We start from the raw sequence: 115,343 nt of genomic DNA on the forward strand, positions 1-115,343 counted from the left end.
TTAAGGGCTGGGAAACGTGGCGGCAATCAATTGGGCAGAGGCTCTTGCTGCCCGAAGTCCACTGCGGACCGCCACGGTGACGTCCCACCCGTCACCCGGCGGCACCGCCGACGACCACCGCTACCGCACCGATTGCCGAGTTGGACCAATGTCTGCCGACCAGTGCTGGTCGGCACGGAAAATCGTCCGGCGAAATTCGCTCCGCGCAGGGAGAATGAATGTCACAGTTCCGGGGCCGCCGCATCCTGGCGGGCGCCATGACCCTGATCGCCGCCGCCGCACTCACCGGTTGTGGCAGCAAGACCTCCGACGAGAAGTCGACCGCCGGTGTCAGTGCCGACGTCTCCGGCGACTCCGTCAAGGTCGGGCTGCTCAACTCGCTCTCCGGCACGATGGCCATCAGCGAGGTCACCGTGCGGGACTCCATCATGCTGGCCGTCGAGGAGATCAACGCCGCCGGTGGCGTGCTGGGCAAGAAGATCGTCCCGGTCGGTGAGGACGGTGCCTCCGACTGGCCCACCTTCGCCGAGAAGGCCGAGAAGCTGATCTCCCAGGACCGGGTCGCCGCCGTGTTCGGCTGCTGGACGTCGGCCAGTCGCAAGGCGGTCAAGCCGGTCTTCGAGAAGAACAAGGCGCTGCTGTTCTACCCGGTGCAGTACGAGGGGCTGGAGCAGTCGCCGTACATCTTCTACACCGGGGCCACCACCAACCAGCAGATCGTGCCCGGCCTGGACTACCTCAAGGCGCAGGGCAAGAAGTCGGTCTACCTGGTCGGCAGCGACTACGTCTTCCCGCGTACCGCCAACAAGATCATCAAGGCGTACGCGGCGGCGAACGGGATGACCGTGCTCGGCGAGGACTACGCCCCGCTCGGTTCCACCGAGTTCGGCACCATCGTCAACAAGGTCCGCTCCGCCAAGGCCGACGCGGTGTTCAACACCCTCAACGGTGACAGCAACGTCGCGTTCTTCAAGGAGTACACCTCCGCCGGGCTGACCGCCGCGAGCATGCCCGTGGTGTCGGTGTCGATCGCCGAGGAGGAAGTCAAGGGGATCGGCACCCAGTACCTCAAGGACCAGCTGACCGCCTGGAACTACTACCAGACCACCCCCGGCGCGGCCAACCAGAAGTTCGTCGCCGCGTACAAGGCCAAGTACGGCGCGGACAAGCCGACCAGCGACCCGATGGAAGCCGCCTACGTCGCGGTGTACCTGTGGAAGGCGATGGTCGACAAGGCCGGCACGTTCGAGGTGGAGAAGGTCCGGGCCGCTTCCGGTGGCATCACCTACGACGCCCCGGAGGGCCTGGTCACCGTGGACGGCCCCACCCAGCACATCGCCAAGACCGCCCGGATCGGCAAGGTCGGCGCCGACGGGCTGATCGCCGAGGTGTGGAACTCGGGCAAGCCGATCACGCCCGACCCGTACCTGAAGAGCTACCCCTGGGCGAGCGGCCTGAGCTGACCGATCCCGGCCCGGGCGGGAGGCACCCCCGCCCGGGCCGACCCACCACTTCGGAGCGCGAACGTGACAGTCCTCTTCGGTCAGCTCTTCACCGGCATCAGCATCGGCGCGGTGCTGCTGCTCATCGCCCTCGGCCTGGCGCTGACCTTCGGCCAGATGAACGTGATCAACATGGCGCACGGTGAGTTCATCATGGCCGGCGCCTACACCACCTACGTCCTGCAGCAGACCGTGACCGCCGCCGGCTGGTCGCTGCTGGTGGCGCTGCCGGTCGCCTTCGCGGTGGCCGGCACCATGGGCGTGCTGCTGGAGGTGCTGCTGATCCGCCGCCTCTACGCCCGCCCGCTGGACACCCTGCTGGTCACCTGGGGCGTCTCGCTGATGCTCCAGCAACTGGCCCGCGACGTCTTCGGCAGCCCCAACGTGCAGACCCGCGCCCCGGCGCTGCTCACCGGAAACGTGTCCCTGCCCGGCGGCCTCACCGTCGCCAACAACCGGCTGTTCATCCTGGCCCTCGCGCTGGCCGCCGTTGTGGCGCTGACCCTGGCACTGCGGCTCACCCCGCTCGGGCGGCGCATCCGCGCCGTGGTGCAGAACCGGGACCTCGCCGCCGTCTCCGGCATCCCCACCGCCCGGGTCGACCGGACGACCTTCTTCATCGGCTCCGGGCTGGCCGGCGTCGCCGGGGTCGCGCTGACCCTGCTCGGGCCGATCGGCCCCACGATGGGCACCAACCTGATCATCGATGCCTTCCTGGTCGTCGTGGTCGGCGGCATCGGCCAGCTCAAGGGCAGCGTGATCGTCGCCTTCGCGCTGGGCGTGCTCCAGGCCACCGGCGAGTACCTCACCACACTCAGCGTCGCCAAGGTGATCGTCTTCGTGGCGATCGTGGCGTTCCTCCAGTGGCGGCCCCAGGGGCTGTTCACCCTGCGTACCAGGAGCCTCGCATGACCGCCGCGCCGCTGGTCGGCACCGATCCCGCCAGCGCGGCCGGCACCCCGGCCGGCGGCCGGCGGGGCCGCCGGTTCGACGGCCCGGCCCGCACCGCCGCCGGGTTCGCCCTCGGTGCGGCGCTGCTGTTCGCCGTCGCCCCGCTGACCCTGTCGGACTTCCGGCTGTCGCTGCTGGCCAAGTACCTGTGCGTGGCGATGGTCGCGGTCGGCATCGGCATCGCCTGGGGCCGGGGCGGCATGCTCACCCTCGGCCAGGGGGTGTTCTTCGGCCTCGGCGGCTACGCGATGGCGATGCACCTCAAGCTCGCCGACGCCGGCCCCGGCGAACTGCCCGACTTCATGCAGCTCTACGGCCAACTCGACGAGTTGCCGTTGTGGTGGCGGCCGTTCGCCAGCCCGTGGATCGCCCTGCCGGCCACCGTGCTGCTGCCGATGGCTGTCGCGTTCGGCCTCGGCTCGCTGGTGTTCCGCCGCCGGGTCCGCGGCGCCTACTTCGCCATCCTCAGCCAGGCCCTCGCCGCCGCGATGGTGATCCTGCTGGTCGGCCAGCAGGGCACCACCGGCGGCACCAACGGCCTCACCGACATCCAGGGCTTCTTCGGGTACGACCTGGACGACCCGGTCAACCAGCGGATGGTCTACTTCATCATCGCCGCCAGCCTGCTCGCGCTGCTGGCCCTGGCCCGCCAGCTCATCCGCAGCCGCTACGGCGAGTTGCTGGTGGCCGTCCGCGACGGTGAGGAACGGGTCCGTTTCCTCGGCTACGACCCGGCCGGCGTCAAGCTCGTCGGCTACGTGATCGCCGCCGGGATGGCCGGGCTGGCCGGGGCGCTGTTCGTCCCGGCGGTCGGGATCATCTCACCCGCCCTGATCGGGATCGTCCCGTCCATCGAGTTCGTCATCGGTGTCGCGGTCGGCGGCCGGGCCACCCTGCTCGGTCCGGTGCTCGGCGCGGTGGCGGTGGCCTGGGCACGTACCGCCCTGTCGGAACGGTTCCCGGGCACCTGGACGTACCTGCAGGGCCTGCTGTTCGTGCTGGTGGTGGCGTTCCTGCCGGGCGGCCTGGCGTCGCTGTGGGTGCTGGCCCGGCAGCGCCGGTCGGACCCGGCCGGCGCGCGGTGGTGGCGGCGGACCCGGCCGGTGGACCGGGCCGAGAACCGGACGGAGGTGTCGGCGGCATGACCGGCCCGCAACTCGACGGCCTGTGCGTACGCGGCCTGCGGGTCACCTTCGACGGCTTCACCGCCGTCGACGGGGTCGACCTCGACGTGCCGCCCGGCGACATCCGCTTCCTGATCGGCCCGAACGGTGCGGGCAAGACCACAGTGGTCGACGCCGTGACCGGGCTGGTCCGGGCCACCGGCTCGGCCCGCTTCGGCGACCGGGAACTGCTCGGCCGCGACGTGCACCGCATCGCCCGGCTCGGCATCGGCCGCACCTTCCAGACCGCCTCGGTCTTCGAGGAACTGACCGTGGTGCAGAACCTCGACATCGCCGCCGGTGCCACCCGGAACTGGTGGACGTTGGCCCGACGACGCAACCGGATCCCCGACGAGGTGGCCGCCGCGCTGGAGACGATCGGGCTGACCGATCGGGGTGACCAGCTGGCCGGCGCGTTGGCGCACGGGCAGAAGCAGTGGTTGGAGATCGGCATGCTGTTGGTCTCCGACGCCCGGCTGCTGCTGCTCGACGAACCCGTCGCCGGGATGAGCCACGAGGAACGCGACGCCACCGGCGCCCTGCTGGAGACGGTCAGCCGGGACCGCACCGTGGTGGTCATCGAACACGACATGGACTTCCTGCGGCGCTTCGCCCGCAGCGTGACCGTGCTGCACGCCGGGAAGGTGCTCAGCGAGGGCACCGTCGCCCAGGTCCAGGCGGACCCCCGGGTGCAGGAGGTCTACCTCGGCGTCGACACCGCACCGGAGGCGTGATGTTGGATTTGCGTGGCGTACACGCCGGCTACGGCCGCAGTGAGGTGCTGCACGGGGTGGACGTGGCCGTCCCCGCCGACGGGGTGGCCGCCGTGCTCGGCCACAACGGCGCGGGCAAGAGCACCCTGCTGCGGGTCGCCGTCGGGCTGCTGCGCCCCCGCGCCGGCACGGTCACCCTCGACGGGGAGGACGTCACCCGGCTCGCCCCGCACCAGCGGGTCGCCCGGGGCCTGGCGTACGTCCCGCAGGGCCAGCAGTGCTTCCCGCACCTGACGGCGGCGGAGAACCTGCGGCTGGTGGCCGACGGCCGGCGCGACGGGGCCGCCGCCACCGCCGAGGCACTGGACCTGTTCCCGGCGCTGCGTCCCCTGCTGCGGCGGCGGGCCGGCCTGCTCTCCGGCGGCCAGCGGCAGCAGTTGGCCATCGCCCGTGCGCTGGTCACCCGGCCCCGGCTGCTGCTGCTCGACGAACCCACCGAGGGCATCCAACCCTCGGTGGTCGCCGAGATCCAGGACCGGATCGTCGAGCTGGCCACCGGGGCCGGCATCCGGGTGCTGCTGGTGGAGCAGCACCTCGGCTTCGCGCTACGGGTGGCGACCCGGCACTACGTGCTGGAGTCCGGCCGGGTCACCGCCACCGGCGACGGCGGCCGGGACGCCGAACGGTCGGTCCGCCAGGCGCTCGCTGTCTGACCGTGTTGGATCGATGACCGAAAGTGATCGAACCTGTAACATTGGCGTGCGTAGATGGCATGGAGGTGCTTCAACCGCCCGTGACGCAGGGGAGTGACTGTGCGGAATCTGCCGGCCCGGGTCCTGGGCGTCGTGACCGCGATCTCGCTCGGTGTGGTCGGCGGCCCGTCGCCGGCCCCGGACCGGCCGGCCGGCGCGTCGGCCACCGCCGCGCCGGCGGCGGACCCGGCCGACGAACTGACCGGCGACATCGTCTTCTCCGCGCCGAGCGGCACTTTCCGGGACGCACTCGCGGTCTCGTTGCGGACGACGGTGACCGACGCCGAGATCCGCTACACGACGGACGGGGCGCTGCCCCGCGCGGACTCCCCACGGTACGACGGCACCCCGGTGGCCATCTCCGCCACCACCCAGCTACGGGCCGGTGCGTTCGTCGACGGGGTGGCGACCGGTGACCCGGGCACCGCCCTCTACGTCGAGCGGGCCGTGGACGTCAGCCTCGACCTGCCGATCCTGCTGATCGACGGGTACGGCCAGGGTGCGCCGGGACGGGAGTTCGTCGATGCGGCAGCCCTGCTCTTCGCGCCGACCGGGGGACACGCGTCGCTCTCGACGCCACCCACCCTCGCCACCCGGATCGGTTACCACCTGCGCGGCACGTCGAGTTCCCTGTTCGACAAGGCGCCCTACCGGGTCGAGTTCCGGGACAACGAGGACGACGACGTCGACCATCCGGTGCTCGGCATGCCGGCCGAATCCGACTGGGTGCTGCGGGGGCCCTACACCGACAAGGCGTTGATCCGGGAGGCGTTCACCTTTGACCTGGCCCGCGAGATGGGGTTCGCGGCCCCCCGGTACGCCTTCGTCGAGTTCTACCACAACGTCGCGGACCGGCCGGTGAACGCCGAGGACTACCAGGGCGTCTACCTGATCGTCGAGACCATCAAGAACTCGAAGAACCGGCTCGACCTGAAGGACCTCGACCCCGACGACGTCACCCTGCCGGCCATCTCCGGCGGGTACATCTTCAAGTTCGAGTGGCTGACGGCCGAGGAGCCGACCCTGGAGTGCCAGGGACGGCCCGCGACCTGCTGGCACTACCTGGAGGTGGTCGACCCCTCGCCCCTGCAACCGGAACAGCAGGCCTGGCTCACCGGGCACCTCCAACAGTTCAACGACCTGATGCAGTCCCGCGACTTCGCCGATCCGACCACGGGCTACCCCGCCTGGATCGACGTGGGATCGTTCGTCGACTCGTTCATCGTCAACGAGCTGACCCGCAACTTCGACGCGTACGCCCGCAGCTCGTACTTCCACAAGGACCGCGGCGGCAAGATCACCGCCGGGCCGCTGTGGGACCTCGACCTCACCTACGGCATCGGTGGCGGGGACAACCTGGAGACCACCGGTTGGCAGTACGCGCAGCCCCGCTGGCCGAAGCCCAACAACTGGATCAACCGGCTGGTCACGGACCCCGGTTTCATGGCGCTGGTCCGGGCCCGCTGGGCCGCTCTCCGCCAGGGTCCGCTCTCCGCCGCCGGGCTCGACGCGCGCCTCGCCGCTCTCACCGCGCCGCTGGCCAACGCCGCCGACCGCAACTTCCAGCGGTGGCCGAACCTGACCACCGAGAAGATCGGCCCCATCGTCACCCCGACCGCCGACACGTGGCAGGGGCAGCTCGACTACCTGCGGGACTGGCTGGACCGGCGGATGGCGTGGCTGGACTCCGCCGTCTAGGCCAGCCGGATGTCGTCACCGTCGACGGTCACCGCCCGGGGCGGCAGCGGGCTACCGGCCGGGCCGCTGCGCACCGCGCCGTCGGCGATGCCGAAGACGCTGTTGTGGCAGCCGCAGACGATGGTGCCGTCCTTGACGGAGGTGACCGTGCAGCCCTGGTGGGTGCAGGTCGCCGAGAACGCCTTGATGGTGCCGGCGGCGGGTTGGGTCACCACCACCCCCTCGGCCTTGAAGATCTTGCCGCCGCCGACCGGGATGTCCGCCACCGCGGCCAGCGCCGCCGGGGCGGGCGGCTGCTCGCCACCTCCGGCGGGGGAACCGCTCGCCCCCGCGGACGGCCCGGCCGCGCCCGGTGAGGCGCCGGCCGGGTTGCCACCCGCAGGAGCCCCGGCGGAACCGCTGGCCGCCGGAGCGGCGGCCGGTGCCGTCGACTCACCGTACGTCTGGCAGCCGGTGAGCAGGGCGGTCACACCCACCCCACCGGCACCGGCCAGCACGGCCCGCCGGGACGCACAGCCCGCCCCACGTTCGTCGCACATCTGCCCGTCGTTCCTCTCGTGTGTCACACGCCCACCCTGTCCACGGGCCGCCGCCGCGGCACGTGCCCGCCCCGCGTATCGGCTACCGGCCCGCGTCAGCCACCCGGCCCGCGTATCGGCTACCGGCCCCGCGTCACGTGCCCACCCCGAAGGTGGTGAAGTACCACAGCGACGAGGTCACCCAGATTCCCATCAGGACGGTGAAGAGCAGCCCACCGACGACCGGCAGCACCCAACCGGCCAACCCCCGTTTGGGCAGGGCCAGCATCTTCATGGTGAAGATGCCGAAGAAGAGGCAGCCGAGCAGCGAGTGCAGCAGGGTCCGCAGGTCGTAGTCGGCGAAGCCCAACGCGTAGAGGCAGTGCACCGCCACCGGCACGGTCAGCAGGAACGCCACCCGGCCGCTCCACCGGTGCAGCCCACCCGCCCAGGAGGGCGAGAAGCTACCGAGCCGGCCCCACATCGACAGCGCGGTGACCAGCTGCACCACGGCGAAGAAGGCCGCCCCGGTGCCCAACCAGACCTTGACCGCCTGGGGGCTGGAGAAGCCGGCCACGTTCACCGCGATCCCGGTGGGCTGGTGCACCTTGGCGTACGCCCCGATGGCCACCGTGACCGCCGCCCCGACCAGCAGCGGTACGACCACCGAGGCGGGTGGTCCGCCGGAGGCGGTGGACGGCGTACCGGTCGGGTCGGGCGGGATCCCGACGGACGGGGGGTCGGACAGGACCCGGACGGACAGCCCGTCGTCGACGTCGCGTCCCACGTCGGTCTCGAACCTGCGGCGGGCGGTCATCACTCACCGCCGCCCGGGTCGGCCGCCACCGGGGCCGCGGTGACGGTCCGGCCGTCCAGGATGGTGGTGCCGAACGCGGGGTCCAGCGGCGGGGCCGACACCGCAGTGCCGTCGCGGGTCACCACCCCGATCTGGCTGCCGTCGGGCAGCATGATCCAGCCGCCGTCGACACCGGAACGGCGCTGCTGCGAGGTGGCCCGGTAGAGCACCGGGTCGGGCTTGCTGGTCTGCTTGGCGGTGAACTTCCACCGGCGCTGGCCCACCACCATCTCGCCGGAGGCGACGCCGTCGCCGAAGGAGCCGGTGAGCACCTCGCCCTTCTTGCCGGTCAACCTCATCCGGCCGTCGGCGGCGGTGCCCTTGAGCCACACCTCCAGTTTCTTGCCGTCGCAGACGTACGCCACCGCCTTACCGTCGGTGACGGTGATCGCGATGGTGGCGCCGCCGTCGATCCGCCCGGTCCAGTTGGAGTCGGCCTTGGCCGCCGGTGGTGTGCTCGGCGGTGGCGTCTGCGGCGGGGCGGGCTGGCCCCGCTGCTCCGACGGCTCCGCCGGGGTGGCGTCCGGTGCCGGCTCCGCTGGTGCGGCGGGCGACTCGACGGCGGCCTCGGGCGAGGCCGCCGCGTTCGCGGCCGGCCCGGCGTCGACCGTACGCGGTGCCGCCTGGGCGCTCATCGCGAACAGGACGGCGGCCATGCCCGTCCCGGTCAGCAGGGTGAGCAACGGGGTCATGCGCTTCATGAGCAGCTCCCTTCACCGGGATGTACGAAGTCCGGGCCCCGGTCGTTCAATGTCGCGGCGAGAAGCTGTGCCCGAAAGTGGGCCGGTGGCCGGTCGGTGACTTTCGGTGACCGTCGGGGATGGCCGTTAGGGTGTCGGCATGGCTGCCGCGTTTCCGCCCCGCTGCGGGACCGGGTGACCGGTGCCGCCCGTGGCCACACCCCTGTCGCCGGTTCCCACCCCACGGGGTGCCCCCGATCCCGGTCCGGCCCACCTGTCCGGCCTGCCCAGGTGGTGTGCCCGCATCGCCCGGTCTCGTCCGTTCGAGGCGGCGATCGTGGTGCTCATCATGGCCAACGCGGCGGTCCTCGGGGTGGAGACCTATCCGGATCTCGGTGCGGCCCGACCCGCGCTGCACTGGCTGGAGCTGAGCTTCCGGGTCGCCTTCGTCGCCGAGATCGCCATCCGGGTGCTGGCGTACGGGCGTCGGCCGCAGGACTTCCTGCGGCACGGGTGGAACGTCTTCGACCTGGTGGTGATCGCGGCGATCTTCCTGCCCGGGCTGCACGGCGACTCGGCGCTGCTGCGGGTCGTGCGGGTGGCCCGGGTGCTGCGCCTGGTGCGTTTCTCGCCGGGGCTGCGCACCATCGTGGCCGCGCTGTGGCGCAGCCTGCCCGGTGTCGGCGGGTTCCTCGCGCTGGCCATGGTGACCCTCTACGTCTACGGCATGGCCGGCTGGCTGATCTTCGGCCGGGCCTACCCGGAGCAGTACGGCGACATCGGCCGGTCGCTGCTGACCCTGTTCGTGCTGCTGTCCCTGGAGACCCTGCCGGATCTGGTGGAGCAGGGGATGGCGCTGTCCCCGTGGACCCTCGTCTACTACGTCAGCTATGTGCTCATCACGGTCAACCTGTTGCTGAACATCCTGATCGCGGTCATCGTGAACTCGATGGAGGAGGCTCGCCGGCTGGAGATGACCGAGCGGCTGGCGCCCGGCTACGACGCCGACGGCGACGGGGTGCCCGACGAGGTGGACCGGATCGCCCTGACCCAGCGCCTGGACGACCTGCGGGCGGTGATCGCCGAGCTGGAACGTGAGCTGCGTATCGACCGGGACGACCCGGCGAGCCGGCACCGGTCGGCCGAACGCTCCGACGCACGTTGACGACGGGCGTCGGTATCCGCCGCCGACTTGTCACCCGGACCGTCGGCATTCGCCGCCGACATGTCGCACGGCCCGTCGGCCGCTGACTGGCCGGTGCCGGTCGGTGGACCCGTGACCGTCGCCCCGAGCGGTGCCGAGGGTCCGTCGGCACCCCTCCGACGTCCAGGTTTCCCGAATGGCGGGACGGTGGAGGTGGGCGGTCGCGTCCCGATCATGATAGGGATGAAGGGGCGCGCGGCCGTTACCGGCCGGACGCCCCTTCGATGTTGGGCGAAGGAGGTCGGTGTGCGGTTCGAACGTACGGTCATTCACGGGGTCGGACTCTGCCAGCGCTTCGCCACCGCACACGGCCAGTGGGCCAGCGTCATCTCCCACCCCGGCGGGCGGCGCGACATCGTGATCTACCACCCCGACGACACCGACACCGCGGTCGGCACGCTGGTGCTCGACCAGTCCGAGGCGCAGGCCGTCGCCGGTGTGCTCAACCAGGCGGTCACCGTCGACCACCTCGCCGAGCTGGAACGCCAGCTCCCCGGCGTCACCGTCGTGCGAATACCCGTCGCCGTGGGCGGTGCCGGCGACGGAAAGCGTTGGCGGGACACCGCGTCGTCCGACCTGCCGCTGTCGCTGCTCGCGGTGGTCCGCGCCGGCCGGGTCGTCCCGACCCCCGGCGACGACTACGTCCTGCTCGCCGGCGACGAGGTCGTCGTCGCGGGCGCGGAGGCGGCCACCACGGCCGCCGTGGACGTGTTCGCCGGTCACTGACCGGGTACCACCACCGACCGACCAACCACTGGTGACGCCACCACCGCGGTGGCCGTGCGACCCGGGGACGCCCGTCCCCGCGCCGCCGGTTCCGCACCGCCCCGATCGGGTCGGTGGCCGCCGACACTGATCTTTGAGGAGGGTATGTGCTGGTCCTGGTGGCGGTCCACGCACTGGCAGCCGTGGTCGCCCCGGGGCTGGTACGCCGCTTCGGCCGCCGGGCGCTCTACGCCGTCGCGCTCGCCCCGGCCGCCACGCTGGTCTGGGCGCTGAGCCGCACCGGTGGGGTCCGGGCCGGCGAGCCGGTGGTGGAGACCTGGCCGTGGGTGCCCCGGATCGGCCTGGAACTCGCCCTACGGATGGGCACCCTGTCCTGGCTGATGGTGGTGCTCGTCGGCGGGGTCGGCGCGCTGGTGCTGGCGTACAGCGCCAGGTACTTCCGCTCCGACGACCCCGGGCTGGGCCGATTCGCCTCGGTCTTCGTCGCCTTCGCCGGTTCCATGCTCGGCCTGGTGGTCTCCGACGACCTGCTGCTGCTCTACGTCTTCTGGGAACTCACCACCGTCTTCTCGTACCTGCTGATCGGCTACGACCCGGCCAAGCGGGCCAGCCGGCGGGCCGCCATGCAGGCGTTGCTGGTCACCACCCTGGGCGGGCTCGCGATGCTGGCCGGGTTCGTGATGCTCGGCCAGCACGCCGGCAGCTACCGCTGGTCGGTCGTCGCCACCGACCTGCCCGGCGGCGGCTACCTGGTCACCGCGCTGATGCTGATCCTGCTCGGTGCGCTCAGCAAGTCGGCGATCGTCCCGTTCAGCTTCTGGCTGCCGGGGGCGATGGCCGCCCCCACCCCGGTCAGCGCCTACCTGCACGCCGCCGCGATGGTCAAGGCCGGGGTGTTCCTGGTCGCGCTGCTCGGCCCGGCCGTCGCCGACGTCACCGCCTGGCGGGTGGTGCTGCTCGTCACCGGTCTGGCCACCCTCTTCCTCGGCGCCTGGGTGGCGCTGCGCCAGACCGACCTGAAGCTCCTCCTCGCCTACGGCACGGTCAGCCAGCTCGGGCTGCTGATGGTGGTCCTGGGTGCCGGCACCCGCGACGCCGCACTGGCCGGCGCGGCGATGGTGTTGGCCCATGCCCTGTTCAAGGCCACCCTGTTCCTCGTCGTCGGGATCGTCGACCACACCACCGGTACCCGTGACCTGCGCGAACTCAGTGGCCTCGGCCGGCGCGCGCCGGTGCTGGCCGGGGTCGCCGTGCTGGCCGCCGCCTCGATGGCCGGGCTGCCGCCGATGGCCGGCTTCGTCGCCAAGGAGGCCGCCTTCGAGGCGTTCCAGCACGGGGGTACGGCCGACCTGCTGGTGCTGGCCGGGGTGGTGGCCGGGTCGGCGCTGACCGTGGCGTACACGCTGCGGTTCCTGTGGGGCGCGTTCGCCGGCAAGCCCGGGGTCGCGCCGACCGAGCCGCACCCGGCGGGCCGGTCGTTCCTCGCCGCTCCGGCGCTGCTCGCCGTGGCCGGGCTGGCCGTCGGCGTCGCCGCCCCGGCCCTCGACGGGCTGCTCGCCCCGTACGCCGACGGGTTCGCCTCCGCCGAGCCGGGTTACCACCTGGCGCTGTGGCACGGCCTGACCCCGGCGCTCGGGTTGTCCGCCCTGGCGGTGGCGGTCGGCGGCGGGCTGTTCCTGCTGCTGCACCGGGGACGGCTGCGGGCGACCCGGTGGACCCCTGTCGACGGCGCGGCCGGCTACGAGCGGCTGGTCGCCGGGGTGGACCGGCTCGCGGTGGAGCTGACCGGCGCCACCCAGCGGGGCTCGCTGCCGTTCTACCTCGGGATCATCCTGGTGGTGCTGGTCGTGCTGCCCGGCGGCGCGCTGCTCACCGGCGGGCCCTGGCCCCGTGAGTTCCGCGCCTGGGACACCCCGTTGCAGGCCGTCGTCGCCGCCCTGGTGATCGTCGCCGCCGTGATGGCCGCCCGCGCGCTGCGCCGGCTCACCGCGATGATCCTGGTCGGCGTCGCCGGCTACGGCACGGCCCTGATGTTCGTCCTGCACGGCGCACCGGACCTGGCGCTGACCCAGTTCCTGGTGGAGACCGTCACCATCGTCATGTTCGTGCTGGTGCTGCGCCGGCTGCCGGTGAAGTTCTCGGCCCGGCCGATCCGGGCCAGCCGGCGCGGCCGGATCGCCCTCGGGGTCGCCGTCGGCGCGGTCGTGTCCGGGATGGCCTGGGTCGCGGGGAGCGGCCGGCTGGCCACCCCGATCTCCGACCGGTTCCCCGACGAGGCGGTCTCCTACGGCGGCGGCAAGAACGTGGTCAACGTGACCCTGGTCGACATCCGCGCCTGGGACACCATGGGCGAGATCGCGGTGCTGGTGGTGGCCGCCACCGGGGTGGCCAGCCTGATCTTCCGCCGTTCCCGGGACCTGGACCGGCGCAGCGCCGTCCCCGGCCCCCGACCGGCGACCACCGGCGGGCCGCGCTGGCTGACCGCCGGCTTCGAGGCGCACCGGCACTCGGTGATCCTCCAGGTGGTCACCCGGCTGCTGTTCCACGCCATCGTGCTGTTCTCGGTCTACCTGCTCTTCTCCGGCCACAACGCCCCCGGTGGCGGGTTCGCCGCCGGGCTGGTCGCCGGACTGGCCCTGGCCGTGCGTTACCTGGCCGGCGGCCGGCGGGAACTCAACGCCGCCGCCCCGGTCGACGCCGGCGCGGTACTCGGCGCGGGACTCTTCCTCGCCGTCGGGACCGGAGTGGTGGCGATGCCGCTGGGTGGGGAGTTCCTGCAGAGCGCGGTGCTCGACCTGCACCTGCCCCTGCTGGGCAAGGTCCATTTCGTCTCGTCGGTCTTCTTCGACGTCGGCGTCTACCTGATCGTGGTCGGCCTGGTGCTGGACATCCTGCGCAGCCTCGGCGCCGAGATGGACCGCCAGCAGGAGGACGCCCACGACGACGTACGGGACAAGGAGCTGGTGTGACCCCCAACCTCACCTACATAGTGGTGGTCGGCGTGCTCTTCGCCGCCGGGGTGACCCTGCTGCTGGAACGCAGCCTGACCCGGGTGCTGATGGGCATCATCCTGCTCGGCAACGGCGCCAACCTGCTGCTGCTCACCGGCGGCCGGGCCGGTGGCCCGCCGATCGTCGGCACCACCGACGGGGCGGAGATGAGCGACCCGCTGCCCCAGGCGATGGTGCTCACCGCCATCGTCATCACCCTCGGCATGACCGCGTTCCTGCTGGCGCTGTCATACCGCAGCTGGCACCTCAACGGCCACGACGAGGTGCAGGACGACGTGGAGGACCGCCGGATCATGGACCTGGCCGACCGGGACGAGGGGCCGGGCACCGACGACGCCGACCAGCCCGACTCCGACGACCAGCTCGACGGCGACGGGCGGCCCGATCCGGACAGCCGGCGGCCCTCGGCGGCGTCGGCGTCGGTGGCGGCCGGCGAGCGGGGGAGGAAAGCGTGAACTACCTCGTCCCACTGCCGGTGGTGATGCCGCTGCTCGGCGCGGCCCTGACCCTGCTGCTGGCCAGCCGCCCCCGTGCGCAGCGGTGGGTCAGCCTCACCGTGCTCACCGCGACCGTGGCGGTGGCCGCCACCCTGCTGGTCCGCTCCTCGATCGACGGTCCGCTCGTCGTCGAGGTCGGCGGCTGGGTCGCGCCGCTGGGCATCGTGCTCGTCGCCGACCAGCTCGCCGCGCTGATGCTGGTGGTGTCCGCCGCCGTGACCCTCTGCGTGCTGGTGTACTCCATCGGGCAGGGCATGGCCGACGGGCACGAGGACACCCCGCTGTCGGTCTACCACCCCACCTACCTGGTGCTGACCGCCGGAGTGTGCAACGCGTTCCTCTCCGGTGACCTGTTCAACCTCTACGTCGGTTTCGAGATCCTGCTGGTCGCCAGCTACGTGCTGCTCACCCTGGGCAGCACCGAGACCCGCATCCGGGCCGGCACCACGTACGTCGTGGTCAGCCTGCTGTCGTCGCTGATCTTCCTGGTGGCGATCGGGCTGGTCTACTCGGCCACCGGCACCCTCAACCTGGCCCAGCTCGTCGACCGGCTCGACGCGCTCCCCGACGACCTGCGGTTGGTGCTGCAGGGGATGCTGCTGCTCGCCTTCGGCATCAAGGCGGCGGTCTTCCCGCTGTCGGCGTGGCTGCCCGACAGTTATCCCACCGCGCCCGCACCGGTCACCGCCGTCTTCGCCGGCCTGCTCACCAAGGTCGGCGTGTACGCCATCATCCGCACCGAGACGCTGCTGTTCCCCGGTGGCCGGACGGCCGACCTGCTGCTGGTGGTGGCGGCGTTGACCATGCTGGTCGGCATCCTCGGCGCGGTCGCCCAGTCCGACATCAAACGACTGCTGTCGTTCACCCTGATCAGCCACATCGGGTACATGCTGTTCGGGGTGGGCCTCAGCTCGTCGCTCGGGTTGGCCGCCGCGATCTTCTACGTGGTGCACCACATCACCATCCAGACCACCCTCTTCCTCTCCGCCGGGCTGGTCGAACGCCGGGGCGGCAGCACCGCGCTGGACCGCCTCGGCGGGCTGGCCCGGTTGTCGCCGCTGCTCGCCGTGCTGTTCTTCGTGCCCGCGCTGAACCTGGCCGGGATTCCACCGTTCTCCGGTTTCCTCGGCAAGCTCGGCCTGGTCCAGGCCGGGGTGGACGACGGTGGCGTGCTGGCCTGGGTGCTGGTCGCCGGTGGGCTGCTGACCAGCCTGCTCACCCTCTACGCCATCGCCCGCGTGTGGAACCTGGCGTTCTGGCGTCGCCCGCACCCGGAGATGCCCGAACCGCAGGACAGCGTGCACACCGTGCGTACCGACGGGGTGGAGCAGCCCTACCGGGGGCCGGACCGCGACGCCCACCCGGGCGCGATGCTGCCCCGCCTGATGATCGCGCCGACGGTCGCCCTGGTGGTGCTGGGGCTGGGGCTGACCGTGGTGGCCGGGCCACTGTTCGACCTCAGCTCCGACGCCGCGGACGACCTGCTGCGGCGCACCCCGTACGTCGAGGCCGTCTACCCCGGGGGTACCCCGTGAGCCACGATCCACCGCCGCAGCGGTCCGAGGAACTCTCGCCACCACCGGAGGACCTGTCGCCGCAGCGTGCCGGTGAACCGTCGCCGCCGGTGCATCCCGAGGATCTGCCGTTGACCCCGGCGGCCCACCGCCGCAACCAGGCCGTCGCGATGATCGTCCTGGTCACCGTCTGGGTGTTGTTGTGGGGGACGCTGAGCTGGGCCAACGTGCTCGGTGGGCTGGTGGTGGGGCTGGTGGTGCTGACCGTCTTCCCGCTGCCCCCGGTGACCTTCGCCGGCCGGGTGCACCCGGTGCCGCTGCTGCGGTTCGCCCTGCGCTTCCTGCGGGACCTGGTGGTGGCCAGCGTCCAGATCGCGGTGCTGGCACTGCGGTTCGGGCACCCCCCGCTGGGCGCGATCATCGCGGTGCCGCTGCGGGTCCGCTCCGACCTCAACCTCACCCTGACCGCCGAGGCGCTGTCCCTGGTGCCGGGCAGCCTCATCGTCGAGGTGGACCGGGACGCCGGCATCCTCTATGTCCACGTCCTCGGGGTGCGCGACCGCGCCGAGGTCGAACGCTTCCGCGACGGCGTGCTGGAGTTGGAGGCCCGGTTGATCGCGGCGATCGGTTCGGCGCAGGAGCAGCGGCTGATCCGGGAGCACACACCGTCCACCCTGGAAGGAAGTTCGAGATGACCGCTGTCGCCGTGATCGTCACCGTGCTGCTGGCGGTGGCCGGTGCGCTCACCCTCACCCGGATCGTCCGGGGGCCGTCGGTGCTCGACCGGGCGGTCGCCACCGACGTGCTGCTGGCGATCGTGGTGGCCGCCGTGGCGACCGAGGCCGCCTACAGCCGGGACGCGACCGCGCTGCCGATCCTGGTGGTGCTGGCCATCCTCGGCTTCGTCGGGTCGGTAAGCGTCGCCCGCTTCGCCACCCGCCGGGACGACCGGTGAGCGTCGACGCGGTGCTGGACGTGGTGGCCGCGGTCTGCCTGCTGGGCGGTGCGCTGCTCAGTCTCGCCGCCGGGGTCGCCCTGGTCCGTTTCCCCGACCTGCTGTCGCGGATGCACGCCGCGGCCAAGCCACAGGTGCTCGGCCTGCTGCTGGTGCTGCTCGGCTGCGCGCTGCGGCTGCGGACCGGGGTGGACGTCACCACGCTGGTGCTGGTCGGCGCGTTCCAGTTGGCCACCGCGCCGGTCGCCGCCCACATGATCGGCCGGGCCGGCTACCCGCACGACCGGATCCGCACCGATCTCCTGATCACCGACGAACTCGCCGCCCACCTCGACCGCCTGCACGCCGACCGCCGGCCCTGACCGGGGCGTTCCCCGGCCTTCGGGCCCCGGCCGCCGGGTCGTCGCGGCCGGGTCGTCGCTGCCCTGACCGGGGTGTCCCCGGGCGGGTCAGGGGGCCTCGACGACCTCCCGGCCGAGCGGCCAGAACGCCGCCGGGACGAGCTTGAAGTTGGCGATGCCGAACGGGATGCCGATGATCGTGACGCAGAGCGCGATCCCGGCGAGCAGGTGGGACAGCGCCAGCCACCAGCCGGCGAGCAGCACCCACAGCACGTTCGCCAGCCCGGACGGGACGCCGGCCCCGGGCTTCGCGACCAGGGTCCGGCCGAACGGCCACAGCGAGTACGACGCCAACCGCAGCGAGGCGACCCCGAACGGGATCGTGATGATGAGCACGAAGCAGACCACCGCCGCGACGAAGTAGCCGAGCGCCAGCACGATTCCGCCACCGAGGATGAGCCACAACAGGTTCAGGATGAAGCGAATCATTACTCCATAGTGACGGGTGCGTGCCACCGCGTCACCGTTCCATGATCTTATGTTCCCATGATCACTCCCACTCCTCTCATGCATCTCGTCGCCGGCGTCTGGGGCTTCAAGACCCTCGCCGTCGGGGTCGAGTTCGGGCTGTTCACCAAGCTGGCCGGCGGCCGGACCGTCACCGTGGCCGAGGTCGCCGCCGAGTTCGGGCTCGACGAACGCCCCGCCGACCTGCTGCTGTCGGCCAGCGCGTCGCTGGGGCTGCTGGAGCGGGCCGGTGACGGCTATCGCAACTCCGAGCTGGCCGAGCAGTTCCTGGTCGAGGGGCGGCCCTACTACTTCGGTGCCCAGGTGCGCTACTCCGACCTGCGCACCTACCTGCCCTGGCACCGGGTGGGCGAGGCGCTGCGCGGTAACCGGCCGCTCACCTGGGACCCGCAGCAGCAGGACTCCCTGTTCGACACCACCGACCAGGAGCTGGTGGCCCAGTTCTGGGACGCCATGTTCGCCACCTCCCGGTTCACCGCCCGCGCCCTGGCCGACGCGTACGACTTCGGCGCGCACCGCCGGCTGCTCGACGTCGGCGGCGGCGCGGGGGCGTTCCCGATCGAGTTCTGTCTGCGTCTGCCGCACCTGCGGGCGACGATCCTGGACCTGCCGCACGTGTGCGTGCGGGCCGGGGAGCGGATCGCGGAGGCGGGCCTGACCGACCGGATCAGCGCCGTCCCCGGGGACTTCCTCGCCGACCCGGCCCTGCCGGACGGGCACGACGTGATCCTGCTCAGCATGATCCTGCACGACTGGGACGAGCCGACCAACCGGGCGCTGCTGGCCCGGTGTTTCGCCGCGCTGCCGCCCGGCGGGGTGGTCGTCATCTCTGAGCTGCTGCTCAACGACGAGCGCACCGGCCCGCCGGAGGCCGCCCTGATGGGCATGAACATGCTCGTCGAGACCGAGGGCGGCAAGAACTACTCCGGTGCGGAGTACCGGGCCTGGCTGACCGACGCCGGCTTCGTCGACGTGCGTACGGTGCCGTTCGAGGCCCCCGGCGCGAACGGCGCGGTGCTGGCCCGCCGCCCCTGACCGGCCCGGCCGGCGGGCCACCACGGTCCGCCGGCCCGCCCGCTCACCCCGGCTTGTACGCGGTGACCAGCTCCCACCCGCCGGGCAGCACCGCCACCCGGGTGAAGCCGACCTCGGCGAGCAGCCCGGTGTAGAACTCGACCTCCCGCAGCTGGCTGACGCAGCTGTCCACCCCGATCAGGAAGTAGCTCCAGAAGAACTGCACGGCCAGCCGGTCCGGGGTGCGGAACTCCTCGGCGATCAGCAGCAGCCCACCCGGCTCCAGCGCCGCGTACGCCTGCTCCACCAGGCGGCGGGCGACGTCGTTGGGCCAGTCGTGCAGCACCCGGACGAACGCCATCGCGTCGTAGCCGGTCGGCAGCGGCCCGGCGAGGAAGTCGCCGCCGACGAAGCCCAGCCGGTCGGGGTGCCCCCGGGCGACCCGGGTGGCCGCCACCAGCGGTGCCACCGGCGGCAGGTTGAACACGTCGGCCCGCAGGGCGGTGGCGGTGTCGAGGATGTGCGCGGCGAGCGTGCCGTCGCCGCCGCCGACGTCCAGCAGGCGTCGCCGGTCCGGCCACAACCGGTCGGCGTGCCGGCGCAGCGTCTCGATCACCGGGCCGAGCCCGGCGGCCATGCTGCGTTCGAAGTCGGCGGTCTGCGCGTCGGTCCTGGGTGGCCAGGCGAAGTCGTCGTCGGTCATGCCGACCTCGCCGCGCAGGCTCTCGGCGAGCCGGCCGTGCAGCAGACGCCACGGGTAGCGGTCCCGGTCCCGTTCGATCGCGTCCGGGCCGACCACCGCCAGCACGGCGTCGCGCAACCCGGGCACCGCCCGGTAGCTGGCCGCGGCGATGTCGTCGCCGGGTTCGTGGCGGGTGACGCAGCCGAGGCTCTCCAGGCAGTCGAGGAACTTGTAGAGCCGCAGCGGGCGCACCCCGAACCGGTCGGCCAGCGCGTCGAGGCGTACCGGGCCGGGTTCCAGCGCGTCGAGCAGGCCGAGGGCCAGCGCGGTCTCCAGCACGTCGACGGCCTTGGGGCCGTTGACGAGCAGGCTCATCAGCGCCCGGGGGGACAGGGTGACGGTCACCGGTCCAGCTCCTCGGCCAGCGCGTCCATGAACGCGTCGACCTCGTCGAGGGTGTTGTAGACGTGCGGCCCGACCCGCAGCCAGCCCCGCCAGGTGCAGATCATGTTGCGTCCGGCCAGCCGCCGCTTGACCGCCTCGCCGTCGGGGACGTCCAGGCAGACCACCCCGCCCCGGCGCTGCGGGTCGGTGGGGCTGACCACCGCGATGCCGGCCGCCGCCGCCCGGTCCAGGACCCGCTGGGTCAGCGCCAGCGAGTGCGCCCGGATCGCCCCGATCCCGACGCCCGCGAGCAGGTCCAGGCCGACCTGGGAGATCAGCGAGGTCAACGGGTACGGCGTGCCGCCGGCGAAGCGTTGCGCCCCCGCCGCCCACCCGGTCGACACCCGGAAGGTCAACGCCCGGTCGCCGGCCTGCCACCCGGTCGCCGCCGGTTCCAGCCGCTCGGCCAGGTCGGGGCGGACGTAGAGGAAGGCGGTGCCGGCCCCGCACAGCCACTTGTGCGCACCGCCGAGGACGATGTCGACGCCGAGCGCGGTCACGTCCAGCGGGACCGCCCCGACGGTCTGGAAGGCGTCCACCACCACCAGGGCGCCGACGGCGTGGGCGCGGGCGACCAGCCGGGCCAGGTCGATGGTGGCCCCGGAGGAGAAACTCGCATGGGGTACGCAGACCAGCAGCGTCCGCTCGTCGATGCGGGCTTCGAGGGCGTCCTCGTCGAACCGGGGGCCGCCGGTGCCGACCACGTCGAGCCGCGCGCCGTAGCGGCCGAACGCGGTGCCGATGAACGGCACCGTCGGGTACTCCAGGTCGGTGGTGACGATCCGGTCGCGCGGCGGGCGGTAGTCGAAGCAGGACAGCACCCGGACCAGCAGCGTGCTCAGGTTGGCGTCGGTGACCACGCTGCCCGGCGGTGCGCCGAGCAGCGCGGCGACCGAGTCGGCGTACCGGTCGAGGCCGACGTGCCAGCCCTGCCACACGTCGTCGCGCCAGTCGCGCAGGGTGGCCCAGTAGTCGGCGAGCACCCGTTCGACGCCCCGGGGCGACGCGCCGGTGGAGTTGTTGCCCAGGTAGACGCAGGTTTCCAGCAGCGGGAACTCGGCGCGCAGGGTGGTGTGCGCGGCGGTGTCCAGGCAGCCTGCCGGGAGGGTGTCGGGTCCGCTCACTCGGAGCAGCCTCCAATCGGGTCGACCCGGGTGGTGCCCGGGTCTGCGGATACGGTGGTGAAGACCGGATCGGCGCGGACGGCCGCCAGGTAGGGGGTGCCCTCGGTGTAACCGGTGCCGGAACGGCTGCCGAGCATCCGGGTCGCCAGCCGGTGATGGGTGCGTCGCCAGGTCAGCACGGCCTCGGCGAAGGCCGCCATCCGCTGGCGTACCAGCGCCTGGTCGGGGCCCCGCAGCAGCCCGTCGCGGACCGCCGTCCGGTAGGCCTGGTCGATCGACGGCTGGCCGGACCGCACCAGGTCACGCACCTCCGGCACCGACCGGTACGCGGTGGAGTCCAACCGGTCCGGCGTCGGCGGACGGCACAGCGACTCCATCAGTTTGTAGGAGCGGGACTGGATCGCGCTGGCCCCCTCGGTGTAATCCCGGAACGTCCGGAACGCCGCCGGTTGCATGGTGGCCAGCAGCGAGAAGAGCGGACCGGCGTCGCTGATCAGTTCCCGGGCGTACGCCAGCGAAGCGGCGGCCCGGTGGGGACGACCGGTGGCCAGCGCGGTGATCGTGTCCCGCAACTCCTCGGCGACCCCGGCGAACACACACTCGTACGCCTGTAGGACCCGGATGAACAGGTATTCGTCGTGGGAGACGTAGACCGGCAACATGCTCAGCCGCAGGACCCGCTCCCGGGCGGGATCACGGCCGGCGACGGCGAGCCGGTGCAGCGCCGTCGCCGCCGCCACCGGGTCCCGGGTCGATGTCATCGGGTGCGGGTCGGTGACCGCCCCGACACGGCCGAGCCGGGTCAGCGCGGAGATCCCGGCCCGCACCCCGAGTCGGTACCGTTTGGCCACCACCGTCGGCTCCGGCCGCTGCTCGGGGAGCAGATCGGTGGCATCGGTCGCGACGGCCAACTCGAACGCGAGGGCGTCGGCGACGAGGTCGACCAGCAGCCGGTCGCGTTCCCGCCGCCCGCCGGCCCGCCCGGCCCGCACCGCCTGCTGGCTCTGCCCGGCCCGCGTCGCCGGCCCGGTCTGGTCGGTCTGGCCGCTCGACGGGGCCGGCCCGGCCGGGCGGGTGTCCATGGGCCCGGCGGCGGGCAGGGGGAGCAGGGGCAGGGCCAGGTAGCTGCGGTAGTCGTACCGGTCGTCCCACTTGTCGAGCGCCACGTCGAGGAAGGTGGACAGCTGGCGGGCGGGGGGCGTCCGGGTGCCCACCCGGGCGCGGACCTGATCCAGCAGGGCCAGCAGTTCCTTTTTGACGAAGTGTTTGCCGACGCGTTGAAATTCGGTGACAACCGCATCGTAGGGAAATCTCTCGGGATCGGCCGTACCGGACGACCAGCTGGTCAGCTCAAGCACGATCCGCACCTCGGGTGGGGGTATGTCAAGGGAGGCGCCGACGATTCTTCGAGTGGCGCTGGTCGTCATGCTTCTGCGGAGCGGGAATGGGCCGACACCGGCGTGTCGGTGTTCGGCCGGGCCGGTCGCAGCTCGGGGAAGAACCGGTGCTCGACGAGCTTGGCGAGCATCGTGGCCGGGCTGGACGGGCTGCCGTCGGCGGGGTGCCCACCGACGGCCAGGGCGACCTGGTAGTGACGTGCCCGCCACCGGGAGACCTGTTCGTCCCATCTGGCCATCGCCTCGGCGAGCCGACGTGTCGGGTCGGTCGGCGGCAGGGTGTGCAGCGTCGCGCCCCGGTCGGCGAGCTGCCCGGCGAAGGCCCGGCCGAGCTGCCGGCTCACCGACGCGACCTGACGCCAGCCGGGTGACTCGGCACCGGATCCGTTGCCCAGCGCCGGTTGCATCGTCTGAAAGTCGATCGGTGCCAGATGGTCGAACATCGCCAACTGGTCGGTGACCAGTCGCACCGCGAGCGTCGCACGGGCCAGCAGCTCCGCCGCCGCTGCCGGGTCGGCGGCCTCGGTCCGCGCCACGGCGGCGCTCAGCTCGGCCCCGGCGAGCTTCAGCCACAACTCGGTGGACTGGTGTACGACCTGGAAGAGCAACTCGTCGCGGTGCAGCACCTCCTCCGGGCGGCGTTGCAGATCGAGCAGTTCACCGGTGCGCATGTAGCGGGCGTAGTCCGTAGGACCGTCGCCGGGCAGCACGGGTGACTGGTCACGTTTCACGACTGTCCCTCCGGTAAATGCCGGCGCGGCACGGATGTCGGCGCTCAACGGTGCAATTATCCAACGAAGAACGGCAATGTGTCACCCCCCTCCCGAAGTGGAGGGTGGTCGGCTCCGGGGGAGGAAACGCACTTTTTCTCTCAGCATGTGAGCGCTAACATGAATAATTCCTTTCGTCAATGCCGAACGGTGCCTGACGTGTCACATCCGCCCGGCCCGGGCGAGGTCCGGGGTGGGTGACCCACTCCGCGCTCGCCCGACGGGGGCTGCGTGGGCAGGGCGGTCCGGCCGGGAATTCGGGCGTACTCGGAGTGTTCGATTGCTTACTGTGCGGATGCGTGGTTGGGTCGTCCTTACCCATCGGCTGCGGCGGTCGGCAGCGGCGGTGGCGGTTCGTGGGTCGACGGCTCGTGGGTCGACGGTTCGTGAGTCGACGGTTCGGTCCCGGAAGGAGTGCCATGGCGACGGTGTCGACCTCCGCCTCGCGTCTGATCGACGGCTTCGGTGAGGTGACCATCCGGCCGGTGCGGCCCGACCGGGACGTCGAGGTGATCCACGACTGGGTCACCCGGGAGCGGTCCCGGTTCTGGGGCATGCGGGACGCCGACCGCGAGCGGGTGCACGAGATATACGCGTACCTCGACTCGTTGAGCACCCATCACGCGTACCTGGTCCACCGGGACGGCCGCCCGGTGGCCCTGTTCCAGACCTACGAGCCGGCCGCCGACCCGGTCGGGCGGTGCTACGAGGTGCGCCCCGGTGACTTCGGTGTCCACCTGCTCATCGGCCCCCCGGACGGCGGTACGGAGCCCGGCTTCACCGGTGTGCTCCTCGACGCGTTCCTCGCGTTCGTGCTGGCTGATCCGACCCGGCTGCGGATCGTGGCCGAGCCGGACGCCCGCAACACCCGTGCCGTCGACCGGCTGGCCCGCGCCGGCTTCGTACCCGGCCCGCAGATCGACCTGCCGGACAAGCGCGCCCAACTGATGTTCCTCGACCGGGTCGCGCCGGGTCGCTGACCGCCGCCCGCCGGCCGTGCCCGCCGCCGGTGCCCGCCGGTCGTACCCGCCGGTCGTGCCCGCCGACGGTGCCGCAGGGTCGGGTGCGCCCCGTGGTCCTGACCGGGTCGCCACGTCGAGACCCGCGTGGTCCTGGCCGCGACGTGGCGTGGCCGCGACGGCGGTTCACCCGAACGGGGACGGGGTAGGCCACCTCGCCATTCATCTTCTTGGTTAGGTTAGCCTCACCTACGTGCTTAGTGATCGAGTTCGCCCGGCGGGGGAGCCCCACCACGCCACCGGCACCACGACCCTGCCCGCGGCCCCCTGGCGGCTGTTCGACGTACAGGTACGCGCGGTGCGTCGACTCAGCCCGTCCTTCCTGCGGGTCACCTTCACCGGCCCGGACCTCGACCGGTTCGCCGACAACGGCTACGACCAGCGGATCAAGCTGGTGCTGCCGCTGCCCGGCCGGCCCGGCGTCCACCTGCCCGGCGGCGTCGACTGGTACTCCCACTGGCGGGCGCTGCCCGAGGACGAGCGCTGCCCGATCCGCACCTACACCGTCCGGGCGGTCCGGCCGTATCTGGCCGAGGTCGACATCGACCTCGTGCTGCACGGCGACAGCGGTCCGGCCGGTCGGTGGGCGTTGCGGGCCCGCCCTGGCGACGAGGCCGGCCTCCTCGGACCCGACGCCGGCTACCACGGTGACCACGGCGGCATCGAGTTCCGCCCCCCGGCCGCCGGTCAGCTGCTGCTGGCCGGTGACGAGACCGCCGTACCGGCGATCAGCGCCATCCTGGAGCGGCTGCCCCTCGACGCCCGGGGCCGGGTGCTGTTGGAGGTGCCGGACCGGGCCGACGTGCTGCCGCTCGTCGCGCCGCCCGGGGTCACGGTCGACTGGCTGCCCCGCGACGGCGGCGACCACGGCAGTCGGCTGCTACCCGCCGTCGCCGCCGCGGCACACCACCTGCTCTGCGACGTCGGCGTGCACCCCACCGGCCCGATCGTCGACGTCGACGTCGACCAGGCTCTGCTCTGGGAGGTGCCGACCCCGACCTCGCCGGTGCCGGTCTACGCCTGGCTGGCGGGGGAGGCCGGCGTCATCCGCGCATTGCGCCGGCACCTCGTCGCCGACCGGGGCATGGACCGGCGCGCGGTCGCCTTCATGGGGTACTGGCGGCACGGCCGGACGGACCCGGCCTGAGCGTGACCAGCGGTTGTGACCCGCGTTACCTCTCGGTGGAGCGGGAATCAGAACAGCGGATCCGGATTTGAAGCCAGGTGTGATCTTCGCACCCGTTACCGTCCGGCCGCGCCCCGACCGGGCGGAGCCTTCCCGATGACCGATGTCGTCCACGACCAGTCGCCGAAGGTCGCGTCGACGCCGGGCGACCTGATGACCCGCCGGCAGCGCGTGCGACTCGTTCTCGTCCTCGGCTCGCTGATCGCCATCGGCCCGCTGACCATCGACATGTACCTGCCGGCGCTGCCGGCCATCGCCACCTACTTCGCGACCACTTCGGCGGCCGTCCAGTTGACCCTCACCGGCACGCTCGCCGGGCTGGCCCTCGGTCAACTGCTGATCGGGCCGCTCTCCGACGCGGTCGGCCGCCGCCGCCCGCTGATCGTCGGGCTCGCGGTGCACGTCGTGGCCTCGGCGCTCTGCGTCGTCGCCCCCAACATCGCCGTCCTCGGCGCACTGCGGGTGGTGCAGGGCCTCGGCGTCGCCGCCGCCACGGTGGTCGCCATGGCGGTGCTGCGTGACCTGTTCGACGGCACCGCCTTCGCCACCCTGCTCTCCCGGCTGCTGCTGGTGATGGGCGCGGCGCCGATCCTCGCCCCCACCCTCGGCGGCGGAGTGCTGCGCTGGACCGACTGGCGGGGTGTCTTCGTGACGCTTGCCGTCTTCGGCGTGCTGCTCGCTGTGCTCGCCGTGATCGGCCTGCCCGAGACCCTGCCGGCCGCCCGTCGTCAACGGGGCGGCGTGTGGACGACCGTCGGCCTGTACGGCTCACTGCTGCGCGACCGCACCTTCGTGGGGCTCGTCCTGGTCGCCGGCCTGGCCATGGCGGCGCTGTTCGCGTACGTGGCCGGTTCGTCCTTCGTCCTCCAGGAGGGGTACGGGCTAGACGAGCAGCAGTTCGCGCTGGCGTTCGGGGCGGGCGCGGTGGGCCTGATCGGGGCGGCCCAGTACAACGTACGGCTGCTGCGTCGTTTCTCCCCGCAGCGCATCCTGGTCACCTCGTTGAGCGTCGGCACGCTGGCCGGGCTGGCGCTGCTGGCCTTCGCCGTGACCGGATTCGGCGGGCTGCCCGCCCTGCTGGTGACGTTATGGGTGGTGCTGGCGACGGCCGGCCTGGCGATGCCGAACGCCCCGGCGCTGGCGCTGTCCCGCCACGGCGAGGCGGCCGGCACCGCGTCGGCCCTGCTCGGTGCCGTGCAGTTCGGCGTCGGTGCGGTGGCCGCGCCGATGGTGGGGGTGCTGGGCAACGGTGCGGTGGCGATGGCGCTGGTGGTGGCGGGTGGGATGGTGGCGGCGCTGGCGGTGCTGTTCCTGGTGGTTCGCCCGTCCCGGCTCGCCGACCTGGAACCGCCCTCGGCAGTGGTCGTCGTGCACTGACGGGACCGGCCGGACACGTCGACTCGGGTTACTCCGGCCGCGAGCGGTGCGAACAGCGGCGGAGAGGGTGAGGCGGTGACCGGCGCGGTCGCCCGCACCGGCGGCCCCGGCGGCGCGGGCACCGGCCCGCACGAGGCGAACAGGGCGGGCCCGAGGGCCCGCCCTGCCGTTTGTTGGCGACTACCAGAGGATTTGAACCCCTAGACCACATCTGCAATCCGCAACCGTGCTAAGTGGCAGTCACCATGAGCGTAGTCCCGCCCGCCGGGCCGACGCAGTCGTGCTTGTGACAGCTCAACTGACGTTGCCCGAGCTGCGCGCACCCCCGGCCACCTGGATGGATCCGTTCGACGAGACGTTGTCGGTGACCGACCACAGCCGCTTCGCCGGCGCCCCCGACCAGGACGGGTTGCACAGGATCGCCGGCTCGCAGTTCTGCACCAGGTTGTCGCGGATCGCCATGATCGGACCCCCGGCGGCGAAGGCCCAGATGCCGACGCCCGCCCCGGCGGCCACCGAGATCCGGTTGTCGGAGACGAACACGTGCCGGATGCTGCCGATCTTGATGCCCCGGATGGTGCCCGAACCACGCCACCACGCCTGGTAGAGGTGGATGTCGTTGCCGGTCACCCGGATGGTGCGGCCCTGGATCGGCGGTCCCTTGTGGTAGGAGACCCCGATGTGGATCCCCTCGGCGACCTGATCGATGCGGCAGTCGGAGACCTCGACGTCGCCGACCGCCGTACCGCCGCCGATCACCACCGCGCAGGCCCCGACGGAGACCTCCGCCGCGGCGGTCAGGTCCCGCCGGTAACCACCGGCGTACTTCTCGCCGAAGGCCGGCTCCAGCAGGATCCGGTCGGCGACGCTGCGCAGGTGCTTCGCCGCCGCCGACGGGGTCTGCACCGGGCGCGACGGGGGCGACGCGGCCACCGCCGCCTCCCAGGCGCCCTGGCTCAACGCCGAGTCGAAGCGCAGGCTCGCCCCCGGCGCCGGCAGTGCCACCTCCCGGCGGTCGCGGGCGATGTCGTCGGCCTCCCGCACGTCGATCCCCTCACCGACCAGGTAGTCGCGCAGCGTCTTGCGGCCCTCGTCGGTGTCGAAGATCCGCCCGGCGCTCTCCCCGAGCCGCCCCTTGAGCGAGGTGAGCTGCCGCTTGTACGAGGGCAGCTGGGCCGGGTCCTCGGTGGCCAGGTCCGCCAGCCGCAGCACGTACGCCTCGGCGGCCCCGGCGGTGCGCTGGTCCTCGGCGGTGGGCGGGCGCAGGGTGGTCAGGGTCTTCCACTCGCTCTGCGGGACCATCGAGTTCATCCGTACGCCCCACCGGCCGACCCGGACCACGGTGTTCCACTCGCCCGTCTCCAACCGGTCGTCGCGGTCCAGGGCGAGCCGCCCCACCAACTGGGTGGCGAGCTGGCTGCGGAACTTCTCGTCCTTGACCAGCTCGGCCAGGGTCAGCGAGGCCGGCCGGGGCGGGCAGGAGAACCGGCACCGGGTGATCACCGCGTGGTCCGGGTTCACCAGCAACACACCCTGCTGGCCGTGGCCGATGAGGAAGTCCGAGTCGAGCACCCGGACCTTCCCGGGGGCCGCGCCCTGGTCGTTGCGGACGGTCAGGCAGGTGCTCTGCGGGGACGCGCCGGCCACCCCGGTGAGCTGGCAGTGCTCGATCGTCACCTCGGCACAGTTGACCGCCGACACCGGGCCGAGCCGCCCCTCGGCGGCAGCCGGGCCGGGAGTCTCCACCGCCAGGTGCGACACCGACACGGTGCCGCAGTTGACGAACATCAGCGCGAACTCCTGACCCTGCACCCGGATCCGGCTGGCCGGCCCGCTGCCCAGCACCCGGATGTTGGCCCGGCCGGTGAAGGTGACCGGCACGGTGCTGGTGTAGAGGCCGGGGGCGAAGCAGATCAGCACGTCCCCGGCGGGCAGCGTGGTGAGCGCCTGCACCCAGTCGATGCCCGGCCGGATGGTGATGGTCGCCCACCCACCGGTGGCGGACGCGGCGAGCTGGTTGATGGCGGCCTGGACGGTGGTCGCCCCGGCCAGCGACGGCCGCCCGGTCGGGTCGTACGACACCCGGTCGGCGCGCGACAGCGCGGCGGTGAAGGTCACCGGCAGGTGGGACGGCTGCCCGGCCTCGTCGAGGAGTTGGGCGGTGACCTCCTGGGTGGCGGCGGCCGAGTCGAGTTGCCAGGCGCAGCGGGCCCGGCCGTCGGCACCGGTCTCCACGGTGACGGTGGTGGCGGTGACCGCCCCGGCGGTGAGCCGGCCAGCCCCGCCGGTGACGGTGAACCGGACCCGGGCCTTGGCGACCGGCTGACCGCCCATCGCCACCCCGGTGACCAGGTCGTGCCCCAGCGGCACCAGGGTCGCCGGGCTGCCCGGTACCGGCACCGCCTCCTGGCCGTCCCCGCCGAGCAGGCTCAGGGTGGCCTGCCCGGTCAACGGGGCGAACACCGGCCGGCAGTCGCGCAGCACGCTCCACTGGCTGCCGTCCCAGCTCACGACGCCGATCCGGCCGTGCGCCCGACGCGGCCCGTGCGGGGTCTGCGCCACCGGCGTGGTGCCGACCCGGGGCCACTGGACGTCGTGCAGCGCCGAGCGGGCTGGAAACGACCACCAGTCGCCGGTGCGGAAGCTGCCCGCCGCCGAGAACCGGATCTTGATGCCGAGTTCCAGGTCCAACTCGACGCCGCCGGCCGGCACGGTGCCCCGGCCGTCCCAGCGGCGGACCCGGGGCCGCGACGGGAAGTCCGCCCGGTCGAGGCTGCCGGTGGCGGTGCCCGGCCGGATCACGATCCGGTCCCCCTCCACCCGGTCGACCTGCACCAACGTGCCCGGCAGGCCGTTCTGCTCCCGGCCGTCGTCGGTCAGCTCCACCCAGGAGCCGTTGGTGAAGCCGGCACTGCCGTCGCGGCCGGGGACCTTCACCGTCAGCACGTCGACGTCGATGCTCTCCCAGGTCGCCACCGTGGCGGCGTTGTCCCGGGACCAGACGAAACCGGCCACCCCGGGCGCCCCACCGGTCAGGATCTCCACCCGGTAGAACTGGTTGTCCAACCCGGTGTACGGCGACCCGGTCGGGATCACGCAGTCACCCCCGGAACTGCCCGTCGGGTCGGCACGGACCGCGAGGGTGCCGGTGGAGGCGGCGGTCAGCTCCGCCCAGCCGGGTGGGGTGTCCGCACAGCCGACCGGGGTGTTGGGCGGCCCGGCCTGCAACAACCGCACCTGCCACACGGTCCGCAGCCGGGTGGTGGTGTCCGGCCCGCCGAGGGCGACCTCCCGCAGCGCCGGGTCCTCGATCGCGGTCACGTGCTGCGACCACACCTGCAACCAGGCGGCGTAAACCCCCGGCGGCACGGGGGCGCCACCGGCCAGCCAGGAGCCGTCGAGCTTACGGACGAACGGGCCGGCCGCCGGCAGGTCCGGCTGGGCGAACACGGAGACCGGGGTGTCGTTCTCGCAGAGCACCCCGTCGAGGTAGTAGCGGCCGGCCGACAGCTTCAGGTCGGCCCCGCCGGTCAACCCGAACGCCCCACCGACCAGCGGCGCACCGGCGGCGCCGACCACGTCGGTCAGCGCGGTGGCCCGCAGGTGCGCCTGGATGTCCTGCTGTTCGTTCCAGTCCGCGTCCAGGTCGACCCGGCCCTGCTGCTTGCGGACGCTCGTCGCGTGCCGCCGCTGGTCGAACGTGACGCGGCTGATGTCGCCCTTCATGGTGTGGTTCCTCCGGTCGGCAGGACGGGCAGGGCAGCGGCCACCCGCCCCAGCGGCAGGTACTCCGCCAGCGCGAGGGTGAGGTTGTGCAGGCGTTGCGGGGTCAGGGCACGACGGAACGCCCCCAGCTCCGCCCCGGACTCCGCCCCCGTACGCAACTCGGTGGCGGCGGTGGCGGCGAGCCGGCCGTAGGTGGCGTCGCCGTAGCGGGTGCTCGCCCAGGCCGGCCCGACCCGGGTGGCCACGTCCGGGTCGTCGGGTTGAGCCTGCTGGGCCAGGTCCGGTTGGCAGCGGTAGCGGCGCGGGGTGACCGAGCCGGGCCGCAGGTAGCTGAACCGGACGTACCCCTGTTGCCGGCGGGCCACCGTCACCTGCTGGTCGAACAGGCAGTCGGTGGCGGTCAGCACCCGCGCCGTGGTGGTGCCCAGCACCGTCACCCCAGCCAGTTCCGCCGCCGCGTCCCCGGCGGCGACCGGGCCGTGCACCAGCGTGTCCGTCACGGTCAACGGGCCGTCGGTGGTGGTCAGCGCACCCGTCACGCAGCGGTGCACCACCACCCGGGTCCGGTCGTTGCCGGCGGTGACGGTGAGCCCGGTCGCCGCCGGGCCGACGGTGCAGTGCCGCAACTCCACCAGGCCCAGGCCCGGTCCGCCGTCACCGGGCGCGGCGACGGTCACCGTCCCGGCGACCAGCAGCCCGTCGACGACCAGCTCACCCGGGCGGTCCCCGACACCGACGCCGGTGACGGCCAGCGTGCCCAGCAGGCAGGGACGCACCCCGACCGGGTCGAGGTCGGTCTGCCGCCGGGGCCGGTCCGGCGGCCGGGGCCACTGCGCGGCCAGCACACTCAACCGGCTGCCCTGCCCCACCCGCACCGACAGGTTCTCCCGGTAACGGTGGCTGTCCAGCACCACGATCCGGCCGGTGCTGCCCGGGTGCGTGGCCTGGAAGTCGTGCCAGGCGGTCACCGCCTCACCCAGCGAGGCGACCACCTCCCCGGCCCGTGCCGGCTCGGTCACGCTCACCGCGAGTTGCCAGTCCACCGGCCCGTCCGCCGCCCCCAGGTCACCGCGGCGGGGGTACGGCCCGGCGCCGACGTCGGCGCTGAACGCGTACCACCAGGAGACCGCGAGGCGGTGCACGGGCCGGCCGGCGGCGACGGTGATCCGGCCGCGCACCGGGTCGACCCGCACCACACTGCCGGTCGGCAGCTCCCAGCCGGCCAGGTCGCAGATCCGTAGCAGGTCCAGCGGGACCGGCCGCAGCTCGTCGGCCGGGGTGGGCTGGATCCACACCACGAACGACGGGTCGTCGTCGCGGAACCAGCGCCGCTGCTCGGGTGGGGGCGGGGTGCCGCTGGCGAGCGCCGCCAACTCGTCGCGCAACGGCCTGCGGCGCAGCGGACCGGGCACGTTCGCCTCGTCGGCCCGGTGGTCGATGTCCGGCTCGGTCACCGTCGGCCCGGTCAGCTGCCGGCCCACCCCCACCGGGTCGATCCACCACCGGCCGTCCGCCGGCACCACGGCCGGTGCGGCGGTGGCCCGGTCCAGCCGGTACGACGGCAGCGGCCACACGTACAGGCCGATGTGCCCGATGTTGGGGCGGCCCTGACCGGCGTCCATCGCCCGTACGTCCACCGTCCGGCAGACCGTCTCGAAGGGCCCACCGACCAGCTCCAACGGCGCGGCGGCCCGGATCGACGCGGTGGCCGGCGCGTCGCGGACGTGGTTGACGTGCTGGGTCGCGACCAGCCGTTCGAAGAACTCGACGACGGCGGCGCTCCAGCCGGTGTTGGCCCGGGTCAGCTCCTCCAACGCGGCGGCGGTGCCCTTGCGCCGGCGGAACCGGATGGTGTCGGCGACGCGGGCCCGGTCGGACAGGCCGGTGCCGTCGGCCAGCGGATGCAACTGACCCGCCCCCACCAGCTCACCCAGGTAGGGCACCACCCACTCGGCGCAGGTCTCCACGAACCAGTCGTCGGTGAGTTGGTCCACGTCGGCACCCAACGCGACGGCCTGCTCGGCCATCACCTCCACCAGCGCGTGCACCACCCCGCCGGCCGCCTCGTCCTGGCTGCGCAGCGCGGCCGGCAGCAGGCCCCAGATCTCCTCGGCCCTCACGATGCCTCCAGCAGGGTGACGTCACCGGCGTCCACGGTGAGCAGATCGGCGGGCAGCAGCACGTCACCGACCCGACGGGCCGGCGCGGCGGTGATCACGTCGAGGCGGGCCGGCGACTGCCCGGCGTCGTGCAGCAGCTCCAGCACCACCGCCGTGACCCCGGGCACCCGGTGCAGCAGCGCCTGCACCTCGCTGGCGCGTACCGGCTGGGCGTAGTCGCGGGCGTCGAAGCTCAACCCGGCGACCAGCGACGCGCGGGCGGCGGTCGAGACCGCCGCGAACCGGTGCCCGGCGGCCAACAACAGCCGGGCGGTCACCACCACCCGGCGCCGGTGGTGGCCGAGGATCCGCACCGGCACGGTCGCCTGGCGGGCGGCGTCCAGGGCCCGCAGCAGGTCGGCGCGGACCGCCGCGTCCGGCGGGATCTCCGCCCCGTCCGGGCCGGCGACGGTGAGCAGGACCAGCTGCCGGGCGTCGTCCCAGACCAGGTCCGCGCGGGCCTTGCCGATCCCGGCGAAGGCGCGGGCGAAGTCGGCGTGGTCGTCAAGCGAGACGACCCGCCCCAGGGTGCGGACCGCCAGCGGCGCGTTGCGACGGGCCCGGTCCACCCCCTCCGGGTCGTCGGCCCCCGCGGCGGGCACCGGGTTGCCGACCTCCATCAGGCCCAGCGGCCGGGACAGCGGGATCGTCAACCGGCCGGGTGCCAGATCGGCCAGCCGCCCGATGCCGCTGCGGTAGGTGGCCACCACGTTGTCCTGCCCGGTGGGCAGCCGGGCCCCGGTCAGGCCGTCGCCGAAGGTGACCGTGACGGTGCCGTCGTCGGCCCGGCGCACGGTGTAGACCCGGGCGGAGGGGGCCTGCCCGAGCAGCGCCGGAACCTCCTGCCAGCGCACCCCGTCCACCCAGACCGCCAGGGTGGTGCGGGAGCCGCTCGCGGTCGCGGCGGGCACATAGGTCAGCGGCACGTGCCGCAGGCTGAACCGTTGGAACGCCCGCCGTGCATCGCCTCCCCCGAGCACCTCCGCCCGGCTCTCCCCGTGGGTCGCCGCCGTCACGTTGCCCAGCACCCGGACGCTGTCGCGCCGGTAACGCCGCGTCACGTTGGCCGTCAGGTCCACCGTGCTCTCGTCCCGTACCCGCAGCACGGTCACCACCTCGCCGACCGGCCCGCCGTCCGGGTCGACACCGGTGAGCACCAGCGGCCGGCCCGGCTCCAGCCCCGGCGTCGGCCGGGCCAGCTCCAGGGTCGCCGTCGCAGTCAGCGGGGCGGTCAGCGGTGCAGCGGCCGGCGGCAGCAACCGGCTGTCGCCGAGCACGGTGGTGGTGCGCAGGGAGAACATGTTCGAGTCGCCGCCGGCCACGGTGACCCGGGTGGTGCGGGCGGCGATGCCGAAGTCGGCCACCGGCACCTCCGCCACCGCGTCGACCCGGCGCAGCTGCGGCACCCCGGCGGTCTCCAGGACCAGCCACGACCCGGCCACGATCGACGGGTACGACTGGTCCAGGTGCAGCGTCCGCTCCTGGCTGCCCAGCGGGGCGTCCACCCAGCTGTCCTTGCGGGTGGCGTACGCGCCCGGCAGCACCTGGTTGGTGCCCGGGTTCAACTCACCGACCCGCAGCGCCACCGGCAGCGCCGACCACGGCTGCGCCTGGTGCCCGAAGAGCGCGGCCCGCTGCGCCAGCAGGTGCACCTGCACGTCCCGTCCCGGCTGACGCAGGTCCGTGCCGAGCGGCTGGGCGGTCACCGCCGCGTCCAACCCGACCACCGTGTACGCCGGCACCACCGCACCGCCGTCCAGCGCGGTGGCCGCCGCCGGCAGCACCGCGGTGGCCGCGCGCACCCGACGGACGTCGAACCAGTCGGGGCCGAGCACCAGCAGCGCACCGCCCGGGGTGAGCACGGTGTCGGTGCCGGCCAGGTACAGGGTGGCGTCGCCGGGGCGGGGCGCGCGGGGCGCGGTGACCCGCAGCCCCACCGCGTTGAGTTCCGGCCGGGCCAGCAGCGGCGTCACCGTCTCGAAGACCTGCGGCAGCTCGCCGGGGCCGGGCACGCTCTGCGCCTGACTGCCCGCCGGGATCGGCACCCCGTCCGGGGCGCCGGGGGTGGCGGTGACGGTGAACGACAGCCACGTCGTCGCGGCCACGCCGGGACGCAGCTCGTAGCCGATCGCGCGGGCCAGCATCAGCACCGAACCGCGTTCGGTGGCGGTGCCGAGGAAACCCTCGTTGGCGATCCGCTCCTGGTAGAAGGCGAGCACGTCCAGGGTCGTCGCCCAGGCGTGCAGCAGCGCCACCGCCGGGTCGTCGACCTCCCGGGTGGTCAGCCCGGCCAGCTCCGGCCGCCCACCGAGCCGGGCCACCAGGTCGGCGGCGAAGTCGGCCTGCCGGCCCAGCCGGTAGGCGATGCCACTGCGGCCGGGCGGGTTGGGCCCCCGGCCCACTCGTGAGGTCACAGTCCACCCACCAGGTCGAGGTGCAGGATGCCGTGCTCCGGCACGCTGGGATCGTTGTCGAGGCGGATCACCTCGGTGTCGCCGGCCCGCAGCACCCGGGCGGCCAGTTCGCCGCCGGCCACCACGCCCACCGGGTGCAGCTCGGTCACCCGCACGTCGGTGACCCCGGGGACACCGACCGCGGCGGCCAGCAGTTGGCTGACGTAGAGCGGGGTGCCGAAGCTGAACCGGTCGGGGTGGAAGAAGCCCCGCACCCCACCGGGCAGGTCGCGGGCGGAGAAGAGGTCCAGCAGGGCCCGGCGTACGTCGGACCGGAACGCGCCCGGGGTGACGCACACCCACAGCCGTAGCTCCACCGGCAGGTCGACCGGGTCGCGCAGTTGCAGGTCGTACCCGGCGACGCGGAACCGGTCGAGCCGCCCGGCCAGCCGTCGGGCCAGCGCCGGCTCGTCGGTGAGCCGCTGCCCGCCGGTCAGGTCGAGGGTGAGGAAGACCGTCCACCACGACCCCGTCCAGCGGACCCGGGCGGTGGCGTTGGCCACCTCGGGTAGCCGCAGGGCCGCCGCCACCCAGTCGGCGGTGGTGACCGCCCGTTCCTGGACGGCGAAGGCGACCGGGGCGTGCTGCCGGGCGTGCTCGATGTCCTCCGGGTCGGTGCCACCGACGGCGGGCAGCGGGTTGGTCGCGGCGAGCAGCCCGACCCGGTCGGTGACCAGGGTGGTCAGCGCGTCGTGGCCGAGGTTGCCGGCCGCCCCGCCGCCGCGCCACCAGGTGACCTGGAAGACCGTGCCGGCCGGTGGTCGCCGCCCCGACACGTCGTCGCCGAACCGCAGGCTCACCCGGCCGTCGCGTTCGCGTTCCGGGACGAAACCCTGGTCGAAGCGGTCGGCGTTGAGCAGGTCCCGGCGGGGCCGCCAACTGCCCTCGGTGGTCTCCAACCGGATCAACGGCACCGCGGCACGCGGGTCCTGGTCGAGGGCCTGACTGGCCGGGGTGTCGGTCGGGAACGGCACCGCCGAGGCGACCGGCTCGCCGGTCAGCACCGGCCGCCACCGGTGTTCGGCGGCGGCCGGGAGCTGCCCGGACACCGCGCTGGCGTGCTGGACGGCGACCAGGTTGGCCCGGGCCACCGCACAGGTCACCAGCTGGCCCGTGCCCGTGCCGGCGACGGAGGCGGTGACGGTCAGCGGGAAGGCCAACCGGTCGGCGGCGCTCCACTCGACCTCCAGCACGGCCACCCCGGTGACCGGGTCGGTGGTGGGGTTCGCCGACACCAGCCGGACCACCTGCCGGTGGGTGGGGTCGGCGTCGGCGCGTCTGCCGGTCTGCGGGGAGAGCACCTCCTCCAGCAGCAGCAGGTCACCGGCGGCCAGGCCGGTGGCCGGCAGGTCGACCAGGGTGGCCCGGGTCGCGCCGACGGGCAGCCCGCAGTCCCGGCCGCCCCACACGTACAGGGCGATCTCGTTGCGGGCGGCCCTCGGGGCGAGCGGGGTCAGCGTCTCGAAGCCGGTCGCGCCGTCGGCCAGCAGCGCCGCCGCGTCGGTGGGCCGTACCGCCGGGGTGGCCCGGTCGGCGGCCAGCACCGGGGTCCCGGCGGGCACACCCCGGCTCTCCACGTCCGACCCGGCGGCCACCCGCACACTGAGCCAGGCGCGGGCCGCGCAACCGTCGTGCACCGCGTAGTCCAGCAGCCGGGCGTGCCGGCGCACGGAGATCCGGCTGCGGGCGGTGCCCAGGTACGCCTCGGTGCCGGCGGCGTCCTGCCGGTAGGACAACCGGTCGGCGACGTGCGCCAGCGCCTCCACCACCGTGATCAGCGGGTCTGCCGGGTGCCGTTCGGCCCCACCGGGCAGGGCGGCGAGCCGGTCGAGCATCAGCCGCCGGAACCCGGCGTAGTCCTTGGCCAGGTAGTCGGCCGGCGCGGTGGTCGGCGGCGGCGGCGTCACGGTGGGGGCGGCCGGTGCCGGGTCCAGGTCGCTGGGGCAGTTGGCCTTGAAGGAGAAGGTCTGCACCGACAGCACCGGGTCGAAACCGGGCGGCACCCGGTCGTCCACCGCCGAGCGCACCAACCTCAGGGTGTACGGGGAGAAGTCACCGGCCCGGTCCACCCGGACGGTCAACTCCGCGCCGGTGGCGGCGACGCTGAGCACCCGCACGCCGGTGATCCGGACCCCGCCGTCGACAAGTACGTTCCCCACCGCCAGCGCGGCCCCGGCGGGCACCCCGCCGGTCTGGCCGGGCAACGGGTGCAGGAAACCGACGTGCAGCAGCCGCTGGTCGGTGGCGTCCACCTCGACCCAGTCGATGCCGTTGAAGGCGCTGCCCGGCCGGCCCACCTCGGCCCGCCGCTCGTCGTCGTCGCAGCGCACGCTCATCCCGCACCCCTTTCCACCGACACCTGCGCCGGCCGGCCGGTGGCCCGCAGCCGGTACCCGACGTGCACCCGCACCGCCGCTTCGGCCAGGTCGACGCGGACGTCGTCGACCTCGATCAGTTCGCCGAGCCAGCGTTGCAACGCGCTGCGGGCCTGCAACTCGGCGGTGCCCACCACCGCGTCGTCGACCGGGGCGAACAGCAACTGGCCGAGACCCGCGCCGAAGTCCGGCCGGTTGACCCGTTCGCCGGGCGCGGTGAACAGCACCGCCTCCACCAGGTCGGCGACGTGCCGGTCCGGGCCGGCCAGGCCGGAGCGGCCCCGGTTGTCCGGTCGCCACGGAAACGCCGGGTACGTCATGACGCCACCGCCCGGACCTGCACGCCGGCCACCGTCGGCGGCCCCTGCGGGATGCCCTCCGCGCTGATCCCGAGCCCGACGCTGGTGGCGAGCACGGCCGGCTGCCCGTTGACCAGCACCCGGGCCGCCGGGGTGGTCCACCGGAGCTGGACGCAGGGCTGCGGTTTGGTGCCCGCGCCCACCGGCACCTGGAAGGGGCACCCGGTGACCGGGTACGCGTCGGTGGCGGTGACCACCGGCAGGCCGCCGACCAGCACCCGCGCGTTGCCGGTCTGCGGGGTGACCGGGCCGGTGTGCGGGCAGGTGAGCACGGCACCGACGTGCAGCAGCGGGCCGGGCATCAGGTCACCGTCAACGCGGTCTGGTTGACCGCGACGGTCGGGCCGACCAGGGTGATCGAGGCACCCTTGCCGTTGGAGATGATGATCCCGGTGTCGTTGATCGAGATCATCGCCCCGGTCAGCGTCTTGAGCAGGATGCCGCCGGTCGGGCCGGGAGCGTCGGAGATCATCAGGGTGGCCTGGCCGGGGGTCTGCAACACGATCGGCGGGGTGGGCGGCGGGGCCGACGACACCAGCGCCGGGATCTCCGCCTTGGAGCCGTACCAGCAGCCCGTCCAGATCGGATGGTCGGCGTCGCCCTGCTCGAACTCCACCCACACCCCGGTGCCCGGCAACGGCACGGCGAACATGCCGGCCTGGATGCCGGCCAGCGGGAAACAGGGCATCGCCCAGCTCGACGGGGGGAGCGTGACGTCCGGAACGGTCACCTGGATGCGGCCCTGCTGCAACGGATCGAGGTGGTTGACCACCGTGCCGCGATACTTGCCGTAGTACCTCGTCGTCATGGCTGTGCCCTTCCCGAGGTGGAGACCTGGGCGTTGCGGCCCAGGGTGAACCGCTGCTTGACCTCGCCCGCCTTGACCGTGGTGGTCACGCTGCGCACCACGTACTCGCCGTCGTAGGCGCGGCCGGCGCCGCGCACCCCGACCAGCCGCCGGCAGCGCAGCAGCCGGCCGTAGCGCAGCACGTCCAACGAGCCGGATCCGGTGATCACGTTCGCCGACTGGGCGGCCCGGGCCAGGCCCCGGGCGAGGGTCTGCACGACGTCCATCCGGGCGGTGGCGTCGTCGGTGCCGCTCGGGTTCGACCGCCCGATGTTCATCCGCCGGTACGACAACGGAATCGGGATCTTGCGGCCCAGCGGCGGGTTGAGCGGGCTGACGTCCGGCACCGGCAGCGGAATCGGCACCCGCACCTGCTCCGGGAACGCGGTGAGCAGGTAGACGGTCTTCTGCACCCCGTCGAATGAGAACGACAACGACTCCACGTTGGCACCCGCGTCGGCGTTGACCGTCAACGCCGGCTGCGGCTGACCGGCCCGCACCTCCGGCCCCCAGTAGGCGGTGTTCATCCCCGGGGTCGGCCCCGGCTCCACATAGAACGTGTAGCCCACCTCGTCGGCGAGCTGCGACACGTACGCGAAGGTGGTGCCGCGTACCGCCGGGATCCGCTGCACCGGGTTCGGCGCGAACACCAGCACGCTGGGCACCACCATCGGCACCACCCCGTACGCGGCGAACGGGGCGAGCAGGGTCAGCACCCGGGCCTCCGCCGGCATCGGCATCGGCAGGTCCGACAGGTCGATCAGGTCCATCATCTGGCTCACGTCCACCCCGGTGAGGGTGAGCGTCGACGCGCCCGCGTCGTTGCTGCGGGCCACGTCGTGCCGGGTCACCACCCCGTCGGAGAGCACCTGCGGCCGGCCGTCGACGTGCAGCACCAGCAGCAGCCGGGTCGGCGGGTCGAGGCTGCCGTCGGCGAGCATCCGCTCCACCAGCGACCCCCGGCCCAGCGCCAGGCGCAGCTGGAAGCCCGAGCGCTGCCCGGCGTTCTGGGTGACCTGCGCCTCCTGCACCGCCGCCACCAGCTCCATCGGGGCCGGCCGGAAGGTCAACGGCCCGATCAGCACCTGCAACCGCACCCCGCTAGGCATCGAGGCCCCCCGGGAACCCCTCGGGCAGGGCGACCCGGACCACCTGGCCCGGCTGCTCCAGCTCCGCCGGGTCGAAGACGCCGTTGGCGTCGCAGAGCTGCCAGAACGCGGTGGGGTCGCCGACGGTCCGACCGGCCAGCAGGTCCACCCGGTCCCCGTCGGCGACCGGTTCCCAGCCGGCGGTGGCGAGCCGGTCTGCGGGCGGCACGAACCGGCGACGCAGGTGCACGACCTCCCGACCGGTGTCCGGGTCGACGGTGACGGTGGTGCCCACGGTGGCGTACCGGCTGTCGGGGGAGACCGCGCCGGGTGCCGGCGTGTCGACGCCACCCGCGCCGGTCGCGGCGAAGAGGGTCTGCGCGACCCGGCTCTGCGCGGCCACCAGGGCCGGATCGGTGTCCGTCGGGTCGCTCATGGCAGCCGGTCGATGCCGAGGTCGGCCAGCCGCCCGCCGCGCGCCCGGCCGGCGAGCTGTTCGAGCTGCTGGTGGGCGGCCATGGCCAGGCCACCGGCCCGGCCGTCGGTGCCCACGTCGTTGACGGTCAACACCCGCAGACCCAGTCGGATCTTGGCGCGGATCGGGTTCAGCATCGGGTCGAACGCCTCCTCGGTGATGGTCAGCTCGGTGATCCGTACCGGCCAGAGCCGGCGTCGTCCGAAGGCCAGCAGCACCAGCGGCGCCGGCGGCGGCACCACCTCCAGGGTGCCGGCGGCCAACAGCGCCGCGGCGTCCTGCACCGCGGCCAGGCTGGGATAGGCCAGCGACTCCAGGGCGGCCAGCTGGGCGGTCAACCCCAGCTCCACCGCCTCGGGGTCGGTGAGCTGGTCGGCGGCGTCGAGGTCGGCCTCCAGGGTGAGCGTCTGCACCGGCGGGCCGGTGATCCGCAACGCCTCGCCCCGCGCCCCGCCCTCGGCCCCGGCCGTCTTGAGCTGGAAGCCCCGGGTCAACGAGTCCGGGTTGTACTGGAGAGTGATCACCCGCCGGCTGCGCCCGCTGTCCGGGTCGAGCACGACCAGGCCGGCGCGCAGCAACCGGGGGCTGAGGGGACTGGTCACGGGGTGCCTCCAGAGGTGGGACGCCGCCAGCGGATCCGCTCCGCCACGGCCCGGGTTATCCGGCCCTGCATCAGCAGCGGGTCCAACCCGCTGAAGTCGACGGTGCAGTCGGTCAGGTCGGTGATCCGGATCTGCCCGGTCGACAGGCCGAGCCCGTCGAAGAGCAGGTTCACCCGGGCCACCGTGGCGCTCTGCAACGACACCGGCCGCAGCCGGCCCGGCAGGCCGCCCCCACCGGCGGCCCGGCGTACCCCACCGCCGACGGCGAGGTGCACCAGCGCGTCGGGGGCCAGCACGATCTCGTTGCTGCCGCCCAGCGGCAGGGTGATCTCCCGGGGGTTGTTGATCGACAGGTCCACGTCGACGTTGCCGATCGCCAACATGCCGGGCGGGCCGGTCGACGGTTCGTCGCTCTGCACGTCGGCGATGGTGTGCAGCAGGTCGTCACGGGAGGCGGCGGTCGGCCGCAGCAGCCGGTTGAGGCGCACCAGGTGCTCGGTGCGGGCCTGGCTGACCTCGCCGGTGTCGAGCTGCCACCGTAGGAGGTCGACGTCGTTGTCCGGCGGGGGAGCGCCCTCCGCCCCGAAGCTGGGCAGGTGCACCCGGTAGACCAGGTCGTCGCCCTCGACGATGAACCGGCCCGGGGTCCACCACGGCAGCGCGCCGGTGAGCCGGCGGTAGTCGACCGCCCCGTCGCGCAACGCCAGCCGCACCTCCCAGCTGCGCTCACCCCACAGGAACCCGTCGTGGGTGACGTCGAAGTCGATGTGCCCGTTGAGGCTGTCCAGCACCTCACCGATGCGGTAGGCGTCCAACACCCGCACCAGCGCGTCCCATTTCCCGGCCAGGGCGGCCCGCCGCTGCGCGCTGGTGGTCCGGGCGGGCGGCGGGGCCGGGATCGGGGAGCCGCCGCCGAGCATGGTGGCCAGGTCCAGCACGAACCGGGCGTTGCGGATGTCCAGCGACGGCAGCTCGCCCGACCCGCTGGTCAGGTCGTGGGTGAGGTCGCCGAGCAGCCCCTGCTCGACGAAGATGTACAACCCGAGCCCGCTGTCGGTGAAACTCAGCCCGGTCACCTCACCACCGTGTACGGCGATCCGCCGGCCGGGGGCCGCCGAGCCGTCCGGCCCGGCCGGGTCCTGCTCGTAGCCGATCGAGGTGAACCGCAGCCCGTACTCGGGGCGGCCGGTCGGTGCGCCGAGGAACAGCAGTTGGCGACGCGGGTCGGCGGTGACCTGGGCGCTGATCGCGGTCAGCGTGGGCTGCGCCAGGTTGAGCCGCAGCCCACCGTGGTCGAGGAAGTCGACGCTGAGCCCACCGGCGGTGAAGTCGGCCGTGCCGCCGGACAGGAACGTGCCGATGTCGAAGCCGACCCGGGCCGCCTCGATCGCCCCGATCCGCAGTCCACCGAGGATCCGCATCCCCTCCGCCGTGCGGGTCGCCTCCACCAGGAAGCCGTCCTGCCCGGCCGCCGGCACCAGCCGCAACTCCCCGAGCACCGCCTCGATGTCCGGGTTGAGCCGGATGGTGACGCCGTCGTGCAGATCCACCAGCAGCCCGCTGGCCCGGGTCTGCTGCACCACCAGCTCCCGCAGCAGCAACCGGCGGAACCGGCCGCCAGGCGTGCCCGCCGGCCACAGGTCGACCCGGGCCCGCGCGCTGATGCCGAGCAGGGTGATCGCCCCCGCGCCCGACGGGATCCGCAGGCCGAGCGCCGCACCCTGCCAGTTCAGCGCGTCCACCGAGATGGTGGCCAGGCTCAGCCCCGGCTGCCCGTCCGGGCCGATCTCGATGTGGTCCGGGCCGACGCTGACCACGCCGGTGTCCAGCCCCTGGATGCTGACGTGCTGGTCGTGTTCGCCCGGCCGGGGCCCGACGCCGAGCTGCGCCTCACCGCCGACCACCCGGGCCTGGATCCGGCCGCCCCGACCGAAGGCGAGGGTGAGCTGGGCGGCCCACAACGCGCCGTCGACGTGCAGCGCGGCGTCGATCCGGCCGGCGATCTCCACCCGGGTCGCCCCGGTGGTGAGCCGTCCGGCGGTCACCCCCGCCGCCGCCGACCAGCGCAGGCCGCGCAGGTCCACGTCGAGGATCTCCAGCGGCGGCCGGTCCGGCTCCCCGGCCGGGAGCGGTTCGGGCCGGCCGAGGCCGACGTCGAGCACCCCGTCGCGGTAGCGCAGGTCCCGTCCGGTGATCCGGGCGATGTGCAGCCGCTCCAGGTGCAGCGCGGCGGTGGCCGGGACGACCCGACCGGCGGCGTCGCGCTGCTCCGGCGTGCTGTCCCAGCGACCGCTGGCGGTCAGCCCGTCCAGCACGGTCGCCCCCCGGGAGACGATCCGCCCGTCGCCGGCCCGCCAGTCGATCGCGCCCAGCTCGATGCGGGCCGGGCCGACGTCCTCGAAGCGCAGCCCGCCGGCCCGCTCGGTGACCAGCCGGCCGCCGAGCCCGGCCCGGCGTACGGTGACCGCGCCGTCCGGGGTCCGCAGGGTGGTGTCGGTGAGGGTGAGCCCGTCGAGCTGGATGCGTTGGCTGTCGGTGGTGTCGCTGAGGATCCGGCCGGTCACCGGGTCGACCTGGTGCGGCCCGGCCCGGATCAGGTCCACGGTCACCGTGGCGGCGTTCGGGCGGGTCGCCCGGCCACCCACGGTGCCGGTGATCGTGGTCGGGCCGCCCTGCACCGCGCGGGACACCACGGCGAACCGGAGCCGGTCGAGCTGACCGACGGTCAACCGCCCGGAATAGGTCAGCTCCTCGCCGGTGAGGTCCACGTCGAGGTCACGCAGCCGCACCCCGATCAGCGCGCCGGAGACCACCTCGACGCTCATCCCCGGCGCCGGGTCGGTGACGTCCATGCCGATCCGGTCGGCGTCGATCCGGTCGATGACCAGGTTGCGGACCAGCGCGCCACGGACCTGCCGGCCGGTGGCGGTCGCGCCGGTGCGGACCTGCACGTCGAGGCTCATCCGACCGATCCGGGTGCTGCCCCGGGAGTAGAGGCTGCGGCCGGGCGAGTGCATGGACAGCCCGGTCAGCTCGGTCTGCTCCACCACCAGGTCGGGTAGGCGCAGATCGTCACCGACGGGCAGCACCCGGCCGTGGATCGCCTCGCCGGGCGTGCCGTCGGCCCGGGCGGGCGCGGTGAAGGCGATCCGCCGGGCCTCGACGCCCGGCCCGGAGAACCCGGTGACCGCCAGCTCACCGACCCCGAAACGGACGGCGGTCCGACCGATCGGCAACCCCTGGGCCGCGGCCGGGCCGGCCAGCTCGGCGGGGAGCGGACCACCGCCGACGGTGTCGAGGTCGGCGCGCAACCGCAGCCGGGCCGCCGCCAACCGTTCCACGGTGGTGGCCCCGGCCCGGACGTCGGTGGCGGTCAGCTCGGCCAACCGCAGCTCCACCCCGAGGGTGGCCGGGTCCAGGGTGACGTCGAGCCCGCCGACGGTCAGCCCGCCGGCGGTGATGCCGAAGTACCGCCGGGCCCGTTCCCGCAGCAGCTGAAGCTCCTGCTCCTGGGCGCGGGTGCGGTGTCGCGGCAGGGGGCGGCCGGCCGGGTCGACCGGTTCGGCGGCCAGCGACTCCAACTCATGCAACCGGTCCAGGTCGGTCAGCCAGCGGGTCAGCTCCGCCCGCCGGTCCGCCCAGCGGGGCTCGGCGGGCAGCGCGGCGAGTTGGGCGGCGACGTCGGCCCGGGTGGGCAGGTCCCCGGCGGTGATCCGCAGCGCCGGTGCGCCGGCCGGGCCGGGCAGCAGCCGTACCCCGGCGAGGGTGGCCGACCCGGTGCTGCCCCGGGCCGTCGTCGCCGCGTCGACCGGGACCCGGTCGCGGCGAAACCTGGTGATCAGCTCGTCGTCGGGCAGGTACTCGCCGATGCGCGACGGCAGGGACGCCTCGGCGTGGATCGGGTCGACCTCCACCCCGGCGGCCTCGACCCGGCCGGTCAGCCCGGTGACCCGGATACCGCCGATGTCGATCGCGCCGCCGACGGACTGGCGCAACTGGTCGGAGAGTTCCACCAGCCGGCGGCGTTCGGCCTCGGACAGCGACTCGGCGTGCCAGCGGTGCCGGGCCTCCAACCGGTCCAGTTCCCGCTCGGCCGGCTCCAGCGTGGTGAGCTGGCTGTCGACGGCGCGCAGCCGCTCCTCCAGGATGGCACGTTGCGCCCCGGTGGCGGTCTCGCGGCGCAGCCGCAGCGACTCCTGCTCGGCACGCAACCGGGCCGGCAGGCTGGTGGCCACCCCGATCAGCGTGCGACCCACCTCGATCCGGCCGACCTGTTGCAGGCCGGCGAAGGAGAGCCCCTCGGCGGTGGCGCTGGAGAAGCTGACCCGCAGCGAGTGCATCATCTCCACCGCGTCGGTGACCCGTTCGCCGACCCCACGGGGCGGGCGGAACACCCCGTCGGTGAGCAGCCCGATCGTCGCGTTGGCCAGCGGAGTGAAGATCTCCCCGGCGGTCAGCGAGGTGAACTGCTGGGCCAGGAACGGCGCTCCGGCCGTGTACGGGGCCAGCAACGCGTCGCTGATCTTGGACAGGAACGGCAGCCCACCGTAGAACGAGATGACGTTGTGCAGCAGGTGGATCAGCGGATCGATGATGGGGATGCCGACCCAGCCGTGCCGGCCCGGCTCGGTCACGTTCTCCTGCCCGGTCGCCCCGGCCCGGAACGCCAGCGTGGACAGCCCGAACCGGGTCAGGCCGAGCAGCCCGCCGGGCAGCCCGTCGCTGGCGTACACCACGTCGGAGACGCTCAACGCGCCCATCCCGGCCTGCGCGCCGACCGGCCGCTCGTAGCCCCGGTCGGAGAACGAGGCGACGATGTCCAGGTCGGTCAGGGTGACCCGGCCGGTCCGCAGCGAACTGCCGGTGAAGGTGCGGTTCACCCCGTCGAGTTCCAACCGGGGCAGCCGGACCCGCAGCACCCCCTGCCGGGCGTCCACCGACAGCGACAGCCGGTTGGTGCGTTCCCGGTCGGTGTCGCGCAGCCGGGCGCCACCCAGGTCGCCGCTGATCCACTGGGCGTCGTGCAGGTCGAACTCGTCGACGGTGACCTCGTCGGTGAACAGGCTCAACCCGGTGCGGCTGAGAAACAGCAGCTTCAGCCCCACCGCCACCAGCCGGGCCAGGTCACCCACCACGGTCGGCAGGCCGTCGGTGCGCAACGACTCCGGGTCGAACGAGGGCCGGCGGGTCGCGTGGTAGAGCCGCAGCTCCGCCACCAGCGCCGCCAGGTCGGGCAGCAGGTCCGCGCGCACCTCCCGGGAGCGCAGGAACACCCACCGCCGGTCGTCCAGCGCGTACGCCTGGATGATCAACGACCGCAGTTCGGTGGCCCGCCCGGCCCGCCAGAGCCGGTCGTCGCGCAACCGGTCGCGCAGCTGGTCGCGGGCCTCCACACGGCGCGGACCGGAAATCGCGGTGACGGCGAGGGAAGCGCGCATCTGCGGGGTCATCCCGGACTGCATCCGGGCCCACCGGTCCGGATCGTCGGCGGCCAGCCGGGTCTGGTCGGCCACCGGCAGGCTGCGCACCAGCTGGAAGGCCAGCCACGCCTCCCGGGGGTTCACCGCCCAGTCGGTCAGCCCGATCGCCAGCAGGCCGCGGACCTGCCGTTCCAGGTGCGCCGGGTCGCGCAGGGCCAGCAGGTCGAGCAACTCGGCCCGCCACATCTCGTGGGTCAGGTACGCATCCGGTAGGGCGGCGAGGATGCGGTCCAGGTCACGCAGCGCGTCCAGCCGGTGCACGGCGGTCCGCAACGCCTCCCGGCCCCGGGCATCCGGCCCGGCGGTCGCCCCGGTCGGCCGGTCGTAGCCGATCAACCGGCGGACCAGCTCGACGGACTTCACCCCGTCCAGGCCGTCCTGCACGATCCGGTGGATGTCGGCGACGAGCCGCTCGGCGTCGACCTGCCCGGCGCTGCGCCGGCGGCGGTCCCACGGCTCGGCGAGGGCGCCCACGCCGGTGTAGCCGCCACCGAGCACATCCTCGGCCGGGATGTTCTCCTCCAACCGGTCGAACCAGCTGCCCTGGTCCAACCGCCGCCACCGGTCCTGCGCGGCCAGCGGGAGACTACGCAGCAGCAGGTACGCGAAACGGGCCTCATGGTCGCGGATCGCCCAGTCGAACACCCCGTACGACAGCAGTCCCTCCACCCGGGACAGGTTGCGGTGCTCCGGGCGGGCGGCGAGCACGACCAGCAGCCGGGGGCCGAGCGGCGCGTCGACCCGCTTCTCCTCCCACGGCAACTGGTCGAGCAGGGTGTCGAGGTGACCGCTGTCGTCGAGCTGGCGGACCGCGTACCGCAGCCTCGGACCCGGCTCGGGCGGCCCGGCGGCGGCCGACGCGGCCGTGGCCGGGGCACCGGCGGTGGGTGCGGCGGGGGCCAGGTCGGCGAGCTGGCGCAGCGCCTCGTCGGCCCGACGGTCACCGATCGACCGTTGCACCCGCCGCAGCAGGGCGGCCAGATCGGCGTCCCGGTCGAGGCGGGCGTCGTCGGCCGACGCCCCACCCAGGATGGTGACCTGCTCGCGCAGGGCGTCGGCGTCGTTGCCCGCCGGGGGCCGCTCGGCCAGCAACGCCCGGAACTGCGCCTTGCGGTCACCGCCCAGCAGCTCCCGCAACACACTGGTCCGCAGGGCCCGCAGCACGTTCAGCGCGGTGCGCCGCTGCACCGGGTCGAGCCCCTCGGCGCTCAACCCGTGCACGTTGTCGGCTTCCAGCACCCGCAGCAGGTAGGGGGTCTGCCCACCGAGGGCGGCCAGCGCGGCACGCGGGTACGCCCGGTGGTGGTCGTCGTCGAGGTTGCCGGCCAGGTCGGTGCGCCGGGGCGCGGGCAGGCTGTGCACCAGGCTGCGGGCGACCACGAACGGCAGGGTGTCCAGGATCCGCAGGCAGCCCCGCACGTCGTCGCCGGAGACCCAGAGGCCGTCGAGCAGGTCGATCATGCGGGCCCGTTCCGCCCGGTACCGGCGCTCCACCAGCGCGCCCAGCTCCGCCTCCAACGGGCCGGTCCCGGCCTCGTCGGCCGGCGCCCGGTCGGGGGCCGGCGGGCTGGCCGGGCGCGGCGGGTGGCGACCGCACCGGTGTCGGCGGCGACCACACCTGCCGGCAACCGGGCCACCGGCGTCCACAGTGCCCGCCCGGCCGAGGCGGCGTCGGCCAACGCCCGCGCCTCGCCCTCCGGGTCGGTCGCCCGCTGCCCCGGGTACGCCGTGCCGGCTGTCGCCTGCGCCAGGTGCCCCAACTCGTGCACCAGCAGGGCCCGCCCGGCCGCCCGGGACGGGTCGAAGCCCAGGGCCAGGTGCACCGCGCCGTCGGCGAGCAGCCCGCGCGCGCCGTGGTTGGCGGCCCGTCGACCCGCCGCACCGAGGTGCACCCGTACGGCGTCCGGCCGCAGCCCCAACGACGGGGCGTACCGGTCGACCAGTTCACGGGTCAGCGTGGCGAGGGCGTCGTCGCGGCCCGGTGCGGGTTGCGTCGTCGGTGGGGGAGCCCGGTGGGCGGCAGTCTCCCGGGCGGCTCCCGCGCCGGTGGCCGGGTCGGGGCTGGTCATCGGCCCACCCCCGGCAGACCCAGCCGGGCCCAGATCGTCTCGGCCAGCGCGGTCGGCAGGTCGTCGCCGGCGGATGGGGCGCTGGCCTGGGCACCGGCCGACGGCAGGCCACGGTCGGCGATCAGCCGGCTCAACCGGGCGCCCACCTCGGCTGCGAGGGTGGCGTCGACCGGCCCGTCGACGCCGGTGAGGACCAGCCGGCGGATGTCGACCTCGACGGTCGTGACCTCGATGTTCATGACCACAACCCGGGGTCGGCGGGCCGGTCGTGCTTGGCGTACTCGGCGGCGACCGCGTCGAGCACGTGCCGCATCCCGACCGGGTCACCCTCCCCGGCGGCGACCAGCGCGGCACGCAGCGCCACGGTGTGGATGTCCCCACCGGTGAGGTCCAGCGCGGCGAGGCGGGGCAGGTCCAGATCGGCGGTGGCGACCGCGGCCGGGAAGGCCCGCCGCCACAGGCCGGCCCGCTCGGCGGGACCGGGGTGTCCGAACGGGACCACCACCCGCAGCCGACGCAGGAACGCCGGATCGATGGCGGTGCGCATGTTGGTGGTCAGCACCGCCACGCCCCGGTACTGCTCCATCCGTTGCAGCAGGTACGACACCTCGATGTTGGCGTACCGGTCGTGGCTGTCGCGTACCTCGGAACGGCGGCCGAACAGGGCGTCGGCCTCGTCGAACAGCAGTACGGTGCCGCCCCGCTCGGCGGCGTCGAAGATCCGCCACAGCTGCTTCTCGGTCTCACCGATCCACTTGCTCACCACGGTCGCCAGGTCGACCCGGTGCAGGTCCAGCCCGAGTGCGCCGGCCACCACCTCGGCGGCGAGGGTCTTGCCGGTGCCGCTGGGCCCGGCGAACAGCGCGGCCACCCCGAGACCCCGGCCGGTCCGACCGGCGAAGCCCTGCTCCGCCAGGAGGGCCCGGCCGGCCGCCGCGGCGGTCAACTGACGTAGCTGGGTCAGGGCGGGGGCGGGCAGCACCAGGTCGTCCCACCCGGCCCGTACGTCGATCCGTTCGGCCAACCCGTCCAGGTCCCGCCGGACCCGCTCACGGACCAGCCCTCGCGCCACCGCCACCGGGTCGACGGTCGGACCGGGGACGGCGGGGGCGGCGGAGTCGAGGATCTCCCGGTGTCCCAGGTCGAACTCCCGGGCCAGGACGGCGGCGGCTGCCGCGGCGCGACCGGGCAGCGACTCCCGCCACAGCGCCCGCTGTTCGGCCCGGGACGGCCGGTCCACCGTCGGCCCGGGGGCGACCCCGTCGAGGGCGACGGCGCGGGGGACGCTGACCACCACGTCACCGACGAGCCGGGCCAGCAACTGCGCCACGGCGGCGCCCACCTCGGGTGGCTCGTCGCCGGTCAGCTCGACGACCAGCACCGGATCGGCGAGCACCACCTCCCGGTTCCACAGCCGGGCGAACGCGTCCCGGTCGGTCACCGCGCGGGGCAGGTCGGCTGCGGCCACCCGGTGCCCGACCCGGCCCACCGTCGCGCACGCCGCCGCCAGCACGTCGACCCGGTCGGCGGGGTCGGGCCCGCAGACCCGCAGCGGGCGACGGCCGCCCTGCCAGGCGGCGCAGAGCTGCTGCGCGGCCCGGCGACGGCTGGCCGGCAGGACGGCCGGCGGCGGGGGCAACGGCACCAGGTAGGGCCGCAACCGTTCGTCGAGCCGCCCGACGCCGCGCAGCTCGTGCAGGACCCGCTCGTCGACCCGCAGCGGAGCGTGCGGCAGCGGTCCCTCGCCCAGCTCCACCAGCCGGGCCGCGCGCAGCGGACGGTCGGCGGCGAGAGCGTCCCAGTGCCCGCCGGGCAGGGCGTCCAGGCACCAGGCGAAGGTGGCTGGCCGGTCCAGCAGACCCAGCTCCCCGGCGACCGAGGCGACCAGCACGTCGCGTTCGAAGGCGGTCAGCCCGAACCCGGTGGCGATCCGGCGCAGCGTCGAGGCGTCGGCCGGGCCGTCCGGTGCCGGTTCGCCCTTGAGGAGCAGGTGGATCCGCTCCACCTCGGCGGCCAGCCCGCCGTCGTGCCCGGCGGCCGGCGGTGGGCCGGGCCAGCGGGCGGCCGGGCGTGGGGCGGGCATCACAGCACCACGGCGGGGCCGTCGTACCGGCCGGTCGGGTCGGCGTGCAGCGGACTGTCCACCCCGTCCACCCGCAACCGGGCCAGGTAGGTGCCGGCGGGCAGGTCCTGGAAGGCGAAGCTGATCCGCCCGGTGTGCTGCCCACCGGACGGCACCCCGTTGTCGGCCGGCGCGGCGAGCACCGTGCCACCCGCCCCGGTCAGCCCGAGGGTGACCTGCTGGCCGGCCTCGACCTCCGGCACGACGTCGACGGTGACCGTGCCGGTACGCAGCACCACCCCGTCGACCGTCCGGCTGGACCCGACCACCACGTCGCCGGGGGCGACGGTGATCGTCGGCCGGTAGCTGACCGGTACCGCGTCGGAGCTGATCGCCGGCCGGGGCGTGGGTGGGTCGCCCAACGCCACCGAGTGGGTGACGACCAGGCCACGGACCCCGGCCGCGACGGGCCGGTCGAAGGCGGACATCGGCAGCCGCAACTCACCGGCCGAGGCGGTGGCCGGGCTGGCCGAGGCCGTCCCGATCCGGACCCGGACGTCCGGCCCGGCCAGGTTACGGCCGGTCACCACCAGCGTCGCACCGGCCGTGACCGGGGTACCGGTCGGCCCGTCGGCGCGGACCAGGTCCACCTCGGGGCCGTCGACGTCGACGGTGCCGGCGGTGACCGCGCGGACCGGCAGGGGCTCCCGGGCACCGCGCAGCGGGTCGATCAGCACCACCGACACGTCGAAGAAGACACTGCTGCGGTACGGCGCGCTGAACGCCGACCAGAGCCGGAAGCTCTCCTCCCCGCCCGGGCTGTTGGTGACGCTGACCCGGAGCAGCTCGACCTGCTCGGCGAGGCGGGAGTCGGCCACCGCCGCGGGCAGCGTCGGGTCGGGCGGGTCGGGGGCGAGTGACCGGCGGATCGTCGCCCGGGTCAGCACCGGCGTCTCGTGCAGCATCGCCAGCAGGTGGCCGAGCAGGATCTCCCCGGTCAACGGGTCGTGGCCGTAGACGCTGGCCACGTAGTGCAGGTCGACGCCGAGCGGCGGCGCGGCGACGTCGTCCCCGCCGGTGCTGCGCGGAGGCGGGCCGAGGTTGGCCCAGGTCGGGTTCCGGGTCACCCGGCTGAGGAACAGGTTGACCTGGTTGCCCTCCTGGTTGCCGACGGTCACCCGGTCCGGTGGGCCCGCCGAGACGGAGACCCCGCCGACCGCCGACGAGGCGCCGGTGGCCCGCAGGTAGGCCATCAGCTGCCCGCGCAGCACGGCGGTGACGGCGGCCAGGGCGTACCCGGTGCTCATCGCGGCACCCCCGCCCCGCGCAGGTACGACTCCAACTCCGGTGCCGGCCCCGCAGCGACGGCTGGGGCGGCGGTGGCCGGTGTGGTGGCCGCCGGTGCGGTCGCGGGCCGCCGGTTGCCGGCGAGGCGTACCTCGATCCGGTCGATGTGCACGTGCACGGTGACCGGCTCCGGGCTCCGGGCGGTGGCCCGGGTGACCGGAGGGCGGTGCCCGGGAGCGGCGGGCGGTGCGGGAGGCGGCACGGTGCCGGCGCGCACCGGCGCGACGGCCGGGGGCGGGACGACGGGGTGCGGGGCGGGGGTATGGGCCGGCGGCCGGTCCGGGTGGTGGTCCCGGCGGGATGGCTGCGGGGACCGCTCCGCGGCGGCGGGGGTGGCCGGCGGCCGGGGCGGCGTGGCCCGGCCCGTCGGCACGCCGACAGGCGGGGTGGAGCCGGAACCTGTCGCCGGAGCGGGCAGGGGTGCGGGTGCGGGTGGGCGGGTCGCCGCCGCCGGGGTCGGCCCGGCCACCTGGCGTTGCCGCCCTGCGGCGTTGCTGCCCTGCGGTGGCACCGGGTGCGGTGGTTCGGGGGCCGGCATCCGTGCGGCCGGTGGGGCGGGTGTCCCCACCGGGCCGGGCGGTGCCACCGCGACGTGGGGGTGGGGCGTCGGCGACGGGTCCGGCACCGGCGGGGTGACCGGCCGGCTGGCCGGCGGGGGTGCCGTCGACTCCTGCTCGTCGGCCAGGAACCCGCCCACCTGCGGGGTGTCCGGTTCGAAACGCCCGTGGCCGCGCGGGCGCAGCCGGGGGGCGGTGCCGACGGCCAGCGCCGCCAGCGCGGCCAGGTAGCCGGTCACGGGACCCGCTCCAGGTACGCGGCCCGCCGGTGCGGGCCCAGCCCCAGCACCTGCGCCTCCGACCAGCCGTAGGCCCGGGCGAGTCGGTGCACCTCGTCGAGCAGCCGGCGGACCCGGGTGTCGGCGGCCTGCCACGCCCAGGCCGGCACGTCCAGCAGTGCCTCGGTGCTGCCGCCACAGCCGGGACAGGTAAGCGTGACCGCGACGACGCCGAGCGGGTCGCGTTCGGCCATCGCCTCGGACACCGCCGGCAGCGCGGCGGACGGGTCGGCCAGCGGCGGGGTGGCGTCGAGCAGGCAGGCGTCGAACAACCACCGTTCGGCCGCCGCCGCGTCGCCGGCCCGGGCCGCCCCGGCCAGGTCGGCGGTGGTGGGCAGCCGCAGGCTCAGCAGGTGCCCCCGCCAGGTGAGGGTGAACGGCCCGGCGGCCCGGTCCGCGTCGGTGCGGTCCGGCGCGGCGGCCAGCAGGTCGGCGACGCTGAGGGCCACCTCCAGGTGCTCCGGGCAGGCCCGGCAGTCCACCGTGGCCGCCACCCGGCCGCCCGTCCAGTCACCGGCGGCGGCCAGCAGCAGCGCCGTCACCTCGCCCACCGGCAGCCGGTCGGCGTCGGCCCGGCCGAGCAGCAGCAACCCCCGGACCGGCGCGGGCCGACCGAGCGCGCTGTCCCAGGCGTCGACCAGCGCCACCTCGGTCAGCGGCGGCCCCCCGGTCACGACCCGAGCCGGGGTTCGGCCGGTTCGGGCACCGCCTCGTCGCGTTCCCAGCCCTCGTTCTCCAGTTTGATGTGCTCGATCGCCACCGCGTTGGCGTTGGCGTCCAGCTCCGGCAGCGCCTGGTATTCCGAGACCCAGCAGCGGAACAGCCGGTACGACTGGGCGACCTGGCCGGCCTCGTTGAGCAGCTCGATGGTGATGTCCCGGCGGAAGTCGGCCAGGGACACCTCCGAGCCGAGCCCGGCGTGCAGCGCCCAGATCCGTCCGGCCCACTGGGCGAATTCGGCGTCGTGGGTCAGCCCCCGCTCCAGGGTGACCGCCTCGAACTCGGTACGCCCCGGCGACTTGTGGCTGGTCGAGGCGTTGCCGCCGTCGCGGTGCTTGACCACCTCGGTGGTCCGTTTCAGCGCGCTGACCTTGCTGACCCCGGCTACGTAGCGGCCGTCCCACTTCACCCGGAACTTGAAGTTCTTGTACGGGTCGAAGCGCGTCGGGTTGACCGCGAACTGCACCATGACTCACACCTCTCAGGACGGGCTCTGGCCGGCGAGCTGCTGGATCCGCACGATCACGAACTCGGCGGGTTTGAGCGGGGCGAACCCGACGACCACGTTGACCACGCCGCGGTCCCGGTCGTCGCTGGTGGTGGTCTCCGCGTCGCACCGCACCAGGTACGCCTCGCGCGGCGTGCGCCCGGCGAACGCGCCCTTGCGGAACAGGTCCTGCATGAACGACGTCAGGTTCAGCCGCAGCTGTGACCACAACGGCTCGTCGTTGGGCTCGAAGACGGCCCACTGGGTGCCCCGGAAGACGCTCTCCTCGACGTAGAGCGCGAGCCGTCGGACCGGGGTGTACTTCCACTGGCTGGCCAGCACGTCCGCGCCGGCGGTGGTGCGGGCGCCCCAGTTGACGGTGCCGGTCACCGGGAAGGTGCGCAGGCAGTTGAGCCCCAACGGGTTGAGCACACCGTTCTCGGCGTCGGTCAGCGGATAGACCAGGCTGGTCACCCCCCGCAGCTGTGCCTCGGTGCCGGCCGGTGCCTTCCACACGCCCCGTTCGGTGTCCTGGCGGGCGTACAGGCCGGCGAGGGTGCCGCCGGGGGCGACGGTGCGGGGTCGGAAGCCGTCGGTGGGGTCGGGGATGCGCAGCCGGGGGAAGTGGGCCACCGCGTTGGGGCCCTTGACCCCGAGTTGGTTGATCCAGTCCAGGGCGCGGTCCGGGTCGTCCACTCCCGGCGGCGGGTCGACCAGCAGGACCGCCCGCCGCCGTTCGCAGACGTCGTAGGCGGCCGACCAGACCGCCTCCGGGTCCAGCCCGCTGTCGACGACGCCGGGGTCGCCGTGCTTGGCGCGGGTGGCGTCGGGGATGCAGAGCAGGTTGAACAGGTCGGTCTTGAGCAGCGCGTAGATGCCCGTGTAGGCGGCTTCGCTGCCGATCAGCGCGCCGGTGCCGGGCAGGGTGGTGCCGTCGGAACCGGTGACCAGGTCGCCCTGCCCGAGCCGCTTGACGCCGACCGGGCTGATCCGGCCCACGTTGGTGGCAGCACCTGACAGGCCCAGCAGGGCCGCGCCGTCGGCCACGTCACCGGCGGGGGTGACCCCCGCGACGGTGAAGGCGGCGTCCACGGCCGCCGGGGCGACCAACGCGTCCACGTCGCCGAGGACGCGCAGCCCACCGGCGGCGGTGGGTACCACCCGGACCCGCAGGCCGGCCGCGCCGTCGGCGGCGCCGAGCGCCGTGTTGACCTTCCGCTGCAGCAGCGCGGCCACCCCGGCCGGGGAGGACGGCAGCCGCTCGCCCTTGGTCAGCACGGTGACGGTCACCGGGGCGACCGCCGGCACGGTCTTGGCGGGGTCGTTCGGGTCCGGTTTGGTGGGCCGGTCGGGCTGCACGGTGAGCCGGTAGTTCTTGGCGGCGTCCACCGTGGGCGTGCCGAGCGCCGCGCCGACCGTGCCGCTGGGTACCGGTCGTCCCGCCCCGGCGGCCCCGGCCCGTGCCCGGACCAGCGCCGAACCCCGGTCCGGGTCGTTGAGCAGGGCCACCGCGTACGCGGCGCTGGTCGGGTCGGCGGACAGACCGGTGAACCGTTCGGTGTCGCCGGTGGCGGTGTCGGTGACGGTCAGGTTGAACGACGTGGCGTCGGCGGCCCCGTCGTGGTCGACGTCGACGAGTAGTCCGCTGCCCCACGCTCCGGTGCTCGTCGCGTCCAGCAGCAGCGCGGACTTCGCCCCGGCGCCGACCTTGTCCAGCAGGGTCACCGAGGCGGCCCGGGCGTCGACGCGGGGCACCCGCACGACCAGGGCGGCGGCCCCGCCGTTGCGGAAGAACTGCTGCACGGCCAGGCTGAGTTCGGAGTCCCGGTCGGCCCCGCCGAACCGGCGTTCGAACTCGCCGAAGGTGTTCACCCGGACGGCCCGGTGCTCCGGTCCGGTCCGGACGTATCCCACGAAGGCGGTCACCCCGGTCGCCACGCCGATGACGGGGCGGACGGAACTCGCGACTTCCTCGATGTACACGCCGGGATAGCTCGGAGTGACGGGCATGACTACCTCGTCTCGCAGTGGCGGGTCGGCTGTTGTCACCCTCCGCTCATGCCGTACCCACCTCTAGCGGGCACCCGACTACGTCGCGTCAGCTACCCGACACCCGGTGCCGTCACCGGTTCACGGAGACGAGTTGTCGGTGCGCCGGCCTCCGGTCCCCTCCGGCACGTGTCCCGCCGGTCACCGGTAGAGCTGAAAGTTGTCGAATTCGAAGACGCCGGTGCTCGTCGCGATGACGCCGCTCTGCCCGTCGGTCAGTTCCTCCGCCGGCACCGTCTTGACCCGGGTGTCGTCGAGGTAGAGGTCGAGCCGGTCGCCGTGGCCGACGATCCCGATCCGGTTCCAGCCGCCGGGCCGGATCCGGTCCGAGGCCTCGGTGAACCGGTAGGACAGTCCGCCGCCGCTCGGCCGACGGACGGCGAACGAGTAGGTGCCGTCGGGCGAGACCAGGAAGGCGTAGTACGCCCGGGGTTGCTCGGTGGTCCGGTAGAGCAGGCCCGCCGAGCTTGCCGGGGTGCCGTGCTCGGGAATCCGGACGTCGACGGTGACCGGTCGGTCGGCGGCGTCGAGCGCCGTGCCGGTGCGGTGGTCCCGGACGCTGACCCAGTGGTAGCGCACGGCGTTGCGGTCGGCCCGGTTGGTGAGCCGGAACAGGCCGTTGCCGGTGTCCACCTGGGTGGTCCAGGCGTCGTCCGGATCGCGGTCGCCGTCGGGGTCGGTCCAACTCGCGTAGTACCGGTCGGCTTCCTGCGGGTCGGCCAGCGGCGAGTTGAACGACTCGGAGAAGGCCGACTCGGCGAAAGGCGAGGACGGGGGCCGGTGCGGGATCAACGTCACGACACCGCCCACCACCCCCACCGCCCCGGCGAGGACGGCGACGACGGTCGGAATGGACCGGACCAGTCGTTGTCGGCGCGTCGGTCGGGCGTCGACCGGCGGCTCGTCCGCGCTGCTGCCAGGGGGACCGGAGTTGCCGTCCCGGTCGTCGGGGCGGGCGGGTTCGGCGTCGACTGCCCGTTGCTGTTGCGCGCTGCGCTCCTGTCCGGCGGGGCGCTCCTGTCCGGCGGGGTGCTCCTGGTCGGCGGGGTGCTCCTGGTCGGCGGGGCGGTCCTGCGTGCGACGCGCCGGGTCGACGGCGGCGTCTTCGGTGTGGTCAGACGCTGACATGGAGTAATCATGTCAGGCGTGCGCAGCCGTTCACCCCGGGCGACCGTCGGCTACTCGACACCGGCCGTCGGGAGTGGATGAGCATGCGGCGAGATGACCGGCGGGGCTGGCCGCTGCCAGGATGCAGTGAAAGACGTCAATCCCGTGGGGCAGGGTGGTGGGTCATGGGTTCCGGGTTGTCGCTCGCCCTCTTTCCGGTCGCCCTCGGCATCGTCATGCTGGGCATCGGTCTCAGCCTGACCGTCGAGGACTTCCGCCTGGTGGCCCGCCAGCCCCGGGTGGTGCTGATCTGCCTGGGTTGCCAGATGCTGGTCCTGCCGGCGATCTGCCTGGGCCTGGTGGCCGCCTTCGGTCTGCGCCCGGAGCTGGCGGTGGGGATGATGCTGCTCGCCGCCTCGCCGGGCGGCAGCACCGCCGGTCTCTACAGCCACCTGTTCCGGGGCAACGTCGCGCTCAACGTGTCGTTGACCGCGATCAACTCGGTGCTGGCCCTGTTCACCCTCCCGTTGATCGTCAACCTGTCGGTGGCCGGTTTCGTCGGTGCGGACAGCACGATCGGCCTCCAGTTCGGCAAGGTGGTGCAGGTCTTCGCGCTGGTCCTGATCCCGATCGCCATCGGGATGTTACTGCGGCGTCGGTTCACCGCCTTCGCCCTGCGGATGGAGCGCCCGGTGAAGATCATTTCCGTGCTCGTCCTGGCGGTGATCATCGTGGGGGCGGTGGCCGGCATCAAGGACGACGTGCTGGCCACCCTCGGGGAGCTCATCGGGGTCGTGGTGCTGTTCAACCTGACCAGCCTCGCCGTCGGCTACCTCGCGCCCCGGCTGCTGCGGGCCGGGCACCGGGACTCGGTCGCCTCATCCTTCGAGATCGGCCTGCACAACGCCACCCTGGCCATCACCATCGGGATGAGTCCGACCCTGCTCGACAACGCCACGATGGCCATGCCGTCGGTGGTCTACGGCAGCCTCATGTTCTTCACCGCCGCCGCCTTCGGGCTCGTCGTCGCCCGTCGCTCCGCCGCCCCCTCGTCCACCGTCGCCGGGCAGACGGGCCGACGGACCCTCCGCTGACTGTGAGCATGGCGGGGTCGGTTCATCAGTGGTGAGCTGATGGTCGGCAGTAGCAGGTGTGACCCTTCGCCTGACTGGTTTCGTGCCTTCGGCCGGACTTGTCCGTCTGCTACTGCCGGCGTCCGACCCGGCGGGAGACGTTTGGCCTGATCAGGAGCTTGACCGCCAGTTAGCGGCTGGCGTGTCTCATCACAGTCCTGCCATCTCCGCACCGGACCGGACCCTTGCGTCCCCACGGTTTGGAGAGAACGCATGTCCATGCTGGCAGATCTGGTCGAGGTCGTCATCGGCGTCGACACCCACAAAGACACCCACACCGCCGCCGTGCTCGACACCCGCACCGGCGGGGTCCTGGCCAGGGTCACGGTGAGCACCGATCCCGACGGCTACGCTGAGCTGGTGGCCCTGGCCGATGGGCAGTCGGGGTTGCGGGCCTGGGCACTCGAAGGCACCGGCGGCTACGGCGCCGGCCTTCACCGCCACCTGGCCGATGCCGGTGAGCTGGTCATCGAGCTGGACCGCCCGAAGCGGCCCGCCCGCCGGGCCGGGGCGAAGTCCGACCCGATCGACGCCGAACGCGCCGCCCGCGACGCCCTGGCCCGCACCACACTGGCGCAGCCCAAAACCGGGCCTCAGCGGGCCGCGTTACAGATGCGACTGACCGCCCGCAGAGCGGCTGTCGAAGCCGCCACCGCCGCACAACGGCAGCTACACGCGATGGTCATCACCGCCCCGGAGGCAGTACGCACCCGCTTCCGCGGGCAGAGCACCCGCGCGATGATCACCACCGCCAGCCGGCTGCGACCCACCACCACCAGCGGTGACATTGAGGCCACCACCGCGCTGACAGTGCTGCGTGACCTCGCCCGACGCATCCGGACACTGGAAGCAGAAGCCGCCGGCCACGAAACGGCGATCCGCGCGATCGTGCGTTCCTGGCGGCCCGACCTGCTCGACCTCACCGGCGTCGGACCAATCGTCGCCGCTACCGTACTCACCGCCTGGTCCCACCCCAGACGCTGCCGCAACGACGCCGCGTTCGCCATGCTCGCCGGCACCGCCCCGATCCCCGCCTCCTCCGGCAAGACCACCCGTTACCGCCTCAACCGCTCAGGCGACCGGCAACTCAACCGCGCACTACACACCGTCGCACTGTCCCGACTGCGCTACGACGAACGCACCCGCGCCTACGCCGACCGCCGCCGAGCCCAAGGCAAAACCGACCGAGAGATCAAACGCTGCCTCAAGCGCTACATCGCCCGAGACCTCTACCGACGCCTCGAAAACCCACCCCACCCACTTGACACGCCATAGGAGCGTCCCGTCCCACCGGCCGGGGCGGTGGAGCAGGATGGGTGCGTGCAGATCGAACCGGTCGTCCCCGCACCCGTCCAGACGTTCCCCCGTACGCTGCTGCGCCAGCGGTGGGCGGACCTGACCTTCCTGCACTGGGCGGTCGCCCCGGAACTCGTCGCGCCGCTGCTGCCGGCCGGTACCCGTCCGGACACCGTCGACGGAACCACCCACGTCGGACTGATCGGCTTCCGAATGGTCGGCCTCGGTTTCGGCCGGGGGCCCGCCGTGCCGTACCTGGGGACCTTCCGGGAGACCAACGTGCGGCTCTACTCGGTGGACCAGGCCGGTCGGCGGGCCGTGGTGTTCCGGTCCCTCGACGCGTCCCGGCTGATCCCGGTGCTGGTCGCCCGGGTCACCCTGGGGCTGCCGTACCTGTGGTCGGCGATGCGCCTGGACCACGACGGTGACCTGCGCAGCTACCGGTGTCGTCGGCGCTGGCCAGGGCCGGCCGGGACGACCAGCCGGATGGTGGTCCGGGTGGGTGCGCCGATCCACCGGCCGACCCCGCTGGAGCACTTCCTCACCGCCCGGTGGGGCCTGCACACCCGGGCGTACGGGCGCACCCTGCACCTGCCGAACTGGCATCCGCAGTGGCCGTTGCACCGGGCCGAGCTGCTGCACCTGGACGACGAACTGGTCACCGCCGCCGGACTGCCGGCGCCGACCGGACCGCCGGTCAGCATGCTGTACTCACCCGGCGTGCCGGTCCGGTTCGGTCCACCGGTCGTCCTGCGCCGGCCCCGGTGACCCGGCGGACACCCGTCGGATCGGGCGGACGCAGCGGGACTCCGGTTGACCCTGACACGGTGTCAGGGTCGACACTGCGTCGGGGAGGTGGTCCGGATGACCAGATCGGAAGTGGACCCGACGCGGGCGCTGCGGGGGCTGGCGAGTGGTGACCCGTCGGTGCGGCTGCGGGCCGCGCTGGCGGTCGGCACCACCCCCGACCCGGCTTTCGTCGACCCGCTCGTCGCCCGCTGCGGGACCGAACCGGACTTCTCCGTCCGCGAGATGTTGACCTGGGCGCTCACCCGTCACCCGCCGGAGGCGACGGTGCCCCGGCTCGTCGCCGCCCTGGGGTCGACCCGGGCGCAGACCCGCAGTCAGGCGTTGCACACGCTGTCCAAGATCGGGGACCGGCGGGCCTGGCCGGCGATCACCCGGGCCCTGCTGACCGACCCCGACGACGAGGTGGCACGCAGCGCCTGGCGGGCGGCGGTCGCCCTGGTGCCCGACGGCGCGGGGTCCGGACTGGCCGAGGTGCTGGCCACCCAGCTCGGGCGGGGCGACCGGGCGACGTGGCTGAGCCTCAGCCGGGCGTTGTCCGCGCTCGGCGAGGTCGTCCCGCCGGTCCTGCACGCCGCCGGGACGCATCCGGATCCCCGGGTACGCGCGCACGCGGCCGCCACGCAGCGGCTGTTGCGCGACCCGGACGCCGGATTCGAGTTCTCCCTCGGGGAGGCGACGCGCATCGTGGCGCTCGGCGGGACCGGCGGGCCGGGGTGAGGCGGTGCTGATCGGTGACGTGTCGCGACGCTGCGGGGTCAGCGCCCGGATGCTCAGGCACTACGAGTCGCTCGGACTGCTGCGACCGACCGGTCGTAGCGGCGTCGGTTACCGCGAGTACTCCGGCGCGGACCTTCGCCGGATCTTCCACATCGAGAGCCTGCGCTCGCTGGGGTTGTCACTGCGGGCGGTGGGACGGGCGCTCGACGACCCCGCCTTCACCCCTGCGGAACTCGTCGACGACCTCATCCGGCAGACCCGGGCGCGCATCACCGCGGAGCGGGAGCTGCTCACCCGCCTCCGGCGGATCGACGCCGCCGGGCCCGCCGACTGGCAGGACGTCCTGCAGGTCGTCGCGCTCCTGCGCGACCTGGGCTCACCGCGCGCGGAGCAGCGTCAACGCGCGGCGCTGGCCTCGGTCGGTGAGGTACCGGTGCCGGTGGAGGCACTGGTCACGGCGGTGCTGGACGAGTCCGACCCGAACGTCGCCGGGGCGCTGCGCTGGGCGCTCGCCCACCTGGGCGTCGACGGGTTGCCCCTGCTGGCGGAGGGGCTCGACGCACCCGAGGCCGGGGTGCGGGAACGTGCCGTCCGGGCCATCGTCGAGATCCCGGGTGGGGACGCCACCGCGTTGCTCCGCGACGCCCTGCGCCACCCGGACCCCGTGGTCGGCAGGTACGCGGCGCTGGCGCTCGGCGTCCGTGGCGAGCCCGACGCCGTGCCGACGCTCGTCGACATGGTCGTCGCCGAGGTGAACGACGTCGACGCCGCCGACGCGCTGAGCGCGCTGGCGACCGATCCCGCCACGGCGGAGCGGATCGCCGCGCGCCTGATCGGCCTGCTCACCCAGGCAGATCTCGGGGCGTCGGCACGGCGTCGGCTGATCCAGGCGCTCGCGGACATCCCGGGGGACACGACGTCGGGGGCCCTGGCCGGGCTGACCGGGGACGACGACCGGGTCGTCGCGCTCACCGCGAGCTACGTGCTCACCCTCCGCGCCGCCCCCGACGGCCGCTGAGCGCCGGCCGGCGGAGGCGGCCGGCCCATCCCCTGCCCCGTGGCCGGGGAGGGGCGGGCCCGCGTCCCGTGCGCCGGTCACCGGGCGCGGCGGTGCCGGGCGAGCAGCGTCCCGGCGCAGAGCACCGCCAGCAGGCCGCAGGCGGAGCCGGCCCACTGGTTGTCGAACACGGTCGTCAGCGCCGCGTTGGCGGCGAGGCTGACGACCAGCACCAGCCACAGCAGCGGGCGGAGCAGGTCGGCTTCCGGCTTGGTCGGGGCGTCGGCGATGCGGTACGGATCGGTCATGGCTGCCTCCTCGGGCGGCGGGTGTTCGACCAGGTTGACGCTAGGCGTGGCGGTGGGTCGGGCACGATCCCGCCAGCGCGACCGGCGGCGGTACAGCAGGCGCTACTTTCCGCGCCGACGGTGCCGGGCCGCCCGCCCGGTGGCCTATGTTGGCGCGGGAGGTCTTCCGATGACACACCTGCGGGACCGGGCTCGTGCCTCGGTCGACGCCCTCGAACACCTCGTCGGCGGGTTGGCCACCGCACTGTTGGCGTTGGCTGCGCTGCTGTGGGTGTTGCTCGTCGCGACGGCCTGCCTGGTCTGGGTGGGGCTGCCGGCGGCACCCGGCGCGCTGCGGGCGGTACGCTCGGTGGCCGACCGCGAGCGTGTCCGGCTGTCCCGCTGGGGCACGCAGCTCCCCGCCCCGGGCCCGGTGCCGGCCGAGCTGCGGGTGGCGGTGCGCGACCCGTTCGTCCGGCGGGAACTCGGCTGGGTCGCGCTGCACGCGGTCACCGGCCTGGCCAGCGGGCTGCTCGGCCTCGCTCTGCCGCTCTACGCCGTGCAGGACCTCACGTTCCCGCTGTGGTACCGGCTGCTGCCGCCCGGGGCGGGGGCGCCGGGGATCGTCTGGTGGCGCATCGACGGGCCGGCCGAGGCACTCCTGGTCGGGTTGCTCGGGTTGGGCTGGCTGGTCGCCGTGGTCGCGCTCGGTCCGCCGTTGGCCCGCCTCCAGGCCCGGCCGGGACGGTGGTTGCTGCCTCCGCCGCCGGGCATCGACCTGTCGTTGCGGGTCGCCGAGTTGACCGCCACCCGGGCTGCGGCGCTGGACGCCCACGCGGTGGAACTGCGTCGCATCGAACGTGCCCTGCACGACGGCACCCAGAACCGGCTGGTCGCGGTCAACGTGCTGCTGGGGGCGGCCCGCCGGGCGGTGCGGCGGGACCCGGACCGGGCCGACGAGATCCTCGGGCGGGCGCAGGACGCGGCGGAACAGGCGCTCGGCGAGTTGCGTACCGTGGTGCGGGGCATCCTGCCGCCCGTGCTGGACGACCGGGGCCTCGCCGGTGCCCTGGCCGGGCTGGCCGGCAGTTGCGCGGTGCCCTGCCGGCTCACGGTCGACGTGCCGGTACGCTGCGCCGTCTCGGTGGAGGCCACCGCCTACTTCGTGGTGGCCGAGGCGTTGACCAACGTGGTCCGGCACAGCGGCGCGGGTCGGGTCGACGTGACCGTACGCCGCGAGCAGGGCCGGTTGTCGGTGACCGTCGAGGACGACGGGCGCGGCGACGTCGACGAGACGCGCGGCTCGGGGTTGACCGGCATCCGTCGGCGGGTCGGGGCGTACGACGGCCGGATGACCCTGACCAGCACCAAGGGTGGGCCGACGAGACTGGAGGTGGAGTTGCCGTGCGGATCGTGATCGCCGAGGACGACCCGCTGCTGCGGGAGGGGCTGGCGCTGCTGCTGCGGGCGGAGGACCTGGACGTGGTCGCCACGGCGGGCAACCCGGGTGAGTTCCTGGCCGCGGTCGACGCGTACGCGCCGGACGTGGCGATCGTGGACGTGCGGATGCCGCCGACGCACACCAACGAGGGCATCGTGGCCGCGGTGGAGGCCCGTCGCCGGCAGCCCGGCCTCGCGGTGCTGGTCCTTTCGGCGTACGTGGAGCAGGCGTTCGCCACCGACCTGTTCTCGGTCGGTGCGGTCGGGCTCGGCTACCTGTTGAAGGAGCGGGTGGGTCGGGTCGAGGAGTTCCTCGCCGCGCTGCACCGGGTCGCCGACGGCGGCAGTGTGATCGACCCGGAGGTGGTGGGGCAGTTTCTGGCCCGCCACCGCAGGCCGGACGCGGCACTGGGAGAGCTGTCGCCGCGTGAGCGCGAGGTGCTGGGGCTGATGGCCGAGGGGCTCGGCAACACGGCGATCGCCGAGCGGTTGTACGTCACCGAGGGCGCGGTGCACAAGCACATCCGCAGCATCTTCGCCAAGCTCCAGCTGCCCCCCGACGACCGGGCCGACCGCCGGGTCACCGCGGTGCTGCGCTACCTCGACGGCGGCCGACGGTAGCGCCTGCGGTGCCCCGGCCCCGGCCGGCACCGAACTGGCGCTGGGCGCCCGGCTGAACCGACTGCTGATCGGCGTGCCGGTGGGCTACGGTGCCGAGTTCTGTCGGGGGTGCCGCCTAGGCTGACCGGATGATCGACCGGCGGCAGGTGCTGCATTTCCGCGCCCGCGCACAGCAACTCGACCGGGCCGAGAGCACGCTGGCGGACACCGCCGTGCTCGACCTCGGGGTGCAGGACACCGGCCCGGACGGCGGCCGGTGGGCCCTCGCGCTGCGCGGGGTCGAGGTGACGGCCCCGGTCGCGGACGACCTGATCCTGCTCTGGACCGCGCGCGGTGCGCCGCACCTCTACCGTCGCGCCGACGTGGCCGAGGTGGCGGGGGCGGTCGCGCCGTACTCCGAAGCGGACGCGGCCAAACGCATCTACGACGCCGCCCGGCCGCTGAAGGCCGCCGGCATCGGCATCCTGGCCGCCCTCGACGAGGTGGCGGCGCGGATGCGGGACGTGGTCACCACCCCGACGGTCAAGGGCGACGTCTCCGGGCGGCTGGCTGCGCTGCTGCCCGAGCCCTACCTGCGGTTCTGCCGCCCCTGCGCCGCCACCCACCTCTACGAGATGCCGTTCCGGCTGGCGGCCGTGCGGGCCGGGCTGGAGCTGCGCCCCGGCACCTCGCCACCGGTCCTGCACCACATCCCCGGGTTCACCCGCCCCGCCCCGCCCGGCGACCGGTTCGACCTGGTCCGCGCCTACCTGCGGCTGCTCGGCCCGGCCACCCCCAAGCAGGTCGCCGACTACCTCGACGCCCCGGTCAGGGACGTGCGGGCCCGCTGGCCGCAGGACGTGGTCGAGGTACGGGTCGACGGGGAGGCCCGCTCGCTGCTCGCCGCCGACGAGCCGGCGCTCGCCGGTGCCGCCGACACCACGGCCGTGCGCCTGCTCGGCCCGTTCGACCTGTTCCTGCAGGCGCGGGACCGGGCGACCCTGGTGCCGGACGCGGCCCACGCCAAGCAGTTGTGGCCGGTGCTGGGCCGCCCCGGCGCCGTCCTGGCCGGTGGTGAGATCGTCGGCACCTGGCGGCCCCGTAAGACCGGCCGGGCGCTGACACTCGCCGTCCAGCCATGGCGGAAGCTGTCCGCCGCCGTCCACGACGCCATCGTCGCGCAGGCGCAACGCCTCGCCGCCCACCGGGACCTCGCCCGCGTCGACGTCGACGTCGACGTGCCGGGCGGAGTTTGACACCGGCCCACGGCAGCGGGGGAGGATGAGGCGTGCGGGTCCCTCTTTCCACACCACCGGCCATCCCCGCCGGGGCCGTCGCCGCCGGTGTGCAGCCGACCCTCACCGCGCCGGGTGGCCTGGTCCTGCGTCCCTGGGAGCCGTCCGACGCCCCGGTGTTCCTGGCCGCCTACCGGGATCCGGAGATCCGGCACTGGCACACCCGTCATCCGGCCTCCGAGAGTCAGGTCCGGCAGTGGTTCGTGGAATACCAGCAGGCCTGGGCGCGGGAGACCGGTGCCAGTTGGGCGGTGACCCGCGACGGCGTCGAGGTGCTCGGCCGGATCGCCCTGACCAGTATGGATCTCGATGACGGTGTCGCCGGGTGCGCGTACTGGGTGCTTCCCGCCGCCCGCCGGGCGGGGGTGGCCTCCCGGGCGTTGACGGCGCTTGGCGACTGGGCGCTGGACGGGGCGGGCTTCCACCGGCTGCACCTGGACCACTCGACCCGTAACGTCGCCTCCTGCCGGACCGCGCTGCGCGCCGGGTTCCTGCTGGAGGGCACCAAGCGCAGCGACGCCGTGCACGCCGACGGTCGGCACGACATGCACCTGCACGCCCGCATCCGGGGCGATCGACCAGCCGGCTGACACCGGCACCCCGGGCCAGGGGCGGTCAGAGCCAGCCGTTGGCGCGGGCGGTGTGGGCCGCCTCGATCCGGTTGCGGGTGCCCGTCTTGCCGATCGCAGCCGACAGGTAGTTGCGGACCGTGCTCTCCGACAGGTGCAGTCGGGCGGCGACGTCAGCCACCGTGGCACCGTCAACGGCGGCGACGAGCACCTCCCGTTCCCGTTCGGTGAGCGGGTTCGGGCCGGTCGCCAGGGCCGCCGCCGCCAGCGCCGGATCGATCACCCGCTCACCGGCGAGCACCCGGCGGACCGCCACCGCCAACTCCTCCACCGGCCCGTCCTTGACCAGGAATCCCCGCGCCCCGGCCTCCATCGCCCGGCGCAGGTAGCCGGGCCGCCCGAACGTGGTGAGGATCAGGACCCGGCAGGAGGGCAGCTGCTGCCGCAACGCCGCCGCGGTGTCCAGCCCGCTGCCGGCGGGCATCTCGATGTCCAACAGGGCCACGTCGGGGCGGACCCGCAGGGCCGCCGCCAACGCGGCGGTGCCGGTGCCGGCCTCGGCCACCACCTCCATGTCGGGTTCGAGGTTGAGCAGCAGGGCCAGTGCGCCGCGCATCATGCCCTGGTCCTCGGCGAGCAGCAGCCGGATCATCCGCGCGCCGCCCCGTGCGTGCCGGTGGGAATCCGGGCGGTGAGCCGCACACCGCCGCCACGGACGGAGGTGACGTGCAGTTCCCCGCCCGCCCGTGCGAGCCGTTCGGTGAGACCCCGCAGGCCGTTGCCCGGCTCGGGCCGGCCGCCGACACCGTCGTCGCCGATGGTCAGCACCGACTCCTCGGCGTCGGCGCGCACCTCGATCTCGCAACGCGACGCACGGCTGTGCCGCAGCACGTTCGTCACTCCTTCCCGCAGCACCCAGCCGAACGCGTCGTCCGCCTCCACCGGCAGCGGCCGGCCGGGTTGCCGCACGGTGACGGTGATTCCGCCGTCGGCGAGGGCGGTCCGGGCACCGTCCAGTTCCCGATCGAAGCTGCGGTCCCGGTAGCCGGTGACCGCCTCGCGTACCTCGGCGAGCGCGGTACGGCCGATGCGCTCGATGTCCCGGGCCTCTGCCGCTGCCCGCCCCGGATCGGTCGGGACGAGCCGGCGCACCACCTCCGCCTTCACCACCACGAGTGACAGTGTGTGGCCGAGGAGATCGTGCAGGTCCCGGGCGAACCGTAGCCGCTCCTGCTCGACCGCCGTCCGGGCCAGCTCCTGCTGGGTGCGGCGCAGCTCCGCCACCAGTCGGGCCGTCCGGGTGAAGGCCAGGGTCATGGTGCCTGCCAGCACCGTGATCAGTGCCGAGGCGGCGATGTCACCGACCGGCACCCGGTGCGCCACCCCGATCATCAGGACGGCAGCGGCACTGCCGCCTACCCAGGCGAACCCCCGGCTCGGCCGGACCAGCCCGACCGCACCGGCCGTCGCGACGTACGTCAGCAGGATCAGCCAGCCCTGCGGGCCACCGGCGTACGCGCCCGCGAGGCCCACCCCGAGCGCCGCGAACACCAGCAGGCCGAGGTGGAACAGCACGGGCGGCACCACCAGGTCGGCCACCGGCACCGCCACCAGCGCGAGGTAGAGCAGCGCGAAGGTGACCAGCCCGACCGCCGCGACCGCCGTCGGGCGTACCTGCCCCTGGACGATCGCGGTGGACGGTGGCAGCAGCAGCCAGAACCAGAGCGTGTGCGACGCCACCAGCAGGAGTCCCCGCCGCCGGCGGCGGCCGGTGGCGGGGGCCGCGATCGTGGCACCGGGCATGGTCGACACCGTAGCGGGAGCTCAGCGACGCGCGGTCGACCGGCGGTACGCCACCGCGGCGAGCACCCCGAAGGCCACCGTCCACCCGGCGAGCACCGCCAGTCCGGTCGGATCGGGGGTAAGGCCGGCCGCCGTACGCCAACCGAGTTCGGCGAACCGGTACGTCGGCAGCGTGTGTGCCAGGTGCCGCAGCAGGTCGGGGAAGTACGCCGCCGGCACCAGCAGTCCGCCGAGCACCGACAGGCTGAGGAAGGCGAGGAAGTTGACCGGCTGGGCGAGCTGCGGGGTGAGGCCGTACCCAATGGCGAGCCCGAGCAGCGCGAACGGCACCGTGCCGACCCACATCAGCACCAGCAGGGCCGCCCACCTGCCGGCGGGTAGCTCGACGTGGTGCTGGAGGCGTCCGGCGATACCCACCGCGACCAGCGACGGCACCCCGCTCACGGTGCTGACCAGGGCCTTCACCGCGACCACCCGGCGGGGGGACAGCGGGGTGACCCGCAGTTGGTGCAGCCAGCGCACCGCGCGTTCCTGGGCCACCGACGAGCCCACCGAGAGCACCCCGGCCATCGCGCCGTAGCCGGCCAGGCCGACCATGAGCGCGGCGGCGGCGGTGACGCCCTCCAGCCGGTCGCCCGCCGGAAGCAGGCCCGAGAAGATCACGTAGGTGACGACCGGGCCCAGCACGGTGAACAGCGCCAGCCGCGGGTCCCGGGCCAGGCGACGTAGCTCGAAGCGCAGATAGGCGCGCATGTCAGTGATTCCCTTCCGCGCCGGTGAGGGTGAGGAAGGCCGCCTCCAGCCCGACGCCGGTGACCTCCAGGCCCCGGAAGCCCCGGTCGGCGGCCAGGGCCAGCACGGTGGCGTCGGCGTCGTCGGTGGTGAGCGCCACCCGACCGCCCCGGACCTGCACCGACCGGACGCCGGGCAGCAGGTCGAGGCCCGCCACCGACCCGTCGGCGAGGTCGAAGGCCACCGTTCGGCCGCCGGCCACCGCCCGGATCTCGGCGGGCGGGCCGTCGGCCACCACCCGACCGCCGGCCAGCAGCACCACCCGGTCGGCGTACTCGTCGGCCTCGTGCAGATGGTGGGTGCTGAACAGGACGGTGTGACCGTCGGCGGCGTACCGGCGGATCGCCGTCCAGAACGCCTGCCGGGCGGCGACGTCCAGCGCCGCGCTGGGCTCGTCCAGGACCAGCAGGTCCGGGTCACCGGCCAACGCGAAGGCGAACCGGGCACGCTGCGTCTCACCGCCGGAGAGCCGGTCCAGCCGGCGGTCGGCCAGGTCGGTCAGCCCGGCCAGCGCGAGCACCCGGGCGGTGTCCAGCGGCCGGGGATACAGCCCCCGGGCGAGTGCGACCAGGTCCCGCACCGTGGCACCGGGGACGAAACCGCCGTCCTGCACCATCGCCCCGACCTGGCCGGCCCGGACCGCCTCGCCCGGTGACCGGCCGAACAGCGTCACCGTTCCGGCGTCGGGTGGGGCGAGTCCGAGCAGGAGCGAGATGGTGGTCGTCTTGCCGGCGCCGTTGGGGCCGAGCAGGGCGACCGTGCTGCCCGACGCGATGGTCAGGTCGATCCCGTCGACGGCCCGGACGGGGCCGAACCGCCGGGTGAGCCCGGTCAGGCGTACCGCGGTGTCATCCATGCCCGTCACGCTAGGCAGCCGGGGCCGCCGAGGGCAGAGCCGGCGATACCCGTCCGGCCAGGACAAATGTCCCGGCCGCGCCCGCGTCGGCGGGCCGGTGTCGCCCCGCCACGGCCAGCGGGCGTCCGACCACGACGCACCGGTCCCTGGTCACCTGCCCACCGCGCCGGGATCCATCAAGGACCGCTTACACCGCCGTGCTTCGCCGCCGCGTCGACTTTACGGATGATGTCTGTCGACAGGGGACCCGTCATAGCGTGTGCTTCTCCGGGACAGCCCGGCGTGGCCCACGAACGCCACGCCATCCGGCCCGTTCCTCTTACCTGGTGAAGTGAGGCCCACTCGATGACGGTTCCACCCCCCGATCCCGCTGGTCGCGGCCGCCGCCGACTGGCCGGGCTCCTCGCCGCGGTGCTGGTCGCCACCGCGCTGCCGCTGACCGGCGGCACCGCGGCGGTCGCCGCGCCGGCCGGCTCCGGCCCCTGGCGGCAGCTGCCGAGCGAGCCGTCGGCCAACGCCCGGGACGGGCGTACCCCCGACATCCGCGCGGAGCGGTTCACCGCGTACACCCTGGACCGGGCCGCGTTGGCCGACACCCTGGCCGACGTGCCGGCCGAGCGGGCCGGTACGGCCCGACGGTCGCAGTCGGCGCTGACCGTCGCGTTGCCCACCCCCACCGGGGGCTTCCAGCGGTTCGCCCTGGTCGACTCGCCGGTGATGGAGCCGGGGCTCGCCGCCCGGCATCCCGAGATCAGCACGTACGTCGGCCGGGGCCTGGACGACCCGACGGCGACCATCCGCGCCGACCTGACCCCGCTGGGCTTCCACGCCTCGGTCCGGTCGACCGGCGGCAGCTGGTACCTCGACCCGTACTACCACGGCGACCAGAGCGTCTACGCCAGCTACTACGCCCGCGACCTGCTCGACACCGACCCGGCCATGGTGGAGCGGGAGGACGTCGCGGCGGCGGCCGGGGCGCTGACGCCGGAGGTGACCGCGGACGAGCCGGCAGGTCCGCCGGTCACCCTGCGCACCTACCGGCTGGCCCTGGTCACCGACCCGTCGTACGCCACCTTCTTCGGCGCGGAGAACGTCACCGCGGCGAAGGTGACCCTGATCAACCGGGTCACCCAGATCTACGAGGACGAGACGGCGATCCGGTTGGTGCTGGTCAACGACACCGACAAGACCAACCTGAACACCGCAGCCCTGGCCACCGAGGCGAACGGGCCCTGTGGCACGGCGGCCTGCTACACCCCCACGCAGATCTCGTCGTGCACCAGCTCGCTGCTCAACCGCAACCGGATCGTGCTGGGCCAGCTCGTCGGCGCGGGCAACTACGACGTCGGGCACATCGGCCTGGGCCTGCCCGGTGGCGGCGTCGCCGGCCTCGGCGTGGTCGGCCTGGACGGCAAGGCGCGCGGCTGCACGGGCCTGCCCACCCCGGTCGGTGACTTCTACGCCGTCGACTACGTGGCACACGAGATCGGCCACCAGTTCGCCGGCAACCACACCTTCAACGGCACCCAGTACAACTGCTCCGGCGGCAACCGTAGCGCCGCCAACTCCTACGAGCCGGGCAGCGGTTCGTCGATCATGGCGTACGCGGGCATCTGCCAGCAGGACAACCTCCAGCCGCACAGCGACCCGTACTGGTCGCAGCGCAGCTACACCGAGATCAGCACGTTCGTCACCGGCACCCGGGCGGCGCTCAACGAGGTGCAGACCGTCTCGCTGTCCGGCTTCGACACCGACGGTGACGCGTTCAGCATCAGCTACGCGGGGCAGTCGTCGGTGCCGGTGGTGCGCGGCGGCAACTACACCGCGGCCGGGATCAAGGCCGCCATCGAGGCGATCACCGGCTGGCCGGCCGGGGCCACCGTCAGCGTGACGGCCTTCGGTGGGCTGGGCGCGCCGAACGACACCGGTTTCCAGGTCACCTTCGGTGCGGGCCCGCTGGCCGGGGTCGACGTGTCGTCGCTCGGTCTCACCGACACCGTCGGGATGACCGGCTTCGTCGGTGAGACCGCCCGGGGCGGCGCGGCCGGCAACAACGGTTTCCAGACCGCGCAGACCGGCAACCGGGCCCCCGTGGTCACCGTGCCGGCGGCGGCGCACACCATTCCGGCGCGGACCCCGTTCGCGCTGACCGGTAGCGCCACCGACGTCGACGGGGACACCGTCAGCTACCTGTGGGAGCAGAACGACCGGGGTGGCAGCACCGGCACCGCGCTGGTCAACAACACCAAGACCAACGGGCCGCTGTTCCGCCAGTTCGGCGAGGCGGCGGCGGTCAGCCCGACCGACACCCTGGAGTACCACTCGCCGGGGGAGAACGCGGTGAGCACCGACCCGACCCGGCACTTCCCCGACCTGACCCAGATCGCCGCGAACAACACCAACGCCGCCACCGGGGCCTGCCCGGCCGCGCCGGCCCCACCGGCCACCGGCGGGGCGAGCAACGTGCCCGCCGCGACGGTGGACTGCTACTCGGAGTTCCTGCCCACCGCCGACTGGGTCGGCGTGACCAACGACCGGACCCTGCACTTCCGGCTCACCGGCCGGGACCACCACCCCGGTGGCGGTGGCATCGGCAGCGCCGACGTGGCGTTGACCCTCGCCCCGGCGGCCGGCCCGTTCCTGGTCACCTCGCAGGCCACGCCGGCGGCCCACCTGGGCGGCGGCACCATGCCCGTCACCTGGGACGTGGCCGGCACGGACACCGCCCCGATCAACGTGAGCGAGGTGCGGATCTCGCTGTCCACCGACGGCGGGGCGACCTTCCCGCACGTGCTGGCGGAGAGCGTGCCGAACACCGGCGCCGCGACGGTGACCCTGCCGAACGTGGACACCGCCCGGGGCCGGCTGAAGATCGAGGCGGTCGGCAACGTCTTCTTCGACCTGAGCGACGCCGACCTCGCCATCACCCAGGTCCGCGCGGCCGCCGTCACCTACACCGGTGACGCCCTGGCCGCCCCGGTGGACGACGCCGACACCACCGGCGTGCTGCTGCGGGCCACCGTCCGGGGTGGCGGCGGTGACGTCCGCAACGCCACGGTGACCTTCACCGAGGGCGACGAGACCCTCTGCACGGCGGTCGCGACGCCGTTCGGCGCGGCGGCGGACGACGGCTCGGCCAGTTGCCGCGCCGTGCTGCCGCACGGCGCGCACCCGGTCACCGCCACGGTGTCGGGGGCGTACACCGGCAGCGCGACGGCCACCGTCACGGTGGCCGGCGGGTACGGCCGGTCGGTCGCCGGTTCGGGCTACCTGAAGGGCGGGGCCACCGCCGGTGGTTACCCGCTCGACGACGACCGGCGCATCGAGGTGACCCTGGACGGCCGGATCAACAACGGCAAGAAGTTGGTCGGCAGCGCGAAGGTCGGCTACAAGTCGGGCGGCAAGCGGTACAAGTTCCAGAGCACCGCGCTGGAGTCGTTCGGTGTCACGGTGGCCGGGGAACCGGTCGCCGACCTGCGCTACCAGGTCACCCTGTACGACATCTCCACCGCGCAGGACCCGGTGGCGGTGGCGACCGGGCTGACCATGCGGGTGACCGCCACCGACCGGGGCGAGCCGGGCCGCCGCGACGGGATCGGCATCACCGTCTGGGACGGTGACCGGTTGCTCTTCTCCTCGGACTGGACCGGCGCGTCGACCCGGGAGGGCACCCTGACCGCCTCCGGTGGCAACCTCACCATCGGCTGACCAGGCGCACCGCGACACCCGGCGTCCTTCCCCGCCCACCCGGCGGGGGAGGACGCCGGTGTTCGTCCGGGCGGTGGGTGGGGCTCGTCGGGCACCCGGCACGATGAGGGGGTGACCGCCCCCGCCCGCGCACCGCTCGCCACCCTGGACGCGGTCCTCGAACGGCTTACCTACGTCAACGAGGAGACCGGCTACACCGTCGCCCGGGTCGCCACCGACCGGGGCTCCGACCTGCTGACCGTGGTCGGCGCGTTGCTGGGTGCGCAGCCCGGGGAGAGCCTGCGGCTGTCGGGACGTTGGTCGTCGCACCCGAAGTACGGCCGGCAGTTCGAGGTCGACTCCTACACCACCGTGCTGCCGGCGACCGTCCAGGGCATCCAGCGTTACCTGGGTTCCGGCCTGGTCAAGGGGATCGGGCCGGTGTTCGCCGAGCGGATCGTGGCGCACTTCGGCCTGGACACCCTGCGGATCATCGAGGAGGAACCGGCCCGGCTGGTCGAGGTCGCCGGCCTGGGGCCGAAACGCACCGCGAAGATCACCGCCGCGTGGGAGGAGCAGAAGGCCATCAAGGAGGTGATGGTCTTCCTCCAGGGCGTCGGGGTGTCCACGTCGCTGGCGGTACGCATCTTCAAGCAGTACGGCGACGCGTCGATCGAGGTGGTGACGAAGGAGCCGTACCGGCTGGCGGCCGACGTGTGGGGCATCGGCTTCAAGACCGCCGACACCATCGCCCAGGCGGTCGGCATCCCGCACGACAGCCCGCAGCGGGTGATGGCGGGCCTGCGGTTCACCCTGTCCGAGGCCACCGACTCGGGCCACTGCTACCTGCCCGCCCCGGCGCTCGTCGCCGACGCCACGACGATCCTCGACGTCCCCGGCGACCTCGTCACCCGCTGCCTGGACGACCTGATCGCCGAGGAGGGTGTGGTCCGGGAGCTGCTGCCCGGCGACGACGGCGAGCCGGTTCCGGCGGTCTACCTGGTGCCGTTCCACCGCGCCGAGCAGTCGCTGGCCACCTCGTTGCTGCGGCTGCTGCACGACCGGGCCGACCGGCTGCCCCACTTCACCGACGTCGACTGGCCCCGGGCGCTGGCCTGGCTGCGGGCGGTCACCGGCAACGATCTCGCCCCCGAACAGGAGCACGCAGTCCGGCTGGCGCTCACCTCGAAGGTCGCGGTGCTCACCGGCGGGCCGGGCTGCGGCAAGAGCTTCACCGTGCGGTCCATCGTCGCGCTTGCCGCCGCGAAGAAGGCCCGGATCACCCTGGTCGCGCCGACCGGGCGGGCCGCGAAGCGGTTGTCGGAGCTGACCGGGCACCCCGCCGCCACCGTGCACCGGCTGCTGCAGCTGCGTCCCGGCGGGGAGGCCGTCCACGACCGGGACAATCCCCTCGACGTCGACCTGCTCGTCGTCGACGAGGCGTCCATGCTCGACCTGATCCTGGCCAACAAGCTCGTCAAGGCGGTGCCACCGGGGGCGCACCTGCTCCTGGTCGGCGACGTCGACCAGTTGCCCAGCGTCGGTGCCGGGGAGGTGCTGCGGGACCTGCTCACCGCGTCGGCCGTCCCCCGGGTGCGGCTGACCCGGGTGTTCCGCCAGGCCGCCCAGTCGGGTGTGATCACCAACGCGCACCGGATCAACGCCGGTCGGCCACCCCTGCTCGACGGGCTGCCGGACTTCTTCCTGTTCGCCTGCGACGACACCGAGGCCACCGCCGCGTTGACCGTCGACGTCGCCTGCACCCGGATCCCCACCCGGTTCGGTCTCGACCCGCGCCGCGACGTGCAGGTCCTCGCCCCCATGCACCGGGGGCCGGCCGGTGCCGCCGCCCTCAACACCCTGCTGCAACAGCGGCTCACCCCGCACCGCGAGGGGCAACCGGAGCGGCGGATGGGTGGCCGGGTCTTCCGTGTCGGCGACAAGGTCACCCAGATCCGCAACAACTACGACAAGGGCCAGTCGGGCGTCTTCAACGGCACCCTCGGCATCGTCACCGCGATCACCCCCGAGGAGCAGACCCTCACCGTACGCACCGACGAGGACGAGAACCTCGACTACGAGTTCGACGAGCTCGACGAGTTGGCCCACGCGTACGCGATGACCATCCACCGCTCGCAGGGCTCGGAGTATCCCGCCGTGGTGGTGCCCCTGACCACCAGCGCCTGGATGATGCTGCAACGCAACCTGCTCTACACCGCCGTCACCCGGGCCCGGCAACTCGTCGTCCTGGTCGGTTCCCGTCGTGCGCTGGCCGCCGCCGTGCGTACCGTCGGCGCGGGTCGCCGCCACACCGCGCTGGACCACCGCCTCGGCGGATCGGCCGGATAGCGGGTGTGGCGCGCCGGGGTGTGGGGCACCCCTTCGACGGCCGCGCGCTCACCGCCAGCCGACAGCCGGCTGTCGCGCCGGCCACCGCCCGATGGCGGTGACCGGCGCGACGATCCGGTCAGGTGGTCGGCACCGGGGTCAGCGGTAGCCGGCGGCGGTGATGTTGGCCTGTACCGCGTTCTCGGTGGCGTCCGACGGGTAGCCGGCGACCATCGCGCCCTCGTAGAACGTGCCGGCGCTGAGGTTCGCGCCGCCGTCGGGCTTGCAGCAGTCGCCGCCGCTGCCCAGGATGATCGCGCCCTGCTTCTTCATCGGGCTGTAGCCGGGCGGCAGCGACCCGTCGTAGAGGGTGTAGAGGCTGCCGGACTGGGCGTTGCTGCCCTTGATGGCGAAGCGGGAGGTGCCGTTGTTCTTCAGGGTGGCGGTGACGAACTTGTGCGGGAACGCCCGCTGGTTGGGGTTCCACGAGCTGCTGCCGCCGGGGAACAGTCCCCACTCCAGGTCGGCCTGCACCCACGGGCCGGAGCCGGAGCAGCCGCCGAACCAGCACTGGGTGCTGAAGTTGATCGCGTCCATCGCCCCGGCGGCGTCGGCCTTGCGGGTGGTTTCGCTGTTGCCGTAGTCGAAGCAGCAGCCGTTGTTGACGTGGGTGCCGCTGGTGACCATGTACATGCCCTCGGGGGCCGCGCCGGTCGGGATGCCCGTCAGGTGACCGTCACGCCAGTAGCTGTTGCCCGGGTTGATGTAGAGCGAGTACGCCTTGGCGCCGCCCACCGTCAGCGACTCCGAGGTCGCGACCGCCGGCCGGCTCTGCGGCGACCCGGGAACCACGCTGGAGCCCTGGTACCACAGGTCGTTGCCGCGACCGGACTGGTCGAACACGACGGTCACCACGCAGGTGGTGCCGGTGCAGAACGCGTCCTGGGTCGCGGCGTTGGCGGTGCCGCCGGTGCCGGTCAGCCCGATGTTGCGGGTGGTGTTGTCCGAGGAGCGGCGTACCTGGTAAAGGTTGCCGGTGTACGCGGCGTAGAGCGCCCGGGTGGTGCTGTGCGCGGCCACGCACGGGGTGCCACCGGCGGCGTAGATGTCACACGGCAGGGCGCCTGCGGGCGGGGGAGTGGTCGGCGGCGGCGTGGTCGGCGGGGTGGTGGTGGGCGGGGTGGTCGGCGAGGTCCACTGCTGGTTGGCCTGACCGTTGCAGGTCCACAGCAGGATCTTGGTGCCGTTGGCGGTGCCGTTGCCGTTCGCGTCCAGGCACAGGCCGGACTGCACGCCGACGATGGTGCCGTTGGCGTTGACGTTCCACTGCTGGTTGGTCTGACCGTTGCAGTCCCAGATGATCGCCGCCGTGCCGGCGGTGGTGCCCCGGCCGGAGGCGTCCAGGCACTTGTTGCCGTACACGGTGAGCTGGCGGTTGGTCGTCCAGGTCCAGGTCTGTCCGGCGCCACCCTGGCAGTCCCACAGCTGGGTCTGGGTGCCGTTGGTGGTGCTGGCGTTGGGGACCTCGAGGCAGCGCCCGGAGGCGGTGCCGACGATCCGGGTGCTCTGCCCCGGCTCGATGGCGGCCAGCGCGGGCGCGGCGGCGGCCTCGGCGACCGGCGAGGTGACGCCGGGCACGGCCCCGGCGACGACGAGGACGCCGGCCAGCGCACCGACCAGCATGGTCAGCCGGTGCCGGCGGCGGTGGGGGAGGGGATCGCGGACCGGTCCTGATCCGCTCGGGGACGGGGTACGCACGAGGCGGCTCCTTGGTTCGTCGGCGGCGCGGCCCTGGCGGACCCGCCCTCGGGTGGTGGTGGCGAATCGGTTCGGGACCCCCTCAGGATCACCAAAAGAACGATAGAAATCAATTCGTAGGGTCGTCTGTGGTGGGGCGGGGTCGACGTCCGCGCGACCGGGTGCCGGTCGACCGGTCTCCGACCGTCGCTCTACCGGCCCCAGAGCCGCCAGGTCTGGTTGAGCGGGCTGCTCTGGCCCACCGGCTTGCAGGTCCACTGCAGGATCCGCGCCTGGGCGGCGGTGGAGACCCCGTTGACGTCGACGCACTTGTTGCTGTGCCGGGCGACGAGCTGGTAGTCGTGGGAGTCGTTGCCCCCGTAGGTCACCCGGCGCAGGGTGAACTGCTGGCTGGTGCCGTTCTGGCACGTCCACTGCTGCACGGCTGCGCCGTCGGCGGTGGACGCCCCGCTGACGTCCAGGCATTTGCCGCTCTGCTGGTTGACCACGGTGTACGTGTCGGCCACCCCGGCGACCGGGCGGAAGTTCCACAGCTGCTGGTCGCCGCCCTCGCAGGGGAACTGCTGCTGGGGGTTGCCGTCGGCGGTGCCCAGGCCGGTGTTGTCCAGGCACTGCTGGGAGTGCTGGGCCACCGCGACCGAGGTGAAGCCGGTCTCGGCGGGCGGCAGTACGGTGACGGTGTACGTGTCGTTCTGGTTGCCGTACGGCAGGGTCACCGAGACGGCGTTGTTGGTCAGCGTGAGCACGGTGTTCGACACCGTGACCGGCCCCTGCACCGCGCCACCGTTGTTGTACGGGATGCGCTGGGTGAGCACCCGCACCTGGTTGTTCTGCACGATGCCGCTGGTGGCGTCCAGCCGTTGCAGGTTGACGGTCAGGTTGCCGGTGGTCCGGCCGCCGCCGACCAGCACCCTCGCCACCCCGGTCGCCCGGGTGGCGAAGGCGTCGTAGGACTGGCTGGGGGTCACCGCGGCGATCTGCCCGGTCTGCGCGGCGTAGTAGCGGTAGACCCACCACTCGCCCTTGGGCTGGTGCTGGCCGGCCGAGTTGCGGACCAGCAGGTTGCCCAGGTCGTTGTGCAGGTTGCCGGCGCTGGCCCAGTTCGCCCGCAGGCCGTCCGCGCGGGCCCGCTCCAGCCGGGCGACGTACCAGGCCCCGTCCGCCGGGTTCTGCTCGTTGGACGCGCCGTACTCGTTGATCTGGTAGGGCCGGGGGTGGGCGATGCCACGCGCGTCGAGGGTGGCGTTGGCGGCGGCGACGTTGGCGACCGGGTCGCCGGGCAGCGAGTGCCAGCTGACGATGTCCGGCACCGTGTTGGTGGAGCGGACGAAGTCGAGGTACTGGTTCCAGAAGGCGTGGTTGGTCGACGGCACGCAGGCGCAGCTCGGCCCGACGATGAGCTGGGTGGGGAACTCCGCCCGCAGCCGCTGGTAGGTGCGTCGCCACAGTTCGAGGTACTGGGAGATCGGGCGGTTCCAGAAGATGGTGATATTGGGTTCGTTCCAGATGTCCCACTGCACGGTCAGCCCGGCCGCCCGGACGTCGCCGATGAGCCGGGTCAGGAAGTTGTCGTAGTCGGTCCAGTTGCCGTTGTCACCGGGGAAGCGGGAGATCCCCGCGCCGTCGGCGCCCCACAGGTCGTGCGGCAGGATGATGAACTGACCGCCCAGGGCGGCGGTCCGGCGGGCCTGGGCGAGGGTGGAGTTCCACCGGCGGTCGTAGTTGCCGCCGACCCAACCGCTGCCGGGCAGCTGCGCGCCGCCGGCCCGCATGTACTGGAACTTGACGTCGCGGTAGAAGTGGTCGGCCGGGCCGCTGGCGTTCTCGGTCATACCGTAGATCCAGCCGGAGGCGCGGTAGGTCGGCGTGCCGTCGGTGGCGGAGAAGTTGACGCTGATCGACTCGTCGGCGGCCTGGGCCGGGGTGGCGGCGACGGCGGTGGCGGCGACGGCGAGCAGGCAGACGGTGAGTCGGGTGACGATCACGCGGATTCGTCCGGGCCGGCTGCGCAGCGGGGTTTTCACAGGGCGGCTCCTTGGTGGGGCGCGGGGACGCTCTCCGGAGGGCTTCGCATGCGAATCGATTCGCAGGGATCGTAGGGTGAGCCAGTGAAGGATGTCAATAAGATGACAGGGCGGTGAAGTCGACGTTTCCGATGTCGATCACGGCTGTGGTGCCCCCTCTTGACCGTGTCGCCTCGCCAGACCTATGTTCGTCCGAAGGAGGAGCCGAACCGATTCGCCTGACGGTCGGGTCGCGCCCCCACCCGCGCGGCGCTCGTCCCCCCTCGCCACCGGACGTCGCCCGCGAATCGAGGCAGCAGGCGACGGCAACCAGCCGTCGGCGGTGACCGACCGCTGCCAACCTCGTGGCGATCGCCGAGGGGCCGGTTCGCGTCGCCCGGGCCCGGCCGGGACGTCGGATGCGCAAGGACCGACCACCGTACGACAGAGAGGGCGTCACCTGCCATGACCGTCGCACCGTCCGGTCCGGAGTTCTCCCTCCAGGACATCCCGTTCAGCTACCGAGGTTCCTGGCTCAACATCTCCCCGGTGGTGGCCGAGAAGACGTACGCCGACGATCTGCACCTGGTCTCCCACCAGACCGGGCTGCACCCGGTGCTCCGACTCGCCCCGACCGCCGCCAGCACGGTCGTGGCCACGCCCACACTGCTCACCTGGCGCAGCGGCACGGGCCTGGTCGAGGCCGGCTACGAGGGGCCGGACACCCTACGGCTGCGGGGCCGAGGGCTCGGACTGCGGATCGCCGCCGCAGCCGGGACCCTCACCCCGTTCAGCGGCACCTACCTCTACCGCGACCCGGTCGACGGGTCGGCCGTGTTCACCTCGTACGAGACGGGCCGCCGCTACCGGGTCACCGTGTTGTCCGGCCCACCGGGCGGGCTCGGGGGAGCGGAGGCGCTCGGCACCGCCGACCGCTGGCTGCACCTGCCCGCCGACCAGCCCTGGGAGATCGCGATCGAGGAGTACCGCACGGCCCGCCGCCCCTATGCCCGGTCCGGCACGTTCGACCAGCTGTGCCGCGACCGCGGCGTCGAGTTCACCGCGTTCGTCGACGCGGTCGCGCCCTGGCGCGGTGTCGACACCCCCGCCGCCGAGCTGGCCGCGTACGTGCTGTGGTCGGCCACCGTCGAGCCGGCGGGTTTCGTCACCCGGCCGGCCGTGCTGATGTCCAAGCACTGGATGGACAAGGTGTGGAGCTGGGACCACTGCTTCAACGCGATCGCCCTGGCGTCCGGCGAGCCGGAGCTTGCCTGGCACCAGTTCCAGCTGCCCTTCGACCACCAGGACGCCGCCGGTGCCCTGCCGGACTCGGTCACCCACTCGGAGGTGCTGCACAACTACGTCAAGCCACCCGTGCACGGGTGGGCCCTGCGGCAGCTGCGCCGCCGGCTGCCCACGCCGCCGGACCGGGTGGAACTGGCCCGGACGTACGACCGGTTGGGTCGGTGGACCCGGTTCTGGCTGGACGCCCGCCGCGCCCCCGGCCACGACCTGCCGCACTACCAGCACGGTAACGACAGCGGCTGGGACAACGCCACCACCTTCGACCACGACCGGGTGCTGGAGACCGCCGACCTCGCCGCCTTCCTGGTCAGCCAACTGCGCTGCCTGGCCGACCTCGCCACCGAGCTGGGTGAGCCCGCCGACCGGTGGTCCGCCGAGGCCGACCGGGTGCGCGCCGCCCTGCTGCGGGACCTGTGGGACGGCGAGCGTTTCACCGCCCGCAGCCCGCACACCGGTCGGCGGCGGGCCAGCCGCAGCCTGCTCGACCTGTTGCCCGTCACCCTCGGCGACGACCTCCCCGAGCCGGTCACCCGGGTGCTGGCCCGGCGGGTCGAGGCCCACCTGACCACCCATGGGCTGGCCACCGAACCGACGGACTCGGCCCACTACCTCGCCGACGGCTACTGGCGTGGCCCGATCTGGGCCCCCTCCACGGTGCTGGTGGAGGACGGCCTGCGCCGGGCCGGGCACACCGTGCTCGCCGACGAGATCGGCCGGCGATTCCTGGTGCTGTGCGAGAAGTCCGGCTTCGCGGAGAACTTCGACGCCGAGACCGGCGCGGGGCTGCGCGACCGGGCGTACACCTGGACGGCCAGCAGCTACCTCATCCTCGCCGCCGCCCAGCAGGGGCGCACCGGGTCACCGGCGGGGCCGACCCGGTGAACGTCGTGCCGCCGCCCACCCGGTGGTGGCACGTCGCCGCCCCGGGCCGGGGCGGGTCAGCGGGTCCGGGCCGGGCCGGGTCAGCGGGGCCGGGCCGGGCCGGTGCTCTCGCGCAACGAGATGGGCGGCGCGTAGAGCCGGTGGCGGGGGGTGCCGCCGGGTGCGGCGATCAGCTCCAGCAGCAGCGACACCGCCTCGGCGCCCATGTCCCGGGTCGGCACGTCGGCGGCGGTCAACGGGGGGCGGAAATCCTCCGCCCAGTGCTGGGCGGCCACGCCGGTGACGGAGAAGTCACCCGGCACCGACAGGCCGGCGGCGTGCAACGCGCGCTGCATGCCGGGCAGTGCCGCCTCGTTGATGGTGGCCACCGCCGTGACCTGCGGATGCGTCGCCAGCAGCTGCGTCATGCCCGCCTCGCCCGAGGCGGTGTCGTCGCCGCAGCAGACGTCGATGCCGGTCAGGCCCCGCTCGGCGGCGGCCGCCCGGAAGCCGGCCAGGGCACGGTGGCTCGGGCCGTAACCCGCCGCGACCAGCTCGGCGGAGCGGTTCACCAGAGCCACCTGCCGGTGCCCCAGGTCGGCCAGGTGGTGCACGCAACGGGAGATCAGGGCCGCGTAGTCGACGTCGATCCAGCTCATCCCGTGCGGCTCGGCCGTCCGACCGATCGTCACGAACGGCACACCGGCCGTCGCCAGCCGGGTCACCCGGTCGTCGGTCAGCCGGATCTCCATCAGTACCACCCCGTCCACCCGCCGCCCGGTGACGATCCGCTCGAACGACCGGTCGTGGTCGCCGCCGGACGGGGACAGCAGCACGTCCAGGTCGTGTCGGGCCGCCGCCTCGACGACGCTGGCGACGAAGCCCAGCTGCATGTCGGTCAGACGCTGGTTGGCCGGGGGGATCACCAGCCCGAGGGTGCGGGTGCGCCCCTCCTTCAACGCGCGGGCGCTGGCGTTCGGCCGGTAGCCCAGCTCGTCGATGACCGCCTGGATCCGTTGTCGGGTCGTCGCCGACACGGCCCGCTTCCCGCTCAACACATAGGACACGGTGCTGCGGGACACTCCGGCCCGCCGGGCGATCTCCCCGATGTTCATGCCCGCCCTCAAGCCGAATTCCGCCACCGGCGCGGGAATGCGCCGTGTTTGCCGTGGAGCATAACCGCCCCGCAATTCCCCATCGGGGCAGGAACAGTTCCGCCGCCGTCCTCCGGGGGCAATCCGCCGATGTCCGGCGTTGCGTGGTGCGCAGGGCGGGGCGGACAGGGATCGCAGGGTGGCGCAATATATCGACAGGGGTTAATGTTAAAGATCTGACGTCTTATGTCAGGAGTGGGCGCGGCTGACGGATCGGTCCCGCAACCCCGTCGTTCGGACATGAGGCACAGCCGCGCCAGAGGCAGCCAGCACCGCACCCGTACCGTTCCGGAGAGGTTTCGATGAATGTGTTGAGAAGGCCCAGTCGTATGACGATCGCCGTGGCGACGATGGCGACCCTGGCCGTCGTCAGCGGCGGCTCCGTGCTGGCGGACGCGCCGGGCGCGCGGGCCGCGACCACCGGCCCGTGTGACATCTACGCCGCGGGCGGTACGCCGTGCGTGGCCGCGCACAGCACCACCCGCGCCCTGTACGGTGCGTATAACGGGCCGTTGTACCAGGTGCGCCGGACGTCGGACAACACCACCCGGGACGTCGGGGTGCTGAGCGTGGGTGGTGTCGTCGACGCCGCGACCCAGGACTCCTTCTGCGCGAACACGAGCTGCGTGATCACGATCATCTACGACCAGTCGGGCCGCAACAACCGCCTCACCCAGGCGCCCGGCGGTTACTGGCCCGGCCCGGCGCCGGGCGGCTGGGACAACCTGGCCGACGCGAAGGCCGCACCGGTCACGATCGGCGGCCGGAAGGCGTACGGCGTCTACGTCTCGCCCGGCACCGGCTACCGCAACAACAACACCAACGGTGTCGCCACCGGCGACCAGCCCGAGGGCATCTACGCCGTCGTCGACGGCACGCACTACAACCAGTGGTGCTGTTTCGACTACGGCAATGCGCAGACCGACGGTCAGGCCGACGCGCCGGCCATCATGGAGACGGTCTACTTCGGTGCCAACAAGCAGTGGGGATACGGTGCCGGCGCCGGCCCGTGGGTCATGGCCGATCTGGAGTGGGGGCTGTTCTCCGGGGTGAACGCGGGGTACAACAACATCGCGTCCATCAACCACCGTTTCGTGACGGCCATGGTCAAAGGTGAGCCGAACCACTGGGCGATCCGCGGTGGCAACGCCCAGTCGGGGGGCCTGACGACCTATTTCGACGGGCGGCGTCCCAACGGATACCACCCGATGAAGAAGGAGGGTGCGATTCTGCTCGGCATCGGCGGCGACAACAGCGTCTCCGGCCGGGGCACCTTCTTCGAGGGCGTGCTGACCTCGGGTTACCCGTCGCCGGCCACCGAGGACGCGGTGCAGGCGAACATCGCCGCGGCGGGATACGCGCCGGCCGGTGGCGGCACCCCCACGCAGAGCGTCCAACTCGTGGGCACCCAGTCCGGTCGCTGCGTCGACGTGCCGAACGGCAGCACCACCAACGGCACGCAGGTCCAGCTGTGGGACTGTACGGGCGGCAGCGCGCAGCGCTTCACCCGGACGGCGGGCCGGCAACTCCAGGTGTCGGGCGGCAAGTGTCTCGACGCCTCCGGGCAGGGCACCGGCAACGGCACCCAGGTGATCATCTGGGACTGTCACGACGGGGCCAACCAGCAGTGGAACGTCAATGCCGACGGCACCATCACCGGCGTGCAGTCGGGTCGCTGCCTGGACGCCACCAACGCGGCCACGGCCAACGGCACCAAACTCGTTCTCTGGGCCTGCAACGGGCAACAGAACCAGCAGTGGAGCCTGCGCAGCTGACCGCCACGTCGTAACCGGCCGGTCGGCCGCCTCGTGTCCTGCGCGGGGCGGCCCGACCGTTCGGTCGTGTCGCGCTGCCCGGCCCGGTCTGCGTCGTCGTCTTTCCTGCCTGTCGTTCCGCGTGTCACCCGGGGTTCCCGCAGCAGCAGATCGAAGGCTACGGTCCGAACTGGAACCAGGTGTCGTTGCGGCCCAACGACGTCGACACCCGCCACGGCTGCGTCGACACCCACGGCAGCGCAGACGCGTACGCCCGGGCGTGCAACTACGGCGGCTACCAGACCTGACGGGTGAACGGTGGGTGATCCGACCATGCGCTACGTCACTCGTCGATGCCTGGAATCTCGGGCGGTGATCTGTGAGGGTGTGCTCGGTGAAGCCGATACCGAGCGTACCCGAACCGCCGACGCTGGGTGCCGTCCTGCGTGGGTGCCGCGTGGCGGCGGGCCTGTCGATCGAGGCGCTCGCCGAGCGCTGCGAAGTCAGCGCCCGGGCGATCAGCGACATCGAACGCGACCGGGTCCGTCGCCCGCAACGGCGCACCCTGACCGTCCTGTTCGACGTTCTCGCCGTGCCGCACGACGAGCGTCGTCGCCTGGTCGAGGCCACCTCCGTGCGGCCGGCCGGCGCGGAACTGCCCGATCCGCCTCGCTACTTCAGCGGCCGGGCAGCGGAGTTGCGGACCCTGGGCGGCATCGCCCGTCGCCCGTCAGGTGACCGGCAGCAGGCCACCGTGCTCGTCGTCACCGGACCGGCCGGGGTGGGCAAGACCAGCCTCGTCCTGCGGGCCTCGGCCGACCTGGCCACGGACTTCCCCGACGGCCGGTTCCTCGTCGACCTGCGCGGCATGGACGACGTCCCGACCACCCCGGGCGAGGCGCTGCACCGGTTGCTGCGGGCGCTCGGCGTGCCGGAACAGCGGATCCCCGCCGGCCGCGACGAGCGGGCGACGGCGTACCGGTCGGTGCTGTGTGAGCGCCGGGCCCTGGTGGTGTGGGACAACGCCGCCGACGAGGCGCAGGTCCGGCCGTTGCTGCCCGGGGCCGGACGCAGTCTCGTGCTGTTCACCAGCCGGCGGCGACTCAGCGGTCTCGACACCGCACAGTGGCTGTCGCTGGAGCCGCTGCCGGCCGAGGACTCCACCGCGATGCTGCGGGCCATCGCCCGGCCGGTCGCCGTCGATCCGACCGAACTCACCGAGCTGGCCCGGCACTGCGGTCACATGCCCCTGGCGTTGCGCGTCACCGGGCAACGCCTGTCGGCCGAGCCGGGGCTGTCCGTCGCGGAGCTGAACCGTCGGTTCACCGGCGAGCAGGCCCGCCTGCGGGTCATCGACGCCGACACCGCCGGCATCCACACCGCGCTGAGCCTGTCGTACCGGCGGCTCGGGGACGACCTGCGGCGGACCTTCCGGCGGTTGTCGCTGATGCCGGGTCCGGACTTCGGCCCGGACCCGGTCGCCGTGGTCACCGACGGCTCCGACGCCGACGCCGAGAAACGGCTGGAAGCCCTGGTGGAGAGCGGCCTGGTGGCTGCCGTGCCGGCGGACCGCTACGGGCTGCACGACCTGGTACGTGACTTCGCCGTCGACCGGCTGACGGCCGAGGAGCCGGACTCGGCCGGCCCGTTGCGGGCGTCCTCGCTGCGTTGGTGGCTGGCGCGGACCACGGCGGCGGGGCGGCACTTCGAGCCGGACGGACCGCCGTCGCTGGCGGAGTTCGGGGATCGCGATGCGGCGACGGCGTGGCTCGACGCCGAACGGGGCAACTGGTTCGCGGCGTTGCGGTCGGCCGCCGCCGAGGGGCTGCACGAGCAGGTGCTCGACACCGTCGACGCGCTGCACTGGTTCTCCGACAGCCGGGTGCACCTCGACCTGTGGCCGGAGGTCTTCCGGTTGTCCGCCGAGTCCGCCGCCCGGCTGGACGACCCCCGCACCGAGGCGGTCCACCTCAACTACCTGTCCTGGGCGCAGGCGATCTGCCAGCGTGAGTACGCCGCCAGCGTGGCCACCGCCACCCGGGCGCTGGACCGGGCGGTCCGTGCGGGCGACCCGGCCCAGCAGGGCTGGGCGCTGCTCTACGCCGCCAGCGGCCACACCGGGTTGGGCGAGCACGCGGCGGCGCTGCGGCAGCGGCAACGGGCCTGGGTGCTGCTGCGACGTGCCGCCGATCCGGAGGGCCTGCCGCAGGCGATGGCCTCGCTCGGCTCATCGCTGCTGGCCCTCGGTAGACCCGTCGAGGCGCTGCGGGTGCACCAGCGGACGAGATGCCTGCTCCGCGATCCGCGCTATCCCATCGCGGCTTTCGCCCGGGCCGCCACCGACGCGTTGAACTGCCGGCGGATCGCCGACGATCTCGCCGTCCTCGGCCGGTGGCCGGACCGTGTCACCGCCCTGCGGGAGGCGGTCGCGCGGTTGCGGGCCAGCGCGATGCCGGCGTTCGAGGCCCTGGTGTCGGTGGAACTGGCCGAGGCGCTGCGCCGCACGGGGGAGACCCGGGACGCCCCGGCGTACCTGCGGCGGGCGATCGAACTGGCCGAGGATTGTGATGATCCGGACCTGGCCGCCCGGGCCGCGACGCTGCTGGCCGAGCTCTCCCGCGACGGCGTGGACCCGGGGTGAGGGTCAGGTGCCGGTGGCGACGCGGGCGAAGGCGCGTACCAGCGGGTGGGGCTCGTAGCGGTGCTCCCGGCCGGCCGTGACCCAGCCCCGTTCGGCCAGGTCGAGGAAGCCCGCCTCGGCGGGGACCGGACCGGCCGGCCGGGTCAGCAGCCGGACGGCCCGGCGGGCCCGGGCCGGCAGCCCCGCGTACGTGCGCTCGAACGCGTCGCGCACCGACAGGTCACCGGCGACCAGCGCGTCCAGGACCCGCTCCGGCCTGGCCAACCGGTCGATCAGCCACTGCGCGCTCCACTGCGGCCGGGTCAGCAGCCGGTTCGCGGTCACCCGCAGGGCAAGGGGCAGTCCGCCGCAGCCGGCGGCGAGCGCTGCGACCGCGGGTGCGGGCGCGGTGCCGTCCACCATCGTGTCGAGGGCGGCCCGGGCGTCGGCCGCCGGCAGGGGCGGCACCAGCCACCGGTCGGTCGCCGGGAGGTCCGCCAGCGGGTGCCGGCCGGTGATCAGGGTGACGCCGAGGGCGTCGGGCGGCAGCAACGGCCCGACCTGGCGGTCGTCGCGCACGTCGTCCAGTACGACCAGGATCCGCCGGCTGCGCAGCAGCTCCCGGTACGCCCCGATGACCACCGGGTCGGGCCCGTGCGTGGACAGGGCGGACGGTGGCAGCAACCGGCGGGCGATCGTCGCGGCGGTGGCGTCCGCGACCGGCCCGAGGAACCGCACCCCGTCGGGGAACCGCCCGGCGAGGTCGGTGGCGGCCTGCACCGCCAACGCCGTCTTACCCGCCCCGGGCAGGCCGATCAGCTGCACCGCGTGGCGGTGTTCCAGCCGGGTGGCCAGCCAGGAGAGGTCGTCGTGGCGGCCGGTGAAGTGGGCGGTCACCCCGGGCAGACCGGTGAGCCCGGCGACCTGTCCGGCGGCCGGGCGCAGTTGGCCGGCATCCACCCCGTCCAGGCCCAGGGCCGCGCCGAGCGCCTGCAGGGTGCCGTGGTGCGGGCGGCGGATCCGGTGCCGTTCGATCCCGCCGATCGTCCGGGCGCTCACCCCGGAGCGGGCGGCGAGTTCGTCGATGGTCAGTCCGGCGGCCATCCGCAGTGACCTGAGCCGGTGGAGCTGTTCCTGCGTGTTGTCCCGCACCCCGTACCCCCGCCAGGACGACTGCTGTCCGGTCCAGTAGACGTCGCCGGGGCGGCACGTGGGGTGAGGTCATCGTCACACCGCGTTCCGGGGCTGGTGGGACGCGCGGTGGTGGCCGTCCGCCGTCCCGGCCTGCGGGAGGCGGGACGGCGGACGGGGCCGATCAGGAGGTGCCGACCCGCTGCCACTGCTGGTTGGCGGCGCTGCCGCAGGCGTACTGGATCACCCGCGCGCCGTCGGCGGTGGAGTAGCCGGTGACGTCCAGGCACCTGCCGCTGTGCCGGGCGACGAGCTGGGTGTAGCCGGAGCCCGCGTCGCGCAGCTGCCACTGCTGGTCGGTGCGCCCCGACTGGCAGCCGAACTGCTGCACCGGTGCGTTGTCGGCGGTGGAGCCGCCGGCCACGGTGAGGCACTTGTCGCTGTGCCGGGCGACGATCTGCACGTACCCCGAGCCCGCGTCGCGCAGCTGCCACTGCTGGTTGGTGCCGTTGTTGCAGGCGTACTGGGCCACGGCGGCGGCGTCGGCGGTGGACCGGTCGAGCACGTCCAGGCACTTGCCGCTGTGCCGGGCGCGCAGCGTGTCGAAGGTGTAGCCGCCGTTGACCCCGGAGACCACGCCGGTGGCGGTGTCGATGGTCAGCTGCGGATACCAGCTCATGGTCAACGAGGTGGCGGTGGGGAAGTTCAGCGGCAACCAGACGTAGCGGGACTGGTTGACCGGGCCGCCCGTCGCGCCGGCCCACCGGTCGCCGAGATAGAGGTACGAGGTGGCGGCGCTGCCCTGCACCGGCAGCACGTACGCCGACTGGGAGTCGTAGGTGGTGCCGTCGGCGAAGTTCGTCGGGTTGGTCCAGGTGCCGCCGACGCTGCTGGCGGTGGCGTACCGGGCCTGGTTGGGCGACCAGCCGGTGGCGCCCGAGGTGACCAGGAAGTAGACCCCGTTGCGTTTGAACATCGCCGGGGCCTCCCGGTAGTTGTCCGGCCACAGCGTCCGCACCAGCGACGCGACCCCGGTGTAGTCGGCGGTGAGGCGGTAGATGTTCAGGTCCGCGTTGTTGCGGGTGGCGGAGATCAGGTACGCGGTGCCGTCGTCGTCGCGGAACACCGTCTGGTCCCGGGAGTCGTGGCCGAGCGGCCGGAAGCTGCCCAGGTAGCGGTAGTTGCCGTCGACCGTGCTGGAGGTGGCCACCGCGACCCGGGCCTGGTTGTAGTCGACGCCGTTCTCCCAGTGCATCCAGAGCACGTACTGGCCGGTGCCGGCGTTGTAGATCACCTTGGGGCGTTCGATGTTGGCCGTCGCCAGCTCACCGGCGGAGGACTGGGTGAGCACGTTGTTGCGGAACTCCCAGGTGCGCAGGTCGGTGGAGCGGTAGACCGACACGTACCGGAAGGTGTTGTTGGCGTTGCGGTTCTCGCCGAACCAGTAGTAGTAGTCGCCCACCTTGATCATGCCGCCGCCGTGGGCGTGCACGCCGGCGCCGCTGGTGTCGGTGAACTGGGTGCCGTTGGCCACGGTGACGGGTGCGGCCCGCGCGGCCGGGGTGGTGAGGGTGAGTGGGGCGAGCAGGACCGCGCAGGCGGCGAGGGTGAGGGCGGTGACGATCCGGCGGAGGGTGGTGGGGTGGGGCGCGGCAGGCATGGCCGCCTCCTCTTGCGGTGGGCGCGAGGTGCCGCAGGGACGCGCGGGACCTTTTCTCGACCCTCACGATAAGCCGATCCACCGCTACATGCCCATACTTCGATGCGATTGCCGTCGATGTGTTGCGACCCGGGGTGGGGGCGCGGCCCGGATGGTCCATGGGTCCGGTCGTCGCGGTTGTCGAGATCGTGACGAATGATCTACGTCACATTGTGAAGCCTTTTCGCAGTGTCGGGCACGGAAGGCGCGTTCCGGGCCGAATCCCTTTCCCGCACCGCACATTTCGCCGCCGAACGCACTCGCAGCGGGCTGGTGGGGCCGTCGTCGGACTCCGATTCGCCACTCAGCGTAGTCGCGGCTCACCCGCGCGTGGTCGGGCGGTGTTGCTTGCCGTCCGACAATCAGCGCCTCGGTTTGTGCCGCTCACTACCCTGACCGATGATCCAGTGCCTGGGTACCGTCGACAGCGATAAGGGCTTCAGATGAGCAACAGTCACCCTCCGTACGGAGAACAGCCGGATCCGAACGTCACCCCGTGGAGCGGGCCGCCGGCGCCGGCCGCCGGCTACCCGGCGTACGGCCAGCCCGGTCAGGCCCCGCAGTACGGCCAGGCCCCGCAGTACGGGCAGGCCCCGCAGTTCGGTGTTCCCGTGCCCCCGCAGAAGTCGAACCGGGGCCTGGTCATCGGCCTCATCGTCGGCGCGGTGGTCCTCATCCTCGCGCTCTGCGGCGCCGGGATCGGGCTCGCCCTGGTCGGCGATGACGAGGCCGACCCGACGCCGGGCCCGGTCGCGACCACCGCTCCCGGACCCGGGACCGGCAGCGGCACGGACACCCCGCCGACCGCGCAGCCGTCCGAGTCGTCGCCGGAGCAGCCGAACAACAACAACGCGGTGACCGCGCGCTACTCCAGCGACCTGTCGTCGGTCTGCGACGGCAGCCCGATCCTCAACGCCGCCACCTACAGCGGCCCGACCACCGCCAAGGCGTACGTCTTCTCGAACAACCCGGAGCGGCCGACGTTCTGGTCGTCGAAGCTGGTCGGCTCCGACAAGCGGTACTACGCCAAGTCGGCCGACTTCACCACCGTGTCGGTGGTCGGCTGCATGTCGATGGTCCCGGGCAGCGAGGGCGCGCCCAAGAAGTGCGACTACAAGGCGAGCGACGGCAAGAACGTCAGCGTCTCCTACATCTCCTCGCGCTACCAGCTGACCTTCTTCGCCGCGAAGACGGCCGAGAAGATCGGCGACGGCGGGGTCGTCAACGCCCCGGCCACCCGGTGCCCGAGCTTCATCTCGTACAACAAGACGACGATGAAGGCGTACGCGGCGCCCGACAGCGGCACCATCGAGGCGGCCCTGGACAAGTTCCTGTCCTGACCGGCTCCTGACGGCGGTGCCGGGGGCGGGGGATTTCCCCCCCGCCCCCGGCCTTCCGTCTCCCGCCGGATCAGGTGTTGACCGGCCGGCGGGCGACCAGCAGCACGTGCGTCACCGGCCAGTCCAGCGGGCTGCCGTCCAGCGCGGACAGCTCGGCGGTCGGCGCGAGCCGGTGGGTGACGATCCAGTCGTTGCGGTACGGGCCACTGGCGGGGTCGACCTCGAAGCCCACGTCGGCCAGCAGCGCCTTCCAGTCGGCCCACTCCAGCCCGCAGAACTCCTCCTGCGTCTCCGACAGCCAGTTGTCGGTGTAGTCCTTGCGGGTGAGGAAGTCCATCGCCGAGCCGAGCGGCAGCTCGACCACCGCCCCGGTGCCGTCGTCGACCGGGCGGAACCCGAACGGGAACCGGTAGTCGACGGCGAACTGGTCCAACCGGGCCCGCGTCGACAGCCCGGCGAGCCGCTCGGCCACCTGGTCGGCCGGCAGCGCCGCGAGGTCGGGGTGGGGCCGGGCCGGGTTCGCCCCGTCGGTCGTCGACAGCCGCAGCCGTACCGTCCGGTCCCGGCCGTCCGGTCCGCACACGTCACTGTTGATCCACACCCCGCCGGGCACCGTGTGGTCGTAGATGGCCTGCACGAACCGGCGCAGCGACGCCATCTGATCGCCGTACGACCAGATCTCGTGGGTCAGCGCGAAGGTCATCGTGGTGTCCACCGAGCGGGGTGCGAACACCGCCCCGCCGAGCACGTTGCGGCGGTAGAAGAACACGTTCGGGTTGGCGAAGAAGCCCTGCGCCTTCTTGTGCACGCACTCCTCGTAGAGGTGCCGGGCCACCTCGACCCCGATCAGGTCGCTCTCGCGCAGCGTCGGCTCCCGGTCGGCCAGCTCCAGCACCGCGCCCGCGCCGCAGCCGACGTCGACGATCCGGCCGGGCCGTACGTGCTCGCGCACCGCCGCCCACTTACGCTGCGCCGCGTCGGCGAACGCCTCGGCGTACGTGCGGTAGTCGCGGGTGGCGGTCAACCCGCCCTCGTCCCCGACCACCGGGTCGTTGACCACCGAGCGGACCAGGTCGTCGAGCCGGTAGCGGGCGTAGACGTCGAGGGTCGCCGGGTGGGCCAGCTCCCGCCACGACGGGTCGTCGGCGGCCAGCCCCAGCAGCACGTCCCAGGGCCGGGCGGGGGTCGGGTCGACGTCGGCCTCCACCCCGGCGATCGGGTACCCCAGCCGGGCGTACATGGCGGCCACCTGCGGGGTCGAGCAGGCGACCACGGTGTTCGCCGGCGTCAGCTCCAGGCCGGCGGTGGCCGCGACGTTCTTCAGGGTCACCTCGGCGAACCTGTCGGTCTCGGCGGTGTCGAAGACCGGCACCACCACCGACCGCAGCCCGGCCAGCACGCTGAACCGTTCGATCGCCGCCTCCCGCCGGTGGTAGGGGACCGGGTTGCGGCGGGTGTTCTCGTGGTTGGCGGAGGTGACCGCCCAGACCACGGTGACGCCGTCGTCGGTCAGCTGAGCGTTGCCGTCGGTGGCGGACGGTGCGCCGCCGCCCCCGGCGTGGTCGCCGTCGGCAGCCTCGTGGTGACCGCCGGTGGCGAGCCGGTGCAGATAGTCGGCCTGGAACCGGGTCAGCAGGTGATGTCGGCCGGGAAACAGCAGGTAGCGGGGCATGCACCGTTCCTAGCCGACGTCGGATCACCGGCTCCGCGCGGGGTGCCCGGGGGCGAGTGACCGGCCCGGGCATCCCGCGGAGTGCCCCGGGGCAGGTGGCCGGCCCGCCACCGTGCCGGATCGCCCGGGATGCCCGGGCGGGTGGGGGCGACGCCGCACGGCGTCGCTCCCACCCTGACGGGTGCTAACCCACCACGGAACGCAGCGGGACCTGTTCGGCCCGCAGGGTCCGCACCAGGTCACCCAGGAACGGGTGCTCGTCGACCTGGAGACCCGCCGGGTTGGGGATCACCAGGTACGCCGAGCCGCCCGCCACGGTGACCCGGGCGGTGTCGGTGTACCGCTCGACGACCGCCTCGGCGCGGGTCAGGTCACCGGCGGCCACCTGGAGGGTGAACGGCCGCCACTCGCCGCCCAGGTTCTCCGCCACCGGCGCCGCCGCCGCGGCGGCGCGGGCGGGGTCGACCGGGACCGGCGACGCGGTCCGGGCCGCCGGGCCGCCGCCCGGGTAGAGCAGCGCGTTGGCCACCAGGTGCAGACCACTCTCGTTGTACGCCCGGAACAACGGGTTGAACGCGAACAGCACCGCCCGACCGGCGCCGGTCGGCTCGTCCACCACCGCGACGGTGCCCTTGAGCGCGTCACCCTGCACGGTGTAGCCGTTGGCCCAGAAGGTGTCCCCGCTGGGGTAACGCAGCACGTTGCGGCCGGTGCTGCTCGGGGTGAGGATCGGGTCGTTGTTGTTGAACTCGAAGTCCTCCGCCGGCCGGCCCAGCCCGACCGGGCTGTCCGGGTCCACGTCGACCCGCAGGTGCGAGCCGATCACCGTGTAGCCGGTCGGCTTCGGCTTCTCGGTGGTGGAGGTGAGACCGGCGGCACGGGCCAGCCGGGTGCCCTCGTTGCGCAGGCCCAGGTAGGTGTGACCCTGGGCGATCCAGGCGCGCAGGTTGGCCTGCCCGGTCGCGGTCAGCCCACCTGTCGCGTTGCTGCCGTCCGGCACCAGCAGCACCGTGCGGCCGGTGAAGGCGGGGGTGTTGTCGTTGATGTCGGCGGTGGTGACCGGGGTCAGGTCGAGGCCCCACCGCTTGCCCAGCACGTACCGGGCCTCGCCGTGCGAGCCGGAGGTGGTGGAGATGCCGGTGCCCTGGAACAGGCCGACGTCCGGCCGGCTGATCGGGGTGCCGACCGCCGCCGTGGTGTACGGGGTGAGCGTGACGCCCAGCTTCTTGGCCGTGGTGTTCAGCTCCGGCGTCAACGCGCCGGCCGGCATCCCCACCTCGCCGCTGTCCAGGTCCCGGACCAGCTGCACGCCCTGACCCAGCAGGGTGAAGGTGAACTCGGCCGCGGCGGCGGAGTCCAGCGCGTAGGTGTAGGAGCCCTTCAACGGCGGCGCGGCGAGGATCTTGCCGCCACCGGTGTTCTGGATCTTGTCGATCAGCTCCGCGTTGGGCTTGACGTCCGCGCCGGTGTAGACGGCGTTGAGACCCATCAGCAGCGGGTTGCTCCACGACGACACGTCGTAGAAGTACGGGAACGGCGTGTACGGGTCCTCACCCATGATCGCCTGGATCCAGTGCTTCTGCGGCTGGTTCATCGGGATCCAGTACGACCCGACAGGCACGGTCAGGTTGGTCGCCGAACGGCCACCGAAGAGCTTCGCGGTGGGCAGCTTGACGGCCTTGCGGACCTGGTAGACCTCGACGTCCATCCGGCGCAGCCGCTCGACGAGCTGGCGGGCGTCGGCGAGCTGCCGGTCGGGCAGCAGGAAGTACGACCGGACGGTCTGCGCCGGCACCGGGAACTGCACGGTGTTGGTCGGCTGGACCACCTCGTTGGGCTCCAACGCGCCGGCCCGGCCCTGGGCGAGGGCGTCCTTCCAGACCTTGAACCAGCCGGTGAGCACCTCGACCTTGTGTGCCGCCGCCCAGCCCAGCGTCGACCACTGGGTGTGGAACTGCTGCTGCACCCGGTCGGCCACCGCCGACGAGCTGCCCTTCTCGAAGGTCATGCCGGCGGCCCCGAAGCCGGCGGCCGGCACCGTGTCGCCGTACCCCATGAAGAACAGGTCGTAGGTGGAGTAGTTGAAGTAGCACTCGGTGGTCACCGTGGCGTCACACGCGCCGTTGTAGCCGAAGCCGGCCTTGTTGGCCTCGCCGATCCGGTTGATCCAGTCGACCGCCTCGCCGGAGATCTCGTGGTGGATCGGGTCGGCGTTGGGCGGGAAGAAGTACTGCCGGCCACCCATCTCGTGCGCGTCGATGAAGACCTGCGGCGGGTACCTGCGCATCAGTTCGAGCTTGCCGTCGGTCTCCTGCTGGGTGCGGGCGAACCAGTCCCGGTTCATGTCGAAGCCGTACTCGTTCTGCCGGCGGCTGGCGTCGCGGCCGTCCGGGTTCTGCGTCGGCACGATGATCGTGACCAGGTTGTCGTTGCGCTGCTGGACCTCGCAGGACAGGCCGGCGGCCAGCTCGTACAGTGTCTTGAGGGCGGCGTCGGTGCCGCTCTTCTCACCGCCGTGCACGTTGGCCGTCACCCAGACGATGGCCGGCGCCGCCTCGGCGATCTCACCGGCCTGCTGCTGGTCGAGTACCCGGGGGTCGCGCAGCGAGCGGACGTCCTCGGCGATGCCCTTGAGCACGGCCGGCCGCACGTTGCGCTCGTTGGACACGATCGCGTACGGCAGCGGCTGGCCGAGCACACTGGTGCCCATCACGCCGGTGACGACCCGCTTCGACGCGGTGTCCACGGCGGTGAGGTAACCCCGCACCTCCTCGTTGGTGACCACCCGTTCCTGGCCGGTGCCGAGCGGGAAGCCGAGGAAGCTCTCCGGGCTGGGCACCGAGGCCAGCCGGTCGGTGGGATCGGTACTACAGGTCGTCGGGGGTGCCGCCGCGGCGGGCGGGCCGACCACCAGGGGGGTGATGCCGGCCAGCAGGACGATGGCGGCGGCGCTGGCCAACCGTGGGGAGGAGAGCAATGTGGAGCGGATGAGCGGAGTTCGCATGAGGCGTCCCGATTCCCTTCCCGGGAAATGAATCAAGGGCGCCCGGAGCGTATGACCTGCGCTTTCGGGTGGTCAAGATTCACAACCGGGCGGCGGTACGCGATCTGCCAATTGCGGCACGGCCGGCGCGACCCGGGCGATCGGCGATCCACACTGGATCAGCTCTGGGCCGGCCGGCGGGCGGGCGTGGTCATCCCGGCGGGGGGACCGGCTGCCGGGCCCGTCGACACCGCGACGGTGTCGACGGGCCCGGTGGGTCAGCGCACCCGGACGAACACCGGGTTGGAGTAGAACCACAGGTCGCTCCACGGGCTCTCCAGCCCGTCGGCGAGCGGCTCGGCCTCGTCGGTGCTGGTGCCGCGTACCCGCAGGTAGCTGTCGGTCCCGACGTCGCGCAGGGTGTGACGGATGACGTACTGCGCGCCCTGCTGCTGCCAGTCGCGCGGGCCGAACCGGGCTACCACGGCGGTGGTGGGGTTGGTGTCGGCGTCCCGGTCGACGCTCGGTCCGGTGACCTGCCCGACGATCAGGTCCACCCGCCGGACCTGCGGGCGGTCCCCGTTGCCGTTCGTCCCGGCCGGCGGCCGGAACCGGATCACGACGTCCACGTCGGTACGGTTGCGCCGGCTGACGGTGATGGTCTCGCCCGTTGCGGCCGAGTGCCCCTGGCTGCTGGCGGTGACGTCGAGCCGGTTGATCAGGTCGCCGGTGGTGACGAAGATCCGCCCGTGCCGCAGGCCGTCCATGATGTCGTGGTACTCCTGCCGGGCCAGCACGTAGGTCTTGCTGTACTCACCCGGCCAGAAGTCGGTGCCGCCCCGGGTCCAGTGCACGTGCGAGTCGGAGGTCGCGGTGATCCACCAGTGCCGCCCCTCCCCGAGCAGCGCGTCCCACAGCCCACCGACCCGGGCGGTCGCCTGGTCGTAGCCGCCGTAGGTGGGGTGGTTGCCGTAGCCGCCGCGCGCGCTGCCGTTGAGCGGGCCCGCCTGGTGGCCCGGGGCGCCCTCGAAGCCGACGTACACGTCCGGGGCCGCGTCGTTGCCGTTGCGGAACTCGTGCGGCAGGTCCTGGCCGTAGACCCCGAGCCCGGTCGCCGAACGGGAGGTGTGGTGGGCGATCACCAGCGGCTTGTGCGGCATGTTCCGCGCCACCTTGAGGAACTCCACCATCTTGGCCTCGGTGTCCCGGCCCGGGTCGGCCGGGAACGGGTCCCGCTTGGCGAACCGGCTCTCCAGCTCGAAGAGCTGCTTCGCCTCGTCGGCGTGCCGCGGGATCATCAGGGTGTGGTGGTCCATCGCCGGGGCGTCGAACTCCATCCCCCAGAACTGCAACACCTCGGGCACCAGGCGGCGCGACCGCAGCAGATCGGGGTACGCCTGCTCCAGGTTCACCTTGGAGTGTGTCGGTCCGCCGTGGTCGGTGCACATCGCCCAGGTCAGCCCGAAGTTCTTCGCCATGATCGCGTTGGTGACGATCGGGTAGACCGCGTCGGCGCCCTTGCGGAACGTCGGCGGGTTCGTCGAGGTGTCGAAGTCCCCGCTGTACTCGGAGTGGATGTGGTGGTCGCCGGCCCGCCAGACCCGGTTGTCGGGCCGGCCCGGGTCGGCCTGCGCCTGATCCTGCCGGTCCGGGTCGGCGTGGGCCGCCTCGACCCCCACGAACGGGCCGGCGGCGGCGAGCGTCGCGCCGACGCCCGCGTACTTCACCAGTTGGCGGCGCGACAGCTGACCGCCTGTGGCGTCCTCGGATTCCCTGTGCTGCACTGCGGAGCCTTCCGCTCGATCCGGTGGTAACCGTGTCGATCACGAAGCCTGAGAGAGGGCGGTGAACGGCCGTTGCACGGCGGTCGGGGGCGGCGTGAACGCCGCCCGGCCAGCCGAGGGCCGGGCGGCCGGTCCGCGCCCGAAGGTGGGCGTCCCGTCGCGTAGCGCGATGGGGGCATCCGATCACCGTCCGACCTGCGGCGACGTACCGACGGATCGGCAGCGACCGCGAGGGTCTCGGGTGGGCGTCGGCCGGCCCGTGGGTGCCGGGGCCGTTCGCCGTGGGATCACCAACCCCGCCGGCTGTACAAAGATCGACCGACGCGCGACGGCATCGCTCCGAGCGTCGAGCTGGTAGCCGTCGAGCCAGATCCAGCCGTCGTACGTGGGCCAGTCGAGCACCCGGATCACCCGGAACATGATCGGTTTGATGAACTGCACGCTGGCCGCCCGGGTCACCTGGAGCAGGTCACCGGAGCGGGGTGTGGTCACCGGGCCCACCCGATGAACCGCCGATACCACACGCCCGCCTGCACCCAGGTCAGATCCTCGGCAGCCCAGGTGAGATACGACGCCAGGTAGATCGTGAGGGAGACCGGAGCGCCGTCGAACTCCGCCCGCAGCTCCTGCCGTCGAGTGGCGCAGGGCCACGGGAGCGAGCAGCCCGCGCAACTCCAGATGGGCGGCACCGGGCTGTGGGCGGTCATCGTTCCTCCCTCGGCCAGTGGCCCCGATTGATCGGCACGCGGTGCCGGACCTGACAGGGCAGGTCGTTGCCGCAGCGGCAGACGATCTGCCTGCGGTCGGCGGACCACACCGGCCGATGCCTGCGCCGCAGTGTCAGCGCCACGGCGGTCAGGTACTCGACGTAGGTGACGCGTCCGCCCATCTGCCCCTCCTCATATGTGAGGGGCGTGGTAGCCGGGCCACGCACGGTCATCCGACCACCACACCCAGCGCCATCGTTCACCGCCGAGGATAGGAAATGCAATATTACATATTGGATGAAACGCTAGAGATGGTTTCAGCTTGATAGGTTCTATTGCTAAGCGTGATGAGCAGGTGTTACATGCCGAGTGCAGATGTCGCCCGGTATGTAGTCAGGGAGGGGAGTGGTCAGTGACGATGGACACCGGCTCGACGGTCCCGAGGCGGCAGCTCGGGCGGTATCTTCGGCAACTCCGCGAGGAAGCTCGCATGACGGTGAAGGCGTCAGCCGATGCGCTGGAGTGGTCGACGCCGAAGATCTGGCGCATCGAGACCGGTGCAACGTCGATGCGGTCGCTCGACGTGGAGGCGATGTGCAAGGTCTACGGAGCGTCACCGCAGATCACCGAGGCGTTGATGGGCCTCGCCAAGGAGACGAAGGGACGCGGCTGGTGGCACTCCTACGGTGACGCCATCCCCGAGTGGTTCGAGTTGTACGTGGGACTGGAAGCCGCAGCCGCACGGCTCCGCAGCTACGAAACGCAGCTCGTTCCCGGCCTCTTGCAGACCGAGGCGTATGCGACCCGCGTCTTCGAGGTGGCCCGCCCGGATATGACCCGTGCGGAGATCGAGCGCGGTGTTGCAGTACGCCTCGGAAGGCAGGCGCTGTTGACCCGGACCACACCGCGCGCTCCGCAATTCGACGTCCTGCTCGACGAGGCTGTTCTGCGGCGAGGGGTGGACGCGGAACAGCTACAGCACCTGATCACGGTGAGCAGACAACCAAACATCGCCCTCCGGGTGATCCCGTTCACTGCGGGCCTGCATCGAGGCAACATGACCAGCGGCACGTTCACGGTTCTCGACTTCGCAAAGGGAGCTGAGCCGTCGATCGTCTACTCCGACAGCCTCACGGGTGCGCTCTACCTCGACAAGCCTGGTGAGGTCGCCGTGTACGGAGAGGCGTGGGCCATCATGGAGAAGCCGGCGCTGACCGAGGCGCAATCCCGCAAGCTGATGGCATCGATCGCAGAGGAACAGACATGACCCCGCTCACCTGGAAAAAGTCCACGCGTAGCAACGGAGGTGGAAACTGCGTCGAGGTGGCTACCCCGCCCCAGGTCGTTCTGGTCCGGGACAGCAAGGACCGGCAGGGGTCGGCGCTGACGTTCGGCGCGGATCAGTGGGGCGGCTTCATCGAGGGCGTCAAGACCGGCAGGTTCGACGCCTGAGCGATGGCCCCGGGTGTGGTCGTCGCCCGTACCCGGGGCCATCGCCTGCCGACCGCCGTGCGTCCCGGTCGCTCCCCGCCGCGCGGCGGCGACCACCGCGCCGCCGAATGTGCATACAGGTCGGAGATCGCCGATAGAGTAGCCAATCCGACAGTCTGCGGCAAAGTTCGCCATATAGGGTCTGAGCAGGGAAAACGCATCCAAGCGTCTCCCTTTGGGGTGGTCCGGGCCGCCGCCCCTGCCGAGCAACTCGCTCGCCTCCTACCCGAAAGGTTCTCCCATGCGCCATCTCCTCCATCGAGGGCTGCTGACCGGAGTGGCCGTCGTCGTCGGACTGTCGGCCATCCCGGCCCCGGCCGCCGCCGTGCCGGCCGGCCCGTCGTCAGGTGCTGCATCCGCCGGCCGTCCGTCGCTGGCCGCCGGCACCTGCTCGATCCTGTGGGACCTGCTCAACCTGGGTGGCCGCAACGGCCTCGTCGGGGTCGGCCTGACCGAGGACCAGCAACTCGTCAAGTTTGCGGCCAACCGGCCGAACCTGACCTGCACCATCGGCACGGTCGATCTACCCGGTGCCGAGACCCTGGTCGGCATCGACTACCGGGTCCAGGACGGCCGGCTCTACGGCGTCGGCGACGCCGGCGGCATCTACACCCTGTCCACCCGCGACGCCACCGCGACGCAGGTCAGCCAGTTGACCGTCGCCCTCAGCGGAACGTACTTCGGCGTCGACTTCAACCCGGCCGCCGACCGGCTGCGGATCATCAGCGACACGGGCCAGAACCTGCGGCACAACGTCAACTTCGGCGGGACCACCCTCGTCGACGGAACGCTCACCTTCCCGCCCGCAGTCGGCACCGCCCTCGGGGTGACCGGTGCGGCCTACACCAACAACGACCTCAACCCGAACACCGCCACCACCCTGTTCGACATCGACACCACCGGTGACCAGGTCGCCGTCCAGTCCCCGGCCAACTCCGGCCAGCTCGCCGCCACCGGCAAACTCGGAGTCGACGCCGATCAGCGGGCCGGCTTCGACATCTACAGCACGATCCGCGGCGGCCGGGCCGTCGGCAACACCGGCTACGCCGTGCTCAACGGCACCGGCCCCAGCCGGCTGTACGCGATCGACCCGCTCACCGGCGAGGCCAGCACCACGGGCGCATTCGCCCAGGTGGTCGTAGACCTCGCCCTGCAACTCAAGCAGCCGTAACCACCCGCCCCGGCGGGCACCCGCACAGCGGACGGCGACGGCGGTGAGCCTCCGGCGTCGCCGTCCGCCCGGATCGGCCATGCGCTGCCGTGTCCCGTCCCACACCCGGCAGCGCATGGCAGGCCGTCACAACCGGACCAGCACCACCCCGCCGGTACGGTAGCCCACGGCGACCCGGTCACCCGCCGCCGAGCAGTGCCGCGACCGCCTCGACGGTGTCCGGATGTGCGGCCATCAGCGCCGACCCCGGCGACCCGGCCGGCGTCGCCTGCGGCTCCGACCATCCGCCGTCGCAGCCGAGCAGCCCGGCGACCGCGTCCACCGCCGCCGGATGTGCGCCGAGCAGGGTGTGCACCTGCCCCACCGGTCCGGCCCGCACCGCCGTCGGCGCGGGCGTCGGGGCCGGGGCCAGCCACGGCGGCACCCAGGCGTCCAGCGCGGGCAGCGTCCCCGGGAAGGTACGCGCCGCTTCCCGGACCAGCATCGGCACCAGCTCCGGCCCGTGCTGGCGCAGGGTGGTGATCAGGGTGGGCAGCCAGGGCAGCAGCACCGGGTCGGGCAACCGGGCGAACGCGGTGGACATCGTCTCCACCACGAACGGCGCGAGCCCCGGCACCGGTTCCAGCGCGTGCACGAAACCGGAGAGGTACTGCGGGAAGGCCGGCACCACCAGCGGGTTGGCCAGCAACTCGGCGCAGCGGCCCCGCAACTCGGCCAGCGGCAGCAGACCGAGCTGGTGGCGGGCCGCCCAGAGCAGGGCGACCTTGGCCGGGCTCTGCGGGTGTGACTGGGCCACCGCGAGTTCGAGCTGGGACCGGTCGCAGCCCAGGGACAGCGCCAGGCTCTCCATGCTGAACAGGAAGCCCAACATCGCCCCAACCTGCCGGACCCCGGTCTCCTCCTCGACGAACGCGGTGGGCAGCAGGGTGCAGTAGTGCGCGTAACCAGTCGTCACGAACGCCGCGCACCAGGCCGGCAGGGTCGGCGCGGTGGCCCGGTGGTGGGCCAACAACCGGCGGATCCGCCGCAGCACCTCCGGGGCGTCGTCCACGGTGCGTTCGGTGGCCAGCAGCTCCACCGCCCGGGTGCCCAGCTCGTCGACCAACCGGGGGCTGTTCAGCAACCGGATGGCGTCCTCCACGGCGGCGAGGGCACCGGCGGCGGTCGCGTCGGTGCCCCGGACCGCCCGGCGCAGCCGCTGCTCCAGCACCTGCTCGATGGTCACCCCCTCGTAGCCCAGCTCGATCAGCGCCCGCTGGTGGCGGCCCAGCGCCAGGTCCCAGCTCTCCTGGATCGACCGGTGTCCCAACCGGCGCTCACCCATGATCGGGCGGACGGCGTCGGTGGGGAGCAGGTGCCGCAGCATCCACAGCAGATCCGAGCAGCCGGCCAGGGCGGGGGTGGCGTGCAGGTCCAGCAGGGCCCGCTGAATGGTGCGTTTTTCCAGGTCCAGGCCGAGTGGCTGGAGCCGGTCGAGCACGTCGCGGGCCAGCGGCGGCAGGGCGTCGTAGCCGACCTGCCCGATCCGGTCCCCGCCGAGCAGGATCTCGCAGAGCCGCCGGACGTCCCGCCGGCCCGGCACCACGTCCTTCTCGATGCAGGTCACCGCCGCGTCGGCGAAGTCGTACGGGGTGGGTCGGGCCCGGTTACGCAACCCGGCCAGCAGGATCGAGGTCTCGAACACCGCGATCGCGTCGGCGGTGCTGGCCAGGTAGCCGTTGCGGCGGGCCAGCCGGACGATGTCGACGCACCAGCCGCGCAGCTCCGCCTCGTCGAGCCCGTCCAGGGGCGGCGGCGCGGCGAGGAACCCGGTGAGCCGGTCGGCGACCGGCCCGGCCGGCGTGGTTACCGCCGCGACAGCCTTGCGCCGGCCCCGGGTCTTCCCACCCCGTTGGCCGTCGAGCCGGTACGGGGTCAGGCCCGAGCCGCTCACCGCCTTGGTCCAGGTGGCGGCGGCGATCGACACCGAGCCCGGTGCCAGGCCGAACTGCGCCTCGATGGCCGAGTGGCTCGACGGGATCAGCCCGTACCGCCAGCGGGTGCCGGTCCGGGGGCTGATCTCGAAGTCCGGGGCGGGGGAGTCCATGCCGAACTGAGCGACCCGGCTGGCGGCGTGGAACGCCCCGCACACGTAGAGGCAGTCCGCCGGGTCGACCCCGGACGCGGCGAGGTGCTCCCGCATCCGGGTCCACATGTAGCGCTCCCGGTCCTCGTCGCGCTCGGTACGGTCCGACCCGGCCGGACGCAACCGGCGGAACAGGCTGCCGATCAACACCATCACCTGTCGGTAGGTGTCGTGGTCGGCGCCGGTGAGGGGCCGCTCGACGTACTGGTCCCACCACTCCGACCAGTGCCGCACCTTGCCGTGGTGCAACAGGTACGCCTCCAACTCGGCGAACCGGGGCCGCAGGTCACCGATCTCCACGCCGACCGCGTCGCCGTGCAGCGCCGTCTGCTCACCCGCGCCGCCGGTCGACGCGGTGGCTGCCGTCGGCGCGGTGTCGTCCGTCGGCCCGGTGGCTGCCGCCGACTCGGCGTCGTCGCGCGGCGACCACTGGAAGACGTGGTCGGTGGAGCGGTCCACCAGCACCAGCTCCACACCCGGCGTCTCCAACGCGTACGCGATCGCCTGGTATTCGGCGGACGCCTCGGTGACCGGCGCGACGACGCTGAGCGGGCCCCACTCGGCGGGGAAGCCGTCCAGCTCGGAGGCGAACGCCTGCACCGCCACCGGCAGCCGACAGTTGCGCAGCTCGCCCAGGAGCGGCTGCAGATCCTCGCACAGCTCCAGGTAGATCACCTTGGGCTGCCTGTGCCGCAGCCGACGTACCATCGCCAGCGCCGAGGCCGGCGAGTGGTGACAGACCGGGAAGATCTCCAACCGCTCGCCCAGCGCCCGGTCGACGTCGTCGACGATGCCGGCGAGGATGCCGGCCAGCGCGTCGGCGGAGCCGGCGAACGTGGCCGCCGCATCGGTGAGCTGCTCCCGCAACGCCCCGAACGGCCCGGCGGTCACCCCGCCGGTGCCGGCGACGGCGGTCGCGGGCGGCGTGGCGGTGCCGGCGTCGGCGGTGGTCACGACAGCGAGGCGATCGCCTGGCGACCGCCGTCGAGGAAGCCGGCCCAGCCCTCGCCGTCCTTCTTGGCCCGGGGCTCCACCACCCCGTGCAGGTACTTGTTGAGGATCGCCAGGTCCTCCGGGCTGCGTCGGGCCAGCGACCCCATCAGCGACCCGGCCAGCGTCTCCACCCGCAGGGACCGGTCGCCGAAGAACTGGCTGTGCAGGATGGCGTCCTCCAGCACGCCGATCTGCTCGGCGGTGGACAGCGCCGACTCCAGCTTCTCGTCGTCGCTGGTCGCCGACGCGGCGGCGGCCCGCAGGTCGGCGAAGCTCTGCAACAGGATGTCCAGCAGGGTGGGCGGCACGTCCAGCTCGATGCGGTGCCGGCGCAGCAGCTCCTCGGTGCGGAACCGGACGATCTCCGCCTCGCTGCGCTTGTTGGTGACCACCGGGATCCGGACGAAGTTGAACCGGCGCTTCAACGCCGACGACAGGTCGTTCACGCCCCGGTCCCGGCTGTTCGCGGTGGCGATGATCGAGAAACCGGGCTGGGCGAAGACGATGTTGTCGTCGTTCAGCTCGGGGATGGAGACGTACTTCTCCGACAGGATGGAGATCAGCGCGTCCTGCACGTCGCTGGTGGACCGGGTCAGCTCCTCGAACCGGCCCACCACGCCCTGCTCCATCGCCGTCATGATCGGCGACGGGATCATCGACTCGCGGGACTGCCCCTTGGCGATGACCATCGAAACGTTCCACGAGTACTTGATGTGATCCTCGGTGGTGCCGGCGGTGCCCTGCACCACCAGCGTCGAGTTGCGGCAGATCGCGGCGGACAGCAACTCGGCCAGCCAGCTCTTGCCGGTGCCGGGGTCGCCGATGAGCAGCAGGCCCCGGTCCGACGCCAGGGTCACGATGCTGCGTTCGACGAAGCTGCGGTCACCGAACCACTTCTGCGGGATCTCCCGCTCCAGACCGTCGGCCCGTTCCGAGCCGAGAACGAAAAGCCGGACCATGCGTGGGCTCAGCCGCCACGAGAACGGCTTCGGGCCGGTGTCGACCGACTCCAGGTAGTCGAGTTCGTCGGCGTACTTGACCTCGGCGGGGGCACGCAACATCTCGGACATGAGGGGTGATTCTCCTAGGTGAGGAAGCTCTTGAGCTCGAAGACGAGTTTGCGGATGTGACCGGAGAGCACCGGGGTGCCCAGGTCCTTGAGGCGCTGCCGGAACCACGGGTTGACGCTCTGCTGGCCGGAGCTGCTGACCGAGCCGACCGGGATGAACCGCACCCCGGAGCGGTGCACCGCCTCGATGCCGTCGAACAGCGGCTGGGAGCGGTTGAACTCGTAGAAGTCCGAGATCCACACCATGACCGTGTTGCGCGGCTCGACGATCTTCGGACGGGCCATCGCCATCGCCACCGGCCCGTCGTTGCCACCGCCGAGCTTGGTGCGCAGCAGCACCTCGAACGGGTCGTGCACCCACGGGGTCAGGTCCAGCGCCCGGGTGTCGTACGCGATCAGGTGCACGTCCACCTTGGGCAGCCCGGCGAAGATCGAGGCGAGGATGGTGCAGTTGACCATCGAATCGACCATCGACCCGGACTGGTCCACCACCACGATCAGCCGCGACGGAGTGGTCTTGCGGGCGGTCTGCCGGTAATAGAGCCGGTCGACGTAGAGGCGCTCGTCCTCCGGGCTCCAGTTGGTGAGGTTCTGCCAGATGGTGCGGTCGAGGTCGAGGTTGCGGTAGACCCGCTTCGGCGGCACCGACCGGTCGATCGTGCCGACGCTGGTCTGCTCGACCTGGGTACGCAGCACCTCGGCGACCTCGTCGACGTACCGCCGGATCAGCGACTTGGCGTTGGCCAACGCCACCCCGGACAGGTTCGCCTTGTCCCGCAGCAGCTGCTCGATCAGCGACATGCTGGGGGTGAGCTGGGCGGCCAGCTTCGGGTCGGCCAGCACCTCCCGCAGGTGCATCCGGCGGACCAGGTCGCCCTCCAGCCCGGCGAGGGTGCCGCCCAGCCCGGTGCCGCCCTGCCGACGCAGCTCACCCGGGGGGCAGCCGAGCGCCTGCTCGAACCAACCGGCGTCGGCCTGCCAGCGGGCCAACTGGCCGGCGCTGACCGGCCCGGACCCGGTGCCGAAGACGTTGAGCAGCAGCTTCGACACCAGCGCGGCCCGGCGTACCTCGGCCGTGCCGGGCCGGTGTGCGCCGAGGTCGCCGGCCGCCGGGTGACCGCCGTCGGTCGTGGCGTCCCCCTCGGCGGTGACACCGGCTGCCGCCGTCGCCCCGTCAGGCTCCGTCGCCCCGTCGGCCGGCGGGCCCTCGCCGTCGCCACCGGTGGCACGGCCGTCGGCGTCGTCGGCGCCCGCGGCGGGCTCGGCAACGAGCAGGCCGCGCAGTTCGTCGGCGAGCACGGGGAAGCGCTGCAGGACGGTGTCCACCGAGACTGTCGGGTCCAGCAGCGCGGCGGGCAGGCCGAGGTCGTCGACCACGGCCACGCTCGCCGACTCCAGCGTGGGCTGCTCGTCGGGGTCGAAGAGCCGACCCAGCAGCCGCCAGTAGAGCACCTGCCGACGGTTGGCGGCGGCGAGGTCGCCCGGCTGCACGGCGTCACCCGCCGGTACGGTGTCGCTCATCGCTGTGGGCTCGCTCATCGGCGCAGCAACCGTCCCGCGCGTTCGCGCAGTACGGCCACGGCGTCGCCCGCCCGGGACTCGGCCTTGGCCACCTTGGGATCGGTCACCCCGTCGGCCCAGTCACCGTTGTGCGCCTCGACCGGCCGGCGTTTGACGGTGGCCTGCACCGCCAGCGGCTGTAGCAGCCACCGGCCGTCGTCCCAGCGGATCAGGCCCAGGCAGGTCGACGACGCGGCGACCAGTGCGGGAGTGAGCGGCCCGCCGGCCGGCAGCCGGTCGAGGGCGACCGCGAGGCGGTGCCCGTCGAGGTCGATCGCTGCTGCGTCGTCGTGCACGGTGTAGCCCTCCAGCAGCACCGGTTCGGCGATCGCCACCGGGTGCCGGTCCAGCGGCGGGAGCGCCGTCGCCGTCGCCGTGCCCAGCAGGACCCGGGCGGTGGCGAACGGGTCGGCGGGCTCGCCCACCTGCGCCTGCCCGTCGACCCAGTGCAGGTCGCCGTCCTGCGCCGGCAGGTCGGTGACGGTCAGCGCCCGGCGCTGCGCGATCGCGGTGAGCAGCACCGGGTACGCCGACAGCAGCCGCCACACCGCCGGCCCACCGATCGTGGCGACCTTGGCCGCGCCCACCGTCACCCGGACCAGCCGGGGCGGCGTGTCGTCGGCCGGTTCGAGGATCGCGTGCAGTTGCACCTGGACGGCGGTCTCGTGCTCGTGGACGTCGACCCCGAACGGCAGCAGCCGACCGGTGACCCGTTCGATGGCGGTCACCGGGGCGGGCCCGTCCTGGGCGAGCAGCACGGCCCGGGACCACAGGTCCGCCCAGCGGCGTACCGGCACCTGCGCCATGGTCGCCACCGGCAGCCCGGCCCGCAGCTCGGCGGCGAACCCGTCGAGCAGCACCGCCAGCCGGCGCGACTGCGGTTCGGCCAGCGCCGCCTCGACAGGCGTGCCGACGGCGGAGAGCACCTCGTGGTCGATGCCCCGCCAGCCGGCCAGGGCGGTCTCGTGCAGCCAGGACCGGGCTGCGGCGCGGGCGGGGGAGGGGTCACCCGCTGCGCCGGTCGGGGTCCACGGGGCCCGGTGCCGCCCGAGGGCGGTGTCGAGCTGGTCGAGCAGGGCGTCGTGGGCCGCGCCGAGCAGGGCCGACCGCGCCCCGGCCAGCGCGGCCAGGTGTTCCTGCCCGACCGACCCGGCGGTCACCTTGCCGACCGCCTCGGCCACCCGTTCGCCCAGCGGGGTGCCCGCCACCGCGTCGGCCAGGGCGGTCAACGCGGCGGCGTCCTGCTCGCCGACCCGGGCGAAGCCCCGCAGCAGGGCGTCGTCGAATCCGGCGACCACGTCGTCGGCGTCGGTCAGCCCGGTGGGGGTGCCGTCGCGCAGCTGCGCCAGTTGCGTGCCGAGCATCAGCGACCCGCCCCGGTGGACGGGAACCAGTGCAGCTCGGGCAGCACGGTCGTGCTGGCCGGGAGCTCCAGGTAGGCCAGGTGGCGCAGGAAGCGGCTGAACACCACCGCGGCCGAGGTCGGCTCGTGCCGGGCGTCGAGCCGCGACAGCAGCTCGACGCCGGTCTGCGTGCCCTCACCGGCGTCGACCCGCAGGTAGCGGGCCACCCGGTCGACGCCGTACTGGAGCACGGCCTCGTCGGCGAGGGACTCCAGGTGCTTGCAGGGTGCGCCGCGCAGCCCGCCGCAGGGCCGGTTGTTGTTGGTGCTGCAGTGGTAGGCGTGGCTGCCGGCGGTCACCGAGGAGACGTAGACCCGCTCGATGTCGGACCCGCTGGACACCACTCCCTGCAACCGCCCGTCGGCCAGCTCGACGAAGGGCACCTTGGCCAGCTTGCGGGGCCGGGCCGGCGGCACCACCGCCAGCACGCTCCGCCGCCGCGCGGCCCCGTCAGTGTCCGTCACCGCACGTCCTCCCACCCGCCGCAACACGGCGTCGACCATGGTTGATGGCGTGCGCCGGCCGGGGCCGGCGTCGCCGTGACCACAAGATCATGGGTCACGGGTACGACAGTTCCCGGGGTTCCGACCACCCGGCGCGAAGCGGCATCCGGCGCTCCCGGACGAGCCCGGGCCGGTGGCCGGCATCCGGGCCGGACGCGGTGCCACCGGCGTGCACCCGCGTCGCGCACCCCCATCGCCGCGGGCGTATCTGGAATGCTGCTCCCATGCCTGCCTTCCCGCCCACCTTCGCCGACCAGGTGGTCGCCCAGCCGCTCCGGGCCCAGTTCGAGGCGTTCCTCGACGAGCATCGCGGTGCGCTCGACAGGTGCCTGGACGGGCTGACCGAGGAACAGGCACGGCGGTCGTTGGTGGCCTCCCCGACCACGCTGCTGGGTCTGGTGAAGCACGCGACCTTCGTGGAGAAGGTCTGGTTCGACGAGGCCGTCACGGGTCGCTCGCGCGCCGAGATCGGTCTCCCCGCGACGTCGGACGAGTCGTTCGTCCTCGCCGACGACGACACGATCACCACCGTGCGGCAGGCCCACCGGGAGGCCTGTGCCGCGTCGCGGCGGGCGACGGCCACGCTGGGTCTGGACGACATCCTGTCCGGGCACCGGCGGGGCCCGTTACCCCTACGGTGGGTGTACCTGCACGTGCTGCGGGAGTTGGCCCAGCACTGCGGTCACGCGGACATCCTGCGCGAGCAGCTCCTCGACGGCTAGCCCACGGGGTCGGTCCGCCCTCGGGGCACCCGTGCCGACCGGAGCGGGATGCGATGCCACCTGACCGTGGGGCGGTGCTAGCGGTCCCGGTTGCGGGGGTGCCGCTTGGCCGTGCGCTCGTTGCCGTGCTTGTAGTTGCCGGTGAGGCGGGCCATCAGCTCCTGCGGATCGTCGCTGTCCACGTCGACCAGGAACCGGGCTGCGGCGGCGCCGCGGAGCACCGAGGCGGGGCGGCCGTGGTGCAGCACTTCCACGTCTCCGTTCTTGCGGAGACGGTAGGTGAATCCCTCAGGGGTGCCGGACATCGCCTCATCGTCCTCGCGGACCGGTCCGTTCGCGACCGGATTAGTCGTTCCGACGAGTCGTCGTTCCGCTCACCGGTCTACCTGCCACCGGGGTCGACGGCCGGACCCGGTGCGGCACCCCGAAAACTCCGGCGGGGCGCTAGACCTCCAGTCGCAGCCTGGCCCACCGGCCGCACCATCCCTTGGCCGTCACGCGCTCGCGCACCTTCGCGCGGCCTGCGGCGTGGTCGAAGGCCGGCGAGGGCCGGACGACCATGCCGACCAGGTCGGCCGCGCCGTGGCAGCACACCAGGTGGACCGAGTCGCCACGCAGGGTGACCGCGATGCAGGTTGCCGTCTCGGGCCAGCGCGAGATCGCGTCCAGGGTGTCGAGGTAGGGACCGTCGCGGTTGCGCAGGTGCATCCGTGCCTGGTTGCGGATCTCCCACGGCACCCCGGGCAGCACCGTCGCGGCCCAGGCCTCGGTGCGGACGTCCACACCGGGGTCCCGCTCCTGCGGGTCGAAGTAGGCGACGTCCACGTCGCGCGGCGGCAGGGCCGGCAGCTCGCTGATCGCGTCCCAGACCAGGTTGCGGACGAAGCCGGCACCGATCCACCAGTCCGGCAGGCCGAGGCCGGCAGTGGCCCGGAGGACTCTCATCGCCGCCGGGTCGGACTCGATGAGCCCCACCACGTCCTGTGCGCTCATGACCATCCGGGGAGCCTAGGGCAGCGCCCACCCGGCCGGGGTCACCGCGGTCGGGACGGGTCGTCGCCGAAGGCCGCCGCGAGCGCCGCCGCGATCAGGTCGGCCAGGTCGGTGCGTCCGTCGTCCTGGGCCCACCGCACCAGCGCGGTGTGCATGACGGCCAGGCAGGCGCTGGCCGCCGCCGAGGCGCGGAAGGCCGCCTCCGGGTCGTCGGCCTCGTCGCCGAGTCCCGCCACGATGGCCTGTTGCAGCAGGTGGTGGTTGTCCAGGTGGCGGGCCCGCAGGGCGGGCGTGGAGATCATCAGCCGCAGGCGGGCCAGCAGGAACCGGTCGTCACCGGCGGTGAGCATACGTGCCGCGTCGACGAGCGCGGTGCCGATCCGACGGACGAGGGGCTGGCCGGCCGGTGTCGCGGCGACCCGTTCGGCGACCAGTGGCCCGTTCTGGTCGGCCAGCACGAGGTCCTCCTTGGTCGGGAAGTGCCGGTAGACAGTCATCGGGGACACCCCCGCCGCCGCCGCGACGTCGTTCACCGTCGTGCCGTCGTAGCCGCGCCGGACGAACAACCGCACCGCGTGCGCCTGGATCAGGCGCTGCGTCTCGGCCCGTCGCTGGTCCCGCAGGGTTGAGTGCCGCTCGTCCATCTGATAGACACTACCGTCGTGATAGTTACTACCAAGTTGGGAGCGACTCACGTCATGGGGGATCTGAGTGGCAGGACCGCACTGGTGACCGGCGCGTCGCGGGGCATCGGACAGGCGATCGCGATCCGGCTGGCCGGGCAGGGAGCGGCAGTCATCGCGCACTACGGTGCCGACGAGCACGGCGCGCGGGAGACGGTCGACCGGATCGGGCGCGACGGCGCGACGGCGTACGCCGTCCGCGCGGAACTCGGCGTCGACGGAGATGTCGAGACGCTGTTCGCCGGGGTGACGGCGAGCCTGGCCGGGCGGCCACTGGACATCCTCGTCAACAACGCGGCGGCGCCGCCCGCCGGCCCGCTCGGCGGCACCACCCGGGCCGCCTTCGACCGGCTGTTCGCGGTCAACGTGCGCGCGCCGTACTTCATCATCGAACGGGCGTTGCCGCTGCTGCGCGACGGTGGTCGGATCATCACGATCTCGTCGGTGGCGACCCGGATGGCCAACCCCGGCCAGACGTCGTTCGCCATGACCAAGGGGGCGGTGGAGACGATGACCCTGGCCCTGGCCAACCAGCTCGGGCCCCGGGGCGTCACGGTGAACGCGGTCGCGCCGGGCGCCACCCGGACCGCGACCAACGGACCGGCCTTCGCCACACCGGGCCTGGCCGACCTGATCACCTCGATGACGGCCCTCGACCGGCTGGGCGCTCCCGGTGACGTCGCCGACGTGGTCGCGTTCCTCGCCTCCGACGCCGCACGCTGGGTCACCGGGCAGGTCCTCGACGCCAGCGGCGGCCTCTTCCTGGGCCCGCGCAGCTGACCACCGCGCCGGCGCGGCCTGTCCGCCGCACCACGCCGGGCCGGGCCCGTCCGTGCGGTCGACCACCGGGGCCGTCGGGCACCGCCCGGGTGCCCCGGCGCCGCACCGGCCGGGTCCGCCCCGCCGTACGGGCCGCTGGTGGGTTCAGGCCGGGACGGGATGGTCCGCCTCGAACCGCTCCCGGGTGAGGAACGCCAGTTGGGCCCGCTTGTCGGGCATGTCGATCTCGTCGGCGAAGGTGAACCCCTCCCGTTGCAGCCGCAGCAGCGCGAACCGGTTGCGCACGTCGGGCTCGACCACGATCCGCAGTAGGCCCGGGTCGCGGAACAGGAACCGGGCCAGCGCCGGGCCGATCGCGGTGGTGAGCCCGCGCGGCGGTCGGCGTCCCGGGGCGAGCAGCAGGTGCATCCCGATGTCGCCGGGGCGGACCCGGTAGCGCTCCCCGACCGGGTCGGCCTCCGGCTGGTAGGTCTGGAACAGGCCCACCGGCGTGCCGTCCAATCCGATCAGGTACGCGTGGTGGGTGCTCAGCCCGTCGACGTACGTGTAGACCTCGCGTACCTCCTCGACGGTGTACGACCCCATCCCCCAGAACGTCGCGCGGGGCTCGGTCACCCAGCCGTGCAGCAGCGTGGCGTGGGCGGCCGGGTCGACCACGGTGAGGCTCAACTCACCGAAGCCGGGGATCTGCTCCTGGTAGGTCACGGGGTCCTCGTCTCGGGGTGCGGGGGTGAGGGTGTGCCAGTCGGTGCCGACGGGGATCAGCCCACCGGCGGCCCACAGCGGCAACTGGTCGGCGAAGTGCGGGTCGTCGGGGCGGCCCGAGACACCGAAGGGGACGATCCAGCGGCTCGCCGCCCGGTCGGTGAGGTCCCACACGTACCGGGCGACCGGCCCGCGCCAGCACGCGTCGGAGACCCCCGGCACGCTGGAGGTGGACAGCACGCAGTTGGTGTCGCCACCGAGCGCGGTGCCGTCACGCATCGCGGCCACCCGGTCGGCGACCACCTCGGACACCCCGAGGTGCAGCGGGTGCAGCAGGTGCCGCCGCCCCCAGGGGCCGGGTGGGTCGCCGGCCGCGACCTCCTCCAGCGCGGCGACGGCGAGCGGTTCGACCGCACCGCCGAGGCGGGGCAGCCCGGCGACGACCCCTTCCACGGCGTGCCCGATCCGGGCCAGCGGGTCGGTCCACGGGGCGAAGAGCGGGTCGTAGCCGCCGGGGGAGTGCAACGGGGCCAGGGCGGGGTGCGCGGACAGGCCCCGGACCAGCGCGGCCCGCCAGGCGGCGAACGCCCCGGCGTCGGTGCTGTCGGCGGCCATCCGACCGTCCCAGCCGGTCAGCCGGTCGCGCAGCCGTCGGGCCGGCCCGCTGAGTGACCCCGGGTCGAGCCGGGCGAGCAGGCCCCGCAGCACCGTCGACCCCAGCAGCGTGTCGGTGTGGACGGTGGGCACGTCGACGCCGTCGGCGAGCAGTTCACCGATCCGGTGGGCCCGGTGCGGCGGGGCGAAGTCGACGCCGAGGTGGGCGGTGTCGTCGCGGCGGTCGTTGGCGCAGACCGTCGGCCCGCCGACCTCGACGGGCTTGGCCGTGGCGTGGTCGCCGCGCCACCGGTAGCGGGGCTCCCAGCCGGGCACCGGTTCCCGTCGGCACCGGTCGTCGCGCTGCGGCACCAGGCCGGCGACGAGTTGGAGCACCGTGCCGTGCCGGTCGGCGACGAGCACGCTGTTGACCGGTTCGACCCAGCCACGCAGCGCGTCGGCGACGTCGTCGGCGGTGCGGGCCCGCAGCAGCGGCAGCAGCGCCTCGAAGCCGAGGCTCTCCGTCACCCGGGCCGGGGTGCGCAGGCTGAGCGCCTCCCCGGTGTGCCGGTCGTGGTCGACCACCGGCCCGCGCGGGGTCTCGATCACCTCGACGGTCTCGGTCGCGCCGCCGCGTACCTCGATCCGCTCGACGTGCCGGTGGGCCGGCACCCAACCGTCGGCGTCGCGGACCAGCACCCGGTCGCCGTCGCGGCGCAACTGTTCGCGGTAGAGGTCCTGGTAGTCGGCCATCGCGTTGGTGACCGCCCAGGCGACGTCACCGGCGTGGCCGAAGTGCGGCAGCCCCGGCACGCCGGGGAAGGCCAGCCCGACCACGTCGAACTCGGGGCAGGCCAGCCGGATCTGCTGGTAGATGCCGGGCAGTTCGAGCAGCCGGTGCGGGTCACCGGCGATGACCGGCCCGCGACCGGTCGTCGGGTCGGCGGGCAGCGCCCAGGCGTTGCTGCCGGAGCCGCCGGGCCCCTCGACGGCGAACAGCTCGCGGGCGTGCGGGCCGAGGGTGGCGGCGACGTGGGCGTGCCACAGCTTCTGCGGGAAGGTGCCGAACAGGATGTGCTGGACCAGGAAGACGCCCAGCGGCGTCCAGGGTCGCCACCGGCCGGGGGTGCTGCCGGTGGCGGCGAACTCCGGGGCCGCCACCGCGCCGGCCGGCAACGCGTCGTTGACCCCGTCGGCGTACGCGGTGACCCAGCGCCGGGTGGCCGGGGTGAGCCGGTCGAAGCAGCGTCGGGCGGTGTCGTCGAGGCGGGCCCGCCGGGCGAACCGGTCCCAGTCGAGTTCGGTGGGGCCGACGTGGGCGGCGAGTCGGCCCTCGGCCCGCCAGCGTTCGACCTCGAGCTGCCAGGCCCGGTCGGTGGCGGCCACCCGGCCCTGCCATCGGGCCAGCTCGTCGGCGGTGTCGGCCCACAGGTGCGGTACGCCCCACCGGTCGCGGTGCACGCCGCTGGTCGGACGGTCGCCCGGCGGCATGCCGGTCCCACTCTCCACAGGACTCCTCGTTTAAGTTACCCTCGCCTAACTTAGGCGGACCTTACCTGGAGGGCGTGTGAAACGGAACTGGGAGGCCCTGGTGCTCAAGGCCATGGGCGGCCGGGACTTCCGGCTGACCGTGCGGGGCACCGAGTCGGTCGGCGGGCACTATCAGCGTCTGCTGATGGACGACGGCGGTCTGCTGGCGGCGGGCAAGGTGCACCCCACCATGTGGATCCGGCTCTGGTTCGACGACGCCGGCCGGGCGCACCAGCGGGCGTACACGCTTGTCGACCCGGAGCCCGAGGCCGGCCGGTTCACCCTGGAGTTCGCCCTGCACGACGGGTGCGCGGCCCGCTGGGCGAGCGCCGCGCAGATCGGTGACACCATCGTCGCCACCCTCCAGGGCAGCGCCTTCGCCCTGCCCGATCCGGCACCCGCCCACCTCTACCTGGTCGGTGACGCCGCTTCGCTGCCGGCGGTGAACAGCCTGCTCGACGCCGCGCCCGACACCCCCGCCACGATCTGGTTGGAGTACGCCCACGACGGGGAGCGGGCGCTGGCCCTGCGTACCCGCGAACAGCACCGGGTCACCTGGGTGCCGCGCGGCGACGACGGGCAGCAACTCGTCGACACCGTCCGCGACGCGCTCCCGGCCGCGCCGGACGCCCACTACTGGGTGGCCTGCGAGGCGGCCACCACCCGTGCCCTCACCCGGCACGTGCGGCGCACCCTCGGGGTGGGCAAGCAGCAGCTGACCTCGCTGGGCTACTGGAGCGCCCGGTGAAGGGACGGCTTGGCACGCTCACCGCGCTCT

General features: G+C 73.2%; 92 protein-coding genes and 3 pseudogenes (1 of these 95 only partly in view). 40 read left to right on the forward strand and 55 right to left on the reverse strand.

The features are described from left to right. Window positions 1–218: 218 nt before the first annotated feature. From urtA to ACQP2H_RS14445, 6 genes are all read left to right on the forward strand, one after another. Window positions 219–1,463, forward strand: coding sequence for an urea ABC transporter substrate-binding protein (gene urtA / locus ACQP2H_RS14420; protein WP_208566110.1), 1,245 nt, complete (start codon window positions 219–221; stop codon window positions 1,461–1,463). Window positions 1,464–1,526: 63 nt separating this feature from the next. Further along, window positions 1,527–2,414, forward strand: a complete 888-nt coding sequence (urtB, locus tag ACQP2H_RS14425; protein ID WP_219461644.1) for an urea ABC transporter permease subunit UrtB — start codon at window positions 1,527–1,529, stop codon at window positions 2,412–2,414. Further along, window positions 2,411–3,598 (forward strand): urea ABC transporter permease subunit UrtC, encoded by a 1,188-nt coding sequence (urtC, locus tag ACQP2H_RS14430; RefSeq protein WP_219461649.1) that lies wholly within the window; start codon window positions 2,411–2,413, stop codon window positions 3,596–3,598. Before urtB ends, urtC begins: the two co-directional genes overlap by 4 nt. Then, window positions 3,595–4,350: an urea ABC transporter ATP-binding protein UrtD gene (gene urtD / locus ACQP2H_RS14435; protein WP_357533621.1), complete on the forward strand. Its 756-nt coding sequence runs from the start codon at window positions 3,595–3,597 to the stop codon at window positions 4,348–4,350. Before urtC ends, urtD begins: the two co-directional genes overlap by 4 nt. After that, window positions 4,350–5,042, forward strand: coding sequence for an urea ABC transporter ATP-binding subunit UrtE (urtE, locus tag ACQP2H_RS14440; protein ID WP_208566106.1), 693 nt, complete (start codon window positions 4,350–4,352; stop codon window positions 5,040–5,042). Before urtD ends, urtE begins: the two co-directional genes overlap by 1 nt. 99 nt (window positions 5,043–5,141) lie before the next feature. After that, entirely contained in the window at window positions 5,142–6,779 is a 1,638-nt protein-coding gene (locus ACQP2H_RS14445; RefSeq protein ID WP_433233161.1) for a CotH kinase family protein, read from the forward strand. Here ACQP2H_RS14445 and ACQP2H_RS14450 read toward each other — a convergent pair. The 3 genes from ACQP2H_RS14450 to ACQP2H_RS14460 form a co-directional block, all read right to left on the reverse strand. Then, on the reverse strand, window positions 6,776–7,345 hold the full coding sequence (locus ACQP2H_RS14450; RefSeq protein ID WP_308290718.1) for a Rieske (2Fe-2S) protein: 570 nt from the start codon (window positions 7,343–7,345) through the stop codon (window positions 6,776–6,778). The two genes, ACQP2H_RS14445 and ACQP2H_RS14450, sit on opposite strands and share 4 nt — an antisense overlap. A 106-nt stretch (window positions 7,346–7,451) precedes the next feature. Continuing rightward, on the reverse strand, window positions 7,452–8,114 hold the full coding sequence (locus ACQP2H_RS14455; RefSeq protein ID WP_219461659.1) for a DUF6529 family protein: 663 nt from the start codon (window positions 8,112–8,114) through the stop codon (window positions 7,452–7,454). Further along, a complete protein-coding gene (locus ACQP2H_RS14460) occupies window positions 8,114–8,854 on the reverse strand; it encodes a hypothetical protein (RefSeq protein WP_219461662.1) in 741 nt (246 codons plus the stop codon). Before ACQP2H_RS14460 ends, ACQP2H_RS14455 begins: the two co-directional genes overlap by 1 nt. Before the next feature lie 190 nt (window positions 8,855–9,044). Here ACQP2H_RS14460 and ACQP2H_RS14465 point away from each other — a divergent pair, with 190 nt between their 5' ends. The 8 genes from ACQP2H_RS14465 to mnhG all read left to right on the forward strand — a co-directional run bounded on the left by ACQP2H_RS14465 (window position 9,045) and on the right by mnhG (window position 17,102). Beyond that, window positions 9,045–9,998, forward strand: coding sequence for an ion transporter (locus ACQP2H_RS14465; protein ID WP_308290719.1), 954 nt, complete (start codon window positions 9,045–9,047; stop codon window positions 9,996–9,998). 285 nt (window positions 9,999–10,283) lie between these two features. Further along, entirely contained in the window at window positions 10,284–10,763 is a 480-nt protein-coding gene (locus ACQP2H_RS14470) for a potassium transporter TrkA (RefSeq protein ID WP_219461666.1), read from the forward strand. Between the two features lie 146 nt (window positions 10,764–10,909). Further along, window positions 10,910–13,732: a Na+/H+ antiporter subunit A gene (locus tag ACQP2H_RS14475; RefSeq protein ID WP_433233165.1), complete on the forward strand. Its 2,823-nt coding sequence runs from the start codon at window positions 10,910–10,912 to the stop codon at window positions 13,730–13,732. After that, window positions 13,729–14,229: a Na(+)/H(+) antiporter subunit C gene (locus tag ACQP2H_RS14480; protein ID WP_433233167.1), complete on the forward strand. Its 501-nt coding sequence runs from the start codon at window positions 13,729–13,731 to the stop codon at window positions 14,227–14,229. The genes ACQP2H_RS14475 and ACQP2H_RS14480 overlap by 4 nt, the downstream gene beginning before the upstream one ends. Further along, on the forward strand, window positions 14,226–15,806 hold the full coding sequence (locus tag ACQP2H_RS14485; protein ID WP_219461678.1) for a Na+/H+ antiporter subunit D: 1,581 nt from the start codon (window positions 14,226–14,228) through the stop codon (window positions 15,804–15,806). The genes ACQP2H_RS14480 and ACQP2H_RS14485 overlap by 4 nt, the downstream gene beginning before the upstream one ends. After that, window positions 15,803–16,480, forward strand: a complete 678-nt coding sequence (locus tag ACQP2H_RS14490; RefSeq protein WP_308290721.1) for a Na+/H+ antiporter subunit E — start codon at window positions 15,803–15,805, stop codon at window positions 16,478–16,480. Before ACQP2H_RS14485 ends, ACQP2H_RS14490 begins: the two co-directional genes overlap by 4 nt. Further along, window positions 16,477–16,740 carry a monovalent cation/H+ antiporter complex subunit F gene (locus ACQP2H_RS14495; RefSeq protein WP_088645903.1) on the forward strand — a complete coding sequence of 88 codons (264 nt, stop codon included), beginning with the start codon at window positions 16,477–16,479 and terminating at the stop codon, window positions 16,738–16,740. Before ACQP2H_RS14490 ends, ACQP2H_RS14495 begins: the two co-directional genes overlap by 4 nt. Next, entirely contained in the window at window positions 16,737–17,102 is a 366-nt protein-coding gene (mnhG, locus tag ACQP2H_RS14500; protein ID WP_208566100.1) for a monovalent cation/H(+) antiporter subunit G, read from the forward strand. The genes ACQP2H_RS14495 and mnhG overlap by 4 nt, the downstream gene beginning before the upstream one ends. A gap of 87 nt (window positions 17,103–17,189) precedes the next feature. Here the strand turns inward: mnhG and ACQP2H_RS14505 are convergent, their stop codons facing one another. Beyond that, entirely contained in the window at window positions 17,190–17,570 is a 381-nt protein-coding gene (locus tag ACQP2H_RS14505) for a YccF domain-containing protein (protein WP_219461681.1), read from the reverse strand. A 57-nt stretch (window positions 17,571–17,627) separates the two neighbouring features. Here ACQP2H_RS14505 and ACQP2H_RS14510 point away from each other — a divergent pair, with 57 nt between their 5' ends. Then, complete coding sequence (locus tag ACQP2H_RS14510) at window positions 17,628–18,644, forward strand: methyltransferase (RefSeq protein WP_357533608.1); 1,017 nt, start codon at window positions 17,628–17,630, stop codon at window positions 18,642–18,644. A 43-nt stretch (window positions 18,645–18,687) separates the two neighbouring features. Here the strand turns inward: ACQP2H_RS14510 and ACQP2H_RS14515 are convergent, their stop codons facing one another. The 4 genes from ACQP2H_RS14515 to ACQP2H_RS14530 all read right to left on the reverse strand — a co-directional run bounded on the left by ACQP2H_RS14515 (window position 18,688) and on the right by ACQP2H_RS14530 (window position 23,001). Then, a complete protein-coding gene (locus tag ACQP2H_RS14515) occupies window positions 18,688–19,710 on the reverse strand; it encodes a methyltransferase (RefSeq protein ID WP_433233171.1) in 1,023 nt (340 codons plus the stop codon). Further along, a complete protein-coding gene (locus tag ACQP2H_RS14520; RefSeq protein ID WP_357533604.1) occupies window positions 19,707–20,873 on the reverse strand; it encodes an aminotransferase class V-fold PLP-dependent enzyme in 1,167 nt (388 codons plus the stop codon). Before ACQP2H_RS14520 ends, ACQP2H_RS14515 begins: the two co-directional genes overlap by 4 nt. Continuing rightward, on the reverse strand, window positions 20,870–22,231 hold the full coding sequence (locus ACQP2H_RS14525) for a tryptophan 2,3-dioxygenase family protein (RefSeq protein WP_433233173.1): 1,362 nt from the start codon (window positions 22,229–22,231) through the stop codon (window positions 20,870–20,872). The genes ACQP2H_RS14520 and ACQP2H_RS14525 overlap by 4 nt, the downstream gene beginning before the upstream one ends. 65 nt (window positions 22,232–22,296) lie before the next feature. Next, a complete protein-coding gene (locus ACQP2H_RS14530; protein ID WP_433233175.1) occupies window positions 22,297–23,001 on the reverse strand; it encodes a tryptophan 2,3-dioxygenase family protein in 705 nt (234 codons plus the stop codon). Window positions 23,002–23,459: 458 nt separating this feature from the next. Here ACQP2H_RS14530 and ACQP2H_RS14535 point away from each other — a divergent pair, with 458 nt between their 5' ends. From ACQP2H_RS14535 to ACQP2H_RS14545, 3 genes are all read left to right on the forward strand, one after another. After that, window positions 23,460–24,020 (forward strand): GNAT family N-acetyltransferase, encoded by a 561-nt coding sequence (locus ACQP2H_RS14535; protein WP_219461695.1) that lies wholly within the window; start codon window positions 23,460–23,462, stop codon window positions 24,018–24,020. Window positions 24,021–24,252: 232 nt separating this feature from the next. Beyond that, window positions 24,253–25,206: a siderophore-interacting protein gene (locus tag ACQP2H_RS14540; protein WP_219461696.1), complete on the forward strand. Its 954-nt coding sequence runs from the start codon at window positions 24,253–24,255 to the stop codon at window positions 25,204–25,206. A gap of 135 nt (window positions 25,207–25,341) precedes the next feature. Beyond that, entirely contained in the window at window positions 25,342–26,622 is a 1,281-nt protein-coding gene (locus ACQP2H_RS14545; RefSeq protein ID WP_255597567.1) for a multidrug effflux MFS transporter, read from the forward strand. A 294-nt stretch (window positions 26,623–26,916) separates the two neighbouring features. Here ACQP2H_RS14545 and ACQP2H_RS14550 read toward each other — a convergent pair whose 3' ends face one another. From ACQP2H_RS14550 to ACQP2H_RS14645, 20 genes are all read right to left on the reverse strand, one after another. Next, complete coding sequence (locus ACQP2H_RS14550; RefSeq protein WP_357533598.1) at window positions 26,917–30,348, reverse strand: DUF6519 domain-containing protein; 3,432 nt, start codon at window positions 30,346–30,348, stop codon at window positions 26,917–26,919. Beyond that, the gene (locus tag ACQP2H_RS14555; protein ID WP_433233178.1) at window positions 30,345–32,468 is read right to left on the reverse strand and encodes a hypothetical protein; all 2,124 of its coding nucleotides are present in this window, start codon (window positions 32,466–32,468) and stop codon (window positions 30,345–30,347) included. The genes ACQP2H_RS14550 and ACQP2H_RS14555 overlap by 4 nt, the downstream gene beginning before the upstream one ends. Beyond that, window positions 32,465–34,921 (reverse strand): hypothetical protein, encoded by a 2,457-nt coding sequence (locus ACQP2H_RS14560; RefSeq protein ID WP_433233180.1) that lies wholly within the window; start codon window positions 34,919–34,921, stop codon window positions 32,465–32,467. Before ACQP2H_RS14560 ends, ACQP2H_RS14555 begins: the two co-directional genes overlap by 4 nt. Further along, entirely contained in the window at window positions 34,918–37,296 is a 2,379-nt protein-coding gene (locus tag ACQP2H_RS14565; protein ID WP_357533593.1) for a hypothetical protein, read from the reverse strand. Before ACQP2H_RS14565 ends, ACQP2H_RS14560 begins: the two co-directional genes overlap by 4 nt. Beyond that, window positions 37,293–37,655: a GPW/gp25 family protein gene (locus tag ACQP2H_RS14570; protein WP_219461715.1), complete on the reverse strand. Its 363-nt coding sequence runs from the start codon at window positions 37,653–37,655 to the stop codon at window positions 37,293–37,295. The genes ACQP2H_RS14565 and ACQP2H_RS14570 overlap by 4 nt, the downstream gene beginning before the upstream one ends. Continuing rightward, a complete protein-coding gene (locus tag ACQP2H_RS14575) occupies window positions 37,652–37,996 on the reverse strand; it encodes a hypothetical protein (RefSeq protein WP_363822492.1) in 345 nt (114 codons plus the stop codon). Before ACQP2H_RS14575 ends, ACQP2H_RS14570 begins: the two co-directional genes overlap by 4 nt. Then, window positions 37,996–38,502, reverse strand: a complete 507-nt coding sequence (locus tag ACQP2H_RS14580; protein ID WP_067303923.1) for a phage baseplate assembly protein V — start codon at window positions 38,500–38,502, stop codon at window positions 37,996–37,998. The genes ACQP2H_RS14575 and ACQP2H_RS14580 overlap by 1 nt, the downstream gene beginning before the upstream one ends. Further along, complete coding sequence (locus ACQP2H_RS14585) at window positions 38,499–39,650, reverse strand: hypothetical protein (protein ID WP_219461720.1); 1,152 nt, start codon at window positions 39,648–39,650, stop codon at window positions 38,499–38,501. The genes ACQP2H_RS14580 and ACQP2H_RS14585 overlap by 4 nt, the downstream gene beginning before the upstream one ends. Beyond that, window positions 39,643–40,065: a hypothetical protein gene (locus ACQP2H_RS14590; RefSeq protein ID WP_219461722.1), complete on the reverse strand. Its 423-nt coding sequence runs from the start codon at window positions 40,063–40,065 to the stop codon at window positions 39,643–39,645. Before ACQP2H_RS14590 ends, ACQP2H_RS14585 begins: the two co-directional genes overlap by 8 nt. Beyond that, window positions 40,062–40,706 carry a hypothetical protein gene (locus tag ACQP2H_RS14595; protein WP_208566086.1) on the reverse strand — a complete coding sequence of 215 codons (645 nt, stop codon included), beginning with the start codon at window positions 40,704–40,706 and terminating at the stop codon, window positions 40,062–40,064. The genes ACQP2H_RS14590 and ACQP2H_RS14595 overlap by 4 nt, the downstream gene beginning before the upstream one ends. Beyond that, the gene (locus tag ACQP2H_RS14600; protein WP_433233184.1) at window positions 40,703–47,704 is read right to left on the reverse strand and encodes a hypothetical protein; all 7,002 of its coding nucleotides are present in this window, start codon (window positions 47,702–47,704) and stop codon (window positions 40,703–40,705) included. The genes ACQP2H_RS14595 and ACQP2H_RS14600 overlap by 4 nt, the downstream gene beginning before the upstream one ends. Next, window positions 47,644–48,255: an eCIS core domain-containing protein gene (locus ACQP2H_RS14605; RefSeq protein WP_433233186.1), complete on the reverse strand. Its 612-nt coding sequence runs from the start codon at window positions 48,253–48,255 to the stop codon at window positions 47,644–47,646. The genes ACQP2H_RS14600 and ACQP2H_RS14605 overlap by 61 nt, the downstream gene beginning before the upstream one ends. Continuing rightward, window positions 48,252–48,494: a hypothetical protein gene (locus ACQP2H_RS14610; RefSeq protein ID WP_219461731.1), complete on the reverse strand. Its 243-nt coding sequence runs from the start codon at window positions 48,492–48,494 to the stop codon at window positions 48,252–48,254. The genes ACQP2H_RS14605 and ACQP2H_RS14610 overlap by 4 nt, the downstream gene beginning before the upstream one ends. After that, window positions 48,491–50,338, reverse strand: coding sequence for an ATP-binding protein (locus ACQP2H_RS14615; RefSeq protein ID WP_433233189.1), 1,848 nt, complete (start codon window positions 50,336–50,338; stop codon window positions 48,491–48,493). Before ACQP2H_RS14615 ends, ACQP2H_RS14610 begins: the two co-directional genes overlap by 4 nt. Beyond that, window positions 50,338–51,624: a DUF4255 domain-containing protein gene (locus ACQP2H_RS14620; protein ID WP_357533585.1), complete on the reverse strand. Its 1,287-nt coding sequence runs from the start codon at window positions 51,622–51,624 to the stop codon at window positions 50,338–50,340. Before ACQP2H_RS14620 ends, ACQP2H_RS14615 begins: the two co-directional genes overlap by 1 nt. After that, window positions 51,621–52,460: a hypothetical protein gene (locus ACQP2H_RS14625; RefSeq protein ID WP_357533583.1), complete on the reverse strand. Its 840-nt coding sequence runs from the start codon at window positions 52,458–52,460 to the stop codon at window positions 51,621–51,623. The genes ACQP2H_RS14620 and ACQP2H_RS14625 overlap by 4 nt, the downstream gene beginning before the upstream one ends. Next, on the reverse strand, window positions 52,457–53,173 hold the full coding sequence (locus tag ACQP2H_RS14630; protein ID WP_208566080.1) for a hypothetical protein: 717 nt from the start codon (window positions 53,171–53,173) through the stop codon (window positions 52,457–52,459). The genes ACQP2H_RS14625 and ACQP2H_RS14630 overlap by 4 nt, the downstream gene beginning before the upstream one ends. Continuing rightward, a complete protein-coding gene (locus ACQP2H_RS14635; protein WP_208566079.1) occupies window positions 53,170–53,688 on the reverse strand; it encodes a phage tail protein in 519 nt (172 codons plus the stop codon). The genes ACQP2H_RS14630 and ACQP2H_RS14635 overlap by 4 nt, the downstream gene beginning before the upstream one ends. A gap of 12 nt (window positions 53,689–53,700) precedes the next feature. Continuing rightward, complete coding sequence (locus tag ACQP2H_RS14640) at window positions 53,701–55,716, reverse strand: phage tail sheath family protein (RefSeq protein WP_219461759.1); 2,016 nt, start codon at window positions 55,714–55,716, stop codon at window positions 53,701–53,703. Window positions 55,717–55,896: 180 nt separating this feature from the next. Beyond that, entirely contained in the window at window positions 55,897–56,883 is a 987-nt protein-coding gene (locus ACQP2H_RS14645) for a hypothetical protein (protein ID WP_433233192.1), read from the reverse strand. A gap of 164 nt (window positions 56,884–57,047) precedes the next feature. On the opposite strand from ACQP2H_RS14645, the gene ACQP2H_RS14650 reads away from it, so the two are divergent. The 5 genes from ACQP2H_RS14650 to ACQP2H_RS14670 all read left to right on the forward strand — a co-directional run bounded on the left by ACQP2H_RS14650 (window position 57,048) and on the right by ACQP2H_RS14670 (window position 61,836). Continuing rightward, entirely contained in the window at window positions 57,048–57,956 is a 909-nt protein-coding gene (locus ACQP2H_RS14650) for a bile acid:sodium symporter family protein (protein WP_219461766.1), read from the forward strand. A gap of 252 nt (window positions 57,957–58,208) precedes the next feature. After that, the gene (locus tag ACQP2H_RS14655; RefSeq protein ID WP_219468313.1) at window positions 58,209–59,270 is read left to right on the forward strand and encodes an IS110 family transposase; all 1,062 of its coding nucleotides are present in this window, start codon (window positions 58,209–58,211) and stop codon (window positions 59,268–59,270) included. A gap of 45 nt (window positions 59,271–59,315) precedes the next feature. Further along, complete coding sequence (locus ACQP2H_RS14660; protein ID WP_219461768.1) at window positions 59,316–60,059, forward strand: YqjF family protein; 744 nt, start codon at window positions 59,316–59,318, stop codon at window positions 60,057–60,059. Between the two features lie 96 nt (window positions 60,060–60,155). Beyond that, the gene (locus ACQP2H_RS14665) at window positions 60,156–60,818 is read left to right on the forward strand and encodes a HEAT repeat domain-containing protein (RefSeq protein WP_219461772.1); all 663 of its coding nucleotides are present in this window, start codon (window positions 60,156–60,158) and stop codon (window positions 60,816–60,818) included. A 4-nt stretch (window positions 60,819–60,822) separates the two neighbouring features. After that, a complete protein-coding gene (locus tag ACQP2H_RS14670; RefSeq protein WP_219461775.1) occupies window positions 60,823–61,836 on the forward strand; it encodes a HEAT repeat domain-containing protein in 1,014 nt (337 codons plus the stop codon). A gap of 77 nt (window positions 61,837–61,913) precedes the next feature. Here ACQP2H_RS14670 and ACQP2H_RS14675 read toward each other — a convergent pair whose 3' ends face one another. Then, window positions 61,914–62,123, reverse strand: coding sequence for a hypothetical protein (locus tag ACQP2H_RS14675; protein WP_219461776.1), 210 nt, complete (start codon window positions 62,121–62,123; stop codon window positions 61,914–61,916). A gap of 169 nt (window positions 62,124–62,292) precedes the next feature. On the opposite strand from ACQP2H_RS14675, the gene ACQP2H_RS14680 reads away from it, so the two are divergent. From ACQP2H_RS14680 to ACQP2H_RS14695, 4 genes are all read left to right on the forward strand, one after another. Next, window positions 62,293–63,519 (forward strand): sensor histidine kinase, encoded by a 1,227-nt coding sequence (locus tag ACQP2H_RS14680; RefSeq protein WP_219461778.1) that lies wholly within the window; start codon window positions 62,293–62,295, stop codon window positions 63,517–63,519. Further along, on the forward strand, window positions 63,507–64,163 hold the full coding sequence (locus ACQP2H_RS14685; protein ID WP_208566070.1) for a response regulator: 657 nt from the start codon (window positions 63,507–63,509) through the stop codon (window positions 64,161–64,163). Before ACQP2H_RS14680 ends, ACQP2H_RS14685 begins: the two co-directional genes overlap by 13 nt. 128 nt (window positions 64,164–64,291) lie before the next feature. Then, window positions 64,292–65,398: a winged helix DNA-binding domain-containing protein gene (locus ACQP2H_RS14690; RefSeq protein WP_357533578.1), complete on the forward strand. Its 1,107-nt coding sequence runs from the start codon at window positions 64,292–64,294 to the stop codon at window positions 65,396–65,398. A 32-nt stretch (window positions 65,399–65,430) separates the two neighbouring features. Next, window positions 65,431–66,027, forward strand: a complete 597-nt coding sequence (locus ACQP2H_RS14695) for a GNAT family N-acetyltransferase (protein WP_219461782.1) — start codon at window positions 65,431–65,433, stop codon at window positions 66,025–66,027. Window positions 66,028–66,052: 25 nt separating this feature from the next. On the opposite strand, the gene ACQP2H_RS14700 is transcribed toward ACQP2H_RS14695, so the two are convergent. Genes ACQP2H_RS14700 through ACQP2H_RS14715 form a run of 4 tightly spaced genes read right to left on the reverse strand, consistent with a single transcriptional unit; the run spans window position 66,053 to window position 69,457 of the window. Further along, entirely contained in the window at window positions 66,053–66,658 is a 606-nt protein-coding gene (locus ACQP2H_RS14700; protein WP_219461784.1) for a response regulator transcription factor, read from the reverse strand. Beyond that, the gene (locus tag ACQP2H_RS14705; RefSeq protein WP_357533576.1) at window positions 66,655–67,809 is read right to left on the reverse strand and encodes a sensor histidine kinase; all 1,155 of its coding nucleotides are present in this window, start codon (window positions 67,807–67,809) and stop codon (window positions 66,655–66,657) included. The genes ACQP2H_RS14700 and ACQP2H_RS14705 overlap by 4 nt, the downstream gene beginning before the upstream one ends. A 21-nt stretch (window positions 67,810–67,830) precedes the next feature. Further along, window positions 67,831–68,562, reverse strand: coding sequence for an ABC transporter permease (locus tag ACQP2H_RS14710; RefSeq protein ID WP_219461788.1), 732 nt, complete (start codon window positions 68,560–68,562; stop codon window positions 67,831–67,833). Between the two features lies 1 nt (window position 68,563). Next, window positions 68,564–69,457 (reverse strand): ABC transporter ATP-binding protein, encoded by an 894-nt coding sequence (locus tag ACQP2H_RS14715; protein ID WP_357533574.1) that lies wholly within the window; start codon window positions 69,455–69,457, stop codon window positions 68,564–68,566. Window positions 69,458–69,802: 345 nt separating this feature from the next. Here ACQP2H_RS14715 and ACQP2H_RS14720 point away from each other — a divergent pair, with 345 nt between their 5' ends. Both ACQP2H_RS14720 and recD2 read left to right on the forward strand, forming a co-directional pair. Next, complete coding sequence (locus ACQP2H_RS14720) at window positions 69,803–73,165, forward strand: M12 family metallo-peptidase (protein WP_433233198.1); 3,363 nt, start codon at window positions 69,803–69,805, stop codon at window positions 73,163–73,165. Between the two features lie 111 nt (window positions 73,166–73,276). Next, on the forward strand, window positions 73,277–75,493 hold the full coding sequence (recD2, locus tag ACQP2H_RS14725) for an SF1B family DNA helicase RecD2 (protein WP_219461793.1): 2,217 nt from the start codon (window positions 73,277–73,279) through the stop codon (window positions 75,491–75,493). A 138-nt stretch (window positions 75,494–75,631) separates the two neighbouring features. Here recD2 and ACQP2H_RS14730 read toward each other — a convergent pair whose 3' ends face one another. Continuing rightward, window positions 75,632–77,230, reverse strand: a complete 1,599-nt coding sequence (locus ACQP2H_RS14730) for an arabinofuranosidase catalytic domain-containing protein (RefSeq protein ID WP_357533570.1) — start codon at window positions 77,228–77,230, stop codon at window positions 75,632–75,634. Window positions 77,231–77,421: 191 nt separating this feature from the next. Next, a complete protein-coding gene (locus tag ACQP2H_RS14735) occupies window positions 77,422–79,254 on the reverse strand; it encodes an RICIN domain-containing protein (protein WP_433233201.1) in 1,833 nt (610 codons plus the stop codon). Window positions 79,255–79,698: 444 nt separating this feature from the next. Between ACQP2H_RS14735 and ACQP2H_RS14740 the strand changes: the two genes are divergently transcribed. Beyond that, window positions 79,699–81,420: an amylo-alpha-1,6-glucosidase gene (locus ACQP2H_RS14740; RefSeq protein ID WP_219461800.1), complete on the forward strand. Its 1,722-nt coding sequence runs from the start codon at window positions 79,699–79,701 to the stop codon at window positions 81,418–81,420. 80 nt (window positions 81,421–81,500) lie between these two features. Here ACQP2H_RS14740 and ACQP2H_RS14745 read toward each other — a convergent pair whose 3' ends face one another. After that, window positions 81,501–82,514, reverse strand: a complete 1,014-nt coding sequence (locus ACQP2H_RS14745) for a LacI family DNA-binding transcriptional regulator (RefSeq protein WP_219461802.1) — start codon at window positions 82,512–82,514, stop codon at window positions 81,501–81,503. A 368-nt stretch (window positions 82,515–82,882) separates the two neighbouring features. On the opposite strand from ACQP2H_RS14745, the gene ACQP2H_RS14750 reads away from it, so the two are divergent. Beyond that, window positions 82,883–84,328 (forward strand): arabinofuranosidase catalytic domain-containing protein, encoded by a 1,446-nt coding sequence (locus ACQP2H_RS14750; protein WP_255597568.1) that lies wholly within the window; start codon window positions 82,883–82,885, stop codon window positions 84,326–84,328. A 373-nt stretch (window positions 84,329–84,701) separates the two neighbouring features. Then, entirely contained in the window at window positions 84,702–86,948 is a 2,247-nt protein-coding gene (locus tag ACQP2H_RS14755; RefSeq protein ID WP_357533563.1) for an ATP-binding protein, read from the forward strand. A gap of 3 nt (window positions 86,949–86,951) precedes the next feature. Here the strand turns inward: ACQP2H_RS14755 and ACQP2H_RS14760 are convergent, their stop codons facing one another. Together ACQP2H_RS14760 and ACQP2H_RS14765 are read right to left on the reverse strand one after the other, a co-directional pair. Further along, complete coding sequence (locus tag ACQP2H_RS14760) at window positions 86,952–88,079, reverse strand: helix-turn-helix domain-containing protein (protein WP_308290724.1); 1,128 nt, start codon at window positions 88,077–88,079, stop codon at window positions 86,952–86,954. A 163-nt stretch (window positions 88,080–88,242) separates the two neighbouring features. After that, a complete protein-coding gene (locus tag ACQP2H_RS14765) occupies window positions 88,243–89,718 on the reverse strand; it encodes an RICIN domain-containing protein (RefSeq protein WP_208566058.1) in 1,476 nt (491 codons plus the stop codon). 482 nt (window positions 89,719–90,200) lie between these two features. Here ACQP2H_RS14765 and ACQP2H_RS14770 point away from each other — a divergent pair, with 482 nt between their 5' ends. Next, the gene (locus ACQP2H_RS14770; protein WP_357533559.1) at window positions 90,201–91,097 is read left to right on the forward strand and encodes a hypothetical protein; all 897 of its coding nucleotides are present in this window, start codon (window positions 90,201–90,203) and stop codon (window positions 91,095–91,097) included. 70 nt (window positions 91,098–91,167) lie between these two features. On the opposite strand, the gene ACQP2H_RS14775 is transcribed toward ACQP2H_RS14770, so the two are convergent. The 6 genes from ACQP2H_RS14775 to ACQP2H_RS14800 all read right to left on the reverse strand — a co-directional run bounded on the left by ACQP2H_RS14775 (window position 91,168) and on the right by ACQP2H_RS14800 (window position 98,425). Continuing rightward, window positions 91,168–92,769: a class I SAM-dependent methyltransferase gene (locus ACQP2H_RS14775; RefSeq protein ID WP_357533557.1), complete on the reverse strand. Its 1,602-nt coding sequence runs from the start codon at window positions 92,767–92,769 to the stop codon at window positions 91,168–91,170. 184 nt (window positions 92,770–92,953) lie between these two features. Further along, a complete protein-coding gene (locus tag ACQP2H_RS14780; RefSeq protein WP_357533555.1) occupies window positions 92,954–95,773 on the reverse strand; it encodes a M14 family zinc carboxypeptidase in 2,820 nt (939 codons plus the stop codon). 257 nt (window positions 95,774–96,030) lie between these two features. Next, window positions 96,031–97,536 (reverse strand): phosphoesterase, encoded by a 1,506-nt coding sequence (locus tag ACQP2H_RS14785; protein ID WP_219461822.1) that lies wholly within the window; start codon window positions 97,534–97,536, stop codon window positions 96,031–96,033. A 183-nt stretch (window positions 97,537–97,719) separates the two neighbouring features. Beyond that, complete coding sequence (locus ACQP2H_RS14790; RefSeq protein ID WP_308290726.1) at window positions 97,720–98,028, reverse strand: hypothetical protein; 309 nt, start codon at window positions 98,026–98,028, stop codon at window positions 97,720–97,722. Next, window positions 98,025–98,243, reverse strand: a complete 219-nt coding sequence (locus tag ACQP2H_RS14795; protein WP_219461825.1) for a hypothetical protein — start codon at window positions 98,241–98,243, stop codon at window positions 98,025–98,027. The genes ACQP2H_RS14790 and ACQP2H_RS14795 overlap by 4 nt, the downstream gene beginning before the upstream one ends. Further along, window positions 98,240–98,425: a hypothetical protein gene (locus tag ACQP2H_RS14800; RefSeq protein WP_219461828.1), complete on the reverse strand. Its 186-nt coding sequence runs from the start codon at window positions 98,423–98,425 to the stop codon at window positions 98,240–98,242. The genes ACQP2H_RS14795 and ACQP2H_RS14800 overlap by 4 nt, the downstream gene beginning before the upstream one ends. Window positions 98,426–98,655: 230 nt before the next feature. Between ACQP2H_RS14800 and ACQP2H_RS14805 the strand changes: the two genes are divergently transcribed. The 3 genes from ACQP2H_RS14805 to ACQP2H_RS14815 all read left to right on the forward strand — a co-directional run bounded on the left by ACQP2H_RS14805 (window position 98,656) and on the right by ACQP2H_RS14815 (window position 100,905). Then, the gene (locus tag ACQP2H_RS14805; RefSeq protein WP_308290727.1) at window positions 98,656–99,510 is read left to right on the forward strand and encodes a helix-turn-helix domain-containing protein; all 855 of its coding nucleotides are present in this window, start codon (window positions 98,656–98,658) and stop codon (window positions 99,508–99,510) included. 56 nt (window positions 99,511–99,566) lie between these two features. After that, a complete protein-coding gene (locus ACQP2H_RS14810; protein ID WP_433233207.1) occupies window positions 99,567–99,695 on the forward strand; it encodes a DUF397 domain-containing protein in 129 nt (42 codons plus the stop codon). Window positions 99,696–99,975: 280 nt separating this feature from the next. Then, entirely contained in the window at window positions 99,976–100,905 is a 930-nt protein-coding gene (locus tag ACQP2H_RS14815; RefSeq protein ID WP_363822528.1) for a DUF4394 domain-containing protein, read from the forward strand. 178 nt (window positions 100,906–101,083) lie between these two features. Here the strand turns inward: ACQP2H_RS14815 and ACQP2H_RS14820 are convergent, their stop codons facing one another. From ACQP2H_RS14820 to ACQP2H_RS14845, 6 genes and pseudogenes are all read right to left on the reverse strand, one after another. After that, window positions 101,084–103,921: a hypothetical protein gene (locus ACQP2H_RS14820; RefSeq protein ID WP_433233540.1), complete on the reverse strand. Its 2,838-nt coding sequence runs from the start codon at window positions 103,919–103,921 to the stop codon at window positions 101,084–101,086. Between the two features lie 59 nt (window positions 103,922–103,980). Continuing rightward, the gene (locus tag ACQP2H_RS14825; protein ID WP_433233209.1) at window positions 103,981–105,093 is read right to left on the reverse strand and encodes an ATP-binding protein; all 1,113 of its coding nucleotides are present in this window, start codon (window positions 105,091–105,093) and stop codon (window positions 103,981–103,983) included. A gap of 14 nt (window positions 105,094–105,107) precedes the next feature. Then, a pseudogene (locus ACQP2H_RS14830) lies at window positions 105,108–106,175 on the reverse strand (vWA domain-containing protein); the annotation flags it as partial. A gap of 186 nt (window positions 106,176–106,361) precedes the next feature. Beyond that, window positions 106,362–106,613, reverse strand: a pseudogene (locus tag ACQP2H_RS14835) (VWA containing CoxE family protein); the annotation flags it as partial. A gap of 14 nt (window positions 106,614–106,627) precedes the next feature. Further along, window positions 106,628–108,016, reverse strand: a complete 1,389-nt coding sequence (locus tag ACQP2H_RS14840) for a hypothetical protein (RefSeq protein WP_357533551.1) — start codon at window positions 108,014–108,016, stop codon at window positions 106,628–106,630. Further along, entirely contained in the window at window positions 108,016–108,483 is a 468-nt protein-coding gene (locus ACQP2H_RS14845; protein ID WP_208566460.1) for a hypothetical protein, read from the reverse strand. Before ACQP2H_RS14845 ends, ACQP2H_RS14840 begins: the two co-directional genes overlap by 1 nt. 299 nt (window positions 108,484–108,782) lie before the next feature. Between ACQP2H_RS14845 and ACQP2H_RS14850 the strand changes: the two genes are divergently transcribed. Beyond that, entirely contained in the window at window positions 108,783–109,280 is a 498-nt protein-coding gene (locus ACQP2H_RS14850; RefSeq protein ID WP_219461838.1) for a DinB family protein, read from the forward strand. 77 nt (window positions 109,281–109,357) lie between these two features. Here ACQP2H_RS14850 and ACQP2H_RS14855 read toward each other — a convergent pair whose 3' ends face one another. From ACQP2H_RS14855 to ACQP2H_RS14865, 3 genes are all read right to left on the reverse strand, one after another. Further along, complete coding sequence (locus tag ACQP2H_RS14855) at window positions 109,358–109,585, reverse strand: hypothetical protein (protein ID WP_091240024.1); 228 nt, start codon at window positions 109,583–109,585, stop codon at window positions 109,358–109,360. A gap of 139 nt (window positions 109,586–109,724) precedes the next feature. Next, the gene (locus ACQP2H_RS14860; RefSeq protein ID WP_255597569.1) at window positions 109,725–110,273 is read right to left on the reverse strand and encodes a nucleotidyltransferase family protein; all 549 of its coding nucleotides are present in this window, start codon (window positions 110,271–110,273) and stop codon (window positions 109,725–109,727) included. 41 nt (window positions 110,274–110,314) lie between these two features. Next, window positions 110,315–110,917 (reverse strand): TetR/AcrR family transcriptional regulator, encoded by a 603-nt coding sequence (locus tag ACQP2H_RS14865; protein ID WP_357533548.1) that lies wholly within the window; start codon window positions 110,915–110,917, stop codon window positions 110,315–110,317. A 54-nt stretch (window positions 110,918–110,971) separates the two neighbouring features. On the opposite strand from ACQP2H_RS14865, the gene ACQP2H_RS14870 reads away from it, so the two are divergent. After that, complete coding sequence (locus ACQP2H_RS14870) at window positions 110,972–111,736, forward strand: SDR family NAD(P)-dependent oxidoreductase (RefSeq protein WP_357533546.1); 765 nt, start codon at window positions 110,972–110,974, stop codon at window positions 111,734–111,736. Between the two features lie 144 nt (window positions 111,737–111,880). Here the strand turns inward: ACQP2H_RS14870 and ACQP2H_RS14875 are convergent, their stop codons facing one another. After that, on the reverse strand, window positions 111,881–112,441 hold the full coding sequence (locus ACQP2H_RS14875; protein WP_308291093.1) for a GNAT family N-acetyltransferase: 561 nt from the start codon (window positions 112,439–112,441) through the stop codon (window positions 111,881–111,883). A 36-nt stretch (window positions 112,442–112,477) separates the two neighbouring features. Further along, a pseudogene (locus tag ACQP2H_RS14880) lies at window positions 112,478–114,526 on the reverse strand (penicillin acylase family protein); the annotation flags it as partial. A gap of 76 nt (window positions 114,527–114,602) precedes the next feature. Here ACQP2H_RS14880 and ACQP2H_RS14885 point away from each other — a divergent pair. After that, complete coding sequence (locus ACQP2H_RS14885; protein WP_433233213.1) at window positions 114,603–115,313, forward strand: siderophore-interacting protein; 711 nt, start codon at window positions 114,603–114,605, stop codon at window positions 115,311–115,313. Continuing rightward, window positions 115,310–115,343 carry the 5' portion of an MFS transporter gene (locus ACQP2H_RS14890; protein WP_433233215.1) on the forward strand. 1,211 nt of this gene lie beyond the right edge of the window, so the window shows 34 of its 1,245 coding nt (coding positions 1–34); it begins with the start codon at window positions 115,310–115,312; the stop codon falls past the right edge of the window. Before ACQP2H_RS14885 ends, ACQP2H_RS14890 begins: the two co-directional genes overlap by 4 nt.

Origin of the sequence: Micromonospora sp. CA-248260 (assembly GCF_050942205.1) — a bacterium.
Classification (GTDB): Bacteria; Actinomycetota; Actinomycetes; order Mycobacteriales; family Micromonosporaceae; genus Micromonospora; species Micromonospora antibiotica.

Coding starts and splice junctions, on each gene's coding strand:
- ACQP2H_RS14770 (WP_357533559.1), top strand. CDS start 90,201: ATGAGCAACAGTCACCCTCCGTACGGAGAACAGCCGGATCCGAACGTC.
- ACQP2H_RS14655 (WP_219468313.1), top strand. CDS start 58,209: ATGTCCATGCTGGCAGATCTGGTCGAGGTCGTCATCGGCGTCGACACC.
- ACQP2H_RS14585 (WP_219461720.1), bottom strand. CDS start 39,650: ATGCCTAGCGGGGTGCGGTTGCAGGTGCTGATCGGGCCGTTGACCTTC.
- ACQP2H_RS14650 (WP_219461766.1), top strand. CDS start 57,048: ATGGGTTCCGGGTTGTCGCTCGCCCTCTTTCCGGTCGCCCTCGGCATC.
- ACQP2H_RS14675 (WP_219461776.1), bottom strand. CDS start 62,123: ATGACCGATCCGTACCGCATCGCCGACGCCCCGACCAAGCCGGAAGCC.
- ACQP2H_RS14865 (WP_357533548.1), bottom strand. CDS start 110,917: ATGGACGAGCGGCACTCAACCCTGCGGGACCAGCGACGGGCCGAGACG.
- ACQP2H_RS14610 (WP_219461731.1), bottom strand. CDS start 48,494: ATGAACATCGAGGTCACGACCGTCGAGGTCGACATCCGCCGGCTGGTC.
- ACQP2H_RS14870 (WP_357533546.1), top strand. CDS start 110,972: ATGGGGGATCTGAGTGGCAGGACCGCACTGGTGACCGGCGCGTCGCGG.
- ACQP2H_RS14720 (WP_433233198.1), top strand. CDS start 69,803: ATGACGGTTCCACCCCCCGATCCCGCTGGTCGCGGCCGCCGCCGACTG.
- ACQP2H_RS14840 (WP_357533551.1), bottom strand. CDS start 108,016: ATGCTCGGCACGCAACTGGCGCAGCTGCGCGACGGCACCCCCACCGGG.
- ACQP2H_RS14665 (WP_219461772.1), top strand. CDS start 60,156: ATGACCAGATCGGAAGTGGACCCGACGCGGGCGCTGCGGGGGCTGGCG.
- ACQP2H_RS14550 (WP_357533598.1), bottom strand. CDS start 30,348: ATGAAGGGCGACATCAGCCGCGTCACGTTCGACCAGCGGCGGCACGCG.
- ACQP2H_RS14635 (WP_208566079.1), bottom strand. CDS start 53,688: ATGGTGCAGTTCGCGGTCAACCCGACGCGCTTCGACCCGTACAAGAAC.
- ACQP2H_RS14510 (WP_357533608.1), top strand. CDS start 17,628: ATGATCACTCCCACTCCTCTCATGCATCTCGTCGCCGGCGTCTGGGGC.
- ACQP2H_RS14775 (WP_357533557.1), bottom strand. CDS start 92,769: ATGCCCCGCTACCTGCTGTTTCCCGGCCGACATCACCTGCTGACCCGG.
- ACQP2H_RS14800 (WP_219461828.1), bottom strand. CDS start 98,425: ATGGGCGGACGCGTCACCTACGTCGAGTACCTGACCGCCGTGGCGCTG.
- ACQP2H_RS14690 (WP_357533578.1), top strand. CDS start 64,292: ATGATCGACCGGCGGCAGGTGCTGCATTTCCGCGCCCGCGCACAGCAA.
- urtA (WP_208566110.1), top strand. CDS start 219: ATGTCACAGTTCCGGGGCCGCCGCATCCTGGCGGGCGCCATGACCCTG.
- ACQP2H_RS14570 (WP_219461715.1), bottom strand. CDS start 37,655: ATGACGTACCCGGCGTTTCCGTGGCGACCGGACAACCGGGGCCGCTCC.
- ACQP2H_RS14860 (WP_255597569.1), bottom strand. CDS start 110,273: ATGAGCGCACAGGACGTGGTGGGGCTCATCGAGTCCGACCCGGCGGCG.
- ACQP2H_RS14535 (WP_219461695.1), top strand. CDS start 23,460: ATGGCGACGGTGTCGACCTCCGCCTCGCGTCTGATCGACGGCTTCGGT.
- ACQP2H_RS14705 (WP_357533576.1), bottom strand. CDS start 67,809: ATGCCCGGTGCCACGATCGCGGCCCCCGCCACCGGCCGCCGCCGGCGG.
- ACQP2H_RS14855 (WP_091240024.1), bottom strand. CDS start 109,585: ATGTCCGGCACCCCTGAGGGATTCACCTACCGTCTCCGCAAGAACGGA.
- ACQP2H_RS14495 (WP_088645903.1), top strand. CDS start 16,477: ATGACCGCTGTCGCCGTGATCGTCACCGTGCTGCTGGCGGTGGCCGGT.
- ACQP2H_RS14590 (WP_219461722.1), bottom strand. CDS start 40,065: ATGAGCGACCCGACGGACACCGATCCGGCCCTGGTGGCCGCGCAGAGC.
- urtD (WP_357533621.1), top strand. CDS start 3,595: ATGACCGGCCCGCAACTCGACGGCCTGTGCGTACGCGGCCTGCGGGTC.
- ACQP2H_RS14460 (WP_219461662.1), bottom strand. CDS start 8,854: ATGAAGCGCATGACCCCGTTGCTCACCCTGCTGACCGGGACGGGCATG.
- ACQP2H_RS14700 (WP_219461784.1), bottom strand. CDS start 66,658: ATGATCCGGCTGCTGCTCGCCGAGGACCAGGGCATGATGCGCGGCGCA.
- ACQP2H_RS14680 (WP_219461778.1), top strand. CDS start 62,293: ATGACACACCTGCGGGACCGGGCTCGTGCCTCGGTCGACGCCCTCGAA.
- ACQP2H_RS14505 (WP_219461681.1), bottom strand. CDS start 17,570: ATGATTCGCTTCATCCTGAACCTGTTGTGGCTCATCCTCGGTGGCGGA.
- ACQP2H_RS14615 (WP_433233189.1), bottom strand. CDS start 50,338: ATGCCCGCCCCACGCCCGGCCGCCCGCTGGCCCGGCCCACCGCCGGCC.
- ACQP2H_RS14765 (WP_208566058.1), bottom strand. CDS start 89,718: ATGCCTGCCGCGCCCCACCCCACCACCCTCCGCCGGATCGTCACCGCC.
- ACQP2H_RS14575 (WP_363822492.1), bottom strand. CDS start 37,996: ATGCCCGGCCCGCTGCTGCACGTCGGTGCCGTGCTCACCTGCCCGCAC.
- ACQP2H_RS14850 (WP_219461838.1), top strand. CDS start 108,783: ATGCCTGCCTTCCCGCCCACCTTCGCCGACCAGGTGGTCGCCCAGCCG.
- ACQP2H_RS14795 (WP_219461825.1), bottom strand. CDS start 98,243: ATGACCGCCCACAGCCCGGTGCCGCCCATCTGGAGTTGCGCGGGCTGC.
- ACQP2H_RS14740 (WP_219461800.1), top strand. CDS start 79,699: ATGACCGTCGCACCGTCCGGTCCGGAGTTCTCCCTCCAGGACATCCCG.
- ACQP2H_RS14640 (WP_219461759.1), bottom strand. CDS start 55,716: ATGCCCGTCACTCCGAGCTATCCCGGCGTGTACATCGAGGAAGTCGCG.
- ACQP2H_RS14715 (WP_357533574.1), bottom strand. CDS start 69,457: ATGGATGACACCGCGGTACGCCTGACCGGGCTCACCCGGCGGTTCGGC.
- ACQP2H_RS14750 (WP_255597568.1), top strand. CDS start 82,883: ATGACGATCGCCGTGGCGACGATGGCGACCCTGGCCGTCGTCAGCGGC.
- urtE (WP_208566106.1), top strand. CDS start 4,350: ATGTTGGATTTGCGTGGCGTACACGCCGGCTACGGCCGCAGTGAGGTG.
- ACQP2H_RS14710 (WP_219461788.1), bottom strand. CDS start 68,562: ATGCGCGCCTATCTGCGCTTCGAGCTACGTCGCCTGGCCCGGGACCCG.
- ACQP2H_RS14825 (WP_433233209.1), bottom strand. CDS start 105,093: ATGTCCGAGATGTTGCGTGCCCCCGCCGAGGTCAAGTACGCCGACGAA.
- ACQP2H_RS14780 (WP_357533555.1), bottom strand. CDS start 95,773: ATGCGAACTCCGCTCATCCGCTCCACATTGCTCTCCTCCCCACGGTTG.
- ACQP2H_RS14565 (WP_357533593.1), bottom strand. CDS start 37,296: ATGAGCGTGCGCTGCGACGACGACGAGCGGCGGGCCGAGGTGGGCCGG.
- ACQP2H_RS14645 (WP_433233192.1), bottom strand. CDS start 56,883: ATGTCAGCGTCTGACCACACCGAAGACGCCGCCGTCGACCCGGCGCGT.
- urtC (WP_219461649.1), top strand. CDS start 2,411: ATGACCGCCGCGCCGCTGGTCGGCACCGATCCCGCCAGCGCGGCCGGC.
- ACQP2H_RS14605 (WP_433233186.1), bottom strand. CDS start 48,255: ATGACCAGCCCCGACCCGGCCACCGGCGCGGGAGCCGCCCGGGAGACT.
- ACQP2H_RS14745 (WP_219461802.1), bottom strand. CDS start 82,514: ATGAACATCGGGGAGATCGCCCGGCGGGCCGGAGTGTCCCGCAGCACC.
- ACQP2H_RS14455 (WP_219461659.1), bottom strand. CDS start 8,114: ATGACCGCCCGCCGCAGGTTCGAGACCGACGTGGGACGCGACGTCGAC.
- ACQP2H_RS14815 (WP_363822528.1), top strand. CDS start 99,976: ATGCGCCATCTCCTCCATCGAGGGCTGCTGACCGGAGTGGCCGTCGTC.
- ACQP2H_RS14580 (WP_067303923.1), bottom strand. CDS start 38,502: ATGACGACGAGGTACTACGGCAAGTATCGCGGCACGGTGGTCAACCAC.
- ACQP2H_RS14620 (WP_357533585.1), bottom strand. CDS start 51,624: ATGAGCACCGGGTACGCCCTGGCCGCCGTCACCGCCGTGCTGCGCGGG.
- ACQP2H_RS14545 (WP_255597567.1), top strand. CDS start 25,342: ATGACCGATGTCGTCCACGACCAGTCGCCGAAGGTCGCGTCGACGCCG.